The following is a 114,411-nucleotide window of genomic DNA, read 5'->3' as shown; positions in this document are numbered from 1 at the left end:
TCGAGCGGGCGGGCGGCCGGAGGGGGAGGGGCGTCCGGGGGGCGCGGGCCGTACCGGGTGCGTCGGGTGCGAGGCGCTCGACCCCCGACGGGGCGGCTCGCCCGGTCGGCCGCCGGGCTGCTGCGGGAGGTCGCGACGACCCGCAGCGGCCGGTGGGGGCGGCAGCGTCCGGTGCTGGGGCGACGAGGGGTGGGAGGGCGACGACCCGCGCGGCGGCGGTCCCTGCGGGGCGCGGCGTGGCGGCGGCGGGGGGCCGACCGGCGGCTGTGGCCGGGGACGGGGGCCGACCGCGGCGCCGCTCGGGCGGGAGAGGTCCGGGCGCGAGCCGCCCGTGCCCGACGGCGACGACAGTCCGCCCGGTCGCCCGGCTGCCCCCGGGGTCGCCTTGACCAGCCGCAGGTCGGGCTGCGAGCGGGTGCGGTCGACGATCGCCCGCAGGTCACGGCGCACGGCCGCGGCGTCCGGGTAGCGCTCGGCCGGGTTCTTGGCCATCGAGCGGCGCAGGACCGCGTTCACGATGCGCGACGTCGGGTCGGTCTCGCGGAACTGCGGCACGGGCTCGCTCAGGTGCTGGAGGCCGACCTCGACGTCCGTCCCGCTGTACGGCGGGGCGCCCGCCAGGGAGGCCCACAGCACGCAGCCGAGCGCGTACACGTCGCTCGCCGGCGTCGCGGCCTCGCCTCGGCACCGCTCGGGCGCCATGTAGCCCATCGTGCCGGCGACCGAGCCGGCCACGGTGAGACCGGGCTGGCCGCCCTGGGCGATGCCGAAGTCGCAGAGGTAGGCGTGGAGCTCGCTCGACCGGTCGCGCAGCAGGACGTTGCTGGGCTTCACGTCGCGGTGGATGACGCCGGCCCGGTGGGCGTCGTACAGCGCCGCCGCGGTCTGGGCGACGACCTCGGCGGCCTCCCGCACGGGGAGCCCGCCCTCGGCCTGCTTGATCGCCTGCCCGAGGTCGCCGCCGGTGACGTACTGCGTGGCGATGTAGAGGCAGCCGTCGCGCTCGCCGTGGTCGTAGATGTGGATGATGTGGACCGAGTCGAGCCGCGCGAGCACGGTGGCCTCGCGGACGAAGCGCTCCTGGTAGTCGGCCTGCGCGGCGTACTGCGGGGAGAGCACCTTGAGCGCGACCGTGCGTCCCAGCCCGGACTGCTCGGCCGAGTAGACGACGCCCATGCCGCCCTGGCCGATCTGACCGGTGATGCGGTAGGCGCCGAACTCGTCGCCCACCTGCGGGAACTTCGCCACGTCCGGTCTCCTCCTCGCGCCTCGCCCCGTCTCGTGCGCTGCAGGGTCGAACGACCGTATCCCAACGGGGTCACCCCCAAACGCCGCCGACGACGCAGCGGCGAGGAGGTCAGTCGGCCCAGTCGAAGGTCGCGACGATGGAGCCGACCTCGGCGTCGGCCTCCTCGTCCGACGCCCACGTCGACTGGCTGATGGTGACCGTGTAGGCCATGCCGTCCTTGAGGGCGGTGAACTGCGTCAGGCGCATGTCGACGTCGGCGGCCGCCTGGAGGGTCGCGGTCACGAACGCGGCGTTGACCCCGTCGACGGCGAAGATGCCCTCGAGCAGGCCGTCGGTCGCGCCCGTCAGCTGCAGCTGGCGCAGGGTCTCGACGGCGACCTGGTTCATCGTCACGTCGGTGCCGATCTCGGACGCGATCGTGTTGATGTTGTTGTAGAAGTCGACGTCCACCTCGGTCGCGATGTACTGCGAGGAGTACTGCGGGTTCACCGGCTCGCTCTGCACCCAGCCCTGCGGCACCCGGTAGGTGAAGTCGCCCGCGTCGACGAGCGTGCCGTCGGCGGGGTCGGCCGTCGTGGCCGCGGGGAGCGGTCCGGCGAGCGGGCCCGCGCCGCCGGTCGTCGGCGCGTCGCTGGTCGGCTCGTCCGTCGGGTCGTCGGTCGGGTCGTCCGTGGGCTCGTCGGTGCTGGAGCCCGTGGTGTCGCTGGCGGCCTCGTCCGGGCGCGCCTCGTCGCCGGTGTCGTCGCCGCGGGTGAGGGCCACGCCCGTGACGACGCCACCGATGACGAGCACGGCCGCGACGGCGGCGGCGACCCACAGCGCCGTACGGCGTCGCGGCGGCCCGGCGGGCCCGCCCTGGACGGGGAAGGCGCCGGACCCCACGTGGCCCGACCCCGAGGAGAGAGGACCGTGGGGGCCCGTGCCGCCTCCCCAGGTGGACCCGCCCTGCGGGGCCGGCAGCGGCGGGACCGCCGGCATGACGGCGCCCGCGGTGCCGGAGTGGCCGGGCGCCCGGCCGGCCGCCGTCTGCTCCAGCCGGCGCAGGTCGGCCCGCATGGTGTCGGCGTCGGGGTAGCGGTCCTGCGGCGCCTTGGCCAGGGAGCGACGGAGCACGTGGTTGAGCAGCTGGGTGGCGGGGTCGTGGCCGGGCAGCTGCGGGACGGCCGCGTGGAGGTGCTGCATGCCGATCTCGACGTCGCTCCCGGCGTACGGTGCCGTGCCCCGCACCGCGGCGACGAGCACGCACCCGAGCGCGTAGAGGTCGCTGGCGGGCGTCGCGGCCTCGCCGCGGCAGCGCTCGGGGGAGAGGTAGGCGAGCGTGCCGGCGACCGAGCCCGGCACCGTCAGGTCGGCCTGCGCGCCCTGCGCGATGCCGAAGTCGCAGAGGTAGGCGAAGGGCTCCCCGCCGGCCGGCCGGAGGAGGATGTTCGTCGGCTTCACGTCGCGGTGGACGATGCCGACGCGGTGGGCGTCCGAGAGCGCCGAGGCCATCTGGCCCGTGACGGCGGCGGCCGCCGCGAGCGGCAGCGCGCCGTGGGTGCGCAGCAGCCGACCGAGGTCGCCGCCCGCGACGTACTGCGTCGCGATGAAGAGGCAACCGTCGTGCTCGCCGTGGTCGTAGACGTGGATCACGTGCGGCGAGTCGAGGTGCGCGAGCGCCGCGGCCTCCCGGATGAACCGCTCCCGGTAGTCGCCCTGCTGGGCGAACTGCGGTGCCAGCACCTTCAGGGCGACGGTGCGGTCGAGCCCCGTCTGCCGGGCGGCGAACACGACCCCCATGCCGCCCTGCCCGATCTCACCGGTGATCTCGTAGGCGCCGAAGGTGTCGCCGATCTGGGGGAAGTGCGCCACCTGGTCGATCTCCTCTGGGGTGCTGCGGGATGACCCCCGACGATAGCCGCGGCAATGCGGTCGACGCAGGGGGCAGATGTCTGGCACGGTGGATGCCCTGCCGAAAGGAGGCCCACACATGGCTGACGCAGCTGATCCACGAGCGGAACTGAAGGCCAAGATGCGCGAGGCGCTGGCCCGCAAGCAGGGCCACGACCACCCCGACGACTCCGTCGGGGGCTCGGGCAAGGCGCACGGCTCCGAGGTCGACGGCGGAGCCGCGCCGAAGGTGCACCGACGCAAGGCGGGGGGCGGCGGGTCCTGAGCGACCGCACCACCGCACGCACCACCGCACCGGGGGCCACGACCGACGCAGCGACGCCGGCCGTGGCCCTCGGTCGTTCGTCCGGGGGTCGGCAGGGTCGATCGCGGGGTTGGGTCGGTACTCGCTGGGTGGGCGTGGCATCATGGTCCGTGCGGCTCTTGACAGTCCCTGGCTCTGCCGCGCCCCGATGTCGTTGACGAGAGGTGTTCGTGGCTTCGAACGCACGCAAGAAGCTTCCCGCTGCAGTGCTCACGCACCCCGCAGTGACCGGCCTGGTCCAGCACGGATCGGCGTCCGGAGTGGTGACTCCTGACCAGGTCCGCGCGGCCAGCGAGGAAGCCGCGATCGAGCCGATCCACCTGAAGGCGCTGCTGGGCCACCTCAGCACCCTCGGCATCACGGTCGACATCGCCGCCGGCGCCCAGCGCGCCGTCGCCGCCACCTCGACGCGCAAGACGACGACCACGGCCCGCGCCAAGAAGGCGGCCGCCCCGGCGGCGAAGAAGGCCGCTCCCGCCAGGAAGGCTGCGGCGAAGGACGCCGACATCGACCCCGTCGACCTCGGCGAGGAGGTCGCGCTCGTCGCCGACGGCGCCGCCGCGGTCGAGGTCGTGGGTCCCGACGGCAAGAAGATCCTGCCGGACATCCCCGACGACCAGTTCGAGAAGGACGTCAAGGCGGACCCGACGATCAAGGAAGACGAGAAGCAGGCGTTCACCGTCTCGGCCGCCGACGACACGGACGAGCCCGAGCAGCAGGTCATGGTGGCCGGTGCCACCGCCGACCCGGTCAAGGACTACCTGAAGCAGATCGGCAAGGTCCCCCTCCTCAACGCCGAGATGGAGGTCGAGCTCGCCAAGCGCATCGAGGCCGGCCTCTTCGCCGACGAGAAGGTCGCCAAGGGCGGCAAGATCACGGCGAAGGTCGCCGAGGAGCTCGAGTGGATCTCGGAGGACGGCCGCCGCGCCAAGAACCACCTCCTCGAGGCCAACCTGCGGCTCGTCGTCTCGCTCGCCAAGCGCTACACCGGTCGCGGCATGCTCTTCCTGGACCTGATCCAGGAGGGCAACCTCGGCCTGATCCGCGCGGTCGAGAAGTTCGACTACACCAAGGGCTACAAGTTCTCGACGTACGCGACGTGGTGGATCCGCCAGGCGATCACCCGCGCCATGGCCGACCAGGCCCGCACGATCCGCATCCCGGTGCACATGGTCGAGGTCATCAACAAGCTCGCGCGCGTGCAGCGGCAGATGCTCCAGGACCTGGGTCGGGAGCCCACGCCGGAGGAGCTCGCCAAGGAGCTCGACATGACCCCCGAGAAGGTCGTCGAGGTCCAGAAGTACGGCCGCGAGCCCATCTCGCTGCACACGCCCCTCGGCGAGGACGGCGACTCGGAGTTCGGTGACCTCATCGAGGACTCCGAGGCGATCGTGCCGGCCGACGCCGTCTCGTTCACGCTCCTCCAGGAGCAGCTGCACGCCGTGCTCGACACGCTCTCCGAGCGCGAGGCGGGCGTCGTCAGCATGCGGTTCGGCCTCACCGACGGCCAGCCGAAGACGCTCGACGAGATCGGCAAGGTGTACGGCGTGACGCGCGAGCGCATCCGTCAGATCGAGTCGAAGACGATGAGCAAGCTGCGTCACCCGTCGCGCTCGCAGGTCCTGCGCGACTACCTGGACTGAGCGAACCCGCTCCCCACGACGCCCCCGGTGCACCGCACCGGGGGCGTCGTCGCGTCGTACGGGGTCAGAGCCGGAAGGCGGCGACGACCCAGATCGAGACGGCCACCACTGCGAAGCTCGCCTCGATGGCGATGCTGAGCGCGACGGCCTTGAGGGCCGCGACGGTCGACGGGCGGGCGGCCTCGCGGCCGAGGCGGGAGACCTCCGCGGTGTACACGCCCAGGACGAAGCCGACGAACAGGCCGACGAACGGGATGACGAAGAACCCCACGAAGCCGACCAGCGCGCCGAGCAGGAGGGTCTGGTTGGGCACCCCGGCGGTCTTGAGCCGGCGGCCGGGCACGACGTACTGCAGCGTGGTGCCGATCGCCAGCACGGCGACCGCGGCGGCGAACCAGCCCCAGGCCGCACCTCCGGTCAGGGCGGCCCACGTCAGCAGGGTCCCGGCGATGAGCAGGGAGCCGGGAAGGATCGGCAGGACGATGCCGAGCAGCCCGACGAGCAGGAAGAGGGCAACGAGCGCGTCGGTCCAGGTCACGGGGTGATCCTCGCAGGTCCTGTCGTGCCCGGACGCACGACGACCCCGGACCAGGAGGTCCGGGGTCGTCGTGGGTGGTGCCGGTGGTGCGTGGTCAGCCCTCGTTGGAGGAGCCGGAGAGCTTGTGGGTCTCGTCCTGCACGTGGCTCGCGACCTCCTTGAGAGCGTCGCCGTGCTGGCGGGCGTGGTGGGCACAGAAAAGGAGCTCACCGCCGCTGCTGAGCTCGACACGCAGGTAGGCCTGGGCGCCGCAGCGGTCGCAACGGTCCGTCGCGGTCAGTGCCGCGGAGTTGGGGGCAACTGCAGTAGTCACATCGGCCTCATTTCTCTTCATCGGTGCCTTGCCCAACCTAGCGGCCGGGGAAAACATTCCCACGGTCCCCGGGTCGGGATGACCTGTCGATCCCATCACGACGTGCTGTACCCCGATGCCCCGACACCCAATCGTGAGACCGGGGTCGCGCCGTCGGGCTGCTGCCTGCGGCTGGTGGCTCCAGCCGTGCCCCGCTCCGTTGCGGGTCGTGCCGTACGAGCATCCTGGCCCCTCGACGGACGGACGTGTCGCATTTCCGGGCAAGTGATCGTCTTTCGTGTCGGGTTCGTGACCCCGGGCCCGACGGATTGGTCCGAGGTTCCCGGGGGCGCTGCCGCGGCGTTGTCCCCGCCCGCCGGTAGATTGCGGACGCAGGTCGCGCAGGCGTCGCGGCCGCCACGGCACGCACCGCACGAGGAGCACTCCCATCGACACGGCCTACAACGCAGCCAACCTCCTGGTCCTCGAGGGCCTGGAGGCCGTCCGCAAGCGTCCGGGCATGTACATCGGCTCCACCGACACCCGGGGCCTGATGCACTGCGTCTGGGAGATCATCGACAACGGCGTCGACGAGGCCCTCGGTGGCCACGCGAGCCGCATCGAGGTGACGATCCACGCCGACGACTCCGTCGAGGTGCACGACGACGGGCGCGGCATCCCGGTCGACAAGGAGCCCAAGACGGGCCTGCCCGGCGTCGAGGTCGTCTACACGAAGCTGCACGCCGGCGGAAAGTTCGGCGGCGGCTCGTACGCGGCCTCGGGCGGCCTGCACGGCGTCGGCGCCTCCGTGGTCAACGCGCTCTCGTCGCGGCTCGACGTCGACATCGAGCGTCCGCCCGCGCTGCAGGGCATGTCCTTCCGGCGGGGAGTCCCCGGTGTCTTCACCGGCGACGGGCCCGCGGCCGAGTTCGAGGTCCGGTCGGGCCTGACCCGGCGCGGCTCCCGCGTCACCGCGAAGTCGCCGACGGGCACGCGGGTGCGGTTCTGGCCCGACCGCCAGATCTTCACGAAGGACGCGGCGTTCGTCTACGACGACCTCGTGGTGCGCGCCCGCCAGACCGCCTTCATCGTCCCGGGCCTGCAGCTGGTGATCCGCGACCTGCGCGGTGACGAGCCGCGGGAGGAGACGTTCCTCCACGACGGCGGCATCGCCGAGTACGTCGACTTCCTCGCCGACGGTGAGCCGGTCACCGACATCCTCCGGCTCCGGGGCACCGACACCTTCACCGAGACGGTCCCGGTGCTCGACGCCAAGGGCCACATGACACCCCAGGACGTGGAGCGCGAGCTCGTCGTCGACGTGGCCGCGCGCTGGGGCACGGGCTACGACACCGTGCTCCGCTCCTACGTCAACGTCATCGCCACGCCCAAGGGCGGCACCCACGTCAGCGGTTTCGAGCAGGCGGTCACCCGCACCTTCAACGAGGTGCTGCGCACCACCAAGGCGCTCAAGCAGGGCGACACCGACGTCATCAAGGACGACGTGCTCGAGGGCCTGACCACCGTCGTCACGGTGCGCCTCGCCGAGCCCCAGTTCGAGGGCCAGACGAAGGAGATCCTCGGCACGCCCGCAGCCCGCGGGATCGTGCGCAAGGTCGTGGCGCGCGAGCTCAAGGAGTTCCTCACCAGCACCAAGAAGGCCGAGAAGGCCCAGGCGAAGCTGGTGATGGAGAAGGTGGTCGGAGCGTCCAAGACCCGCCTCGCCGCCCGTCAGCACAAGGAGACCCAGCGCCGCAAGAACGCGCTCGAGTCCTCCGCCCTGCCCGCGAAGCTCGCCGACTGCCGCTCGACCGACACCGAGCGCAGCGAGCTGTTCATCGTCGAGGGCGACTCCGCGCTGGGCACGGCGAAGCTGGCGCGCAACTCGGAGTTCCAGGCCCTGTTGCCCATCCGCGGAAAGATCCTCAACGTGCAGAAGGCCTCGGTGGCCGACATGCTCAAGAACGCCGAGTGCGCCTCGATCATCCAGGTCGTCGGCGCCGGCACCGGCCGGTCGTTCGAGCTGGACGCCGCCCGCTACGGCCGCATCATCTTCATGGCGGACGCCGACTCCGACGGTGCCCACATCCGGTGCCTGCTCGCGACGCTGTTCTTCCGCTACATGCCCGACCTCATCACGGCAGGCCGGGTGTTCTCGGCCGTGCCGCCGCTGCACCGCATCGAGCTCTCCAACCCGCGCAAGGGCATGGAGAAGTACGTCTACACCTACTCCGACGCCGAGCTGCAGCGGAAGCTGGCCGAGCTCAAGCGCAAGAACCTGCGGTGGAAGGACCCGGTGCAGCGCTACAAGGGCCTCGGCGAGATGGACGCCCAGCAGCTGGCCGAGACGACGATGGACCCCCGCCACCGCACGCTGCGGCGGCTCACCGTCGACGACGCCGTCGACGCCTCGTCGGTCTTCGAGCTGCTGATGGGCTCCGACGTCGCCCCCCGCAAGGAGTTCATCGTCGCGGGCAGCTACAGCGTCGACCGCGACGCGATCGACGTCTGACCGAGGGGCACGCGCCCGGGTCGCCCACGTGAGCGGAGTCGCTCCGACGCTGGTCCGCGGACCCTCCGGGAGTGTGTGATCCTGGGTCGGTGGTCGAGGAGAAGAGCTTTCTGTTCGGGGACGTCGAGGAGCCGGGAGACGGCTACGACGAGCCCGAGGTCGACGACGGGTTCGACGATCCCACCGACGACGACCGGGGGACGTCGCGGCGCCAGTGGATCATCCTGGCGGCTGGCTTCGTCGCCTTCCTGGTCGTGGTCGTCGGAGCCGTCGTGCTGGTGCGGGCCGCCTTCGAGCCGTCGGAGGGCGAGCCCGTGGGCTGGCGCGACCCGGTGGTCGACGGCTCGTCGGTGACCGTGTCGTGGGACGCCCAGCCGTGCGCGGCCCCGGGCGACCACACCGTGCGGGAGACGGACGACGAGGTCGTCATCACCGTGCGCGAGGTGCCCAAGCCGACCCTCTGCTCGTCGCCCGGTCGGGTCGAGCAGGCGACGTTCGATCTCGACGACCTCCTGGGCGACCGCGAGCTGCTCGACGGGTCCCGCTGACCTGACGTCGACTGGGACGCGCCCGACGCCCGGCGCGGCTCGCCGGGGCGTCAGAAGGCTCGCCGGGTCGTCCTCCGGATGGTGGTCCGGGGTGCACGGTCCGTAGGACGTCCCGATGCGGCTGAGGCGGTTCCGGACGGCTCGGGCGGGACGTCATCCGAACGGTGGCGTCGGGGCCCCGGTCCGGATGACGTCGCGGTCGGGTCCGGCCGCGGGCCGACCCGCCCCCGTCGACTCAGACGAAGGGCTCGAGCAGGCCGCTGTCGACGTCGTAGATGAAGCCGCCGACCTCGACGGTCGCCGGGATGAGCGGGTGCGACTGCACCTTGTGCACGTCCTCGGCGAGGCTCGCCTGCTGGTCGCGCACGACGTGGAACGTCTGCCAGGCCGCGTCGACCCCGGCGGACTCGGCGACGCGGGCACGCAGCTCCTCCTCGCTGTTCGAGGCGACGGCGCAGCGGGTGTGCGGCACCACGAGGATGCGCTGCACGTTCAGCAGGTGGACGCCCATCACGAGCGCCTCGAGCGCCTGGGGCGTCACCCGACCGCCGGGGTTGCGGAAGATCTTCGCGTCGCCCGCCTTCAGGCCGACCATGGCCAGGGGGTCGATCCGGCTGTCCATGCACGTCACGATGGCGACGCCCGCGTGGGCGATGCCGTCGAAGCCGCCGAGGGCGAAGGTCTCGGAGAAGGCACGGTTGGACTCGAGGAGATCGTCGAAGGCGCTCACGGATCGCAAGATAACCGACGTGGTCGGGGGCGTGCCCGGGTGGTTCACCCGATGAGCAGGCCCGGGCGCTGGCTGCCGCGTGTCGGCGCGCCCCGGAACAGGGCCACGGCCAGGAGCGCCGCGACGAGGGCGCAGACGGCCGCCCCGGCGAAGACGACCTGCTCCTGCGTGAGCGCGGCGTCGAGCAGCAGGGCGTTGTACTCCTTGCACGTGCCCTCGTCGCCGCACACCTCGCCGACCAGCGGGAGCCCGTCGCGTTCCCGGTAGAACGCGCGCAGCCCGAGCGAGGTCAGGGCGGAGATCCCGACGAGCATGCCGACCATCCGGGCGACCACGACGAGGGCGGACGCCAGCCCGTGGACGTCGTCGTCGGTGGTCGCGAGCACGGCGGCGTTGATCGGTGCCAGCGCGAGCCCGAACCCGAGGCCGGCCAGGAGCAGGGGCACGTTGGCGACCAGGCCGTCGAGCGCCTCGGCGTCCCAGGTGGACATCCAGGCGAACCCGCCGGCGGTGAGCAGCATGCCGACCCCGGCGACGGGGCCCGCGTCGTACCGGCGCAGCAGCCAGCCACCGGCCACGGCCCCGACGGGCAGGGCGACGAGGAACCGGACCAGCACGAGCGAGGCCAGCACCTGCGAGTCCGGGTAGGTCGTGGTGCGCGCGAACAGCGGGATCGCCACGACCGCGGCGATCAGGGCCGCGCCGACGAAGAGGCTGACCAGGAGGCCGCCCCAGGCGGGCCGGGCGCGCAGCGCGGTACGGGGGAGCAGGGGCGCCGAGGCGCGGCGCAGGTGGACGACGAGCAGCACGGTGGCGACGGCGGAGCCCACGAGGTACCAGTGGCCCTGGTCGGAGAACACCTGCACCTCGGGGTCGCCGGTGCCGAACGCCAGGATGACGCCGCCGAGGGCGACGGCGAGGAGCGCGGCGCCCGGCAGGTCGGCCGCGGCGAGGGCACGACCCCACCGGCGCAGGTCCAGAAGCGGACGGGTGGCCGCGACCGACCACACGAGCAGGGCGGCCAGGGCGGCGAGCGTCAGCAGGCCGACGGGGGACGCCCAGCGGTTCGTGCCAGCGTACGAGATGAAGAGCTGGCCCCAGACCAGGTCCCGCAGCAGCGCCGGGGGCCGCAGGAACGTGAGCGCGCCGGCCACCGTCACGACGAGGAGGAGCAGCCAGGAGAGGACGTCGGGCGAGCGCCGCGGTGGGGGTGCGGCCTCCGCGACCTCGGGCGCCGCCGAGCGGCGGGAGAGCACGCGCACGGCGACGAGCAGGACGAGACCGGCGACGAGGTTGAGGGCGAAGATCCCGCGCCAGGTGGCGACCGCGAGCACGCCGGCGCCGAGGACCGGGCCGAGCACGCTGCCCAGCTCCTGCACGGCGGACACGAGACCGAGCGGCAGGCCGCGGCGCTCCACGGGGAAGAGGTCGGCGACCAGGGCCATGGTGGCCGGGATGAGCCCGCCGCCGCCCACGCCCTGGAGGAAGCGGCCGCCCACCATCGTGGGCAGGTCGTAGGCCAGCGCGGTGAGGCCCGAGCCGACCGCGAAGACGACCAGCGACATGAGCAGCACCGGCACGCGGCCCTGCAGGTCGGCGACGCGCCCGATGAGGGGGAGCATCGCGACGTACCCGAGCAGGAAGCCCGAGATGATCGGCGCGGCCCGCTGGAGCTCGACGGTCTCGATGCCCGCGGCCGCGCTCATCTCGGGCAGGGCGAGCACGACGACGTACGTGTCGGCCGCCGCGATCGCGACGGCGACGGCCGCGAGCGCGAGGAGGGCGCGGTCGGCCGGCGCGAGCCTCACGGCTCGACGATCTCGATGGTCTCGCCGTAGTCGGCGAACGTGACGACGTACGTCATGTCGTCCTCGTCCGGGTAGAACGCCCCGCTGAGCCGGGCCTCGCGCAGGAAGCCGTCGTCGTCGATGAGGTAGGTGGTGTCGAACTCGCCGTCCTGGGCGCCCGGGATCAGGGTGCGCACGGTCTCGGCGGGCAGCGTGCCCGAGTACGGCGTGAGCACCAGCGAGCCGTCGGACTCGTCGCGCTGCGCCTCGCCGACCTCGACGTCGTCGAGCGCGGTGAGGAACCCGGAGATGCCGGCGTCGGGGTCGAGGAGGGTGCTCGGGTCCGGGGCGTTGAACTGGTCCGGCTCGATCGGCGTCCAGTCCGGGAAGATCACGGCGCCCTTGACGTACGTCGTGCCGTCGACGGCGATGACGTCGGCGGTCGCGGCGAAGCCGGAGGCGCGCACGGAGATCTCACCGGAGAACGAGGCGGGCCGCACGGCGGTGCCGTCGGCGCTCACCAGGCCCGTCTGGAGGTCCTCCGGGATGTCCTCGGCGGTGATGGCGATCTTGACGCCCTCGGTCTCGTCGAGGTTGGCCTTCGCGTCCTTCAGCACGTCCTCGGGCTCCGCGGCGGGCCGCGAGAAGTCGAGATCGGGCCCGAAGTCGTCCCGCGTCAGGCTGAGGACGACGAACGCCACGACGACGAGCACGACGACCGCGACGAGGCCGACCAGCCAGGGGCGACGGCGGCGGGGAGCCGGGGCGTCGTCGGCTCCGGGCTGGGGGTTCTCCATGGCGGTCAGCCTTCCACATCGGAGGTCGGCGGCACGGGCGTTCCTGCGGGGCCGTCACCGGCCGTCGTCGTGCCCACGACCAGGGCGACCACGGGGGAGCCCACGGCCACCACCGGCTGGGCCAGCGGCACGCCCGAGCCGTCGCGGCGCCCGTCGGCGTCGGGCAGCTCGACGGGGGCGCCGGAACCGGCCGCGGCCCGGGCCGGACCCGGCCCGGCCCAGGCGAGGAGCAGCGTGTCCTCGCCCTTGAGGAAGCGGTGGCAGCGGACGCCGCCCGTCGCGCGCCCCTTGGCGGGGTACTCCGAGAAGGGCGTCACCTTCGCGGCGCCGACCTGGGTGCCGGGCAGGGCCGTGGACGCGCCCGAGACCGTGACGACGACGGCCTCGTGGTCGTCGCGGCCGGGGGTGAACGCCCCGAAGTGCACGACCTGCTGGCCCGCCCCGAGCTTGATGCCGGCCATGCCGCCGCCGGCCCGCCCCTGCGGACGCACCCCCGCGGCCGAGAAGTGGAGCAGCTGGGCGTCGGAGGAGACGAAGCACAGCTCCTCCTCGCCCGTCGTGAGCTCGACCGCGCCGACGACCTCGTCGCCGTCGGCCAGGCGCACGACCTCCCACTCGTCGCGGTTCGGCACCTCGGGGTTGACGCGCTTGACGACGCCCTGGCGGGTGCCGAGCGCGAGACCAGGTCCGTCGGTCGGCAGGGCCGTGAGGGCGAGCACCCGCTCGGTGCCCTGGAGCGCCACGAACTCGCTGACGGGGTGGCCGCCGCTGAGGTGCGGGTCGCTCGCCGTGTCGGGCAGCTGGGGCAGGTCGACCACGCCGAGGCGCACCACCCGGCCGTGCGTGGTGAGGACCCCGACCTCGCCGCGGGCGGTGGTGCGCACGACCGACGTGACGACGTCGTGCTGGGAGCGGCCCTCGCCGCTGCCGGGCGTCTGCGCCGTACGCGTGCGGGCCAGCAGCCCGCCGGAGGAGAGCAGCACGAGGCAGGGGTCGTCGGCGACCTCGAGCGGCACCGTCGCCGTGGCGGGCATGCCCGCCGACTCGAGGAGGACCGTGCGCCGCGGCGTGCCGTGCTCCCGGGCGATCTCGGCCAGCTCGTCGGAGACGACGGCGCGCAGGCGGGCCTCGTCGCCGAGGATCTCGTCGAGGTCCTCGATCGTGCGGCGCTTCTCGTCGGCCTCCTGCTCGATGTCGAGCTTGCTGAACCGGGTGAGCCGCCGCAGCTGCATCTCGAGGATGTAGTCGGCCTGGAGGAGGGAGAGGTCGAAGACCGTCATCAGGCGGCCGCGGGCGGCCCCGGTGTCGTCGCTCGTGCGGATCACCTGGATGACCTCGTCGATGTCGACGAGGGCGAGCAGGAGCCCCTCCAGGAGGTGCAGGCGCTCGGCGGCCTTGCGGCGGCGGAAGGCCGAGCGGCGGCGCACCACGTCGTACCGGTGGGCGAGGAAGACCGTCAGCATCTCCTTGAGCCCCAGGGTGCGGGGCTGGCCCTCGACGAGCGCGACCGCGTTGATGCCGAAGGAGTCCTCCATCGGCGTCTGCTTGTAGAGCTGCTCCAGGAGGGCCTCGGGGTTGATGCCGTTCTTGATCTCGATGACCAGGTTGAGGCCCTTCTCCCGGTCGGTGAGGTCCTTGATGTCGGAGATGCCCACGAGCTTCTTCGACAGCACCAGGTCCTTGATGCGGGCCACGACCTTCTCGGTGCCCACGCCGTACGGCAGCTCGGTGACGACGATGCCCTTGCGCCGCCCGATCGTCTCGATGCGTGCCGTGGCCCGCATCTTGAAGGAGCCGCGCCCGGTCTCGTAGGCGTCGCGGATGCCGTCGAGGCCCACGATCTTGCCGCCGGTGGGCAGGTCGGGGCCGGGGATGAAGCGCATCAGGTCGTCGATGCCGGCCGCCGGGTCCGTGATGAGGTGCCGCAGCGCCTGCACGACCTCGACGAGGTTGTGGGGGGCGCAGTTCGTGGCCATGCCGACGGCGATGCCGGTCGTGCCGTTGACCACGAGCGTGGGGATCGCCGCGGGCAGCACGGCGGGCTCGAGCTCGCGGGAGTCGTAGTTCGGCCGGAAGTCGACCGTCTCCTCGTCGATCGACGCGGTCATCGCGACCGCGGCGGGCGCCATCCGGCACTCCGTGTAGCGCATGGCGGCCGGCGGGTCGTCGGGGGAGCCGAAGTTGCCGTGACCGTCGATCATCGGCACGCGTACGGCGAACGGCTGCGCCTGGCGCACCAGGGCGTCGTAGATCGCGCCGTCGCCGTGCGGGTGGAGGCGGCCCATCACCTCGCCGACCACGCGGGCCGACTTCACGTGGCCCCGGTCGGGCCGCAGGCCCATGTCGTTCATCGTGTAGAGGATCCGGCGCTGCACGGGCTTGAGGCCGTCGCGCGCGTCGGGCAGCGCCCGGGAGTAGATGACGGAGTAGGCGTACTCCAGGAACGAGTTGCGCATCTCGTCGGAGACGTCGATGTCGAGGATGTTCTCCTCGACGTCGTCCGGCAGGGGTTCGGGGGTGCTACGACGGGCCATGGGGGCATTCTCGCCGAGGCCGGGCGCGCCGGTGCGCGGGGCACGCCGGACGGCTCCGGGCCCCGGGGGCACCGACCGGCTCCGGCGGCGGCGTGCAGACGGTAAGTTCGTGCCCGTGAGCACTCCGACCGTCGAGGTTCCCGAGCCCCCGCGCCACTGGGAGGCCGACGTCCTGCTCCGCGACGGCCGCACGGCGCACATCCGGCCGATCGGCCCCGGCGACGCCGACCTGCTCGTCGACTTCTACGCCCGGGTGTCCGACGAGTCGAAGTACTACCGCTTCTTCACGCCGATGCCCCGGCTCTCCGCGCGCGACGTGCTGCGCTTCACCAACGTCGACCACGTCAACCGGGTGGCGTTCGTGCTGACGGTGCGCGGCGACATGATCGCGGTGGGCCGCTACGACGCGGTCGAGCCCCGGCGCGCCGAGGTCGCCTTCCTCGTGCAGGACGACCACCAGGGCCGCGGCATCGCCCAGGTGCTCCTCGAGCACCTCGCCCAGGCGGGACGGGAGAACGGGCTCGAGGTGTTCACCGCCGACGTGCTGCCCGACAACGTCCGGATGATCCAGACCTTCCGCGACGCCGGCTACAAGATCGCGTCCGGCTTCGAGGACGGCGTCGTCACCCTCGAGTTCGACATCGACCCCACCGAGACTGCCATCGGCGTCATGCAGCAGCGGGAGCACCGCGCCGAGGCCGCCTCGATCGAGGCGTTCTTCGAGGCGCGCTCGGTCGCGATCATCGGCGCCAGCCGCCGTCAGGACACGATCGGCCGCACCCTGGTGCGCAACCTGGTGATGGGCGACTACACGGGCCGGGTGTACGTCGTGAACCCCTCGACCGAGGCGGTGGCGGGGCTCCCGTCGTACGCGTCGGTCGGCGACATCCCCGGCGAGGTCGACATCGCGATCGTGGCCGTGCCGGCCGAGGCGGTGCAGGACGTCGTGCTCGACTGCGCGGCCAAGGGCGTGCACGGGCTCATCGTCATCTCCTCGGGCTTCGCCGAGACCGGCGACGAGGGTCGGCAGCGCCAGCGCCGCCTCGTCGGGCTCGCCCGGTCCTACGGCCTGCGGCTCATCGGCCCCAACTGCCTCGGCGTCATCAACACCGACCCGGCCCACCAGCTCAACGCCTCCCTCTCGACGGTGATGCCGCCCCGCGGGCGCGCCGGCTTCTTCTGCCAGTCGGGTGCGCTCGGCTCGGCCATCCTCGAGAAGGTCAACAACCGCGGGCTCGGCCTCTCGACGTTCGTCTCCGCCGGCAACCGCGCCGACGTCTCGGGCAACGACCTCCTGCAGTACTGGGAGGAGGACGACCAGACCGAGGTCGTGCTGCTCTACCTGGAGTCCATCGGCAACCCGCGCAAGTTCTCCCGCATCACCCGCCGGGTCTCGCGGCGCAAGCCGATCGTGGCCGTGCGCTCGGGTCGCAACACCCAGGGCGTGCCGATGGGCCACGCGGTGCGCACGATCGGTGCCCCGCCGGAGGCCGTCGACGCGATGTTCGCCCAGTCGGGCGTCATCCAGGTCGACACGCTCGAGGAGATGTTCGACGTCGCCCAGCTGCTCGCGCACCAGCCGCTCCCGCGCGGCCGCCGCGTGGCCGTCGTCGGCAACTCCGACGCGCTGGGCCTGCTCGCCACCGACGCGGCGGTCTCCGTGGGCCTGGTCGTGAACAAGTCGATGCAGCTCGGCGCCGACGCGGGCGCCGAGGACTTCGAGGACGCGCTCGACGCGGCCATCGACGACCCGGACGTCGACGCCGTCGTGGCGGTCTACATCCCGCCGCTCAACGTGTCGGGGGAGGACGTCGCGAACGTGCTCGCCGCCGTCGGCGAGCAGTCCGACAAGCCGCTCGTCTCGACCTTCCTCGGCGCCGAGGGTGTGCCCGAGCTGCTCCGTGTGCCCGACGTGGCCGGCTCCACCGCCGGGCGCGGCTCGGTGCCGTCGTACCCCGCCGTCGAGGCCGCCGTGCGCGCGCTCGCCTGCGTGGTCGGCTACGCCGTGTGGCTGGGCAAGCAGGACGAGAGCGACGACGACGAGATCGACAGCCTCCCGGCCAAGCGCTTCGTGACCGAGCTGCTCCAGCGCCACCCCGACGGGCGCGTGCTGGAGTCGGGCGAGCTCGCCGAGCTGCTGGCCCTCTATGGCATCGACCTCTGGGCCGCCCAGCCCGTCACGTCGCGCGAGGAGGCGGTCGCCGCGGGCGAGAAGCTGGGCTGGGGCGTGGTGCTCAAGGCCACCGCCGAGCGGCTGCGGGAGCGCCCCGACCAGGCGCACGTGTGGCGCAACATCGACAACCGCGCGGAGATGGAGGACGCCTGGGCCTTCCTCGGCGACGTCATCTCCGACCCGGTCTCGGCCGGCTTCGTGGTGCAGAAGGTCGCGCCGCCCGGCGTGCCCGTCTCGATCGGGTCGCTCGAGGACCCGCTGTTCGGGCCCGTGATCTCGTTCGGCATCTCCGGACCGCTCACCGAGCTCCTGGGCGACCGCGCCTACCGGATCCCGCCGCTGAGCAAGGTCGACGCCGCCGAGATGGTGCGCGAGATCAAGAGCGCGCCGCTGCTGTTCGGCTACCGGGGCGGCGACGTGGCCGACGTCGAGGACGTCGAGCGGCTCGTGCGGCGGGTCGCCCAGCTGCAGAACGACCTCCCGCAGCTGCGCTCCCTCGACCTCTCGCTCGTGCTCGCCGGCGTCGACGGCGCCACGGTGCTGAGCGCCTCGGCCCGCGTCGAGCCGTCGGTCGACGCGCGGTCCGACTGGTTCGTGCGCCGGCTCAACGCGATGGTCGGCGACACGCTCCCGGACTGACCCCCGAGCCGGCAGTTCTGCAACGCCCCGGGACGCCGGGCGTCGCAGTCGAGCCCGTTCGGCGTGGTCCGGCGTCGACTGAATCGGCCCCCTGCGCCGTGCCGTGCCACACTTCGGTCATGCCGAGCCGCTCCACCCACGACGCCGACCGCACCCACGCCCTCCGGGAGGCGATCGAACGGACGGGGTACTACCCCGAGGTCGTCGTCGACGGTGTCGCCGGTGCCGTGGCGGGCGAGGAGGTCGTCTCCTTCTACGTGCACCACGAGCCGACCATCGAGCGCGACGAGGTCCGTCGCCACATCACCGTCGCGGTCCTGACGCCCACCCGCCTCATCCAGGTGCACACCGACGAGCACGCCGGCGACCACCTGCTGCCGCAGCCCTACACGTCGACGTCGTCGGAGGCGGTGGCGCTCTCCTCGGTGAAGTCCGTGGTGGTGACCCGCATGACGACCAACCCGACCAAGGGTCCGAGCCTGCCCGCCGAGGCCGTGCTCACCATCGGCTGGGGCGGCGTCAGCCGCATCGAGCTGATGCCCGCCGCGTGCGAGGACCCGGAGTGCGACGCCGACCACGGCTACACCGGCGAGCTGCTCACCGACGACTTCTCGTTGCGCGTCTCGGCCGCGGCCGACGGCAAGGAGGCCGTCCTCGGCCTGCTCGCCTTCGCCGACTCGCTCTCCGCGCGCACGCGCGGCGCGTGAGCGCCGTCCCCGGTCCGTCGGGGGCGGGCCAGGACTTCGTCGAGCCGGCGTACGGGTCCCGCTCGCTCGGCGACGTCGTCCCGGCGGTCGCCCGCGCCCTGGGCGTGGGGCGTGACGTCGTCCCCGACCTGCCGACCGGCCTCCTGCTGCCCGACGCCCCGTCGTACGTCGTCCTCCTCGTCGACGGGCTCGGGTCCGAGCTGCTGCTCCGCTACGGCCACGCCGCGCCGTACCTCTCCGCCCTCATGGCCGCCTCCGAGGCGGGCACGGCGGGCGTGCCCTCCACGACCGCCACCAGCCTCACCTCGCTCGGCACCGGCCTGACGCCGGGCACCCACGGTCTGGTCGGGTTCAGCTCGCGCATCCCCGGCACCGACCGGCTCCTCTACCCGTTGAAGTGGGACGACCAGGTCGACCCGCTCGTGTGGCAGCCCCACCCCACGCTGTTCTCCCGGCTCTCCGCGGCGGGGGTGATCGTCAGCTCGGTGAACAAGCGCGAGTACGCCACCTCGGGCCTGACCCGGGCCGCGCACCGCGGGGCGGAGTACGTCGGGGCCGACCTCGCCGGCGAGCGCGTCGCCGCCGTGACGGCCGCCGCGTCGCGCCACCCGTCGCTCACCTACGTCTACGACGCCGACCTCGACCGGACCGGTCACAAGCACGGGGTCGCCTCGACGCCGTGGCTGCAGCAGCTGGCGACGATCGACGCCGAGGCCGAGCAGATCCGGGACGCGCTGCCCCCCTCGGTGCGCCTGCTCGTCGTCGCCGACCACGGCATGGTCGACACCTCGCCGGCCGCGCAGGTCGACGTGGACGACCATCCCGAGCTGACGGCCGGGGTCGTGCTCCTCGGCGGCGAGGCCCGGTTGCGCCACCTCTACTGCGCGGACGGCGCCGTGCCGGACGTCGTCGCGTCGTGGACCGCGACGCTCGGCGAGCGCGCGCTCGTGCTGACCCGCGAGGAGGCCCTCGCGCGCGGCTGGTTCGGGCCCACCACCGACGCCGTGAGGCCGCGGCTGGGCGACGTCGTGGTCGCCTGCACCGGCTCCACCGCCGTGGTGTCGCGGAGCCGGTTCTCCTACGAGACGTCCATGGTCGGCCTCCACGGGTCGCTGACGTCGGCCGAGATGAGCATCCCGATCCTCGTCGGCTGACCCGCCCCCGCGCAGCACGACGCCCGCGCCGCCGGATGGCGGAGCGGGCGTCGGTGGTGGTGCGGGTCGTACGGCGTGCGGCCGGGTGGCCGCGCCGGTCAGTCGCGGACGGCGGAGATCACGCCGAGGTCGGCGTCGAGGGTGACGTCCCAGTCCTGGCCCTGCGCGTCGCGGACCTCGACCTCGAAGGCCTCGCCGGCGTCGTCGCTGCGGTCGACGTCGACGGCGGTGCCGCCCTCGACGGCCGCCTCGGCGGCGGTGGCCACCTCGGTGCGCTCGGCGTCGCCGATCGGCTGGTCGTCGGCCTCGACCGACGCCGCGTCGGCGCGGTCGTCGTCGTACCGGTCGTCGTCCCGGTCGTCGTCGTAGCGGTCGCCGTCGTCGTCGGCGCGGCTGCTGAGGACCGTGAAGTCCTCGTCGAGCACGACGTCCCACTGCAGGCCGTCGGCGTCGACGACCTCGACGTCGTAGAGGCGCGAGCCGCCCTCGTCGGTGTCGTCGTCGAGGTCCGCGTCCACGGCCCGGCCGCTGCCGACCTCCTCGACGGCGGCGGCCTCGGCGCGCTCGCGGTCGTCACGGGTCAGGTCGTCGCCGTCGGCCGTGGCGGCCCAGAAGGCGCCGCCGGCGCCGAGCACGGCGACGGCCGCGATGCCGGGGACGAGGACGCGCTTGGCGGTGATCTTCTGGCCGATGCTCATGGTGTTCCTCCGTGGTGTCGGGGTGTCCGGGGCGGTGCGCCCCGTCGTGATGGCACCACTCTGCGACGACGTCGCTGAACCCTCCCTGAAGGCGTCTGAACGTGCGTTCAGGAACCGCGTCCGCGCAGGTCAGGAGGCGTCGCGAGCGACCGGCAGGCGTACGACGAACCGCGCGCCGCCGAGGGGGGAGGCGTCGACGCGCGCCTCGCCGCCGTGCGCCCGCGCGACCTCCCGGACGATGGCCAGGCCGAGGCCGCTCCCGCCGTCGTCGCGGGCGCGGGCCTCGTCGAGGCGCACGAAGCGCTCGAAGACCCGCTCGCGCTGGTCGGGGGCGACGCCGCTGCCGTCGTCCTCCACCGCGACCTCGAGCCAGCCGGGCTCGGGCGTCGTCGTGCCGAGGCGCAGCCTGCCGGCGCTGTGGCGCACGGCGTTGTCGACGAGGTTGCGCACCACCTGGGCGAGGGCGGGCCCGTCGCCGTGCGCGCGGACGGGCGCCACCCCCGTGCTGTCGACCTCGACGCCGGGGAAGGCACGACGCACGCGGGAGGCCTCGGCGAGGAGCAGGTCGTCGAGGTCGACGTCCGCCTGGCGGCGCGTGCTCGCGCCCTCCTCGGTGCGGGTCAGCACGAGCATCTGCTCGACGAGGTGCTGCATCCGCGCCGTCTCCTCGAGCACGGCCTCGGTCAGCTCGCCGGGCTCGAGCGCGTCCGGGTGGGCGCGCGCGACCTCGGCGGTCTGGCGCAGGCCGGCGAGGGGGGAGCGGAGCTCGTGGGAGGTGTCGGACACGAACTGGCGCTGCTTCGTCGCCGACGTCTCGAGGCGTTCGAGCATGTCGTTCATCGTGTGCGCGAGCCGCGCGACCTCGTCGCGTGACGGCGGCACCGGCACGCGCTGGTCGAGCGCGCTGCTGCCGATGCTCGCCACGCGCTCCCGGATCCGTTCCACCGGGCGCAGTGCGCGCCCGGTGACGACCCAGGTCGTGGCGCCGACGAGGAGCACGGCCACGGGGATGCCCACGGCCAGCAGCGGCCAGAGGGCGGCGACGGAGTCGTCGGCGCCCTCGAGCGACGCGGCACCCGAGACGACGTACGTCGTGCCCTCGTGCTCGACGCGCTCGGTGACGACGACGTAGGGGTCGCCGTCGAGGTCGGTGCGGGTGTCGCCCAGGGGGAGGAGCCGGCCGCCGGAGCCCGACGAGGCGACGACGGCGTCGTCCTGGGCGACCTGCCAGGCGATCTCGGCGACGTCCTCGTCCTCGTCCTCGTCCTCCCCGTCGCGCCCCTGCCCCGTCCGGTCGTCGGCGGGATCGTCGGCGCGCTCGGTCGACTCGGCCGGCAGGGCCGCGGGGCCGCCGCCGTCCAGCAGGTCGGCAATCTCCTCGGCGCGGTTCTCCGCGCTGGTCTCGGCGGCCCCGCGCAGGGAGGCGCCCAGCGCCAGCACGAGGACGACCGCGCCGGCGGTGAAGGCGAGCGCGACGACGAGGGTGGCGGCGACCGTCGTGCGCACCCGCACGCCGGCGCCCCGCCGTACGCGCGTGGACGGGTCGCGCCCCGCCGTCGCCCCTGCCACCTCAGCCACCTCAGCCACCTCAGCCACCTCAGCCACCGTCGCTCGCCAGGCGGTAGCCGGCGCCGCGGACGGTCTGGATGGCGTCGCGGTCGAAGGGCCGGTCGATCTTGTTGCGCAGGTGGCGCACGTAGACCTCCACGATGTTGGGGTCGCCGTCGAAGTCGACGTCCCAGACCGCGTCGAGCACCTGGCGCTTGGAGACCACGTCGCCGCGGTGGCGCAGCAGGTGGGCGAGCAGCGACATCTCGCGCGACGTCAGGGTGAGCTCGGTGTCGCCGCGCCAGGCGCGGCGGGCGGCCGGGTCGAGGCGCAGGTCGCCCGCCTCCAGCAGGGTCGGACGCTCCTTGGCGCCGCGGCGGGCGACGGCGCGCAGGCGCGCCACGAGGACGGGGAACGAGAACGGCTTGGTCAGGTAGTCGTCGGCGCCCGTGTCGAGCCCCTCCACCTGGTCCCACTCGCCGTCCTTGGCGGTCAGCATGAGGATCGGGGTCCAGTTCTCCTCCGCGCGCAGGGTCGAGCAGACCTTGTAGCCGTTGATGCCCGGCAGCATGAGGTCGAGCACGATCGCGTCGTACGGGTTCTCCCGCGCGAGCCAGAGCCCGTCGGTGCCGTCGTGGGCGACGTCGACGGCCATGCCCTCGGCCTCCAGCCCCAGCTTGAGGGAGCGCGCGAGACGCCGTTCGTCGTCGACCACCAGAACACGCATGGCGTCATTGTGCCGACCCGTCGCTGAAGCGCCGCTGAACGAGGCCGCGAGGGGAGGATCGGCACGGCGCGAGCGACCTGCGATGAGTTCACGCCCGCCGACGGGTCCATCCGTCCGACCGCACCACCGAGGCAGCCGCCCGCACCCGAGGAGAACCCCATGCGTCAGCTCGTCGTCACCGCCTTCGTCTCGCTCGACGGCGTCATGGAGGCGCCGGGCGGGGAGCCCGGCTACCGCAACAGCGGCTGGACCTTCGCCGACCTCGAGCACGTCGACGCCGTCTACGACCTCAAGGGCCGCGAGCAGGAGGAGGCGGGCGCGCTGCTGCTGGGCCGGGTCAGCTACGAGGCCTTCGCGCCGGTGTGGCCCGACGCCGACTACTTCGCCGGCTACAACGCGATGCCGCGCTACGTCGTCTCCACCACGCTGGAGGGCGACGACCCGCGCTGGCCCGCGACCGTGCTGCGCTCGCTCGACGACGTGGCCGCGCTGAAGGAGACCGACGGCGGCCCGGTGATCGTGCACGGCAGCGCCACGCTGGGCGCCGCGCTCGCGGACGCCGGGCTGGTCGACCGCTACCACCTGCTGGTCTTCCCGGTGCTGCTCGGCGCCGGCCGCCGGCTCTTCAGCGGCGCCGACAAGGACAAGCAGGTGCTCGACGTGCGCGAGTCGGAGACCTACGCCAACGGCGTCACGAAGCTCGTGGCCGACGTCCGACGCTGAGGTCAGCCGATCTCGGCCAGCGCCGGCACGACCTGCTCGCCGAGGGTCGCGGCGTACGCCGCGGGGTCGGCCCCGGGCGGCGGCGAGACGACCACGAGGGTGACGCCCAGGTCGGCGTACGCCTGCGCCTGGCGCAGGAAGTCGGCGGGGTCGGACACGGGGTCGGGCCCGCCGATGACGGTGCGACGGACCTCCGTCGGGTCGCGGCCCACGTCGGCGCAGTGCCGGTCGAGCACGGCGATCTTGTGGGCCACCTGCTCGGGCGTGGTGGCGAAGAGGTTGCAGGCGTCGGCGTACGTCGCGACGAGGCGCAGCGTCTTGCGCTCGCCGCTGCCGCCGATCACCACGGGCGGGCGGGGCGACTGCAGCGGCCGGGGCAGGCAGATCGTCTCCTCGAGCGCGTAGTGGCGCCCGTGCCACGGGCCGTCGTCGTCGCTCCACATCTGGTCGATCACCTGGAGCGTCTCCTCGAGCCGCTCGAAGCGCTCCGCGAGCGGCGGGAACGGCACCCCGAGCCCGCGGTGCTCGCGCTCGTACCAGGCCGCGCCGAGACCGAGGAACGCCCGCCCGCCGGAGAGCACGTCGAGCGTGGTGACGGTCTTCGCGAGCAGGCCGGGGTGGCGGTAGGTGACGCCCGTGACCACGAGGCCGAGCCGCACCCGCTCGGTGAGCGCCGCGAGGTAGCCCAGCGTCGTGTAGCCCTCGAGCATGGCGCGGTGCGGGCCGCCGAGCTGCTCCATCTGGAACCAGTGGTCCATCAGCGACAACCACGCGACGCCGGCCTCGTCCGCGGCCCGGGCGGCGTCGCGGAGCGTGGGCGCGAGCGCGGCGTCGCCGCCGTCGACGTCGAGTGCGGCGAGGTGCAGGCCGAGGTCCATGGGGTGCCTTTCGGGGCGGACGGGTGGGGCACGGTGGCGTGCGGGCGCCGGGATCCGTGGAAGGATGCGCGTCCGTGGCTGAACTGCACTTCTACACCGGCACGATGGACTCGGGGAAGAGCACCCTTGCCCTCCAGACGAACCACAACCACGCGGCGCGTGGTCGGGTGGGGCGCATCTTCACGAGCCACGACCGCGCCGGCCAGGCGACGATCTCGTCGCGGCTCGGGCTCTTCCACGACGCGGAGGAGGTGGTCGACGAGTTCGACTTCTGGCAGTTCGTCGTCACCACCCTCACCCAGGGGGGTCGCATCGACTACCTGATCTGCGACGAGGCCCAGTTCTACACGGCGCTGCAGATCGAGCAGCTGGCGAAGATCGTCGACGAGCTGCAGCTCGACGTCTTCTGCTTCGGCATCCTCACCGACTTCCGCACCCGGCTCTTCCCGGGTGCGGCGCGCCTCGTCGAGCTGGCCGACCGCATGCAGGTGCTGCAGGTCGAGGCGCTCTGCTGGTGCGGCAAGCGGGCCACCCACAACGCGCGCACCGAGGACGGCGTCATGGTCACCGAGGGCGACCAGGTCGTCGTGGGCGACGTCGAGCAGACGGGGCAGCCGCCGGCCGAGGTCGCCTACGAGGTGCTCTGCCGCCAGCACCACCGCCGCAAGCTCACCGCGGCCCGGGCCAAGGCCGTCTCGATGGCCCCCGAGCCCCTCCCGTTCGGCTGACCCGCCGGGTCGGGCATACCGACCGCCGCCCGGGCGTTCACCTCGCATGGAGCCGCTGGGGAGCATCGTCGTCGGCGCCGGCCAGGCGGGCCTCTCCGCGTCGTACCACCTGCGCCGCCGCGGGGTGCCGCACGTCGTGCTCGACGCCGACGCCGCGCCGGGAGGTGCCTGGCAGCACCGCGCGCACAGCCTGACGATGGCCGACGTGCACGGCGTGGCCCAGCTGCCCGACGAGCCGCTGCCCGACGTCGACCCGGCCGCAGCCGCCCGCGACGTGGTGCCGGCCTACTTCGCCGACTACGAGCGCCGCCACGACCTGCCGGTGGTCCGTCCGGTGGCGGTGCACGCGGTGCGCCCGGCGGGGGAGGACGGTGACCCGCACGGCCTGCTCGTGGTCGAGGCGGGCGACCGCACCTGGACCACCCGCACCCTCGTCAACGCCACCGGCACGTGGCGGCACCCGTTCGTGCCGTACGTCGCGGGGGTCCCCGGCTTCCGCGGACGCCAGCTGCACTCGAGCCGGTACGACGGACCCGCGGCGTTCGCGGGCCTCCGGGTGCTCGTCGTGGGTGGCGGGGCCTCCGCGGTGCAGATCATCGGTGAGCTGGCGCCCGTCGCCGACGTCTCCTGGGTGACGCGCCGCGCGCCGGTCTGGCGTGACGGCGAGGTCGAGGAGTTCGACGGACGGGCCGCGGTGGCGCTGGTCGAGGAGCGGGTGCGCCGGGGACTGCCGCCGCGCAGCGTCGTCAGCGTCACCGGGCTCTTCCTGCGGCCCCAGGAGGAGGCGGCTCGGCGGCTCGGCGTCTACGACCGGCGGCGCCCGATGCCGTCGCGCTTCACCGCGGGCGGCGTGGTGTGGGACCGCGACGGTGCCGGCGTGCGGGCGGGCGACCACCTCGCGGTGGACGTCGTCGTGTGGGCCACCGGCTTCCGCCCCGTGGTCGACCACCTCTCGCCGCTGCGCCTGCGGGCGCCCGGCGGCGGGATCGCGCTGGACGGCACGACCGCGGTGGCGGACCCCCGGGTCCAGCTCGTCGGCTACGGGCCGTCGGCCAGCACGATCGGCGCCAACCGGGCCGGCCGCGCGGCCGCGGTCGCCGTGCGACGCCTCCTCACCGCCGACGCCGAGGCGCAGGCGGCTGCCGAGGACGCGGCCACCGGGTCGGTGGCCTGAGCCTCACCAGTGGACGCCGCGGAACACCCGGGCGAGGAGCAGCTGCTCGTTCTCGGTGCCGGCCCGCGCGGCGTCGGGCTGGGTGTGGGCCTTGGCCGCGGTCGAGTCCGGGAACACGTGGTAGGCCATGTTGAGCAGCCGGAAGGCGAGCTTCGGCGCCACGGTGTGGGCGACCGCGCCCGCGTTGCCCAGCGGGGTGTTGAGCTCGTGTGGCTTCTCGACGAGCGCCTTGACCACCAGGTCGGCGGCCTGGGCCGGCGAGATCGTCGGGAAGCGGTCGTAGAGCTTGGTCGGCGCGATCATCGGGGTGCGCACCAGCGGCATGTGGATGCTGGTGAACGTGATGCCCTCGCCCACGAGCTCGGAGGCCACCACGTTGCTCCACGAGTCCAGCGCGGCCTTCGACGCGACGTACGCCGAGAAGCGCGGCGGGTTGGTCTGCACCCCGATCGACGACACGTTGACGACGTGGCCGCCGCCCTCGCGCATCAGCGGGATGAGCCCCATCACGAGCCGGATCGCCCCGAAGTAGTTGAGCTGCATCGTGCGCTCGAAGTCGTGGAAGCGGTCCTGCGAGAGCCGCAGCGAGCGCCGGATGGAGCGGCCGGCGTTGTTGACGACCCCGTCGATGCCGGGCAGCTCGCGGGTGAGCACCCCGCAGAGCTCGTCGATCGCGTCGAGGTCGGAGAGGTCGCACGGGAACACGTACGCCGTGCCGCCGCGCCGCTCGATGTCGCGACGCAGCTCGTCGAGCTTCTCCTTGCCGCGGGCGACGAGCACGGGCACCCCGCCGGCCTGGGCCACCTTGAGGGCGGCGACGCGGCCGATGCCCGACGAGGCGCCGGTGATGACCACGTGCTTGCCGGACAGCGCGGCCCGGTTGCGCCGGTTGCGGCCGGTGCTGGTGTCGAGCTGCTCCTCCCAGTAGGTCCACAGCGTGGCGGCGTAGGACTCCAGCCGCGGCACCGAGATGCCCGAGCCCGAGAGGGCGCGCGTGGTGCGGCGCGCCTCGAACCGGGTCGGGAACGAGGTGTGGGCGAGCACCGAGGCCGGGATGCCGAGGCGCCCCAGCGTCTGGTCGAGCAGCAGCTGGGCGGGAGCCGACCCGGCGACGGTGGCGGCCAGGTCGGCAGGGCGCAGACCCCGGGGGAGCAGGCGCCGCTCCACCGACGGCCGGCCCCGGCCCGCCGTGCCCGTGAACTGCGGCGCGCCGGCCGCGCTGCAGAAGGCGTTGACCATCTCGAGCACCGGCTGCGGCTCGGGGTCGACGAGGTGGAAGGTCTCGCCGTCGTGGCCCGGCAGGTGCGCCAGGTGGTCGAGCGCGGCGGCCACGAAGTCGACCGGTACGACGTTGGTGTCGCCGAGGTCGGGACCCACCAGCGGCGTCCACGCGGGCACGGTGTCGCGCAGCCGCTTGATGAGCGGGAAGAAGTAGTAGGGCCCGTCGACCTTGTCCATCTCGCCCGTGCGGGAGTCGCCGACGACGATCGCCGGCCGGTAGACGCGCCACGGCACCGCAGCGGTCTCGCGCACGATGCGCTCCGACTCGAACTTCGTGCGGTGGTAGGGCGAGGAGAACTTCTGGCCCACGTCGACGTCCGTCTCCGCGAACTCGCCGCGGTGGTCGCCCGCCGCGGCGACGGACGACACCTGGTGGAAGCAGTCGACCCCCAGCGCGGCCGCGAGCTGGAGGGCGTGACGGGTGCCGCCGAGGTTCAGCCGGTCGTTCGTCGCGCTGCTCGCGGCCATGTCGTAGCTGGCGGCGAGGTGGAAGAAGTGCCGCACATCGCCGCCGTGCTCCGCGACCCAGCCCGGATCGACACCGAGGCCCTCCTCGTCGAGCGAGCCGACGACGGGGAGCACGCGGTCGGTGCCCCACTCCTCGACCAGCTGCTGCAGCCGGCCCAGCGACCCCTCGCGCACGAGCACGTGCACGGGCCCCTCGCGCTTCTCGAGCAGCTCGCCGACGAGGAATCGGCCGATGAACCCGGTGGCGCCGGTGACGAAGTAGGACATGGCCGCAGCGTAGTGGCCCAGGTCACCGCAGGCGATGGGTCGAGGACGCCCCGTCCGCCGGCATCACCGGGGCCCACCCGGGCCTCACTCGGGTCGGCCGCCGCCGAACATGATCTCGTCCCAGCTCGGCACGGAGGCCCGGCCCCGGTTCTTGCGCGCCGGGCGACGGGTCGCGGGCGGCGGGTCGGCCGGTGCGTCGGTCGGTGCGTCGGTCGGTGGGACGTCGTCGGCGGCAGCCCCGCCGTCCGTGGCCGCCTCGGGGCGCTCGTCGGGTGCGCCGCCCGCGACCTCGTCGCCGGTGGCCGGCTCGGTGGGGGCGTCGGTGACAGACACGTCGTCGACCGCGTCGGGCGGCGTGGGGGAGTCCGGGGTGCGGGGCAGGGTGGACGCGGCGTGGCGCACGTCGGAGAGGTCGACGGTCGGCTCGCGGTCGAGCCCCTCGGCCTCCCACGTGGCCGGGCCGGTCGCGGTCGTGGGGGAGTCGTCCACGAGGTCCATCGCGTCGTCGCCCAGCGAGGCGCTGGCGGCGTTGGGGGCGGCCTCCGGGTCGTCGAGCGGGAGGTCGGAGAGCAGGTCGTACGGCGGCTGGTCGCCCAGGTCGAGCACCGACTCCGAGATGCTCACGCGGCCGGCACGGCGGCGACGGGCGCTCTGGAGGTCGTCGCGGCGGCCGGTGGCCGGGGCGGCGGGCGGGGCCTCGCCGATCAGCCAGCGGGCGTTGTCGTCCTCGGCGACGACGTAGCTGCCGCGCACGTCGAAGGTGTAGGTGGCGGTGCTCTGCTTCTTGCCGGCCGGGTAGACCGCGGTCAGCGTCCAGCGACCGTCGTCGCGGCGCCACGAGTCCCACTCGACCGCGTCGGCGGGGGTGCCCTCGCCGGAGAGGTGCGAGGTGACGGCGTCGCCGAGCGTGCGGGCACCGCCCGACTCGCCGGCCCGTCGGCGGACCGACGAGGCCTGGGCGCGCTGCACGATGTGGGCGCGCTCGGCCAGGACCGGACCGGCGAACGCCATGATCTTCTCGACCGACGTCTGGGCGGCCTCGGCGACCGCCTCCGGCGTCGCGCCGGCCCGGATCCGGGACTGGATGTCGCGGGGGCGGAGCGTTGATTCCATGGTGATCTCCAACTGACCGATGCGATCCACCTCGCCGCGCAGGGCGGCCCTGAGTCGGCCGTCCACGTCGAGCGTGAACTCCACGCCGGCATCGCTGACCAGGAGCAGGCGCCGCTTGTCCTGGCTCAGGCCTGCGAGCGTCAGGTGCACCATGTGCGGGCGGGCTCCTGCTCTGGTCGGGTGCCGGCGCGCGGGTCGCGCACGTCGGACGGGTGGTTCCGTGTGGGGCGAGCCTACGCCCCGAGGTCGCGGCGACGCGGGCGACGGGCCGGTGCGGCGCTACCCTCCGCGGGTGAGCTCGTGGGACCTGGATCCGGCCGTGCTGCTGGTCGTGCTCGACCTGGTCGGCATCTTCGTCTTCGCCATCTCCGGCGCCCTGGTCGCCGTGCGCAAGGACCTCGACGTCTTCGGCGTGCTCGTGCTGGCCGGTACGACGGGGCTCGGCGGCGGATTCCTGCGCGACGTGCTCATCGGGGCGACCCCGCCCGCGGCGCTCGCCGACTGGCGCTACCTGCTCGTGCCGGTGGCGGCCGGGCTGGTCGTCTTCTGGTTCCACTCCACCCTCGGCCGCATCGAGCGCCAGGTGAACGTCTTCGACGCGTTCGGGCTCTCGCTCTTCTGCGTCGCCGGGGCGGTCAAGGCGCTCGACTACGGCCTCGGACCGCTGCCGGCCGCCCTGCTCGGCATGGTCACCGGCATCGGCGGCGGCATGATCCGGGACGTCCTGGCGGGCCGGGTGCCGGAGATCTTCCGCGGCGAGCTCTACGCCACCCCGGCCCTCGCGGGCGCGGGGGTCGCGGTCGTCGGGGTCGAGCTCGACGCCCCGCTGCTCGTCATGGCCGTCGCCGGGGCGGGCGTCTGCCTGGTGTGGCGCCTGCTGGCGCTCTGGCGCGGCTGGCACGCGCCGCTGCCGCGGGGCCCGGCGAGCGTCTGACCGTCGGCGCCGCGGGCGCTGCTGTCGTCAAGGCGATGCCGTCGCTGGGCGGTGCCGTCGGTCGGGTCAGTCGCCCAGCACGCGCCGCAGGTAGGCGTTCGCGAACACGCGGTCGGGGTCGAGGCGGTCGCGCAGCGCGAGGAAGTCGTCGAAGCGGTCGTACGCCGGCGCGAGGTCGGCCCGCTCACGGGTGTGCAGCTTGCCCCAGTGGGGTCGCCCGTCGTACGCGCGGAGCACCGCCTCCACACCCGCGAAGTACGCCGTGTGGTCGACGTCGCGGGGCACGTGGAACGCGAGGTAGAGGCTGTCGCGGCCGTACGCCGTCGACAGGGGCACGTCGTCCGCCGGTGCGACGCGGATCTCGACCGGGAAGCTGAGACGCCAGTCGGAGGCGTCGACCACCCGGCGCACCTCGGCCAGCACCTCGTGCGCGACGGACCGGGGCACGGCGTACTCCATCTCGCGGAACACGACCCGCCGGGTGGAGGTGAAGACGCGGTGGGCGACGTCGGAGTAGGTGCGCGGCGACAGCGCCCGCGACGTCACCCGGTTCATCCGCGGGATCACCGCGGGAGCCCGGTTGCCGGCCGCGACCGCGAGCCCGAAGACGGTGTTGGCGAGCAGCTCGTCGTCGACCCAGCCGCGCAGCCGCCCGAGCGGCTCGGCGGCGGCGAGCCCCTCCTCGCCCGGGTCGAGGCGGTTGTTGCGCTTCGTCAGGAGGCGGTCCGTGTGCGGGAACCAGTGGAGGTCGACGTGGTGGTTCTCCGCGACCAGCTCGTCGAACGAGCCGACGGCCTCGTCCCACGACATCGGTGCCTCGACCGCCTCGAGCAGGAACAGCGGCTCGACGGCGAACGTCACGGTGACCAGCACCCCGAGGGCGCCCAGCGCGACCCGGGCGAGGTCGAGCACGTCGGCGTTCTCCGTCGACGACGCCCGCACGAGCTCGCCCGTGCCCGTCACCAGCTCGAGGCCGACGACCTGGGCGCCGAGACCGGCCCACGTGCCGCCGCTGCCGTGCGTGCCGGTGGAGATCGCCCCGGCGAGGGTCTGCTCGGCGATGTCGCCCATGTTGTGCAGGCTCAGGCCGAGGTGGGCGAGCTCGGCGTTCAGCACCTTCAGCGGGGTGCCGGCCAGCGCGGTCACGGTCATCGCCGTCCGGTCGACGTCGACCACGCCGACGAGCGCTGCGGGGTGCAGCAGCTCGCCGTCGGTGACGGCGACGTCGGTGAAGCTGTGGCCGGTGCCGACCATCCGCACCGTCGACCCGGCCGCCCGGGCCCGCTCCACCGCGGCGACCACCGCGGCCGCGCTGCCGGGGGTGCTCTGCGTGCGGGGGTGGGCGGTCGCCGTACCCGCCCAGTTGGTCCACGTCGCCATGGACCCCGACCCTAGGCCTTCTCGTCCACCCGCACGGCGAGGTCGTCGAGGTCGTCGGGGGCGTAGGGCTCGGCCGGCTCCCCGCGCGACCCCAGGTCGCCGACCACCAGCGGCGTCGACCAGGCGGCCGCGGCCGCGACCGCGCCGGCCACGACGGGCACGACGTACGCCGCGCCGGCGCCCCAGCCGTCGACGCACCAGCCGGCCAGGGCCGCGCCGGGGGCGATGCCCGCGGCCATGCCCGTGTGCATGACCGCCATGGCCTCGGTCAGGCGGGAGGGCGGGGCGATCTTCTGGACCATGGCCATCGAGCTGATGACGGTGGGGGAGATGGCGGCGCCGGCGACCAGCAGCCCGAGGGCGAGCAGCACCATCGACGGCACCACCACCAGGGGGGCCATGGCCACGGTGAGCGCGAGCGCGCCCCACCGCATCCGGACCGCCGGGCCGACCCGCCAGTGCACGGCCCCGACGACGACCCCGGCCGCCAGGCTGCCGAGCGCCCAGACCGCCAGGAGCGGCCCGGCCCACACCTTGGCGCCGGCGTGCTCGGCGAAGGCGACGGTGGCGACCTCCGCCGACCCGAACACGGCGCCGAGCCCGAACGAGACGAGCGTGAGGATGCCCAGGGCCGCCCACGGCATCGCCGGGCGGGTGCCGGCGACGGCGCGTCCGCCCGACGCGGGCGGCTGCGTGCGGCGCTGCGCGGCGAGCGCCAGGGTGCCCGCGACGCCGGTCACGACGGCCGTCACCAGACCCGCGGCGGGGTGCCAGGCCGTGGCGAGCACGGTCACGAGGATCGGGCCGGTGATGAAGACCGACTCGTCGACCACGGCCTCGAGGGCGTAGGCCGTCTGGATCCCGCGCGGGTCGTCGCGCAGCACGTGCGTCCAGCGGGCGCGGACGCAGGAGCCGACCTGTGGCAGCGCGGCGCCGGTGACCGCGGCGGCGACGTACGTCGTCCAGCGGGGGGCGTCCGCGGCGACGGTCCCGACCACGGCGAGCCCGCCCAGGCCGAACACGACGATGACCGGGGCCAGCGCCCGCGCCTGCCCGAAGCGGTCGGCCAGGCGCCCGTGCACGATGGCCAGCGCGGCGTTCGCGAGCACGTAGACGGCCGAGATCGCCCCGGCCAACCCGTAGGAGCCGGTCTCCGCCGAGATCAGCAGCACGATGCCGAGGGAGACGGTCGAGATCGGGATGCGCGCGACGAGCCCGGTGAGGCTGAAGAGCCCGGCACCCGGGTGCCGCAGGATCCGCGAGTACGACGTCAGCACGACACGGGAGCGTAGGTCCGTCCACCCGCCGGGGCCTCATCCACGGCTCCCTACGATGGAGCACATGTCGAGCCCCGATCCCGCCCCGCCCACCGACGTCACGCCGTACGACGCCCTCCTCCTCGTCGGGTTCGGCGGTCCCGAGGGGCCCGACGACGTCGTGCCGTTCCTCGAGAACGTCACCCGCGGCCGGGGGATCCCGCGCGAGCGCCTCGTCGAGGTCGGCCAGCACTACTCGCTCTTCGGGGGCCGCTCGCCGATCAACGACCAGAACCGTGCGCTGCTCGCCGCCATCCGCGCCGACTTCGCGGCGGCGGGCATCGACGTCCCCGTCTACTGGGGCAACCGCAACTGGGACCCCTACCTCGACGACGTCGTGACGCAGATGGCCCGTGACGGAGTGCGTCGGGCCGCCGCCTTCGTGACGTCGGCCTACTCGTCGTACTCGTCGTGCCGCCAGTACCGCGAGAACCTCGCCGGCGCCCGTCAGGCGGCGGCGGACGCGGGCCTGGAGGCGCCGAAGCTCGACCGCTTCCGGGTCTACTTCAACCACCCCGGCTTCGTCGGCCCGAACGTCGACGCCGTGCTGGCCGCGCTCGGCGAGCTGGACGAGGACGGGCGCGACGGGGCCCGGCTCGTCTTCGTCACGCACTCGATCCCGGACACGATGAACGACGCGAGCGGCCCCACCGGGGACGCCTACCGCACCCAGCACCTCGACCTCGCCGGCGTGGTGACCGACCACGTCGCCGAGGCGACCGGCGTGCGGCACGACTTCGACCTCGTCTACTGCTCGCGCTCCGGCCCGCCGCAGGTGCCGTGGCTCGAGCCCGACGTCAACGACCACCTCGAGGCGCTGCACGCCGACGGCGTCCCGGCGGTCGTGATGGCCCCGATCGGCTTCGTCTCCGACCACATGGAGGTCATCTACGACCTCGACACCGAGGCGCTCGAGACCGCGCGCGAGCTCGGCCTGCCCGCCGTCCGGGCCGCCACGGCAGGTCTCGACCCGCGGTTCGTGGCCCTGGTGCGCGACCTGCTCGTCGAGCGGTCCGCGCTGGAGCGCGCCGGCGTCGTGACGGGCCCCGACGGGCCGATCGACGCCGAGGCCGCCGCGGCCGCCGACCCGTCGACGCTGCCGGTCCGGCCCGCGGAGGGCTCCCTCGGCCCGCGCTGGGACCGGTGTGCGCCCCACTGCTGCCCGAACGCGCGGCAGAGCCTCCCCGTCGCCGGCGGGCTCGACGACCTCTCGGTCGCCCCGGCCGGCGCGTGAGCGGGCCGGGCGCGGGCACGGCGCCGGACGGCACGCCGTACGCGACGCTGCGCGACGTCGCGGTGACGGTCGCGCTCGAGGCGGCCGACCTCGTGCGCACGCGCCGCGCACGGGGCTTCGAGGTGGCCGCCACGAAGAGCTCGTCGATCGACGTCGTCACGGACGTCGACCGGGCGAGCGAGGAGCTGCTCACCGCCCTGCTGGCCGCGGCCCGCCCGGACGACGGACTGCTCGGCGAGGAGGGTGCCGCCCGCGAGGGCACGAGCGGGGTGCGCTGGGTGGTCGACCCGATCGACGGCACCGTGAACTTCCTCTACGGCATCCCGCAGTACGCCGTGTCGGTCGCCGCCGAGGTCGTCGACGCCGACGGCACGCCCCGCAGCGTCGCCGGGGCCGTCGTCGACGTCGCCACGGGCAGCGTGAACGAGGCCTACCTGGGCGGGGGAGCGCGCCGGGACGGCACCACGCTGCGGGTGCGCCCCGACGTCACGCTCGACCAGCGCCTGGTGCTGACGGGCTTCTCGTACGACGCCGACCTGCGCCGCCTCCAGGCCCAGGCGCTGGTGCACCTGCTGCCCCGGGTGCGTGACATCCGTCGCATGGGCTCCTGCGCCCTCGACCTCTGCGCCCTCGCCGCCGGTCAGGCCGACGCGTACGTCGAGGAGGGCACCCACCCGTGGGACCACGCGGCGGGCACGCTGGTGGCCTCCGAGGCCGGCGCGCGGTGGGCGTTCGCGACCGGCGCCGGCGGCCGCGAGGCCCTGGTCTGCGGGCCTGCGGCGGGTTTCGACGCCCTGTGGGCCGCCGTCGCCGAGGCCGGTTACCTCACCGACCCGACGCCCCTGCGCAGCGGCCCGACGACCCGGGAATAGGCGGGGGTCGACGACCGTTCGGACGGGCACGAAGTGCGCACGATCCGGAATCGAGATGCCGGTGTGCGCCGCGCCGGACGCATGGTGCACAATCTGCCGCGCCGGAGCACAGGGACGAACGACCCGGGGATGGGAACTGACGAATGGCAACCGACTACGACGCACCTCGCAAGACCGAGGAAGACCAGAGCGAAGAGAGCATCGAGGAGCTCAAGGCGCGTCGGCACGACAAGAACTCCGGAAAGGTCGACGAGGACGAGACGGAGGCGGCTGAGTCCTTCGAGCTGCCCGGTGCCGACCTCTCGCACGAGGAGCTCGCTGTCGAGGTGAAGCCCCGGCAGGACGACGAGTTCACCTGCATGAGCTGCTTCCTGGTGCACCACCGGAGCCAGCTCGCGGACTCGACGCGACTGATCTGCCGCGACTGCGCCTGACGCGCACCCAGCACGAGAACGGCCGAGGGCCGGACCCCACGCGGGGTCCGGCCCTCGGCCGTTGCCGTACCTGCTGACCAGCCGGTCGGCGACTGCTAGTGGCTGGGCGCCGGGGCCGCGGCCGCCGACTGCCCGTCCTTCTGCAGCTCGCCCGGCAGGTGCCCGGTCGAGCGGGCGTAGTACTCCGCCGCCTTGCGGGCGGCGAACATGCGGGCGATCGCGATGAGCGTGCCGCTCGCGGCCGCCCAGGCGACGGCCTCCCAGAGGTCGACGTCCGGGTCGGCGGGGTTGGCCGGCGGGTTCTTGCCGGTCGCCGAGCGCCACGAGGTCGTCAGCACCTTCTTGGCCACCGCGGCCGCGCCGATGGCGGCGACGGCCGAACCGGCCGAGTAGGCCTTCGAGCTCTTGGCCTTGGATCCCTTCGCCATGGACTTTCCTCCTGAGGTCTCGGGTGACGCCCCGGTCGTCCGGGTCGGCACACCGTCCGGCGGGACGGTGGGCCCAACCCTAGACAGGGGTCGCACGCGGGGTGCCCGGCACCGGGTCCGGCAGCGGGTCAGCCGTGCGTGCGGGAGGCCTCGACGGCCGCCACGACGCGCTCGGGCCGCCGGCAGCTCACGAGCCAGTACGGCGCGGGGTCCGAGGGATCCGTGATCGTGACCTTGACGCTGTGGCGCAGGTAGGGCCGCAGCACGAGGAAGGCGCGGGCGTCGGCGTCACGACCGGCGGTGCTGCGGGTCTGGTCGGCGTCGAGCGCGACGACGTCGCCCACCAGGTCGAGGTCGATCTCGGCGGGGCCGGCCACCAGGGTGCGGTGGTCGGTCACGGCGACCTGGGCGCGTCCGTACGACGCGAGCCCGGCGGCGATGCCGAGGAACAGGAGCCCCGTGACGGTCCAGGGGATCCAGGCCAGGTCGAGGGGGAAGGCGACGATCGAGGCGAGCCAGAACGTCGCCACGAGCATGGTGGCCTGCACCCACCACCGCAGCGGGACGGTGAGACGTTCGGCGTACACGCGGAAGAGTTTCCCACTGCCGACCGGGTGGCGCGCCACCGGCCCGCCCGCCCGCCCCGACGGGGCGGCGGACGACTAGATTCGCGACCGTGAGCACCCCTCCTCCCGGCCCGGAGATCCCGCCCGTGCGGGTCGAGCTGCTGCGGCTCGACCCCGACCTCGAGCCCCCGTCGTACGCCCACCCCGGCGACGCCGGCGCCGACCTGCGCACCGCGGTCGACGTCGTGCTGGCGCCGGGGGAGCGGCGGCTCGTCCCGACGGGCGTCGCGATCGCGCTGCCGTTCGGGTACGTCGCGCTCGTCCACCCCCGGTCGGGCCTCGCGGCACGGCACGGGCTCTCCATCGTCAACACGCCCGGGACCGTGGACGCGGGATACCGGGGCGAGGTCAAGGTGCTCCTGGTCAACCTCGACCCGGCGGAACCCGTGACCCTGCGGCGCGGCGACCGCATCGCCCAGCTCGTCGTGCAGCGGGTCGAGCGCGCGGAGTTCGCGGAGGTCGACGTACTCCCGGGGTCCGACCGTGGGGCGGGCGGTTACGGTTCTACCGGGGGATTCGGGGCCGCTGCTCCAGCACGCCCCGCCACGCAGAGGAGAAGTGAGTGAAGTTCCGCCGCAAGACCCGTCCCGTGGGCAACGGAGCCGCTGGTCCGACGGCGTTGACCCCGTCGTTCGGCGCGCCCGACCGCGTCGAGGAGGTCACCACCGGCCCCTTCGACGTCGACGACGTCGACCTCGAGGTGCAGCGCGTCGACCTGGGATCGCTGCTGATCGAGCCGGGCCAGGGTCGCGACGTGCGGCTGCAGGTCGACGAGAAGACCAAGAACGTCCAGGCGGTGCTCATCGCCGGAGCCGACGGCGCCATCGAGCTGCGGGCCTTCGCGGCGCCGCGCAACGGCGACCTCTGGGGCGACACCCTCCCGCAGATCAAGGCCGCGACCGAGCGTCGCGGCGGCACGGCCGTCGAGCGCGAGGGCCGCTTCGGCCCCGAGCTCGCCTGCGAGATCACCGTCAAGAAGGCCGACGGCGAGGACACGCAGCAGCTCTCCCGCGTCATCGGCGTCAACGGCCCCCGGTGGATGCTCCGCGCGACCGTCATCGGCAGGCCGGCGGTCGACGCGACCGCGGGTGCCGAGTGGGAGGACGTGCTGGCGCAGGTCGTCGTACGGCGGGGCACCTCCCCGATGGCGGTCGGCGACGCGCTGCCGATCACCGTCCCCGAGCAGGCACGCCGGATCAAGTAGACCCATGGCTGAGGAAGCGGTACGCCGCAGGTTCGGGTTCCGGTCGCGCCCGCGCGGCGACGAGCGGCTCGACCGCGCGGCCGCCGACCTGCGCCGCGACCACGGCGGCGCCGGGCGGGTCTGCATCGCCGACGCCCCCGACCGGGTGCGCGTGCGGCTGTTCGGCACCCTGACGACGGTCACGCTCCGCCCCCGGGGCGGCGTGCCGGCCCTCGAGGCCGAGCTGTCCGACGGCACGGGCACGATCAGCGTCGTCTGGCTCGGGCGCCGGGCCATCAAGGGCGTCAGCGCCGGCCGCTCCATCACGGTCGAGGGGCGCGTCGGCGTGCAGGACGGCGTCCGCGTGATGTTCAACCCCCGCTACGAGCTGCGCGTCGAGGTGAGCGGCGGTGAGTGACGAGCGCCCCGTCGTCGGTGTCGAGACGGTCGAGGCCGTCGTGCGCAAGCAGCTCTCGGCGGCCTTCGGCGGCGCCCGCGGCCTGGTCGAGACCGCGGTGCCGACGCTGGTGTTCACGATCATCTGGCTGAGCACCCGCGAGCTGCAGCTCGGTCTCGTCGTCAGCCTGGGCGTGGCGGTCGTGCTCCTCGCGGCCCGCCTGGTGCAGCGCTCGACGGTGCAGTACTGCATGAACGCGCTGTTCGGCATCGGCATCGGCTGGCTGTTCGTCCACCTCTCGGCCCGGTCGGGGGGCAGCGTCGACGACCAGGCCCTCGCCTACTTCCTGCCCGGCATCCTCTACAGCGCCGGCTACACGGTCGTCGTCGGTCTCAGCTGCGTCGTGGGCTGGCCGATGATGGGCTTCCTCATCGGCACGGTGACCGGCGACGTCACCGCCTGGCACGACGACAAGCAGATCGTGAAGCTGTGCACCAGGCTCACGTGGTTGCTCGTGCTGCCCGGGGCGATCGGTGTGCTGCTGCAGGGTCCCGTCTGGCTCGCCGGCAACAGCGGCGCCCTGACGGCGAGCACCGCGGTGGCCGTGCTGGCCGCCCTCCGCCTCGGCCTCGGCTGGCCGCTGCGCATCGCCTCGTTCGCCGGCATGATCTGGCTCCTCTCGCGCGACCGCACCCCGGTCCAGGGCGCGCCGGTCGCGCAGCCGGGGGCCGACGCTCCCGAGACGGCCTAGGAGCGACAGGGTGGACGGCCTCTTCGACGTGCCCGAGACCGCCGGCGGCCCGCGTCGTACGACGTCGGGCTCGGGCTCCCTCAGCTCCGCCGACCACGCGTCGGCACCGCTGGCGGTGCGGATGCGTCCCCGCACCCTCGACGAACTGGTCGGCCAGGAGCAGCTGCGGGCCCCCGGCTCCCCGCTGCGCCAGCTCATCGAGGGCGACCGCTCCCTCAGCCTGCTGCTGTGGGGGCCGCCCGGGACGGGCAAGACGACGATCGCCTCGATCGTGTCGCAGCAGACCGCGCGGCGCTTCGTCGAGGTCTCCGCGGTCTCGGCCGGCGTGAAGGAGGTGCGGGCCGCCATCGACGCGGCCCGCTCCGACCTGGTGCGCACCGGCACCGAGACGGTGCTGTTCGTCGACGAGGTCCACCGCTTCTCGAAGGCGCAGCAGGACGCGCTGCTGCCCGGCGTGGAGAACCGGTGGGTGACGCTGGTGGCGGCGACCACCGAGAACCCCTACTTCTCCGTCATCTCGCCGCTGCTGTCGCGCTCGCTGCTGCTGCGGCTGCAGTCGCTCACCGACGACGACGTGGCGGGCGTCATCGACCTCGCGCTGGTCGACGAGCGCGGGCTGGCCGGGGCGGTGGGCATCACCGACGAGGCCCGCTCCCACCTCGTGCGCATGGCGGGCGGCGACGCCCGGCGCTCCCTGACCTACCTGGAGGCGGCGGCGTCGGCCGCGGCGTCGCGCGAGTCCGAGGTGATCGACCTCGAGACCACGGAGACGGCCGTCGACCAGGCCGCCGTGCGCTACGACCGCCAGGGCGACCAGCACTACGACGTCGTCAGCGCCTTCATCAAGTCGGTGCGCGGCTCCGACGCCGACGCCGCGATGCACTACCTGGCGCGCATGTTCGAGGCGGGGGAGGACCCGCGCTTCATCGCCCGACGCCTGGTCATCCTGGCGAGCGAGGACATCGGGCTGGCGGACCCGACGGCCATGACCACGGCCGTCGCGGCCGCGCAGGCCGTGCAGCTGATCGGGATGCCGGAGGCCAGGTTCAACCTCGCGCAGGCCACGATCGCGCTCGCCGTCGCCCCGAAGTCGAACGCCGTGACCCGCGCCCTGGACGCGTCGATCTCCGACGTCCGCGCCGGGAAGATCGGCACGGTGCCGCCCCACCTCCGCGACGCGCACTACGCGGGCGCGCAGAAGATCGGGCACGGCGCGACCTACGTCTACGCCCACGACGCGCCGTACGCGATCGCGACCCAGGAGTACGCGCCGGAGCCCGTGGCCGACGCGACCTACTACGAGCCCACCGCCAACGGTGCCGAGGCCGCGGTCGGCGAGCGGTGGCGGCGCATCCGTCGGATCGTGCGCGGCGACGACGGCGCGGCCGGCGGCCAGCCGGGCCGTCGCTGACGTCCGCGGGATAAGGTCAGGGCCCATGACCGACGAACGGACGACGTCCCTGGTGCTGCTGGGCGTCACGCTCGTGGCCCTCGCGTCCGTGCTCCTGCTGGGCGTGGTCGTGCTGCGCAGCCAGCGACGCACCCGGCGCGAGCTGGACGCCGCCCACGAGGCCACCGCCGCGCTGCGCGCCGACCTCGACGTCGCCCTCCGCGGCACCCCGGACGCCCCCGTCCCCCCGTCCCGCGGCCGGGTGCCCGGACGCCGGGGCGAGCAGGGTGACCTCCAGGACGACCTCCGGGGCGACTACGTCATCACCCAGCTCGGCCGTGACGGCGCACCCGTCCCCGACGGCGCGGACGTCGCCGAGCCCGTCGCCGCGCGGATCGACGGCCGGCTCTTCGCCGACGTCGTCCTGCGCGAGACGCTGGTGCGGGCCGCGTCCGCGACGTACGGCGTGCGCCGCGCCCTCGCCCCCGAGACCCGCAACCGCGTCCGCTTCGAGGTGCGCCGCGAGGTGCGTCGCTCCCGCAAGGAGCGCCGCGCCGACCTGAAGCAGGCCCGTCGCGACCTCCACGCCCGCCAGCGCGCCGCGCAGGGCGTCGGCTCCGTGCCCGACGAGGACGTCGCGTGAGCCGGGGGGTCTGGTTCGCCGCCGGGGCCGGTCTCGGCGTGTACGCCGCCGTCCGCGCCCGACGGGTCGCCGAGGCGTTCACCCCCGACGGGGTCCGTGACCGGGTCGCCGGGCTCCGGCTCGGCGCGCGGCTCCTCGCCGAGGAGTTCTCCGCCGGATCCGGGGAGAAGGAGGACGAGCTGCGCGAGCGGTTCGGCCTCGCGCCCCACGGCCTGCCCGAGCTCGGGACCCGAACCGATCCTCCCGCGGGACTGGCCGTCGCCGGCCCCCGCCGTACCCCCACCAGCACCGCTCGAGACGAGCAGGGCACCAGCCAGGAAGGTCACCACTGATGGACACCGCGGAGATCCGCCGCCGGTTCACCTCCCACTTCGCCACCAACGCGACGGTGGGGGACCACGCCGTCGTCCCGTCGGCGTCGCTGCTGCTCGACGACCCCAACCTGTTGTTCGTCAACGCCGGCATGGTGCCGTTCAAGCCCTACTTCCTGGGGCAGGAGACCGCGCCCTACGACCGCGCCACGAGCATCCAGAAGTGCGTGCGCACCCTCGACATCGAGGAGGTCGGCAAGACCACGCGTCACGGCACGTTCTTCGAGATGTGCGGCAACTTCTCCTTCGGCGACTACTTCAAGGAGGGCGCGATCACGCTCGCCTGGGAGCTGATCACGAAGTCCGTCGCCGACGGCGGGTTCGGTCTCGACGAGTCCGTGCTCTACCCGAGCGTCTACGAGGACGACCCCGAGGCCGTCGCGCTCTGGCGCCGCATCACCGGCCTGCCCGACGACCGCATCGTGCGGCTCGGCAAGTCCGAGAACTACTGGTCGATGGGCGTGCCCGGCCCCGGCGGCCCGTGCAGCGAGATCCTCATCGACCGCGGCCCGGCGTACGGCGCCGACCGCGACTGGGACGCGGGCGACCGCTACCTGGAGTTCTGGAACCTCGTCTTCATGCAGGACGAGCTCTCCGCCGTGCGCAGCAAGTCGGACTTCGACATCGCGGGCTCGCTGCCGGCGAAGAACATCGACACGGGCATGGGCCTGGAGCGGGTCGCGTACCTGCTGCAGGGCAAGGACAACATGTACGAGATCGACGTGGTCTTCCCCGTCATCGAGAAGGCGCAGGAGCTGACCGGTCGCCGGTACGGCGCGGACCCCGCCGACGACGTGCGCTTCCGCGTCGTGGCCGACCACGTGCGCTCCTCGCTGATGCTCATCAACGACGGCGTGACGCCCGGCAACGAGGCGCGCGGTTACGTGCTGCGTCGCCTGCTGCGCCGTGCGGTCCGCTCGATGCGGCTGCTGGGCTACGAGGACCCGTCGCTGCCCGAGCTGCTGCCGGTCTCGCGCGACAAGATGGCCGAGGGCTACCCCGAGCTGCTGGCCGGCTGGGACCGCATCAGCCGGGTCGCGTTCGCCGAGGAGGAGGCGTTCCGCAAGACGCTCCAGGCCGGCACGCAGATCTTCGACCTGGCGGCGGGCGAGGTGAAGGGCTCCGGCGGCACCGCGCTGTCCGGCGCGAAGGCGTTCGCCCTGCACGACACCTACGGCTTCCCGATCGACCTCACGCTCGAGATGGCCTCCGAGGCCGGTCTCACGGTCGACGAGCCCGGCTTCCGCGGCCTCATGGCCGAGCAGCGCGAGCGCGCCAAGGCGGACGCCCGCGCCAAGAAGGGCCAGCACGCCGACACGTCGGTCTACCGGGCCGTCCTCGACGCGCACGGTCCGACGGAGTGGCTCGCCTACGAGACGCTGCAGACCGAGTCGCGCCCGCTGGCGCTGCTGGCGGCCGGCGCCCGGGTGCCGGTGCTCGCCGCCGGCGACGTCGGCGAGATCGTGCTCGACCGCACACCCTTCTACGCCGAGTCGGGCGGCCAGGCCGCCGACGCCGGCATCATCGAGTTCGACGGCGGCCGCCTCGAGGTGCTCGACGTCCAGCGCCCCGTCAAGGGCCTCGTCGTGCACCAGGTGCGGGTCGTCGACGGTGAGCTGACCGCCGAGGCGCCGACGCTCCACGCGCAGGTCGATCCCGCCTGGCGCACGGGCGCGCGGCAGGCGCACTCGGGCACGCACGTCGTGCACGCCGCCCTGCGCGAGGTGCTCGGCCCCACGGCGCTGCAGTCGGGCTCCTACAACCGTCCCGGCTACCTGCGGCTCGACTTCGGGTGGACGACCGGTCTCACGCCCGCGCAGGTGCGCGACATCGAGCAGGTCTCCAACGAGGCACTGCGGGCCGACCTGCCCGTCGGCTGGCAGTACATGACGCTGGCCGAGGCCAAGGAGTGGGGCGCCCTGGCGCTCTTCGGCGAGACCTACGACAACACCAAGGTGCGCGTCGTCGAGATCGGCGGCCCCTGGTCGCGCGAGCTCTGCGGTGGCACGCACGTCGACCACGCCTCGCAGATCGGCACGGTCGTCGTCACCGGCGAGGCGTCGGTCGGCTCCGGCAACCGCCGCATCGAGGCGTTCACCGGCGTCGAGGGCTTCGCCTACCTGGCGCGCGAGCGCGACGTCGTGAACGAGCTGACCACCCTGCTCAAGGCCCAGCCGGACGATCTGGTGGGCCGCGTCGGCGACCTCGTGGAGCGTCTGCGCTCCGCCGAGAAGGAGCTGGAGCGCGCGCGCCTCGCGCAGCTGCTCGCGGGGACGGCGGAGCTCGCTGCGCAGGCGCAGGACATCGGCGGGGTCGCCCTCGTCGCGGTGCGGGCGCCGGGCGCCTCGGGCGGCGACGTGCGCACGCTCGCGCTGGACGTCCGGGGACGCCTGGACCCGTCGCAGCCCGCCGCGGTCGTCGTCATCGGTGACGGTGGCGGCAAGCCGTCCGTCGTGGCCGCGGTCAACGACGCCGGCCGCGCCCGGGGTCTCAGCGCCAACGCGCTCGTGCGGGCCGTCGGTCCGCACGTCGGCGGCAAGGGCGGCGGCAAGGACGACGTCGCCCAGGGCGGTGGCACGGACGTCGGCGGCATCGACGCCGCGCTGGCGGCCGTGCCGGCGGAGATCGCCTCCGTGCTGGCCGCGGGCTGAGCGGGCCGGCGGCGTGCGACGAGGAGTGCGGCTCGGCATCGACCCGGGCGACGCCCGGATCGGGGTCGCCCGGTGCGACCCCTCCGGGATCCTGGCGACCCCGGTCGAGACCGTCCCCCGGGGCGCCGGCGACCTGGCCCGGCTCGTCGCGATCCGCGACGAGGAGGAGGCGATCGAGATCGTGGTCGGCCTGCCCCGGTCGATGTCCGGGGGCGAGGGACCGGCGGCCGTCAAGGTCCGCGCCTTCACCGACGAGCTCGCCGAACGGATGCGGCCGACGCCCGTCCGACTGGTCGATGAGAGACTCACCACCGTTTCAGCGGAGAACATGCTCCGCGAACGCGGTCGCAAGGGCAGCAAGCGACGTGCGGTGGTCGACCAGGCCGCCGCCGTCGTGATCCTGCAGCACGTTCTGGACACCGAGCGCAGCACGGGGGCAGCGCCAGGCGAACTCCTCGAGGAGCACGATGACTGACTCGCACTCTCCCCTCGACCTGCCGGGGGAGGAGCACGACGAGTACCACCCCGACGACGAGTACCACCCCGACGACGAGCACCACCCCGACGACGAGTACGAGCGCGCCCCCCGACCGTCGGGGCACCGCCGGGCGAAGAAGAAGAAGGGCCGCTTCGGCTGCCTCTTCGTCTTCGTGGTGGTGATCGCGCTGGTCGTCGGCGGCCTCTATTACGGGGTCAGCTGGGTGAGCGACCGCCTCGCCGGCGGGGGCGAGCCCGAGGACTTCGACGGCGTCGCCTCGGTGGCCGAGTGCGCCACGGGTGCCGGCGACGTCCAGATCACGGTGCCAGCGGGCTACAGCGCCGGCCAGATCGGCCAGCTGCTCGCCGACGAGGGGGTCGTGGCCTCCTCCGGTGCCTTCACCACCGCGCTCGCCAGCAGCAGCGTCCGGGACGGGGAGCGCTCCATGTGCACCGGCATGTCCGGAGCGCAGGCGGCCGAGCTGATGACCAACGCCGACTACATCGGTGGTGCCGGCGGCATCACCATCACCGCCGGTCGCACCGCGCCCCAGACCTTCGAGCTCCTCTCGGGCGCCACGGGCATCCCGGTCGCGGACTTCGAGGCGGCCGCCGAGGACCCGGCGATCGGCCTGCCGGCCGAGGCGAACGGCAACATCGAGGGCTACCTCTTCCCCGACAGCTACAACTTCGGACCCGAGCCCACGGCGGTCGACATCCTGACCCAGATGGTGGCGCGCTGGCAGGAGGTGGCGACCGAGGTCGGCCTCGTCGACGACGCGGTCCCGGGCTACACCCAGTTCGAGCTGCTGACCCTGGCGAGCATCATCGAGAAGGAGGTGCTGCTGCCCGAGGAGCGCCCCGCCGTCGCGGAGGTCATCTACGACCGGCTCGAGGACCAGTGTGCCGGCGTGCCCGAGGGGCTGCTCCAGATGGACTCCACGGTCAACTTCATCAAGGGCGAGACCGACACGCCGTTCACCACCGACGAGGACCGTGCCTCGCCCAGCCCCTACAACACCTACCGCTTCGCCGGTCTGCCGCCCGGTCCGATCGCGACCCCGGGCCGCACGGCGATGGAGGGGGCGGTCAACCCCTCGGACGAGGGCTACTGCTTCTTCGTCGCCGCCGGGGACGGCTCGAACTCGTCGGTGTTCGCGGCGACGCTCGAGGAGCACAACGCGAATGTCCGACGCGCCCAGCAGAACTGACCGACGCCGCTGCGGCGTCGTCGGCGACCCGATCGCCCACTCGCTGTCGCCGGCGCTCCACCGCGCGGGGTACGCCGCGGAGGGCCTCTCCGGGGAGGGCGGCTTCACGTACGACGCCCACCGCGTCGAGGCCGGCGGTCTGCTCGGCTTCGTGACCGGGCTCGACCCGGTCTGGCGGGGCCTGTCGGTGACGATGCCGCTGAAGCGCGAGGCGCTGGCGCTGGCCGACGAGGTCACGCCGCTCGCCCGTGCCGCGGGGGCGGTCAACACGCTGGTGCTCGACGACGGCCGCCTGCGGGGCGACAACACCGACGTCCCGGGCGCGGTCGAGGCCCTGCGGGAGCGGGGCGTCGACGCGGTCGGGTCGGCCGTCGTCCTGGGCGGCGGGGCCACGGCGACGTCGCTCTCCCTCGCGCTGTGCGAGCTGGGGGTCCGCCGCATCACGCTGGTCGTGCGCTCGGCCGAGCGGGCCGGCGAGACGGTCGACGCCGTCCGCGCCCATCCCGACGTGCCCGAGGTGCTCGTCACGACCTTCGCCGAGCACCTCGCGACCGCACCCGCACCCGCCGACCTGGTGGCCGCGACCGTGCCCGTCGACGCCCAGACCGACGAGGTCCTGGACGCCCTCGCCGGCGCGCCCGTGGTGTTCGACGCGGTCTACGACCCGTGGCCGACCCCGCTGGCCCACGCCGCCACCTCGCGCGGCGGCGTGGTGGTCAACGGCCTCGACCTCCTCGTCCACCAGGCACTCCTGCAGTTCGAGCAGTTCACGGGGGAGTCGACGACGGTCGAGGTCATGCGCGGGGCCGGCCTGGCCGCCCTCGCCGCCCGCTAGGGTCTTCCGCCATGGACTGGGGCAGCGCCTGGGGCACCGACTGGGGCGCGAACGCCGACACCGCGCTCGTCGCGGCCACGGTGGCGGCGGCCCTGGCCCTCGCCATGCCGGCCGTCCTGGCCCGCGTGCCCGAGCCCCCCGACGACCCCGAGGACGAGGTCGACGCCGGTCCCGGCGCCGCCGCCCGCGAGCCGGCCCCGGTGTTCCCGACCTTCGCCGAGGTGGCGGCCGCCCCGGGCCTCGGGCTGTGGTTCGCCGTCGTCTCCGGCCTCCTCGGCGCCGTCGTCGGCGCGTACGCCGGCTGGTCCTGGCCGCTGCTCTGGCTCGTCTACCTCGTGCCGGTGGGCGTCACGCTCGCGACCGTCGACTGGCGCACGATGCTGCTGCCCACGCGGCTGATCTACCCGTCGTACGTCGTGGTCGGCGCCCTCATGGTGGTGGCGACGCTCGCCGAGGGCGACACGGCGGACCTGCGGCGTGCGGGCTGGGGCTTCCTGGTCGCGGGATTCGTCTACTGGCTGCTGTGGCGGATCCAGTCGCGGTGGATGGGCTTCGGGGACGTCCGGCTCTCCGGCCTGCTGGGTGCGGTGCTCGGCTGGGCGGGGTGGCCGGAGACCGCGGTTGGCCTCTACCTGCCGTTCCTGCTGGGCGGGGTGATCGCCGGTCTGCTGATGCTGCTGCGGGTCATCGACCGCAAGGCCTACCCGTTCGGTCCCTTCATGCTGGCCGGGGCGCTGCTCGGCCTCCTGATCGGCCCGGCGGTCATGCCGAACCTCGGCGCCTGACCCCGACGGATCCCGCCCGATCCCGCCGTCTCGCCGCCGGGAGGGCCGACCGGGTGACCGGAGGCACGTGACAGACTTCCGCCCATGCTCCGTTGGCTCACCGCGGGGGAGTCGCACGGTCCGGCGCTCGTCGCGATCCTCGAAGGTCTCCCCGCCCACGTCCAGATCACCTCGGCCGACGTCGCCGATGCCCTCGCCCGTCGCCGGCTCGGCTACGGCCGCGGTGCCCGCATGAAGTTCGAGGCCGACGAGGTCCGCTTCATCGGTGGCGTCCGCCACGGGCGGTCGCAGGGCGGTCCCGTCGCCATCGAGGTGGGCAACACCGAGTGGCCGAAGTGGGAGAAGGTCATGGCGGCCGACCCGGTCGACCCCGACGAGCTCGCCAGCAGCGCCCGCAACGCCGCGCTCACGCGCCCCCGGCCCGGCCACGCCGATCTCGTCGGCATGCAGAAGTACGACTTCGACGAGGCCCGTCCGATCCTCGAGCGCGCCTCCGCCCGCGAGACCGCGGCGCGCGTCGCGCTCGGCGCCGTCGCGGCCGCGTTCCTCGAGCAGACCACCGACGCCCGGATCGTCTCCCACGTCGTCGAGCTCGGTGGGGTGCCCGCCCCCGCCGGCTCCGTGCCCGGCCCCGACGACGTCGCGCGCCTCGACGAGGACCCGGTGCGGTGCCTCGACCCCGAGGCGAGCCGGGCGATGGTCGAGCGCATCGACCAGGCCCACAAGGACGGCGACACCCTCGGTGGCGTCGTCGAGGTCGTCGTCCACGGCCTGCCGCCGGGGCTGGGCTCCCACGTGCACTGGGACCGTCGTCTCGACTCCCGCCTCGCCGGCGCCCTCATGGGCATCCAGGCCATCAAGGGCGTCGAGGTCGGCGACGGCTTCGAGCTCGCCGCCACCCCCGGCTCGCTGGCCCACGACGAGATCGTGGCCGACACCCCCGGTGGTGCCGCGAACGCGCTCGGGCTGCGTCGTACGTCGGGCCGTGCCGGCGGCACCGAGGGCGGCATGAGCACGGGGGAGACGCTCCGGGTCCGGGCCGCCATGAAGCCGATCGCGACCATCCCGCGCGCGCTCCGCACGGTCGACGTCGCCACCGGAGAGGCCACGGCGGCCCACCACCAGCGCTCCGACGTCTGCGCGGTGCCGGCCGCCGGCATCGTCGCCGAGGCGATGGTCGCGCTCGTGCTGGCCGACGCCGTCACCGAGAAGTTCGGCGGCGACGCCGTGAGCGAGACCCGCCGCAACGTGGAGACCTACCTCGACGCGCTGAGGTTCCGGTGACCGGCGCCGGGCGGGTGCCCGTGCGTCCGCGGGTCGTCCTCATCGGCTCCATGGGCGCCGGCAAGACGACGGTCGGCGAGGTCCTCGCCCAGCGCTGGGGCGTGGCCTTCCGCGACAGCGACGCCGACATCGTGGCCGCCGAGGGGCGCGAGATCTCCGACATCTTCGTCACCGAGGGCGAGGCCCACTTCCGGGCGCTCGAGCGGGAGGCCGTCATCGCCGGGCTGACCGGGCACGAGGGCGTGCTGGCGCTCGGCGGCGGCTCCGTGATGGACGACGGCACCCGCGGCCACCTCGCCGACCACACCGTCGTGTTCCTGCGCGTGGGCCTCGCCGAGGCGGTCCGCCGGGTGGGCCTCGGCAGCTCGCGCCCCATGCTCCTCGGCGGCGTGCGCACGCGCATCAAGACGCTGCTCGACGAGCGCACGCCGATCTACGAGTCGGTCGCGACGATCGTGGTCGACACCGACGGTCGCGAGCCCGTCGAGGTGGCGGCCGAGATCACCGCCCGCCTCGAGGACGCGCGTGTCTGACGGGCCGGCCACCCTCCACGTCGGGGGCGCGTCACCGTACGACGTGGTGGTCGGCGCGGGAGTGGGGTCCGCCGTCCTGCCGATGCTGGGCGAGGACGTCCGCCGCGTCGCCGTCCTCTTCCCCGACGGCCTGCGCCACCTGGCGGCCCCGGTGCTGGACGACCTGGCCGCGGCCGGTCTCACCGTGCTCGAGCTGCCGCTGCCCGAGGGCGAGGGCGCCAAGACGGCCGCCGTCGCCGTCTCCGCGTGGGACGCGCTGGGCCAGGCCGGCTTCACCCGCTCCGACGCCGTGGTCACCGTCGGCGGCGGTGCGACCACCGACATGGGCGGCTTCGTCGCCGCCACCTGGCTGCGCGGGGTGAAGGTCGTCCACGTGCCGACCACCCTGCTGGGCATGGTCGACGCGGCGGTCGGCGGCAAGACCGGCATGAACACGTCCGCCGGCAAGAACCTCGTCGGCTCCTTCCACGAGCCCGCCGGCGTCGTCTGCGACCTCGCGACCCTGACGACGCTGCCCCACGACGAGCTGGTCAGCGGGCTCGGCGAGGTCGTGAAGTGCGGCTTCATCGCCGACCCCGAGATCCTCGCGCTCGTCGAGGCCGACCCGGCCGGAGCGGCCGACCCGACGAGCGCCGTGCTCCGCGAGCTGGTGCTGCGCTCGGTTCAGGTCAAGATCGACGTCGTCGTCGGCGACCTGCGCGAGACGGCCGGCGCCGCCGGTGCGGTCCACCCCGGCCGCGAGGCGCTCAACTACGGCCACACGATGGCGCACGCCATCGAGCGGGCCGAGGCCTACGAGATGCGCCACGGCGAGGCCGTCGGTGTCGGCATGGTCTACGTCGCCGAGCTCGCCCGCCGTACGGGCCACCTCGACGACGCGACGGCCGCGCGGCACGCGAGCACGCTGGCCGCGGTCGGCCTGCCCACGTCGTACGCGGGCGCCTCGTTCGACGACCTGCACGCCTCGATGCGGGTCGACAAGAAGTCGCGCGGCGACCGGCTGCGCTTCGTCGTGCTCGACGGGCTCGCGCGACCGCGCGTGCTCGCCGGCCCCGACGAGGCCGACCTGCGGGCCGCGTACGACGTGATGGCCGCGGGCCGCTGAGCCCGCCGCCCGGCGATGTGGAGGAGACGACGATGACGGACACCGCGGCACAGCCCGCCCGCACCGTGCTGGTGCTCAACGGCCCCAACCTCGGGCGCCTCGGCAAGCGGCAGCCCGAGATCTACGGCCGCACGACGTACGCCGACCTCGTCGGCCTCTGCGAGGGCTGGGGCAGCGACCTCGGCCTGGCCGTCGAGGTCCGGCAGACCAACCACGAGGGCGTGATGGTCGACTGGCTCAACGCCGCCGCCGACGACGGCACCCCGGTCGTGCTCAACGCCGCCGCGTGGACGCACTACTCCTACGCCGTGTACGACGCCTGCGCGCAGCTCACCGCCCCGCTCGTGGAGGTCCACCTCTCCGACCCCGAGGCACGCCCGGAGACCTGGCGGCACTCCTCGGTCGTCACCGCCCACGCGGTCGCCGTGGTGAAGGGCAAGGGCGTCGACGGCTACCGCGAGGCGCTGGAAGTCGTGGCCGACGGGGCGACGGGCTAGACTTCCCCGCCGTGCCCGACGCAGGTCCGGCACGCTCCCGCTCCGACTCCTCCGACGACCAAAGGCGAAGACGCGCGCATGGCAACGACGAACGACCTGAAGAACGGCATGGTGCTCAACCTCGACGGCCAGCTCTGGCAGGTCATCTGGTTCCAGCACCACAAGCCCGGCAAGGGCGGCGCGGTCGTGCGCTCCAAGCTGAAGAACATCGAGTCGGGCAAGACCGTCGACAAGACGTTCAACGCCGACGTCAAGGTCGACATCGCGAACGTCGACAAGCGGACGATGCAGTACCTCTACAACGACGGCACGTCGTACGTCTTCATGGACGTCCAGAGCTACGAGCAGCTCGAGGTCGCTCCCGAGATCGTCGGCGACGCCAGCGACTTCCTCCTGGAGAACCAGGAGGCCATCGTGGCCACGAACGACGGCCGCGTGCTCTACATCGAGCTGCCGGCCTCGGTCGAGCTCGTCGTGACCTACACCGAGCCCGGTCTCCAGGGCGACCGCTCCACCGGCGGCACCAAGCCCGCGACGGTCGAGACGGGCGCCACCGTGCAGGTGCCGCTCTTCATCACCACGGGCGAGAAGATCAAGGTCGACACCCGCGACTCCTCCTACCTGGGCCGCGTCAGCAGCTGATGGGAGCCCGGACCAAGGCCCGCAAGCGCGCCCTCGACGTGCTCTTCGGCGCCGAGATGCGCGGGGAGAACCCGGCGGCGGCGCTCGACACGGCGATCGCGGACGGCGAGCCGCCGAACAACCCGTACACCTCGACGCTGGTGCGGGGCGTCTCCGAGCACCTCGCCGAGATCGACGAGATCCTCACGACGCGGGCCGAGGGCTGGACGCTCGAGCGCATGCCGGCCGTCGACCGCAACGTGCTGCGGCTCGGGGTCTACGAGATCCTCTGGGCCGAGGACGTCGACGACGCGGTGGCGATCAGCGAGGCGCTCTCGCTGGTCGGCGACCTCTCGACCGACGACTCGCCCGGCTTCGTGAACGGCGTCCTCGCGGCCGTGGTGCGCAACCGGCCCGAGGTCGGCTGACCGGAGGACCAGCGCGGGGTTTGCCCGGTCGCCGGCAGGGGTAGGTGCGCGCGCCCGTCCCATCGCCCGCGAGCACGAGAAGGTCGCCCGTGTCCCAGCCTCCCGCGCAGCCTCCCGAGCAGCCCTCGCCCCAGAGCTTCGGCAGTCCCGGTCCGTCGCACCTCGACGCCGGCACGAGCGAGCGGCTCTACTCGGCGGACGAGCTGGCGGCGTACACCGCGTGGCGCGAGCAGGAGGAGGCGGCTGCGCACCAGCCCTCCCACCAGTCCGCCCAGCAGCAGCCCGCGGAGCACACCCAGCCCGTCGCGGGACGACGCATCGCGCGGCCGGAGAGCAGCGGGTACGGCGACCTGCCGCCCCTGCCGGGTGGCGGCCCCGTCCCGGCGCAGGCACGAGCGCAGGCGCCCGCCCCCGTCCCGGCGCCGCCCGGGAGCGCCGTACCGGCCGTGGTCACCGCCTACCCGCCGGCGGAGGTGCCCCGCTTCATGTCGGCCACCGACTTCCTCGACCGCCGGGCCGGTGACCTGCCGCTGGGCCCCGCGACGTGGGGGTGGCGTGGTCGCGTACGACGCTGGACCGGCGGCGCCGTGAAGCCGCAGATGGGGCGGGCGGAGGTCGAGAACGAGCTGCAGCGCCGGGCGATCCAGCGCGACTTCGACGGCCCGCGCACGATCGCGTTCCTGAACCCGAAGGGCGGTGCGGCGAAGACGACGGGCGTGCTGGCCGCCGGCTACACGTTCGGCACGGTGCGCGGCGGCGGCGTGGTCGCCTGGGACAACAACGAGACGCGCGGCACCCTCGGCATCCGGGGGACGCGCGGCGAGCACCGCAACACCACCCGGGAGCTGCTCGAGGACCTCGAGAAGTTCAACGACGTCTACCAGTCCCGGATCGGCGACCTGGGGGCCTTCGTACGCTCGCAGGGCGACGCCCACTTCGACGTGCTGGCCTCCGACGAGCGTCCCGACGTCACCGGCACCATCCGGGCCGACGACTTCCGCGCCGTGCACGCCCTGCTCGAGCGCTTCTATCGCGTGATCCTCGTCGACACCGGCAACAACATGCGGGCCGAGAACTGGCTCGCGGCCGCCCAGACGGCCGACCTGCTCGTGGTCACCAGCACGGTGCGGGAGGACACGGGGTACAGCGGGTTGTGGATGCTCGACGCCCTCACCGACGCCGGCTACGCCGACCTCAAGCAGAAGACGGTCACGGTGCTCTCGGACCCGTCGCCGAAGGTCGACGACCAGCTGGCGAAGGACCTGGTGAGCGTCTACGAGCAGCGCACCCGGGCGGTCTACCGGGTGCCGTACGACCCGGTGCTCGTCTCCGGCTCGGTCGTGCCCTACGCCGAGCTGTCGGTGGCCACGCAGCGGTCGTGGCTCCGGGCCTGCGCCGGCATGGCCGAGGCGCTCTGAGCGACCGGTCGCGGGAGCGGGCGGGAACATCGGGACCCCGCTCGATCGTTGGCCCCTGTATGCGAGCAGTCGTCTACACCGAGACCGGTCCGTCCTCCGTCCTGCACCTCGTGGACCGCCCCGTGCCCGAGCCGGGCCCCGGCGAGGTGCGCGTGCGCCTCGTGCGGGCGGGCGTCAACCCCACCGACTGGAAGTTCCGCGCGGTCATGGGCTCCGACTTCGACGAGGTCGCGCCCGGCCAGGACGGGGCCGGCGTCGTCGACGCCCTCGGCGAGGGCGTCACCGACCTCGCGGTCGGCGACCGGGTCTGGCTCGTCCTTGCGCAGTACCAGCGCCCCTACGGCACCGCGGTCGACCAGACGGTGCAGCCGGCGGCGTTCGTGACGAAGCTGCCCGAGGGCGTGTCGTACGACGTCGGCGCCGACCTCGGCGTGCCCGCCGTGACCGCCCACCGCGCGCTCACCAGCGGCGACGTCGACCGGCTGGCGCCGGGCACGATGGCGGGGACGACGGTGCTGGTCGCCGGCGGCGCCGGTGCCGTGGGCAACGCGGCCGTCCAGCTGGCCGTGTGGGCCGGGGCGACGGTCGTCACCACCGTGAGCAGCGATGAGAAGGCCGCGCTGGCCCGCGCCGCCGGTGCGCACCACGTCGTCGACTACACGACCCAGGACGTCGTCGCCGCCGTGCGGGAGGTCGCCCCCGACGGCGTCGACCTCGTCGTCGAGGTGTCCCCGGCGCAGAACATCGGCATCGACGTCGAGGTCGTGCGCAACCACGGCACGATCGCCTACTACGCCAACAACGGTGGCGACTCCTTCTCGATGCCGGTGCGGGAGACCTTCAGCAAGAACCTGCGGTTCCAGGGCCTCATCGTCTACACGCTCGACCGCGAGCTGCTCGCCCATGCGCTGGAGGACGTGACCGCGGCCGTCGCCGCCGGTGCCTTCCACGTCGGTGAGGAGGCGGGCCTGCCGCTGCACCGCTACCCGCTGGAGCGCCTCGCCGAGGCCCACGACGCCGTCGAGGGCGGCGTGGTCGGCAAGGTCCTGATCGACATCTCCGACGACTGAGCCGACGACTGAGCCGACGAGTGAGCCGACCAGTGAGCGCGCCGTGAGGCCCGACCTGGTTGGCTGAGCGCATGACGGACGCCGACGCCCCCGCTCCCTCCCCGGCCGCCGACGAGGTCGAGGTGGACGTGGTCGTGCTGGGTGTCGGCCCGGGCGGCGAGACCGTCGCCGGGCTGGCGGGCAAGGCCGGTCTGGACGTGGTGGCCGTGGAGGAGAACCTCGTCGGCGGGGAGTGTCCCTTCTACGGCTGCGTGCCGTCGAAGCTGATGATCTCGGGGGCCCGGCACGCCGCCGAGGGTGCGCCGGACTGGGCCCACGTGGTGCGCCGCATCCGCGAGGACGCCACCCACGACTGGAGCGACGGCCCGTTCGTCGAGCGCCTGGAGAAGCACGGCGGACGGGTCGTGCGCGGGCGTGGTCGCCTCGTCGGTCCCCGGCGCGTGCGGGTGGGGGAGACGACGTACGTCGCGCGCCGCGGCGTGGTGCTCAACGTCGGCACGCGACCGGCCGTCCCCCCGGTCGACGGCCTCGCGGGCACGCCGTACTGGACGAACCGCGACGTCGTCGCGATCACCGACCTGCCGGCCTCGGTCGTCGTGGTCGGCGGCGGGCCGATCGGCGCCGAGCTCTCCCAGGTGTTCGCGCGCTTCGGCGTGACGACGACCCTGGTCGACGTGGCCGAGCGCCTGCTGCCGAAGGACGAGCCGGAGGCGGCGACGGTGCTGGGCGACGCCCTGGCGGCCGACGGGGTCCGGCTGGTGCTGGGACAGGCGCTCGAGCGCGTGTCCTACACCGACGGGCACTTCTCGGTCACCGTGGGCGCCGAGACGCTCACCAGCGAGAAGCTGCTCGTGGCGGCCGGTCGCACGCTGCAGCTCGACGACCTCGGCCTCGAGACCGTCGGCGTGCCGACCGACGGTCCGCTCGAGGTCGACGACCACCTGCGGGTGACGGCCGCCGCCGACGGCGGGCTGTGGGCCGTCGGCGACATCACCGGCAAGGGCGCCTTCACCCACGTCTCGAACTACCAGGCCCGCGTCGCCGTGCGCGACCTCCTCGGCGAGGACGGCCCGTGGGCCGACTACCGCGCCGTGACCCGCGTGACCTACACGGAGCCGGAGGTGGCGGCCGTCGGTCTCACCGAGCAGCAGGCCCGCGACGCCGGCCTGGACGTGGCCGTCGCGACCGGTGACCTGGGCGCCCGCGGGTGGCTCGACGAGGCCGCCGGCGTGATGAAGCTGGTGGCCGACACCGAGGCCGGGGTGCTCGTCGGCGCGACGGTCGCGGGCCCGACGGCGGGCGAGGTCCTCGGTCTCCTGGCGGTCGCCGTGCACGCCCGGACGCCGATCGAGGTGCTGCGCACGATGCACTTCGCCTACCCGACGTACCACCGCGCGATCGAGACCGTGCTCTGGCGGCTCCCGCACTGAGCGCCGAGCCGGCAGCTCTGCGGTGCAGGCCCGTTGCAGACGTGCCGGGTCGGCGATCCGTCGTGGTGGACGGGGGTGGTGTCGACCACGTACGGCGAGTGGTCCCGGCCGCCGCCGGACCAGGTGCCGAAGCCGTCGTCGCGGATCACCAGCGCCGTCGGGACGACCAGGAACCCGGCGACGACGGCGAGGAGGATCGGCCAGCCGTCCTCGATCGTGCCGCCGCGCAGGAACATCACGGCCGACGTGGCGGCGCACGCCAGCGTGAGCGCCACCAGCACGATCGTGGTGCGCAGGTGGTAGGGCCGCCACGCCAGGAGACGGGCGAGCCGGCCGGGGGCGGGGGAGCGTCCACGCATCCCGTCACCGTACCGCCGGCGAACGGCGGGCGACGTGACCAGCGCCCCTGCCCGGGCGGGGCCTCACGGGCTGGACCGGTGCGTCGGGACTGCTAGAGTCTCGCCTCGATCGACATCCTTTAACGAGCCGTCCTGTGAGGCGGAGAAGGAGGTCTGGCGCAGCGCATGCCTGCCACGACTGAGCCCACCGGACAACCCTCCGGACAGCCCGCCGCACCGACGGGGACGCCCCCGGAGCTGCCGGGCCGCACCGTCCTCGACGCCCGTGACATCGCCCGGGCCCTCACCCGCATCTCCCACGAGATCCTCGAGCGCAACAAGGGCCACGAGGGTCTCGTCCTCCTCGGCATCCCGACGCGCGGCGTCGGCCTCGCCAAGCGGATCGCCGCCCGGATCGCCGACGTGGAGGGCGTGGCCGTCCCGGTCGGAGCCCTCGACATCACCCTCTACCGCGACGACCTGCGCAAGCACCCCGCCCGCGGGCCGCAGCCGACCGACGTACCGGTCGGGGGCATCGACGGGAAGACGGTCGTGCTCGTCGACGACGTCCTCTACTCCGGCCGCACGGTCCGCGCCGCCCTCGACGCGCTCGCCGACCTCGGCCGCCCCGACGCGGTGCGTCTCGCGGTGCTGGTCGACCGGGGCCACCGGGAGCTGCCGATCCGCGCCGACCACGTCGGCAAGAACCTGCCGAGCGCCCGCAGCGAGCGCGTCATGGTGCGCCTGAGCGAGACCGACGGCCACGACGTCGTCCAGATCGCCGACGCACCGGGAGGGGAGCCCGCATGAAGAAGCACCTGCTGAGCGTCGACGACCTCACGACCGACGACGTCCACACCCTCTTCACCACCGCGGCGGAGATGCACGACGTGCAGCGCCGCCAGGTCAAGAAGCTGCCCGCCCTGCGCGGCCGCACGGTGATCAACATGTTCTTCGAGGACTCGACGCGCACGCGCTCGAGCTTCGAGATCGCGGGCAAGTGGCTCTCGGCCGACACCATCAACATCACCGGCAAGGGCTCGTCGGCGTCGAAGGGCGAGAGCCTGCGCGACACGGTCCTGACGGTGGCCTCGATGGGCGTCGACGCCCTCGTCGTCCGGCACGGGGCCAGCGGCGCCTGCCAGCAGGTGGCGCAGTGGATCGACGCCGTGGTGATCAACGCCGGCGACGGCACCCACGAGCACCCCACGCAGGCGCTGCTCGACGCCTACACGCTGACGCGCCGCCTCGGCACGCTCGAGGGCAAGCACGTCGTCATCGTCGGCGACCTCACCCACAGCCGGGTCTTCCGCAGCAACGTGGCGTGCCTGACGATGCTGGGCGCCGAGGTCACCGTGGTGGCCCCGCCGACGCTGATGCCGAGCGGCGTCGACGCCTGGTCGGCCTCCGCGGGCTTCGCCACGACGTACGACCTCGACGAGGTCATCGACAAGGCCGACGCGGTGATGATGCTCCGCGTCCAGCGCGAGCGGATGAGCGGCGGGTTCTTCCCGACGGGCCGGGAGTACACGGTGGGCTACGGCCTGACCCGCGACCGCCTGGCCCGGCTCGGCCCCGACGTGCCGATCTGCCACCCGGGACCGATGAACCGCGGCCTAGAGATCGCGGCCGACGCGGCCGACGCCGTGCAGTCGGCGATCCTCGAGCAGGTCTCCGCCGGGGTCGCGATCCGGATGTCCGTGCTCTACCACCTGCTGGCCGGCGAAGGAGCGGTGTGATGACCGAGAAGACCGACCCCATCCTCATCAAGGGCGCCTCGCTCCTCGGCGAGCGCACCGCCGACGTCCTCGTCGTCGACGGCGTCGTGGCCGAGATCGGTACGCCGGACGCCGCGGGCGCGCGCGTGGTCGACGCCGACGGGCTCGTGCTGCTGCCGGGCCTCGTCGACCTGCACACCCACCTGCGCGAGCCCGGTCGGGAGGACGCGGAGACGATCCTCACCGGCTCCCGCGCCGCCGCGGTCGGCGGCTACACCGCCGTGCTCGCGATGGCGAACACCAACCCCGTCACCGACACGGCGGAGGCCGCCGAGCGCGTCCTCGACCTCGGGCGGCAGGCGGGCCTCGTCGACGTGCAGCCGGTCGGCGCCGTCACGAAGGGCCTCGCGGGCGAGGAGCTCGCCGAGATCGGCCTCATGGCCCGCTCGCGCGCCGCCGTACGGGTGTTCTCCGACGACGGGAGGTGCGTGCACAACGCCCGCGTCATGCGGCGCGCGCTGGAGTACGTGAAGGCCTTCGGCGGCGTCGTCAGCCAGCACGCCCAGGACCCCGACCTCGCCGGACCCGCCTCCTGCTGCCACGAGGGCGAGCTCTCGGGCCGGCTCGGGCTGCCCGGCTGGCCCGGGGTGGCCGAGGAGGTCATCGTCGCCCGCGACGTGATGCTCGCGCGCCACACCGGCTCGCGGGTGCACGTCGCCCACGCCTCCACGGCCGGCACCGTCGAGGTGCTCCGCTGGGCCAAGGCCCAGGGCATCGCGGTCACGGCCGAGGTCACGCCCCACCACCTCCTGCTCACCACCGACCTGCTCGCGGGCTACGACCCGACGTTCAAGGTGAACCCCCCGCTGCGCCCGGCGGAGGACGTGGAGGCGCTGCGCGGGGCCCTGGCCGACGGCACGATCGACGCCGTCGCCACCGACCACGCGCCGCACGCGCGCCACGACAAGGAGCACGCGTTCGTCGACGCGGCGTTCGGGATGCTCGGCCTCGAGACGGCGCTCGGCGTCGTCGCGACCGTCATGGTCGAGTCGGGCCGCATGGGCTGGGGCGACCTGGCCCGCGTGATGTCGACCCGCCCGGCCCAGATCGCCGGCCTCGCGGACCACGGGCGGCCCCTGGCCGTCGGCGAGCCCGCCCACCTCACCCTCGTCGACCCCGCCGCCGCGGTGGTCGTCGACCGCGACAGCTCGGTGTCGCTCTCCCGCAACAACCCCTGGCACGGCCGCTCCCTGAGCGCCGCCGTGCACGCGACACTGCTCCGCGGTGTCCCGACCGTGCTGGAAGGAAAGCTCGCATGACCGCTCCCGCCCTGCTCGTCCTGGAGGACGGGCGCACGTTCCACGGCGACGCCTACGGCGCCACGGGCGAGACCTTCGGCGAGGCGGTGTTCTCCACCGGCATGACCGGCTACCAGGAGACGCTGACCGACCCGTCGTACCACCGCCAGGTCGTCGTGATGACCGCGCCGCACGTCGGCAACACCGGCGTCAACGACGACGACCCCGAGTCGGGCCGCATCTGGGTGGCCGGCTACGTCGTGCGCGACCCCGCCCGGGTGCCGTCCAACTGGCAGTCGGTGCGCAGCCTCGACGACGAGCTGCGCGCGCAGGGCGTCGTCGGCATCTCGGGCGTCGACACCCGGGCGCTCACCCGCCACCTGCGCGAGCGCGGCGCCATGCGCGTCGGCATCTCCACCACCGAGACCGACCCGGCCCGCCTGCTGGAGCGCGTGCGCGCGTCCGGCGAGATGGCCGGCACCGAGCTCTCCGACGAGGTCTCGACGCGCGAGGCGTACGTCGTGCCCGCCGTCGGCGAGAAGCGCTTCACCGTCGCGGCCGTCGACCTCGGCATCAAGGCGAACACCCCGCGGATGATGGCCGAGCGCGGCATCGAGGTGCACGTGCTGCCCGCCACCTCGACCATCGAGGACGTGCTCGCGGTCGGCGACGACGGTCCCGACGGGCTCTTCTACTCCAACGGCCCCGGCGACCCGGCGGCGACGACCGACCAGGTCGCGCTGCTGCAGGAGGCGCTGGGGCGCGACGTGCCCTACTTCGGCATCTGCTTCGGCAACCAGCTCTTCGGCCGGGCGCTCGGGTTCGGCACGTTCAAGCTGAAGTACGGCCACCGCGGCATCAACCAGCCGGTGATGGACCGCACCACCGGCAAGGTCGAGGTCACCGCCCACAACCACGGCTTCGCGGTGGACGCGCCGCTCGACGCGCCGACCACCACGCCGTACGGCGTCGCGAGCGTCAGCCACGTCTGCCTCAACGACGACGTGGTCGAGGGACTCGAGCTGCGCGCCCCCGGCGCGGAGGGGGAGCGCGGCGGAGAGCTGCTCAGCTTCTCGGTGCAGTACCACCCCGAGGCCGCCGCCGGCCCCCACGACGCGGCGTACCTCTTCGACCGCTTCTGCGACCTCATGGCCGCCCGCTCCACGAGCACCCCGACGACCGCGACGCCCGCGAAGGAGGCCTGAGACATGCCCAAGCGCACCGACATCTCCAGCATCATGGTGATCGGCTCCGGCCCGATCGTCATCGGCCAGGCCTGCGAGTTCGACTACTCCGGCACCCAGGCGTGCCGCGTGCTCAAGGAGGAGGGCCTGCGGGTCGTCCTCGTGAACTCCAACCCGGCCACGATCATGACCGACCCGGAGTTCGCCGACGCGACGTACGTCGAGCCGATCACGCCCGAGTTCGTCGAGAAGGTCATCGCCAAGGAGCGCCCCGACGCGCTGCTCGCCACCCTCGGTGGGCAGACCGCGCTCAACGCGGCGATGGCCCTGGCCGAGAACGGCGTGCTCGAGAAGTACGGCGTCGAGCTCATCGGCGCCTCGATCGAGGCGATCAACCGGGGCGAGAACCGCCAGCAGTTCAAGAAGATCGTCGAGGACCTCGGCGGCGAGTGCGCCCGCTCCGTCATCTGCCACACGATGGAGGAGTGCGTCGCGGCCGCCGAGACGCTCGGCTACCCGATGGTCGTGCGCCCCAGCTTCACGATGGGCGGCACGGGCTCGGGCATGGCGTACGACGCCGACGACCTCCAGCGCATCGCCGGCTCCGGCCTCGCGGCCAGCCCGACCACCGAGGTGCTCCTCGAGGAGTCGATCATCGGCTGGAAGGAGTACGAGCTCGAGGTCATGCGCGACACCGCCGACAACGTGGTGATCATCTGCTCGATCGAGAACATCGACCCGATGGGCGTCCACACGGGCGACTCGATCACCTGCGCCCCGGCGATGACGCTGACCGACCGCGAGTACCAGGCGATGCGCGACATGGCGATCGGCATCATCCGCGCCGTCGGCGTCGACACCGGTGGGTGCAACATCCAGTACGCCGTCAACCCCGCCGACGGGCGCCTCGTCGTCATCGAGATGAACCCGCGCGTCTCGCGCTCCTCGGCGCTCGCGTCGAAGGCCACGGGCTTCCCGATCGCCAAGATCGCCGCGAAGGTCGCCATCGGCTACACGCTCGACGAGATCCCGAACGACATCACGGCCGAGACCCCGGCGAGCTTCGAGCCCTCGCTCGACTACGTCGTCGTGAAGGTGCCGCGCTTCGCGTTCGAGAAGTTCCCGGGCGCCGACCCGGTGCTGACGACCCACATGAAGTCGGTCGGCGAGGCCATGGCCATCGGCCGCAACTTCACCGAGGCGCTGCAGAAGGCGCTGCGCTCGCTGGAGAGCCCGGCGGCCGTCTTCGACTGGTCGCACGCCTGGGTCGACCTCGACAAGGACGCGCTGCTGACCGAGATCGCGACGCCCCACGACGGTCGCCTCAAGAAGGTGATGGACGCGCTCCGGGCCGGGGCCACGCCGCAGGAGGTGTTCGACGCCACCGGCATCGACCCGTGGTTCGTCGACCAGCTCGTGCTGATCAACGAGGTGGCGGGCGAGATCGCCGCGGCCCCCGAGCTCACCGCCGGCCTGCTGCGCCGCGCCAAGCGCCACGGCTTCTCCGACGTGCAGATCGGCCGCATCCGCAACCTGCTGCCCGCCGTGGTCCGCGGCGTCCGCCACGCGCTCGGGGTCCGGCCCGTCTACAAGACGGTCGACACCTGCGCCGCCGAGTTCGCGGCCACGACGCCCTACCACTACTCGACGTACGACGAGGAGACCGAGGTCGCGCCCCGCGAGCGGCCCGCAGTGGTCATCCTCGGCTCGGGCCCGAACCGGATCGGCCAGGGCATCGAGTTCGACTACTCGTGCGTGCACGCCTCGCTGGCGCTCAGCGCGAGCAAGGACGGCGGCAGCCTGCCGGGCGGCGGCTACGACACGATCATGGTCAACTGCAACCCGGAGACGGTCTCGACCGACTACGACACCTCCGACCGGCTCTACTTCGAGCCGCTGACGCTGGAGGACGTGCTCGAGGTCGTGCACGCCGAGCAGGCCGCCGGCCCCGTCGTCGGCGTCATCTGCCAGCTCGGCGGCCAGACGCCGCTGGGGCTCGCGAAGGGCCTGGAGGAGGCCGGCATCCCCATCGTCGGCACCCAGCCCGCCGCCATCGACCTCGCGGAAGAGCGGGGCGCGTTCGGTCGTGTGCTCGCCGCCGCGGGCCTGACGGCGCCCAAGCACGGCACCGCCACGTCGTACGCCGAGGCCGAGGGCATCGCCGCGGAGATCGGCTACCCGGTGCTCGTGCGCCCCTCCTACGTGCTCGGCGGCCGCGGCATGGAGATCGTGTACGACGACGCCTCGCTGGAGGCCTACCTCGAGAAGCACGTCGCCGCCGGCCTGATCAGCCACGAGGCACCGGTGCTCGTCGACCGGTTCCTCGACGACGCGGTCGAGATCGACGTCGACGCGCTGTTCGACGGCGAGGAGCTCTACCTCGGCGGCGTCATGGAGCACATCGAGGAGGCCGGCATCCACTCCGGCGACTCGTCCTGCGCGCTGCCGCCGATCACGCTGGGCGCCCGCGAGGTGGGCCGCATCCGGGTCGCCACCGAGGCCATCGCCCGGGGGGTCGGGGTGCGCGGGCTCATCAACATCCAGTTCGCCCTGGGCTCCGACATCCTCTACGTGCTCGAGGCCAACCCGCGCGCGTCCCGCACGGTGCCGTTCGTCTCCAAGGCCACGGCGACGCCGCTGGCCAAGGCGGCGGCGCGCGTGATGCTGGGCGAGTCGGTCGCCGACCTGCGGGTGGCGGGCCTGCTGCCGGCCACCGGCGACGGCGGCACTCTGCCCGACGGGTGCCCCATCGCGGTGAAGGAGGCGGTCATGCCCTTCAACCGCTTCAAGACCCCCGACGGTCGGTTCGTCGACACGGTGCTCGGCCCGGAGATGAAGTCGACGGGCGAGGTCATGGGCTTCGACGCCGACTTCGGCACGGCCTTCGCGAAGTCGCAGGCCGCGGCGTTCGGCTCGCTGCCCACCTCGGGCCGCGTGTTCGTCTCGATGGCCAACCGCGACAAGCGCTCGATGATCTTCCCGGTGAAGGTGCTGGCCGACCTCGGCTTCGAGATCGTCGCCACCCAGGGCACGGCCGAGGTGCTGCGCCGCAACGGAGTCGCCGCGACCGTCGTGCGCAAGCACCACGAGGGCCGCGGCCCCGGCGGGGAGCCGACCACGGTGCAGCTCATCGAGGAGGGCGAGATCCAGCTGATCGTCAACACGCCGTACGGCGCGGCCGGCGCCCCCGGTGCGGGCGGCGAGCGGGGCGCGGTCCTCAGCGACGGCGGCGGCACGGGCGGCCAGGTGCGGCTCGACGGCTACGAGATCCGCACGGCGGCGATCATGGCGAACGTCCCGTGCATCACGACGGTGCAGGGGCTCGGCGCGGCCGTCCAGGGCATCGAGGCGATGCGCCGCGGCGACATCGGCGTGCGGAGCCTGCAGGAGTGGGCGCAGACCCTCACCGCGCCGCTCACCACCGACGCCCCCGTCAGCCCGGCCGCCGTCGGCACGCCGGCGGTCTGAGGTCACGCGGATGAGGCCCTACCAGCTCCTCTTCGACCACGTCCTCACCCGGACCGACCCGGAGCGGGCGCACCACGCGTCCTTCCGAGCGATCCGGGCCGCGGGGCCCGCGCTGCGTCGTGCGCCGGTCGCCCCCCGACCGGAGGCACCCGTCGAGGTGATGGGGCTGCGGTTCCCGCACCGGTTCGGCCTCGCGGCCGGGTTCGACAAGAACGCGGTGGGCATCGACGCGCTCGGCGCGCTCGGGTTCGGGCACGTGGAGATCGGGACGGTCACGGGGCTGGCGCAGCCCGGCAACCCGCAGCCGCGGCTGTTCCGGCTGCCGGCCGACCGGGCGGTCGTGAACCGGATGGGCTTCAACAACGACGGCGCCGTCGCGGTGGCGCAGCGGCTCGCCGTCCGCGCCGCCCGGCTCGAGCGGCAGGGCGACGCGGGGCGCGGGCTCCCGCGTCCGGTGCTCGGCGTCAACATCGGCAAGTCGAAGGTCGTGCCGGAGGACGACGAGGCGGCCGTCCTGGGCGACTACACGTCCAGCACGGGCCTGCTGGCCCCGTACGCCGACTACCTGGTCGTCAACGTCTCCTCGCCCAACACGCCGGGCCTGCGCACGCTGCAGGCCGTGGAGCGCCTCGAGCCGCTGCTGCGCGCCGTACGACGCCGGGCCGACGAGGTGACCGGCGGCGACGCCACGCGGTCGCGCCCGGTGCCCCTGCTCGTGAAGATCGCGCCCGACCTCGCCGACGAGGACGTGCTCGCCGTGGCCGACCTGGCGATGGGCCTGGGCCTCGACGGCGTCATCGCCACCAACACCACGATCCGTCGCGACGGCCTCACCGCCCCGGCGGCGCAGGTGGAGGCGATCGGGGCCGGGGGCGTGTCGGGCCGCCCCGTCGCCGAGCGGTCCCGCGAGGTGCTGCGCCTGCTGCGCGACCGGCTGGACGGTCCGGCGCTCGTCTCCGTCGGCGGGGTCGACACGCCCGCCGAGGCGGTGGCCCGCGTCGAGGCCGGCGCCGACCTCGTCCAGGCCTACACGGCGTTCATCTACGAGGGCCCGCTGTGGCCGCGCCGCGTCGCCGGCGCGCTCGCGGCGCACGACGCCCGCTGACGACCCGCACCCACCTCACCGAGGAGCACCCATGACCGAGACGACCTCGCCGGCGCCCTTCGGTGTCCGCCTCGCCGCCGCGATGGCCGACCGGGGCCCGCTGTGCGCCGGCATCGACCCCCACGGCGCGCTCCTGGCCGACTGGGGGCTCGACATGAACCCGGCGGGGCTCGAGCGCTTCGCCCGTACGGCGGCCGAGGCCCTCGGGCCGGTCTGCTCGGTCGTGAAGCCGCAGTCGGCGTTCTTCGAGCGCTTCGGCAGCGCCGGCGTGGCCGTGCTCGAGCGCACGATCGCCGACCTCCGGGCGGCCGGGGCGCTGGTGCTGCTCGACGTGAAGCGGGGCGACATCGGCTCGACGTCGCAGGCGTACGCCGACGCCTACCTCGACCCGTCGTCGCCCCTGGCGGTCGACGCGATCACGGCCAGCCCGTTCCTCGGCTTCGGATCGCTGACGCCCATGGTGGAGACCGCCCGTCGGCACGGGGGCGGGCTCTTCGTGCTCGCGCTGACCTCCAACAAGGAGGCCCCCACGGTGCAGGCCGCCCGCCGGAACGGCCGCTCCGTCGCCGCGGGCGTGCTCGACGAGCTGCGCGCCCTCAACGAGGGCGTGCGCCCGCTGGGGTCGTTCGGGGCCGTCGTGGGCGCCACGATCGAGGGCGCCGACGAGGAGGCGGGGGAGTCGCTGGCCGTCAACGGGCCCCTCCTGGCCCCCGGTGTGGGTGCGCAGGGCGGCACGCCGGCCGACGTGCGCCGGATCTTCGGTGCGGAGGCGGCCCGGGTGCTGCCGAGCTCGTCGCGGGAGGTGCTGGCGGCCGGTCCGGACGTCGGGGCCCTGCGCGCGGCGGCGCTCCGCATCAACGAGACGTTCGTCGAGACGCTGCGCGACTGAACGCGCCGCCGGGCTCGGCGTGGGGGGCTCGAGGCGGCTCGGGCGGAAGTGACGGGCCCCGTGTCGTGACCTCGGGGCCGCCACGTACGTTGCCACTGTCGTCGGGCATGGCTAGATTGGCCCGTCGTCGTCCGTCACCACCGTTCAACGCAAGGACTGCCCGTGGCCCTGCCCCCGCTCACCCCCGAACAGCGCCAGGCCGCGCTCGCGAAAGCGGCTGCCTCCCGGCGGGAGCGGGCCGAGGTCAAGAGCCGGTTGAAGAACGCCGGCGCGACGATCTCCGAGGTGCTGGGGGAGCGCGAGGCCAACGAGGTCATCGCGAAGATGCGGGTCTTCGACCTGCTGCAGTCGATGCCGGGCGTGGGCAAGGTCCGGGCGAAGCAGATCATGGAGCGCCTCGCGATCGCCGACAGCCGGCGTGTCCGCGGGCTGGGTGCCAAGCAGGTCGCCGCCCTCGAGGCCGAGTTCGCGCCACGTGGCTGACGGCCGCTCGCGGCTCGTCGTGCTCGCCGGCCCCACCGCCGTGGGCAAGGGCACCGTCGCCGCCGAGGTGCGGGAGCGCCACCCCGACGTCTGGATCTCCGTCTCCGCGACGACCCGCCCGCCCCGCCCGGGCGAGGAGCACGGCGTCCACTACTGGTTCGTCTCCGACGCCGAGTTCGACCGGATGATCGAGGCCGACGACCTGCTGGAGTGGGCCGTGGTGCACAAGGCGGCCCGGTACGGCACGCCCCGTGGCCCCGTCGACCAGGCGCTGGCCGCCGGACGCCCCGCGATGCTGGAGATCGACCTGCAGGGCGCGCGCCAGGTCCGACGCACGATGCCCGACGCGCTGTTCGTCTTCCTCAAGCCCCCGAGCTGGGAGGAGCTGGTGCGCCGGCTCGTCGGCCGGGGCACCGAGACGGAGGCCGAGCGCACCCGTCGCCTGGAGACGGCGAAGGACGAGCTGGCGGCCGAGCGGGAGTTCGACGTGACGATCGTGAACCACGAAGTACCGGTTGCAGCCGCGGAGTTGGTAGCCTTGATGACAGTGCCCACTCGGGCCAGCTGAGCTGCCCCCTCCTGCGAGGGCCGTGCCCGGCCCGGCCCCGGGCTCCGAGACCGATCTCCGACCATCTGTGAGGCCCCTGCGTGTCTGCACCCCTTCCCGCCGCCGAGGGCGTGACCAACCCCTCGATCGACGACCTGCTCACCAAGACGGACAGCAAGTACAAGCTGGTCCTCTACAGCGCCAAGCGCGCCCGGCAGATCAACGCCTACTACTCCCAGCTCGGCGAGGGCCTGCTGGAGTACGTCGGCCCGCTCGTCGACACCCACGTGCAGGAGAAGCCCCTCTCGATCGCGCTCCGCGAGATCAACGAGGACCTGCTGACCTGCGAGGACATCGACCCGGCCGAGCTGGCTGCCGAGGAGGAGGCCGCTCGTTCGGCCGCCGTCGACGCCACGTTCAGCGCCGAGTGACCTCGCCCTCCTGAGCGACCAGCAGCAACCGATGCCGTCGTCCCCTCCGTCCGCACCCCGCGTGGTGCTCGGTGTGGGCGGCGGCATCGCGGCGTACAAGGCCTGCGAGCTGCTGCGCCGGTTCACCGAGTCCGGCCACGACGTGACGCCGGTGCCGACCGAGGCCGCGCTGGAGTTCGTCGGCGCACCCACCTGGGCCGCCCTCTCCGGCAAGCCCGTCGCCACCGACGTGTGGACCCGCGTGCACGAGGTGCCCCACGTGCGCATCGGCCAGACCGCCGACCTCGTCGTCGTCGCGCCGGCGACCGCCAACCTGCTGGCCAAGGCCGCCCACGGCCTCGCCGACGACCTCCTCACCAACACCCTGCTCACCGCCCGCTGCCCTGTCGTGATGGTCCCGGCGATGCACACGGAGATGTGGGAGCACCCCGCCACCGTCGCCAACGTCGCCACCCTGCGGGCCCGCGGCGTGATCGTCGTCGAGCCGGCCGAGGGTCGCCTGACGGGCAAGGACACCGGCAAGGGCCGCCTGCCCGACCCGTCCGAGATCTTCGAGGTCGCGGTCGAGGTGCTGGGTCGCGCGGCCGTCGGCGCCGCACCGACCGACCTGGCCGGACGTCACGTGCTCGTGTCCGCGGGCGGCACGCGGGAGTACCTGGACCCCGTGCGGTTCCTCGGCAACCGCTCGTCGGGGCGTCAGGGCTACGCCCTGGCCCGCGCCGCCGTGGCCCGCGGGGCCGAGGTCACCCTGGTGGCGGCGAACGTGGAGCTGCCCGACCCGGCCGGCGTCACGGTCGTGAGGGTCGAGACCACCGCCGAGCTGCACCGGGCGGTCGTGTCCGCCGCCGCCGCGGCCGACGCCGTCGTGATGGCCGCCGCGCCCGCCGACTTCCGGCCCGTCGCGTTCAGCGACGACAAGATCAAGAAGAACCCCGACGGCTCGGCCGCTCCGATCGAGCTGGCGCAGAACGCCGACATCCTCGCCGAGATCAGCCACGAGCGGGCGCGACCCGGCTCGGTGGTGGTCGGCTTCGCCGCGGAGACCGGCGACGCCACGGGCTCCGTCCTCGAGCTCGGCCGCGCCAAGCTGGCCCGCAAGGGATGCGACCTGCTCGTCGTCAACGACGTGAGCGGGGGAGCGGTCTTCGGCAGCACCGAGAACGAGGCGGTCATCCTGGGCGCCGACGGCTCGGCCGTCGAGGTGCCCCGAGCCGCCAAGGGCGTGCTCGCGCACGCGATCTGGGACCAGGTCGCCCAGCGGTTCTGACGCGCCGCGGCCTCCGCCGTACCCGCCCGGCGCGGGGTGTCCGCCACGCGGGCGTTCGTCTCGGATTCCAATACGCCTGGGGTACGCGACTAAGGTTCTAGCCGTTCCGCAGGACCTGTCGAGTGGGAGTGAGTACCGAACGTGCCTGGACGTCTTTTCACCTCGGAGTCGGTGACCGAGGGTCACCCCGACAAGATCGCCGACCAGATCAGCGACACGGTGCTCGACCACCTCCTGGCGAACGACGCCGACACGCAGAACCTGCGGGTCGCGGTCGAGACGCTGCTGACCACTGGACTCGTGGTCGTGGCCGGCGAGGTGCGCACCAACGCCTACGCCCCCGTCGCCGAGCTGGTGCGCAAGAAGATCCTCGAGATCGGCTACGACTCCTCCGAGAAGGGCTTCGACGGCGCCTCGTGCGGCGTGCAGGTCGCGATCGGCGGCCAGTCCGCCGACATCGCCCAGGGTGTCGACGACGGCCACGAGACGCGGGTCGGCTCCTCCGTCGACGAGCTCGACAAGCAGGGCGCCGGCGACCAGGGCCTGATGTTCGGCTACGCCAGCGACGACACGCCCGAGCTGATGCCGCTGCCGATCACGATCGCCCACCGCCTCTCGGAGCGCCTGAGCGAGGTCCGCAAGGACGGCACGCTCGCCTACCTGCGCCCGGACGGCAAGACCCAGGTCACGATCGAGTACGACGAGGACGACCGCCCGGTGCGCATCGACACCGTCGTCCTCTCCACGCAGCACGCCGACGGCATCGACCTCGACGGCCAGCTGCAGCCCGACATCAAGCAGCACGTCATCGACCCGGTGCTCGCCTCGTTCGACATCCCGTCCGACGACTACCGCCTGCTCGTGAACCCGACGGGCAAGTTCGTCGTCGGCGGCCCCATGGGCGACGCGGGCCTCACCGGCCGCAAGATCATCGTCGACACGTACGGCGGCATGGCCCGCCACGGCGGCGGCGCCTTCTCGGGCAAGGACCCGTCGAAGGTCGACCGCTCCGCGGCGTACGCGATGCGCTGGGTCGCCAAGAACGTCGTGGCCGCCGGTCTCGCCCGCCGGGCCGAGGTCCAGGTCGCCTACGCCATCGGCAAGGCCCAGCCCGTGGGCGTCTTCGTGCAGACCTTCGGCACCGGCGTCGTCTCCGACGAGGTCATCCAGAAGGCCGTGCTCGAGGTCTTCGACCTGCGTCCGGCCGCGATCATCCGCGACCTCGACCTGCTGCGCCCGATCTACTCGCTCACCTCGGCCTACGGCCACTTCGGTCGCGAGTTGCCCGAGTTCACCTGGGAGCGGACCGACCGCGCCGACGCCCTGCGCGCCGCCGCCGGCGTCTGACGATCCGGTTCCGGTCACCGTGACGACCGAGCGACGTGCCGCCCCCAGTGCGCTGGAGGCGGCACGACGCGTTTCTGCGGGGGACGAGGTGCCGTGGCGTGGCCTGGAGATCGCGGCCTTCAGCGCGCATCCCTCCGTGCAGGAGGGGCTCGACCCCCGCGGCCGCTGGCCCCGCGTCCAGGGGCGGCCCTGGCTGGCCCGCCCCGGCGTCGCGCCGGCGCTGTTCACCGGGCTCGGCTTCCTCCCGCTCCTGGGCCTCGTGGCGACGGGGGCGAGGGGATGGTGGTTTGACGACTCCCAGGAGGGGCTGGCGGCCGGGCTGACGGGCGTGGTGTTCGGACTGACCGCCGTGGTGCTTGTCGCGGTGCTGGTCCTCCTCGCGCTCGGTGGCCGCGCTCGGCGGGAGCTGTCCGGCAGGGTGGCGCTGTTCGCCGGCCCCGCGGTGCTGGCCCTGCTCACGATCCCGTTGGCGCTCGTCCGCACCGTCGACGGTCCCGGTGACCCGCGGCTGCTGCCGGTGTGGCTCACGCTCGTGCTCGCCGCGATCGGGCTCGGGGTGGCGACGGTGGCGCGGGGCCCCCGGGTGCGCGTGTCTCCCGGACCGCTGGCGGTCGCGCGCGCCGCGGCCGCGGGCCTGTCGTCGGCCGAGCAGGGAGCGGTCGCGGCGGACCTGGGCGCTGCCGTCGCCGACCTGGAGGCGCGCGGGGTCGTCGCGCCGGAGGTCGCGGGCCGGGCTCGACGGGCACCGCTCGCGATGCTGGCGCACGACCTCTCGCAAAGCACCCGGCGCTGAGCCTCGACCTGTTCTGGGATCCTGGTGCCATGGTGGACGGCGACGGGTACGGCGGACCTTCCCCCTGGGGCGACGCGGGCCGGATCGCTGCGGGCTCCGGCGGGGCTGCCGACCACGAGCTCCGCGAGGTCCCGTCCCGCAGCGCCCGGCACCTGGCAGCCTCGTTGCCTGCGGCCTCGCGGGTCCCGTGGCGCGGCCTCGAGGTCGCGGCCTTCGCGCGTCACCCGGCGGTCCAGGACGCGCTCGACCCGCGTCGTACGTGGCGCAGAGCGGCCGACCGGCTGCCCCGCACGGGGCTGACCGCGCTGACGCTGCTGACGGCGCTCGGGACCGCGGTGACGACCACGGTCCTGGGCTCCTCGGCGACGAACGACGTGCCCGCTCCGGCGACGGCGGACGCGGTCGCCGCGGTGGCGATGACGGCGTCGACCTCGACCTTCCTCGCCCGGTGGGCGAGCTGGCTGGTCACCCGGGCGTCGGGGCGCCGGCCGGTATCGGCCGACCTCTGGGTCGCCGTCGCGGTCGTGCTCCTGGTCCACGGCATCGGCACCGTCGCCTGGATGTCGAGCACCGACCGCTGGCCGACGGGTGTCGTCGTCCCCCTGGTCGTCACGGTGGCGGCGGCGCTGCTGGCCGTCGCCGTCGGCGTGGTGGCGTCACGGCCCGCGTCGTACGGCGCGCGCCGAGCCGGCGTCGCGGGTGGTCCCGGCGAGCTCGCGGCCACGCTGCCGGAGCGCGAGCGCGCGCGCATCGAGCGCGACGTCGCGCAGGCCCTGGACGTGCTGGAGCGCCGCGGGCTCGCGGACGCGGCGGTGCTCGAGCGGGCCCGCGGCGCGGCGCTCGGCGAGCTGACGACGAGCGTCGAGCGGTCGTCCCGCCAGGGGCGGCGTGGTCGGGCGTCCCGTCCGCCGGCGTGAGGACCTGTCGTCCACAGGCGCCGGCGACCGGGCGTGCGGGCTGTCGGCGCGGCACGGTAGACCTTCTCCCGTGACCACGTCCGTTCCACCCGAGCCCGTCGAGCCGGAGCAGCACGCGCTGCTGCCGGAGATGGCGCGCACCGCCGTGCGCCGGGCGAAGGACGAGCAGGCCGCGTCGTCGCAGAAGAAGCGCAAGGAGGTCGCCCCGGCCGAGGTCGACCCGGTGGCCCAGGTGCTGGTCGACGTGCCGCTGGCCCACCTCGACCGTCCCTTCGACTACCTCGTGCCGTCGGCGATGGCTCGCACGGCGGTGCCGGGCGTGCGGGTGAAGGTCCGCTTCGCCGGCCAGGACGTCGACGGCTACGTGGTCGGCCGCGTCCCGGCGTCCGACTACCCGACCCTGCAGCCGTTGCGCCGCGTGGTGAGCGCCGAGCCCGTCCTCCACGCCGACGTGGCCGAGCTGTCGGCGCTCGTCGCGCAGCGGTACGCCGGCACGCGCTCCGACGTCCTGCGGCTCGCGGTGCCGCCGCGGCACGCGACGACCGAGAAGGAGGAGCCGCTGCCCCCGGCCGTGTCGACGGGGCCGGCCGAGGCGGTCGTCGCGGCGGCGCGGGAGGCCTGGTCGTCGTACGAGCACGGCGGTGCCTTCGTCGACCACCTCGCGCGGGGAGGCGCGGTCCGCTCGGTGTGGGGTGCGGCACCGGGGGCCGACTGGCCGGGGCTGCTCGCGCACGCGGCGGCGACGACGTACGCGGCGGGCCGTGGGGTGCTGCTGTGCGTGCCCGACGGCCGCGACCTCGACCGTCTGGACGCAGCGCTGACGGCCCGCCTGGGGGAGGGCCACCACGTCGCGCTGCGGGCCGACGCCGGTCCCGCGGCGCGCTACCGGGAGTTCCTCGCGGTCTCCCGGGGTGCCCGCCGGGTGGTGGTCGGTACCCGGGCCGCTGCCTGGGCGCCGGTGGCCGACCTCGGCCTCGTGGTGGTGTGGGACGACGGTGACGACCTGCACGCCGAGCCGCGTGCGCCGTACCCCCACACCCGCGAGGTGCTGGTGATGCGGGCGGAGCAGCACGGCGCGGCCGCGATCGTCGGCGGCTTCGCGCGGTCGGTGGAGTCCGTGCAGCTGGTGGCGTCCGGCTGGGCACGTCCGGTGAGCCCGCCGCGGGCCTGGCTGCGCGACCAGGTGCGCGTCAGCGTGACGGGCGCGACCGAGCGCGAGCTGGAGCGCGACCCCCACGCGCGCAGCACCCGGGTGCCCACGCTCGCGCGCGACCTCGTGCGCACCGCCCTCGCGACGGGGCCCGTGCTCGTCCAGACGCCCCGGGCGGGGTACGCCGTCGGTCTGGCCTGCGAGCGCTGCCGCACCCCGGCCCGCTGCACGACCTGCACGGGGCCGCTCCAGATCCCCGGGGCCACCGCGCCCCCGACGTGCCGCTGGTGCGGCACCGCCGACCGCGCCTGGGCCTGCACCACCTGCGGCCACCACGGCCTGCGTGCCCCCGTGCTGGGCGACGCCCGCACGGCGGAGGAGCTGGGGCGGATGTTCCCGTCCGTGCCGGTGCGCACGTCGGCGGGCGACGCCGTGGTCGCCTCGGTGCCGGACAAACCGGCCCTGGTGGTCGCGACGCCCGGGGCCGAGCCGTACGCCGAGGGCCCGGGCTACGCGGGGGTGCTCCTGCTCGACACGTGGCTCGCGCTCGCCCGCGTCGACCTGCACACGGGCGAGGAGGCCGTACGACGCTGGCTCAACGCTGCGGCGCTCGTGCGGCCCGGGGGAGCGGTGGTCGCGGTCGGCGACCCCGCCGAACCGACCCTGCAGGCACTCGTGCGGTGGGACCCGACGGGCTATGCCGAGCGCGAGGCCGCCGAGCGTGCCGCCGCCCGGCTGCCCCCCGCGAGCCGGCTGGCCACGGTGACGGGGGAGGCCGACGCCGTCGAGCTCGCGCTCGCGCACCTGCACGTCGAGGGGCCGGTCGAGGTCCTGGGCCCGGTCCCGGTCGCCCCGCGCGCCGGCGTGCCGGCCCCGGAGGAGCCGGAGGTGCGGGCGGTCGTCCGGGTGCCGGCCACCGGTGGTGACGGTCTCTCGGCCGCGCTCGGGGCGCTCCAGCGCGAACGGTCGGCCCGCAAGCTGCCCGCCGTACGGGTGCAGCTCGACCCGCCCTCGTTGTGACGGCCTCGTGGTGATGGGCCCGTCGTGATCGGCCCGTCGTGATCCCGTCGCTCTGGCGCGCCCCCGCGGTGCCAGAGCGACGGGACGTCTCAGTCGCCGACGGCCTCGATGCCGCGGCGCACGATCAGGGGGTCGGGCTCGCCGACCACGGTGCGGTCCTTGCCGTCGTAGTCCACGGACGAGAGGAAGTGGCGCATCGCGTTCACGCGGGCGCGCTTCTTGTCGTTGGACTTGATGGTGGTCCACGGCGCGGTGTCGGTGTCGGTGCGCAGCAGCATCGCCTCCTTCGCCGCCGTGTAGGCGTCCCACTTGTCGAGGGAGGCGAGGTCCATCGGCGAGAGCTTCCACTGCCGCACGGGGTCGATCTGCCGGATGATGAACCGGGTGCGCTGCTCGGAGCGGGTCACGGAGAACCAGAACTTCGTGATCGTGATGCCGCTCTCCGCGAGCATCTGCTCGAACACGGGCGCCTGGCGCATGAACGTCTCGTACTCGTCGTCGCTCGCGAAGCCCATGACGCGCTCGACGCCGCCGCGGTTGTACCAGGACCGGTCGAACAGCACGAGCTCGCCGGCGGTGGGCAGGTGCTGGACGTAGCGCTGGAAGTACCACTGCTGCTCCTCCCGGCCGCTGGGTCGGGTGAGCGCGACGGTGCGGGCGTAGCGGGGGTTGAGGTGCTCCATGAACCGCTTGATGGTGCCGCCCTTGCCGGCCGCGTCGCGCCCCTCGAAGACGACGACGTGCTTGGCGCCCGTCTCGCCCTGCCAGCGCTGGAACTTCAGCAGCTCGACCTGCAGGAGGTACTTCTGCTCGTCGTACTCCTCACGGCTCATGCGCTCGTCGTACGGGTAGTTCTCCCGCCACGTGTCGACGGCCAGGCCGCTCGCGTCGAGCAGCACGGGGTCGTCGTCGTGGTCCTCGCCCAGCGAGTAGCCCTCCACCTGCAGACGGTCGATGTACGCCCGCACGTCGTCCTGGACCTCGCGCAGCACGGCTTCCTCCTCGTCGTGGCCGTCCGGCGGCCGATGGTGCCGCCCCTGGGCAGCGGGCGCACGGTAGGGGTGCCGTGTGAACGCTCGGTGGCCGCCGGGTGGACCGCGGGGCGTCACCTCGCGCGACCTAGACTGACGCGCGTGGCGATCCAACCCATCCGACTCTTCGGCGACCCCGTGCTGCGCAAGCCCGCCGTCCCCGTGACCGACTTCGATCGCGAGCTCCGCACCCTGGTCTCGGACCTCACCGACACCATGCTCGACGCCCCCGGCGCCGGTCTCGCGGCGCCGCAGATCGGGGTCGGCGTCCGTGTCTTCACCTGGCACGTCGACGGCGAGCTCGGCCACCTCGTGAACCCCACCCTCGAGCTCTCGGCCGAGGAGCAGGAGGGCATCGAGGGCTGCCTCTCGCTGCCCGAGCTGACCTTCGAGTGCCGACGCGCGCTGTCGGTCGTGGCGCACGGCTTCGACATGTACGGCGAGCCCGTCACCATCAACGGCTCCGAGCTGCTGGCCCGCGCCATCCAGCACGAGACCGACCACCTCGACGGCGTCCTCTTCATCGACCGCCTCGACGCGGCCGCCCGCAAGGCGGCGATGAAGGAGATCCGCGAGTCCGAGTGGTTCGGCATCGAGAAGCCGACCGTCAAGGTCTCGCCGCACCCGACGGGGCCGTTCGGGATCTGAGGGCCGTCGCAGCTGTGGTGCGGGGCGTCCGCCGGGCCCGGTGGTCGAGGAGCGAGCGCGGTCCTCGGTGGTTGAGGAGCGAGCGCCAGCGAGCGTCTCGAAACCACGCCCGCGGTGGTTGAGGAGCGAGCGCAGCGAGCGTCTCGAGACCACGCCCCTGCGTGCCGGCGTTGGTCGAGGAGGGCCGCCAGGCCGACGCCCGCGGTGGTTGAGGAGGGCCGCCCGGCCCGTCTCGAAGCCCACGCCCCTCTCGGCAGCTAATGGCCGCTTGACCTGGTCAAACAGTTCTCCACAGATCACTTCCTAGCCCTAGTGTTCGAACGGGTGATCGAATACAATCAAGGCATGAGCCAGCCCACCGTCACCTCCGAGCGCATCGCCTTCCCGGCCGTGCTGCTCGACGGCGCGCGGGCGGCGCTGGCGCGTCAGCGGGCGGCGGAGGTCGAGGTCCTCGTGGCGGTGGCGGACTGGGCGGATGCCCACACCGAGGGCGGCGTGGTGGCCGACCAGTACGGCCCGTTCGGGCTGCTCCGCTCCGATGCCCACCTGCTGCCGGGCGCGGACGTGTTCGGTGAGCTCGGCGGTCCCGGGGCGCCGCTGGTCTCGGAGTTCTGCGTCGTGGAGATCGCGGCAGCCCTCGGTCTGTCGACCGACTCGGGTCGCCGGCTGGTCGGTGAGGCGGTCGAGCTGCGGCACCGTCTCCCGCGGCTCTGGAACCGGGTGACCGCTGGCGCGTTGCCGGTGTGGCGGGCTCGGAAGATCGCGCAGGAGACGACCCAGCTCACGTTCGAGGGCGCGGAGTTCGTCGACCGGCACCTCGCACCGGTCGCGCACAAGACGGGCATGGTGACGGCGCAGAAGCTGGTCGCCGAGGCGATCGCGAGGTTCGACCCCGAAAAGGCCGAGCTCGACCGCGCGGACTCGGATGCGGCGCGACGGTTCGACATCGACTTCGACGCCCAGGTGGATCCGGTTCGGGGTGTGGTGCCGGTGTCGGGGACCCTCGACCTGGCCGACGCCCTGGATCTCGAGAACGCCGTGTCCCGCGTGGCCGCTGACCTCGCAGCGGCGGGGTCGCTGGACTCCCTCGCCGCACGACGGGCGTCCGCAATGGGAGAGATTGCCCGGCGCCAGACGACGCTCGACCTCAGCGGCTGCGGCACCGACGCGACGTCGCGAGACGAGACGGCGAGGTTCGAGGTCACACCAACCGTCACGCGGTCCAAGGCCCGCCAGGTCGTCCTCCACGTCCACCTCTCGGAAGCAGCCCTGAGCGACCTGGACCCGAACGGCTGCGGCGGTGTCGACCTGGCTCGTGTCGAGAAGACCCGCAGCTTCGTGCTCGCCGAGCAGGTCCGCGAATGGTGCCGCGCCACCTCGACGCAGGTGGTGGTGAAGCCGGTGATCGATCTGCGTGACCGGGTGGCGGTCGACGCCTACGAGGTTCCCGACCGGATCGCCGAACGCGTCCGCCTCACGAGGCCCACCTGCGTGTTCCCGCACTGCACTCGACCGGCGCGGGGTTGCGACCTCGACCACGTCGACGAGTACGTGCCGCCCGACCCGAACCATCCAGGCGACGGTGGGCCACCGGGTCAGACCTCCACCACGAACCTCGCCCCACTGTGCCGGCGACATCATCGGGTCAAGACCCACCCCTCACCCAGCGGTGTCGGGCGAGAACGCAGGTGGCGCTACCGCCACCTCCCCGACGGCACCTTCGTCTGGACCAGCCCCCACGACCAGCAGTACCTGGTCGATCCGCACGGCACGATCCCGCTGCCCGCCTGACCGCGCCCACCACGTCGCAGCCCGCGATTGCACGCCTCAGCGACACCACCGTCGCTGGGGTGTGCCGTCATGCCCGGGCACGCGCGGTGGCGTCGAGACACACTGGCCACGGCTCCTGCCGCCGCCCTCCGATCTGACGCGCGCAGCGCGACGGACTAAGTTGCTCGGACGAGCTCCATCGCTCGAGAACGCATCCGCACGCTCCCCACGCACCAGGAGAACCCCCGCACCATGCGCGTCGTCTTCGCCGGCACCCCCGAGGTGGCCGTTCCCGCCCTCAACGCGATCGTCGAGTCCAGCCACGAGCTGGTCGGCGTGGTCACCCGTCCTGACGCCCCGTCGGGTCGAGGTCGCAAGCTGGTGGCGAGCCCGGTGGCGCTGCGTGCGGAGGAGCTCGGTGTGCCCGTGCTGAAGCCGGAGCACCCGCGCGAGCCCGAGTTCCAGGCGGAGCTGCGCGCGCTCGCGCCCGACGCGTGCCCGGTCGTCGCGTACGGCGCGCTGCTGCCCCAGTCCGCACTCGACATCCCGCCGCACGGCTGGATCAACCTGCACTTCTCGGCCCTTCCCGCCTGGCGGGGCGCCGCCCCCGTGCAGCACTCGGTCTGGGCGGGCGACGAGGTGACGGGCGCGACGACGTTCCGGATCGTCAAGGCGCTCGACGCCGGCCCGACGTTCGGCGTGATGACCGAGCGGATCCGGCCCACCGACACCTCCGGCGACCTGCTCGCCCGCCTGGCCGAGGGCGGGGCCGGCCTGCTGGTCGCGACCCTCGACGGCATCGAGGACGGTTCGCTCGAGGCCCGGGAGCAGCCCGAGGACGGTCTGTCCTTCGCCCCCAAGATCTCCGTCGACGACGCCCGCATCGACTGGGCGACCCCGGCCGTCGCCGTCGACCGCCAGGTCCGCGCGTGCACGCCGGCCCCCGGCGCCTGGTCGACCCAGCTCGTCGACGGGGAGGCGCAGCGCATCAAGATCGGCCCGATCACGATCGACGCCGACCGCGCGGCGGACCGCCCCGTGCTGGCCCCGGGCGAGCTCGAGGTCACGAAGAACGCCGTCTACGTCGGCACCGCGACCGACCCGGTGCGGCTCGGCGAGGTCAAGGCCTTCGGCAAGAAGCAGATGGGTGCGGCCGACTGGGCGCGCGGCGTGCGCCTGGAGTCCGGCACCCGGTTCGGGGACTGAGCGTGGCCCCGGCCCGCACCGACGGAGCGGCGGGCGACGAGCGCCCGGCCACCGCCGACGACGTGCACCCCCTCTGCACCGCCCTGCCGCACGTCACCCTCGGCACGTCGTGGGGGGACGCCCCGACGTACCTCGTCTCCGACCCCGCCACGAAGGCCAAGCCGCGTGGCTTCTGCCTGCACCGGGCCCCGCACGACTCGGCGCTCGACCCGGAGACGGGGGAGCAGTACGACGACCTGCTCGTCGTGCGGGTGCCCGACGAGGGCGCCAAGAAGGCGCTGGTCGAGGACGACGGGCCGTTCTTCACCATCCCGCACTTCGACGGCCACGCCGCCGTGCTCGTCCAGCAGTCCCGCCTCGGCGAGATCAGTGTCGCCGAGCTCCGCGAGGTGCTCGTCGACGCCTGGCTCAGCCAAGCGCCCCCGAAGCTCGTGAAGGCGTTCCTCGCCGACCAGCCCGGCGCCTCCGATCCGATCGAGGAGCCCACCGATGGCTGACCCCCGCCGTCCCCGCGCCGGTGGTCGACCGAGCGGACCCCGTTCCGGTGGCCGCCCCCCGGCCCCGCGCCGTACCGCCGACCCCGCGCGACTGGCGGCGTACGACGTGCTCAAGGCCGTCCGGCTCGAGGACGCCTACGCCAACCTCGCCCTGCCCGAGCAGCTGCGCAAGCACGGCCTGACCGGCCGCGACGCCGGGTTCGCGACCGAGCTGGCCGCGGGCACCCTGCGCCGCCAGGGCACCTACGACGCCGTGATCGCGGCCTGCGTCGACCGCCCGCTGGCGAAGGTCGAGGCGAAGGTGCTCGACGCGCTGCGGCTCGGCGTCCACCAGCTGCTCGGCATGCGCGTGCCGCCCCACGCCGCCATCAGCACCACCGTCGACCTCGTGCGGGCCCGCGTCGGTCAGGGGCCGGCCGGGTTCACGAACGCCGTGCTCCGCCGGGTCGCCGAGCACGACCTGGGCGGCTGGGTACGGCGCGTGGCCCCCGACCCCGGCACGGATCCCGTCGGCTTCGGGGCCGTCGCCCATAGCCACCCCCACTGGGTGGTCGCGGCCCTCGCCGAGGCCCTCGAGGCCGGCGGCCGGACCGACGAGCTCGACGCCCTCCTGGCCGCCGACAACGAGGCCCCGACGGTCACGCTGGTCGCGCGGCCGGGCCGGATCTCCCGGGACGACCTGCTCGCCGAGCTCGACGCGCTCGGGGAGGAGTCCGGCGGCGCCGCGACGCCGTTGTCGCCGTACGGCGTGGTGCTCTCCGGCGGCGACCCCGGCGCCGTGCCGGCCGTGGCCGCCCACCGTGCCGGTGTCCAGGACGAGGGCTCCCAGCTCGTCGCGGTCGCCCTCACCGGCGTGAGCGTGGACGGCGACGACGCCACGTGGCTCGACCTCTGCGCCGGCCCCGGCGGCAAGGCCGCGCTCCTCGCGGCGATCGCCTCGCAGCGATCGGCGCTCGTCACCGCGAACGAGGCCCAGGAGCACCGCACCGAGCTGGTACGACGCGCGCTCACCGCAGCGGACGGCTCCCTGGTGCCGGGGGTCGCCAAGGTCGTGACGGCCGACGGCACCGCGCCGCCGTGGCCGGCGGCGTCGTACGACCGCGTGCTGGTCGACGCCCCCTGCTCGGGTCTGGGCGCGCTGCGGCGCCGCCCGGAGTCGCGGTGGCGGCGCAGCGAGGCCGACGTCGCGACCCTCGTGCCCCTGCAGCAGCGGCTGCTCGACGCGGCGCTCACGCTGGTGAGGCCGGGAGGGGTCGTCGTCTACGCGACCTGCTCCCCGGTGGTGGCCGAGACCGTCGGGGTGGTCGACGCCGTGCTGGCCGCGCGCGCCGACGTCGTCGCCGAGGACGCGACCGGGGCGCTCCCGGACGTCACCGACGCCCGCGGCCCCGCGCTGGCCGACGGCACGTCGACCGTGCAGCTGTGGCCCCACGTGCACGGCACCGACGCGATGTTCGTGGCCGTGCTGCGCCGACGCGCCTGATCGGCACCGCTTCTCCGGGCCCGCTCAGTCGAGCACGTGCCGCAGGTAGCGCTGGGGCGCGTCGAGGAACGCCTTCCAGTGCACGACCAGCTCGAGCTCGCTCCACGTCGTCTCGCGCAGCCCCCACGGCCCGACCTCGAGGATCGTCGCGCCCGGGAGCGAGGCGAGCACGGGGGAGTGCGTCGCGCACACGACCTGGCCGCCCTCCTCGGCGAGCTCGGCCAGCCGGGCCATGAGACCGAGCGTGGCGGAGAACGACAGCGCCGCCTCGGGCTCGTCGAGGCAGTAGAAGCCGGGGGAGTCGAACCGCGAGCGCAGCACCGCGAGGAACGACTCCCCGTGGCTCATCTCGTGGAACGCCGGGCCGTAGCCCTCGTTCAGCTCCTCGATGTAGGTGTACCAGCTGTGCATCGTCTCGGCGCGCAGGAAGAACCCCCACCGACCGGTGCCCAGGCCGCGTCGTACCGCCAACGATCGGCCCAGCGGTGACTCGCTGCGGCGGGTCTCGCGTCCGGCCTGGTTCGACCCGCCCTCGACGGCCAGACCGTAGGCCTCCGCGAGCGCCTCGACGATCGTCGACTTGCCGGAGCCGTTCTCGCCGACGAGGAAGGTGACGCCCGGTGCCGGGTCCATGCCGTCACGCACGAACTGGGCCACCGCCGGCACGGTCATCGGCCACACCCCGGGCTGCAGCGGCGGTCGCTCCGGGTGCATCGACACCCGCACCACGGGCGGCTGGTCGAAACGCATGCCGTGAACCTACGACGGGCCACCGACATCCGGCACCCACGCCGGCACCCACACCGGCAGCCTCAGGTCGGCGCCAGCAGGGTCGACACCACGAAGTCCGACGCGAGCCGCTCGAACCGCGCGCCGTGGCGCAGCATCGCGTGCCCGCCCCCCGGCACGACCACGAGCTGCAGGTCCGTACGGCGGGCGAGGCGCGCCGCGACGACCTCCGCCCGGGCGAGGGGCGCGACCCGGTCCTGGTCGCCGTGCACCACCAGCGTCGGCGTGCCGGTCAGGTCGGCGTCGTCGCTCTCGACCAGCCACGGGTTGAGGGCGACGACGCTGCGCACTGCGGGCGTCGCCCCCGCGAGCAGGGCCGCCCGACCGCCGAGCGAGTGGCCGACGAGCCCCACGGGCAGGCTCCCGAACCGGTCCCGGACCTGCTCGAGCGCCCAGTGCACGTCGTCGACGGGCGTCGCGCGCTCGTCCCACCCGCGCCGGGAGTTGAGCAGCCGCAGCACGGCGAGCCGCCCGGCGCCCGCGCGGGCGACCGCGGTGGCCACGGGGCGCATCCGCAGCACCGACAGCTGGGTCGGGCTCACCGCGGGCCGGTCGGCCCGTGCCGCCCCGCCGTGCAGCACCAGCACGACCCCCTCGGCGCGGTCCGGCACGGCGGCGTCGACGAGGGCGGGAGCGGTCATGACACCCACTCGTACCGGTCGCACGGTCCCGGCGTCCGACGTTCCACGAATTCGTTCGCAGTCCGTGACCTGCGACGGCACGAGCGCGCACCGGCCGGACGCTCCCCGCCGCTCCGTCCATGGCCTAGGTTGGCCGGGTGCCGTCGCCTGCCGTCGAGATCGAGGTCGAGGACCGCGTGGTCCGGGTCAGCAACCCCGACCGCGTCTACTTCCCGGAGTCCGGCGCGACCAAGCTCGACGTCGTCGAGTACTACCTCGCGGTCGCCGAGGGCATCACCGGCGCGCTCTGGGAGCGGCCGTGCATGCTCCACCGCTTCCCGAAGGGTCTGGCGGGCGACAAGGTCCACCAGAAGCGGATCCCCGCGGGCGCGCCCGAGTGGGTCGAGACGGTGCGGCTGCACTTCCCGCGCTGGAACCGCACGGCCGACGAGCTCTGCGTGACGGAGCCGGCCGCCGTGATCTGGGCGGTGCAGATGTCGACGGTCGAGTTCCACCCGTGGAACAGCCGTCGCGGCGAGGTGGAGCAGCCCGACGAGTGGCGCATCGACCTCGACCCGGGCGAGGCGTGCGACTACGCGACGGTGCGGCGGGTGGCCCACGTCGTCCAGGAGGTGCTCGACGAGCTGGGTGCCGTCGGCTACCCCAAGACGAGCGGCAGCAAGGGCCTCCACGTCTACGTCCGGATCCCGCCCACCCACGGCTTCCCCGACGTACGGCGGGCCGCCCACGCGTTCGCGCGCGAGGTCGAGCGCCGTACCGACGACGTGACGACTGCCTGGTGGCGCAAGGACCGCGACCCCGCCAAGGTGTTCGTCGACTACAACCAGAACACCCGCGACCACACGATCGCCGCCGCCTACTCCCTGCGCGGCCTGCCCGACGCCCGGGTCTCGACCCCGATCCGCTGGGACGAGATCGACGACGCCGACCCGCGGGACCTGACGATGTTCACGGTGCCGGCCCGGTTCGCCGAGCTCGGCGACCTGCACGCCGACCTGCACGCCGACCGCCACCCGTTCGACCTCGCGCCCCTGCTGGAGTGGGCCGACCGCGACGCGGCCGAGGGCGCCGAGCCCCCGCCGGCGGACAGCGACGAGCCGGTAGCCTGACCGCCGTGGGAGTCCAGATCACGCCGAGCATCCTCAACGCCGACTTCGCGAACCTCGGAGCGGAGGTGGCCCGGATCTCGGGCGCGGACATGGTCCACGTCGACGTGATGGACAACCACTTCGTCCCGAACCTCACGTTCGGCCCGACGATGGTGGAGGCGCTGGCGCGCTCCACCGACCTGCCGCTCGACGCGCACCTGATGATCGCCGACGCCGACCGGCACGCCCCGACGTACGTCGAGGCCGGCTGCGCGTCCGTGACGTTCCACGTCGAGGCCGCGGCAGCTCCGGTGCGCCTGGCGCGGGAGATCCGGGCCGCGGGCGGTCGCGCGAGCATGGCGCTCAAGCCGGCGACGCCGATCGAGCCGTACGCCGACATGCTGGGCGAGCTCGACATGCTGCTGCTGATGACGGTCGAGCCGGGCTTCGGCGGGCAGAAGTTCCTCGACCTGGTGCTGCCCAAGATCCGCCGTACGCGGGCGCTGCTCGACGCCCTGGGCGTCGAGACCTGGCTGCAGGTGGACGGCGGGGTCTCCCTCGAGACGATCGAGCGCTGCGCGGAGGCCGGGGCGGACGTGTTCGTGGCCGGCAGTGCCGTCTACTCCGCCGACGACCCGGACGCCATGGTCACCGCGCTGCGCGACGCCGCCGCGGCTGCCCGCCCACCGACGACCCCGCAGCACGGCTGAACGGCACACGGGGGTGGCCATGATGGACGGTGAGGACCTGCTCGCACGGATCCTCCGTGCGGCGACGGACGCGGACGGCGACGGCGGCGGCGGTGACCCGCGCCGGGCGCTGCGTGCGCTGCAGCGGGACGTGACGCGGTTCCGGCTGCACTACAAGTTCGCGATGGACGAGATCCTCACGAAGATCACGATCCTGCGCGAGGAGTTCGAGGAGACGCACGAGTACAGCCCGATCGAGCACGTGCGCACGCGGCTGAAGTCGGTCGACAGCCTGATGGCCAAGGTCGGCCGCCTCGGCGTGGAGCCCCAGGTCGACGCGATCCGCGCGACCATCCGTGACATCGCCGGCATCCGGGTGACCTGCGCCTTCGTCTCCGACGCGTACTGGATCGCCGACATGCTCACGTCGCAGCCCGACGTCAGCGTGCTCGAGACCAAGGACTACATCGCCACGCCGAAGGAGAACGGCTACCAGAGCCTCCACGTGATCGTGCAGGTCCCGGTCTACCTCTCCGACCACGTCGAGAACGTCCCGGTCGAGATCCAGATCCGCACGATCGCCATGGACTTCTGGGCCAGCGTCGAGCACAAGATCTACTACCGCTACGACCGCGAGGTGCCGCAACGGCTCCTCGACGAGTTGCACGAGGCGGCCCTCACCGCCGACCGTCTCGACCGTCAGATGGCCCGGCTCCGCGAGGAGGTGCGCGCGCTCGGCGGACGTCCCCAGGGTGGGCCGTCGCGTCCGTCGGGTGGACCTCCGGAGGCCGACGAGGGACGTGTGCCAGAATCGCCGGCGACGAGTTGACCAACTCGCGTGCACTGGGGTCGGTGCAATTCCGAGCCGGCGGTGAGAGTCCGCGACCCGATCGCCGCCAGCGATCGGCTGACCAGGTGGGAGTCCTGGACCGACGGTGAGAGTCCGGATGGGAAGCGCACGCAGAGGGTCACGACGCCGGTCCCGGTGAGGGTCCGTCGCGTCGTCGACCCGCACGCGCCCCGAGACCCCCCAGCGTCCGCGACCGGACCGGGAGGGCACATGCCTGCGGACGACACCGCCACGCCAGCCGAGCGTGACGCGATGGAGCGTGCGCTCCTGATCGCGGGCGTCCACGGCGTCCCCGGACCGAACCCACGGGTGGGCTGCGTGATCCTCGACCCCGAGGGCCGGGTGCTCGTCGAGGGCTACCACCGCGGCGCCGGCACGCCCCACGCCGAGGCCCACGCCCTGGCGCGGGCCGAGGCGGCCGGCATCGACGTCCGCGGCGCGACCGCCGTCGTCACGCTCGAGCCCTGCAACCACACGGGACGCACCGGGCCCTGCGCGCAGGCGCTGCTGGCCGCGGGCGTACGGCGGGTCGTCGTCGCCCAGTCCGACCCCAACCCCCAGGCCGCCGGTGGCGCCCGCACGCTCCGCGACGGCGGGGTCGAGGTGGTCGTGGGCGTGGAGGCGGAGGCCGCCGCCGCCCTCAACCGGGCCTGGACCTTCGCCGTCACCCACGGGCGCCCGTTCGTGACCTGGAAGTTCGCCACCACGCTCGACGGTCGCAGCGCCGCCGCCGACGGCACGAGCCGCTGGATCAGCTCGCGGCCGGCCCGCCTCGACACCCACCGCCTGCGCGCCGGGTGCGACACGATGCTCGTCGGCACCGGCACGGTGCTCACGGACGACCCGCTCCTCACCGTCCGCGACGCCGACGACGTGCCCCTCCCGCTCCAGCCGCTGCGCGCCGTGATGGGCCTGCGATCGCTGCCGGCCGACGCCCGCGTGCTCAACGGCGACGCGCAGACGCTCCAGATCCGGACCCGCAGCCCCCGCGAGGCCCTGGCGACCCTGCACGAGCGGGAGCGGCGCCACGTCTTCCTCGAGGGCGGCCCCACGCTGGCCGCGGCCTTCGTGGCCGACGGCTTCGTCGACGAGGTCGTGGCGTACGTCGCGCCCGTCCTGCTCGGCGCCGGCCGCAACGCCGTGGGCGACCTCGGAATCACCACGATCGCCGACGCGTTGCGCCTCCGGGTCACCGAGGTGGCCACGGTCGGCGACGGTGCCGACACGAACATCCGCATCACCCTGCGCGCCGCGCCGGCGCCGTCCGAGGAGGACTGACGTGTTCACGGGAATCGTCGAGGAGCTCGGCTCCGTCGAGGCCATCGAGCAGCAGAGCGACGCCATCCGACTGACGCTGCGGGCCGACGTCGTGCTGGGGGACGTGCACCCGGGCGACTCGATCGCCGTCGACGGCTGCTGCCTCACCGTGACGTCGTACGACGACGCCACCTGGACGGCCGACGTGATGGCCGAGTCCCTCGAGCGCACCTCGCTGGGGCGCCGCGTGGTCGGCGACCGCGTGAACCTCGAGCGCGCCGTCCGCGTCGACCAGCGCCTCGGCGGTCACATCGTGCAGGGCCACGTCGACGGCGTCGGAGAGGTCGTGCGCCGCAGCCCGAGCGAGCACTGGACCCTCGTCGAGGTCGCCTACCCGCCGTCGCTCGCGCCGTACCTCGTGGAGAAGGGCTCGATCACCGTCGACGGCATCAGCCTGACGATCGTCGAGGTGGGGGAGTCGAGCTTCACCGTCAGCCTCATCCCCGAGACGCTGGCCCGCACCACCCTCGGCTTCCGGGAGGTCGGGGAGCCGGTGAACCTCGAGGCCGACGTCATCGCCAAGCACGTCGAGCGGCTGGTCGTGGGCGGGTACGCCGACGGCTACCTGGCCCGCATGACCGGCACCGGCGCCCCCGTCACGCCCGCCACCCCCGCCACGCCCGCTGCCGAGGAACCCCGGTGAGCCCGCTCGAGTGGCTGCTGCACGGCCACCTCGAGGTCGGCGGCGGCTACCTCTCGGTCCCGGAGGTCGTCGGCAACGTCTTCGGCCTCGCCAGCGCCCTGCTCGGCATGCGCCGGGTCGTGTGGGCCTGGCCCGTGGGCCTGATCGGCAACGCCCTGCTGTTCTCGGTGTTCGCGTACGGCGAGCTGAGCAACGTCGTCGCCGAGCCGCTGTGGGGCCAGGCCGGCCGCCAGGTGTTCTTCGCCGTCGTCAGCGCCTACGGCTGGTGGCGGTGGGCGAGCCTGCGCCGCGCCGGCGGCGCCGCCGACGGGGGAGCGGTCACGCCCCGCTGGGCCGGCAGGTCGGGGCTCGCCCAGCTCGCGCTGCTCGGCGTGGTCGGGTACGCCGCGTCGTACGCGCTGCTGCACGTGATCGGCTCGTGGGCCCCGGCCACCGAGGCCTGGATCCTCGCCGGCTCGATGCTCGCCACCTACGGCATGGCCCGCGGCTGGGTCGAGTTCTGGCTCGTGTGGCTCGCCGTCGACGTGGTGGGCGTGAGCTCGCTGCTGAAGGCCGGCTACTACCCGACCGCCGTGATGTACCTGGTGTACGCCGCGTTCGTCGTGCTCGGCTTCGTCACCTGGTGGCGCGCCGAGCGCCGGCTGCGCGTCGTGCCCGACCCCACCCTGATCGCCGGGACGGACGCCTCCGCGGCGCCCGCCGTGGCCACCTCGAGGAGCTGAACCCCGCATGGCAGAGACCGTCCGTCTGGACTCCGTGGAGCAGGCCGTCGCCGACATCGCCGCCGGCAGGGCCGTCGTGGTCGTCGACGACGAGGACCGCGAGAACGAGGGCGACATCATCTTCGCCGCCGCCAAGGCGACGCCCGAGCTGATGGCCTTCACGGTCCGCCACAGCAGCGGCGTCATCTGCGCGCCGATGCCGGGGGAGATGCTCGACCGCCTCGAGGTCCCGCTCATGACGCCGCACAACCGCGACAAGCTGCGCACGGCCTACACGATCTCGGTCGACGCGAAGGACGGCACGACGACCGGCATCTCGGCGGCCGACCGCGCCCACACCGTGCGGGTGCTCGCCGACTCGGCGACGGAGCCGGGCGACCTGACGCGACCGGGCCACGTCTTCCCGCTGCGCTACCGCGAGGGTGGCGTGCTGGTGCGCCGCGGCCACACCGAGGCAGCCGTCGACCTCGCCCGCCTCGCGGGCCTCACGCCCGTCGGCGTGCTGGTGGAGGTCGTCAACGACGACGGCACCATGAAGCGGGCCCCCGAGCTGCGCGCCTTCGCCGACGAGCACGGCCTGGCGATGATCTCGATCGAGGAGCTGGTGCGCTACCGCCGCCGCACCGAGCGGCACGCCCAGCGGGTCGCCGAGACGCGTCTGCCCACCCAGCACGGCGAGTTCACGGCGTACGGCTACCGCATCAGCATCGACGCCAGCGAGCACGTCGCCCTGGTCTACGGCGACCTCTCCGGCGACGAGCCGGTGCTCACGCGGGTGCACTCCGAGTGCCTCACCGGCGACGTCTTCGGCTCGCAGCGCTGCGACTGCGGTCCGCAGCTCGACGAGTCGCTGGCGCGGGTGCGGGCCGAGGGTCGCGGGGTCGTCGTCTACCTCCGGGGCCACGAGGGCCGCGGCATCGGCCTCGTCGCGAAGCTGCAGGCCTACCAGCTGCAGGACGGCGGCCGCGACACCGTCGACGCCAACCTCGACCTCGGCCTGCCCGCCGACGCCCGCCACTACGGCACGGCCACGCAGATCCTGCGCGACCTCGGCGTCGCGTCGGTGCGGCTGCTCACCAACAACCCCGCGAAGACCTCGAACCTCGAGGAGTACGGCGTGCACGTGGCCGAGCGGGTGGCGCTGACGCCGCGCCCGAACGACCACAACATCGCCTACCTGCTCACCAAGCGGGACCGCATGGGCCACCAGCTGGACGGCCTCGACGCCTACGAGCTCTCCGTGCCCGAGCTGGACGAGGCCGACCAGGTCGTCGACCCGCCCCGCGTCGACCCGGTCACCCACGACGCCGTCACCCACGACGCCGTGGCGCACCAGGCCCACGACGGCCCGGACAACGGCAACGCCACCATCCCGCTCGACGACGACGCGGCGGACGCCCCCGCCGTCCCGACCACCGAAGGAGCCCACCGATGAGCGGCCACGGAGCCCCCGACCAGCGTCCCGAGGACGCCTCCGGCCTGCGCGTCGCGGTCGTCGCCGCCAGCTGGCACGACGTGGTGATGGACGGCCTCCTCGCCGGCACGCACCGGGCCCTGGCCGACGCGTCGGTCACCGACCCGACGGTCGTCCGGGTGCCCGGCACGTTCGAGCTGTCCGTCGTGGCGGCCGAGCTGGCGCTCACCCACGACGCGGTCGTCGCCCTGGGCGTCGTCATCCGGGGTGGGACGCCGCACTTCGAGTACGTCTGCTCGTCGGCCACGGACGGCCTGACGCGGGTCTCGATCGACACCCGTACGCCGATCGGCTTCGGCGTGCTGACCTGCGACACGGAGGCCCAGGCGCTCGACCGCGCCGGGCTCGAGGGCTCGGTCGAGGACAAGGGCTACGAGGCGACCTCCGCGGCGCTCGCGACCGCGCAGCTGCTCCGCGGCCTGCGTACCTGACCGTCGGCACGACGCCGTAGGGTGGAGCCCCGTGAAGACGTTCGAGGAGCTCTGGACGGAGCTCGAGGGCAAGGCCCGCACCCGACCCGAGGGGTCGGGCACCGTCGCGGCGCTCGACGCCGGGGTGCACGCGATCGGCAAGAAGATCGTCGAGGAGGCGGCCGAGGTCTGGATGGCGGCCGAGTACCAGTCGACGGACGAGACGGCGGAGGAGATCAGCCAGCTCCTCTACCACCTCCAGGTGCTGATGCTGGCCCGCGGCATCACGCCGAGCGACGTCTACTCCCATCTCTGAGCGCCGCCCCGTCCCCACCCCCGCGCTCACCGAGAAGGACCCCATGACGCTCCCCACCACCGCCCCCCTGCTCCGGGTCGCCGTGCCCAACAAGGGCGCGCTCTCCGTCGCCGCGGCCGAGATCCTCTCGGAGTCCGGCTACGCCCAGCGCTCCGACTCCAAGCGCCTGACGCTCGTCGACGCCGAGAACGGCGTCGAGTTCTTCTACCTGCGGCCGCGCGACATCGCGCTCTACGTCGCCGACGGCACGCTCGACATCGGCATCACCGGCCGTGACCTGCTGCGCGACTCCGGCGCCCGCGCCGAGGAGGTCCTCCCGCTCGGCTTCGGCCGCTCCCGGTTCTACTTCGCCGGCCGCGCCGGGGAGTTCACGTCGGTCGACCAGCTCGCGGGCAAGCGCATCGCGACGTCGTACGTCGGGGTGGTCGAGGCCTTCCTGGCGGAACGGGGTCTCGACGCCTCCGTCACCCGCCTGGACGGCGCGGTCGAGACGAGCATCCAGCTCGGGGTCGCCGACGTCATCGCCGACGTCGTGGAGACCGGCTCGACGCTGCGCCAGGCCGGTCTCGCCACGTTCGGCGACGTGATCCTCGAGTCCGAGGCCGTCCTGATCACGCGGGAGGGCACGCCGCCGCCCACCGAGCTGTCGATCTTCAAGCGCCGCATCGAGGGCGTCCTGGTGGCCCGCAGCTACGTGATGATGGACTACGACATCGCCGAGGAGGACGTGGCGGCCGCCGCCGCGCACGCTCCCGGCATCGAGTCGCCGACGATCTCGCCGCTGCGCCGCGACGGCTGGGTGGCCGTGCGCGTGATGGTGCCCCGCGCCGGCGCCCAGCGCCTGATGGACGAGCTGTGGGACCTCGGGGCCCGCGGCATCCTGCTCACGGAGATCCATGCCTGCCGCCTCTGAGACGCCCCTCGAGCTGCCCCGCACCTGGCGTCCGCTCGGCACCCGCATCGCCATCTCGGTCTGCGGGGTCATGCTGCTGACGCTGTCGGCGGCGGCCTGGTTCCTGCTCGCCGACGACATCCGGGCGGCGTTCTCCTGGTACCAGCGGATCACGATCATCGCGTTCGTCCTGGCGGCCGGCGCCCTGGGCTGGGCGTTCGTGCGGTGCCGGGTGACGGCCACCGAGGAGCACCTCGTCGTCGTGAACGGCTACCGGCACCACGAGTACGAGTGGGCGCAGGTCGTCGCGGCGCGCATGCCGCAGGGGGCGCCGTGGGTGACGCTCGACCTCGCCGACGGCACCACCCGGGCGGCCCTGGGCATCCAGGCCTCCGACGGGTCGCGGGCGACCGCGGCGCTGCGCGACCTGCGCCGCCTCATCGACCGCTCCTGATCCTCCCGAAGGCGTCGACGCGCACGTCGGCGGCGGCCCGGGTGCCGTGGCCGGCGAAGTGCACCGCCTCGCTGCGCGTCCAGGCGCGCCACTCCGTCTCCGTCTCGGCGCCGTCGCGCTCGAGCCCGCGCCGCATCCGCAGGGCGGCGGGCGCCTCGACCCAGACCAGCAGGCTGCGGTACGGCGCCACCTGCACCGCCCCGGACCCGACGCCCTCCAGCACGACGACGTCGCCGTCCTCGACCGGCGCCACCACGTGCTCCTCGGCGAAGCCGCCCCGGTGCCAGTCGTAGCGGCGGTAGCGGCCGGCGCCACCGGCGGCCAGCGGGGCGAGCACGTGGTCGGCCACCCGGTGGGGGGCGTCGTCGAGGCCGGCCCACCCCTCGTACTGGTCGTCCATGTGCAGCAGCACCACGCGGCGACCGAGAGTCACGACGTGCTCGGCGAGGCCGCCGGCGAGGGTGGTCTTCCCGGAGCCGGCCGGGCCGTCGACGCAGACGAGGCGCCCCGTCCCGAGGCGCGGGGCGGACCGCAGGAGGGCGCTGCGCAGGGCGCTGAGCGTGCGCAGCGGCGTCGGGGTGGCGTCGTACGACGCCTGCTCGCGCGCCGCCTGCCCGTCCGGCCGGTCCTGCACCTGCCCGTCCGGAGAGGTGGTCATCGGTCCATCGTCAGCCGAAGGACCGACCCGCGCCACGATAGGTGGCGACGGTCTCACCGATCGCCCGCCCGCTGAGCAGGTGCACCCGGTCGGTGTGCTCGAAGAGCTCGCCCGACTTCGCGTGCCGGAACCACACGAGGTCGCCGACCCGCAGCACGTCGACCCCGGGGCCGACCAGGGGTGTCTGCACCTCGCCGGCGGCCTCCAACGAGGTCAGCTCGAGACCCGGGGGAGCCCAGGGGAGCGGCAGGCGGTCGACGCCGACCGGGCCGGACGCGACGTACCCGCCGCCGTGCACCGTCGCCGTCCGTGCGTCGGGTCGGCGGGTGACGGGCACCCCGACGTACGCCGCGGGGCGGGGCACGAACGAGCGGTAGTGGTCGAAGAGCCCGGGCACGAGCAGACCGGAGCCGGCGGCGACCTCGGTCACGACCGGGTCGGCGGCGCTGGTCTCGACGGAGCCGGATCCGCCGGCGTTCCAGAACTCGAGCTCCACCAGGTCGTCGAGGGCGGCGGCCACGGCGGCCCGTCGCTCGACGAGCTGGGGCACCGAGGCGCTCTTGATGCGGCGTACGACGCCCATCCGCGCCCGCTGGCCGGGCACGTCGTCGGGCACGCCCGCCACCTGGCCCTCGTAGGTCATGACGCCGACGAGGCGGAAGCCGGGACGGGCCAGGACCGCCTCGGCGAGCGCGACGACGTCGGCCACCGAGCGCAGCGGCGAGCGGCGCGGACCGACCCGGACCCCGCCGGGCGCGGCGAGGGCGGCGTCGACGTCGAGGGCGACCCGGACGGGCACGGCCAGCGACGAGCGCACGGAGTCGACCACGTCGAGGTGGGCGACGTCGTCGACCATCAGCGTGACGGCCGCTGCGGCTCCGGGGGAGGCCGTCAGCGCGGCCAGCGAGGCACGGTCGACCGTCGGGTAGGCCACCACCACGTCGTCGCTGACGCCGGTCTCGTGGAGCCACAGCGCCTCGGCCAGCGTGTAGCCCAGCACGCCGGCGAACCCGTCGCGCGCCAGGACCCGGGCCAGCAGCGCGGGGACGCGGAGCGACTTGGAGGCCACCCGGATCGGCGTGCCGCCCGCCCGCCGGACGAGGTCGGTGGCGTTGGCGTCGAACGCGTCGAGGTCGACCACGGCGCACGGCGTCGGAGGTGCAGGCGCGAGTCCGGCGACCGCGGCGTCGAGCCGGGCACGGAGCCGGTGGCGCTCGGTGAGGCCGGCGACCGTCTCGCGGGTCGCCCCCACGTCAGCTGATCCCGCGTCGGCGCAGGATGGCCTCGATGTCGTCGAGCTCGTCGTCGGCCGGTGCGGCGGTCGGCTTCCCGCGCCCGACGGCGGGTCGGGCGGCGGGGGCGGGAGCGGCTCCGGCGGCTCCCGCGGGGGCGGGCGCAGCCGGGGCGGCCGCCGCGCGCGGGCGCGGCGTCGTCCCCACGCCGCGGGCGCTGAGGAGGCCGCTGACGAAGACCAGCAGGACGCCGAGGCCGGCCAGTGCGACGCCGGTCCACACGACGGGGGAGAAGACGACGCCCGAGGCCCAGTCGCCGATGTCGACGGCCAGCTCCCCGGCGAGCTCGAGGGTGCCGGTGAGGTAGGCGGCGGGGGCGAGGAGCGTGAAGCCCGCTCCCCGTACGGCGGAGGCCACCCCCCGCTTCCGCCACGCGTAGAAGGTCCACGCCGCGCCGACCGCAGTCAGCACGGCGGCGAGGGCCAGCCAGGTCGCGTCCACGCACCCACCCTAACCAGCGCGGGAACCGGCGCCCGGGCGGTGCGGCGGGGTCTGCGACCATGGCGGGATGGAGCAGCAGGACAGGTTCGCCGGACGCACCCTCCCGGCGCCGGGCTTCGCCGACGACGACGGCGCCGCCGCGCCCGAGGTGACGGCCGCGCTGGCGTCGTACGACGCGGGCACCGCGGACCACCTCGCGACCCTCGCCGTCGTGGCGGACAGCCGCCTGCTCGTGCCGGTCGTCGCGGTGCTCGGCGAGGTCGAGCACGACGAGCGCGGCCTGGCCCACGACAAGAGCAGCGACATGGCGACGGTGCTGATGACGGGCCGCGACGGGCGCACGGCGCTGCTCGCGTTCACCGGCGACGAGTCGCTGCGCCGGTGGAACCCCGAGGCCCGCCCGGTGCCGGTGCGCGGGGACCTCGCGGCCCGCTCGGCGCTCCAGGACGGCGCGGCCGCCCTGGTGGTCGACATCGCCGGACCGGTGCGCTTCGTGGTGGCCGGCGACGACCTCGACGCCCTCGCGCGCGGGTGGCGTCTCGCCCGCGTCGGCGACGGCTGGGCCTGGATTGGCGCCGGCGCGGAATAGTCCGCTAATCTCTCTCGTTGACCGATCAGTGGTGACGTGTGCCTCCAACGCGCGTCGCCGCCGATCTACCAAGCGGAGACCAGCAGCACCCGTCTCCCACCCGCACCGACCGCCGCTCCTCCGGGCTCGTCCCGAGGTCAGCACAGGTCGTCGGGTCCGGTCCGACCGAGAGTCGTCGGCTTCGCCGTCGGTTCTTCGGCCGACGTACGCAGCGTCCCAGGGCGCCTCGTACGGCGACGACGTCGCGACTGGCTTCCGCTTGCACACCAGCGGGAGCCTTTCTGCATTTGTGGCCGAGCACCACCGGCCACGGGAGCGGTCCGGGAGCCCGACCGTTTGCCCTTCAGGAGGACACATCAGCACAGAGCTGCGCATCAACGATCGGATCCGGGTCTCCGAGGTCCGACTCGTCGGTCCCAACGGCGAGACCGTCGGCATCGTCCCCACGGGCGACGCCCTCCGACTCGCGCAGGAAGCCGGTCTCGACCTGGTCGAGGTCGCCCCCACGGCGCGCCCGCCGGTCTGCAAGCTCATGGACTACGGCAAGTTCCGCTACGAGAACGCGCAGAAGGCCCGTGAGGCACGTCGCAACCAGTCGAACGTGGTCATCAAGGAGATGAAGCTCCGGCCCAAGATCGACTCGCACGACTACGAGACGAAGAAGGGCCACGTCGTCCGCTTCCTCCGCGCCGGCGACAAGGTCAAGATCACGATCATGTTCCGCGGTCGCGAGCAGCACCGTCCGGAGCTCGGCTACCGCCTGCTGCAGAAGCTGGCGGAGGACGTGACGGAGCTGGGCTTCGTCGAGTCCTCGCCGAAGCAGGACGGCCGCAACATGACCATGGTCATCGGCCCGCACAAGAAGAAGGCCGAGGCGAAGGCCGAGGTCAAGGCCGAGAAGCAGGAGCGCGCCGCCGAGCGTGCCGCCGAGCAGGCCGAGGAGCGCGCCGAGCGGACCGCCGCGAACGCGGTGACCCCGGCCGCCCAGAAGAAGGAGCGGGGTCGGTCGGAGAACCTCGACCCCGAGATCGAGGCCTGAGCCTCCACGAGCTGGCAGCACCGACGAAGCCGGCCCGCCCACCGGCGGACCGGCCAACGAGAAGAGAGTGAAGTACAGATGCCTAAGAACAAGTCCCACTCGGGTGCAGGCAAGCGCTTCCGGGTGACCGGCAGCGGCAAGATCCTGCGGGAGAAGGCCGGCAAGCGCCACAACCTCGAGAAGAAGGCCTCGAAGGTCACGCGTCGCCTCACGGGCACGGTCGAGGTCGCCAAGGCCGACGTCCCCCGCGCCAAGAAGCTGCTGGGTCGCTGACCCACCCCCGTCCCACGACCTGAGCCGGTCACCACCGGCACCGGGTCGAACCCGAGTTCCACCACACAAGGAGTACCCCAGTGGCACGCGTCAAGCGGGCGGTCAACGCCCAGAAGAAGCGCCGTACGACCCTCGAGCGCGCCAGCGGTTACCGCGGCCAGCGCTCGCGCCTCTACCGGAAGGCGAAGGAGCAGGTCACCCACTCGCTGGTCTACAACTACAACGACCGGCGCAAGAACAAGGGCAACTTCCGCAAGCTGTGGATCCAGCGCATCAACGCTGCGGTCCGCGCGGAGGGCCTGACCTACAACCGCTTCATCCAGGGCCTGAACCTGGCCGGCATCGAGGTCGACCGCAAGATCCTCGCGGAGCTGGCCGTCAACGAGCCCGCCGCCTTCAGCGCGATCGTCGCCCAGGCGAAGGCCGCCCTGCCCGAGGACGTCAACGCGCCCAAGGTCTCGGCCTGACCACCACGCCCCTCGCCCCGGGCAACGCCCGGGTGAAGGACGCACGCAGGCTCAGCCGCCGCTCGGTACGTTCCGAGCGGCGGCTGTTCCTCGTCGACGGCCCGAAGGCCGTCGAGGGAGCCCTCGGCTCCCACGCGGTGCTGCACGAGGTCTTCGTGACCGCCGAGGCGCAGGAGCGGTACGCCGACCTGCTCGCCGCGATCCCGACCGACGTGCCCGTGCGTCTGGTCGAGCCCCGTGCGATGGCCTCGCTCAGCGACGCCGTCAGCCCGGCCGGGGTCGTCGCGGTGTGCGGGCTCCTCGACGTCCCCCTCGCGGACGTGCTCGACCCCGCCCCGCGTCTCCTGGCCCTCTGCGCCGACATCCGCGACCCCGGGAACGCCGGCACGGTCGTGCGCTGCGCCGACGCGGCCGGCGCCGACGCCGTCGCGTTCCTCGGCAGTGCGGTCGACCCGCACAACCCCAAGACCGTCCGCGCATCGGTCGGCAGCCTCTTCCACCTCCCCGTGGCCACGGCCGCCGACGCGGCCGCCGCCGTGACCGCCTGCCGTGCGGCCGGCCTCCAGGTGCTGGCCGCCGACGGCGCCGGCGAGGTGGACCTCTTCGCGGCCGAGGCGGACGGGCTCCTCGCCGCCCCCACGGCCTGGCTGCTGGGCAACGAGGCCTGGGGGCTGCCGCCCGAGCTGGCTGCCCTGGCCGACCACCGGGTCGCCATCCCGATCCACGGCCGCGCCGAGAGCCTCAACCTCTCGACCGCCGCCGCCCTCTGCCTCTACGCCTCGGCGCGCGCGCACCGGTCCTGATCGGACGCCGCACCTTTCGTCTCGGATCGGTCCCCTCCGGGGCCGGCCCTGGCCTACCGTGGCCGCGGTCCCGCCCCGACGCGAGAGAGGAGGCGTGGTGCCCGGCCCCTCCGACCCGGACGACCTCCGCACCCCCGAGTCCACCCTCCTGGGTCCCCTGGATCCCGACGACCTCGCGTTCGTCGTGCAGCAGGTGCGGGGCCACGCCGTCATCCGGCTGGGCCTCGACGGCGCCGTCCGCAGCTGGAACTCGGGTGCCGAGCAGATGAAGGGCTACACCGCCGCCGAGGTGCTCGGCCAGAGCTTCACCCGGTTCTACACCGAGGGCGACCGTGCGGCCGGCGTCCCGGGCCAGCTGCTCGCGGAGGCGGCCCGCACCGGGGTCGCCCACCAGAGCGGGTGGCGGGTCCGCAAGGACGGCACCCGCTTCTGGGCCGACGTCAGCATCAACGCCGTGCGCGACCGGGCGGGCGAGCTGGCCGGCTTCCTCAAGGTGACCCGCGACCTGAGCGACGAGCGCCGGGCCGAGCTCGCGCGCCAGCACTACTACTCCGCCCTGGCGCACGACCTGCGCACGCCGCTGACGAGCGCCGCGGGGTACGTCGACCTCGCGCGCCTCGCCACCTCGGTCGAGGAGGCCGACGCGCACCTCGACCGCGTGAGCGCCAACCTCGAGCGCCTGGGCCAGATGATGGACGACCTGCTCGAGGTGGCGCGGGGGCACACGGACGCCGCGCAGCCGCACCCGGAGGCCGTCGACGCGGCGTGGCTGGTCCGCGACCTCGTCGACCGCCTGGCCGGCGAGGCGGACGCCGCGCGGGTCGTCGTACCGACGGGTGCGGCCTGGGTGCACGCCGACCCCGGCGCCCTCGAGCGGGTCGTGCTGAACCTGGTGTCCAACGCGCTGCGCTGCTCCGACGGGCCGGTCGACGTCACGGTCGACGGTGTCGACGGTGCCGTCCGGCTCTCGGTCCGCGACACGGGGCGCGGCATCCACCCGGACGACCTGGCGTCGATCTTCGAGCCGGGGGAGCGGGGACGGCTCGCCGTGGCCGACGACGGTGGGCACGGCATCGGGCTGGCGAGCGTCCGTCGGCTCGTCGAGCAGCTGGGCGGGCGCACCTGGATCGAGAGCGAGGTGGGCCGGTGCACCACCGCGCACGTCGAGCTCCCGCCGGCACGCCCGTGGTCGGGCGGAGGGGCTGCCGCCGACCCGCCCGCCTAGGGTGGTCGGATGGACGCCCTGGCGTACGAGCTCGTCGACGCACTGCCGGACGGGGTCGTGGTGGCCGACGCCGACGGCCGCGTCACCTTCGTGAACCTGCGGGCCGCGCGCTGGTTCGGCCGCGGTCGCGACGAGCTGCTCGGCGGTCCGCTCGCCGACGCGCTGCCGCTGCAGGACCAGGACGGCTGCGCCTGGACGGCGTACAACACGCCGTACGATGGGCTGCCCTCCCGCACCGGGGTCCCCGAGCAGTCCTGGCTGCTGGCCGACGGCTCCGAGGTCCTGACGACCGCGCGCCTGCAGCGGGACACGGCGGGCCGCGTCGTGCGGGTGACCGTGAGCATCCGGTCGGGTCGCGGTCGCGAGCGGCTCGACCGCGAGCGCTCCGACCTCGTGGCGACGGTGGCCCACGAGCTGCGCTCGCCGCTGACCGGGGTGAAGGGGTTCGTGCAGGCCATGCTGAACCGCTGGGACGTGCTGAACGACGACCAGAAGCGCCTCATGCTGACGACGGTGAACGCCGACGCCGACCGGCTCAGCCGGCTCATCACCGAGCTCCTCGACGTGGCGCGCATCGACACCGGCCGGCTGTCCATCTACCCCCGGGAGTCCGACGTCGCGGCGCTCGCCGGCCGCGTCGTGGCGTCCACCGGCGCCGGCACGTCCCGGCCCGTCGAGCTGGTCGCGCCCGACGGCCTGCCGCCGGTGTTCGCCGACCCGGACAAGTTCGTCCAGGTGGTGACGAACCTCGTCGAGAACGGCATCCGGCACGGCGACGGCACGGTGCGGGTGACGCTGGCACCGACGGTCGACGTGGAGCCGGCCGGGGTCACGGTGACCGTCGACGACGAGGGCACGGGCATCGCTCCCGAGATCCGCCAACGCGTGTTCACCAAGTTCTGGCAGTACGGCACGGCGGGCGGCTCAGGGCTGGGGATGTACATCGTCCACGGCCTCGTCACCGCCCACGGCGGGTCGGTCGACGTGGCCGACCGGCCCGGCGGCGGGGCCCGCGTCGTCGTCACCTGGCCGAGCACCGACCAGCGCGGCTGACGCGCCCGCCGGTCCCGCCGCCGGTCCTGCCGCCGGTCCCGCCGCCGGTCCCGCAGAGGCGGGTCGGTCGGCGTACAGCTGGCCCTCGACGCGCTTGAGCGTCGCCACGATCACGAAGCTGAGCGTGACCAGCAGGGCCCACGCGCCCAGCTTGGAGGCGTGCACGACCTCCCAGACGTCGACCTGGCCGGGGTACTTCCACGCCCCGAGGAACGTCGCGGCGTTCTCGGCCAGCCAGAGGAAGGCGCCGATGAGCAGGAACGAGAGCGCCAACGGCATCCGGTACGTCGTGCCGCCCACCCGGTAGTGCACCCACGTGCGGCGCAGCACCAGCACGCCGACGACCGCGAGCGGCACCCGCAGGTCCGGCAGCCAGTGGTGGGTGAAGAAGTTGACGTAGATCGCGACGGCGACGAACGAGGCCGCCACCGTCGGGTAGCGCGAGACCCGGAGGTCGAGGCGGCGCCACGCCTGGCAGATGTAGGAGCCGACCGCGGCGTACATGAAGCCGGCGTAGAGGGGCACGCCCGCCACCTTCGTCACCGCGTCCTCGGGGTAGACCCACGAGCCCTGCGCGACCTTGAACAGCTCGAGGGCGGTGCCGACGGCGTGGAACGCGAGGATGACGAGCATCTCCCGCGTCGACTCGAGGCGCACCAGCCGGAACCCGAGGGTGAGCAGCAGGCACCACACGAGCAGGGCGTCGTAGCGGGCGATCGGCAGCGGCACGACCGTCGAGAGCGCGAGGCCGAGGAAGACCCCGGCGGCGAAGAGGCAGGAGAGCGCCTCCGCGACGCCGAACCGCACCAGCTGCGCGAGCCCGTGCACGAGCCGGGCGCGCCTCCCGGGCGCCGCCGTCGTCCCCCGCAGGTCGGCCTCCACGGACGTCACGGTAGGCGCGGGGCGAAACCGGTTCGTCTCCCCGCGCCGGGACTTCCTAGACTGACCCGCGGTCCGCCCCCGTCGGGGGCGGACCGCACGACCACCTGCGGTCGCCACGCCGCAGCCCCCACGCCGGAAAGGCCACCATGTCGGGCCCGAACAACGAGTACGACCCGGTCCAGGTCACTCCGCTCAACGCGGAGGAGGTCGCGGCCGCCCGTGACGCCGCCCTGGCCGCGGTCGAGGCCGCCGCCGACCTCGAGCAGCTGAAGCAGGCGCGCCTGGACCACGCCGGCGACCGCTCGCCGCTCGCGCTCGCGAACCGCGAGATCGGTGCGCTGCCCCCGCAGGCCCGCAAGGAGGCCGGCCAGCGCGTCGGCCAGGCCCGCGGCGCGATCAACCAGGCGCTGAAGGCCCGGCAGGAGGTGCTCGAGGCGGCGCACGAGGAGCAGATGCTCGTCGTCGAGACCGTCGACGTGACGCTGCCCGTCGACCGGCACCCCCGCGGCGCCCGCCACCCGCTCACCACCGGTGCCGAGCGCATCGCCGACGTGTTCGTCGCGATGGGCTGGGAGGTCGCCGAAGGCCCCGTCATCGAGGCCGAGTGGCTGAACTTCGACGCCCTCAACCTCGGCCCGGACCACCCCGCGCGCACGATGCAGGACACGTTCTGGACGTCGCCCGCCGAGAACCACGTCGTGCTGCGCACCCACACCTCGCCCGTGCAGGCCCGGTCGATGCTGACGCGCACGCCCCCGATCTACGTCGTCTGCCCCGGTCGCGTCTTCCGCACCGACGAGTACGACGCGACCCACAGCCCGATGTTCCACCAGGTCGAGGGCCTCGCCATCGACGAGGGCATCACCATGGCCCACCTCAAGGGCACCCTCGACCACTTCGCCACCGCGATGTTCGGCGAGGGCATCACGACGCGCTTCCGCCCGTCGTACTTCCCGTTCACCGAGCCGAGCGCCGAGGTCGACCTCGTCTGCTTCGTGTGCCGCGGCACGGCCGTGAACGAGGACGGCGACACCTGCCGCACCTGCCGCGGCGAGGGCTGGATCGAGTGGGGCGGCTGCGGCGTGGTCAACCCGCGGGTGCTGGTCGCCTGCGGCGTCGACCCCGAGCGCTACACCGGCTTCGCCTTCGGCATGGGGATCGACCGCACCCTGATGTTCCGCCACGGCGTGGAGGACCTGCGGGGCTTCTTCGAGGGCGACGTCCGCTTCACCACCGCTTTCGGAACGGAGATCTGATGAAGGCCCCGGTCACCTGGATCCGCGAGCTCGTCGACCTGCCGGACGGCGTCACGACCGACGACCTCGCGCGCCGGCTCACCGCCCTCGGGCTGAAGCTCGAGGCGATCGAGCGCCCCGGCCACGACCTCACGGGTCCGCTCGTGCTCGGTCGTGTCCTGACGGCGGAGCCCGAGCCGCAGAAGAACGGCAAGACGATCAACTGGTGCAGCGTCGACGTCGGTGACGCGAACGGCACCGGCGAGCCCCAGGGCATCGTCTGCGGCGCCCACAACTTCGGCCCCGGCGACCTCGTCGTCGTGGTGCTCCCCGGCGCCGTGCTGCCCGGCGGCTTCGCGATCGCCGCCCGCAAGACCTACGGCCACGTCTCGGCCGGGATGATCTGCTCGGCCTCCGAGCTCGGCCTGCCCGACGGCTTCGGCGGCTCCAGCGACGGCATCGTCGTGCTCCCGGCCGACGCCGGCGAGCCCGGTGACGACGCGTTCGGCGTGCTGCCGCTGCGCGACGAGGTCATCGAGTTCGAGATCAACCCCGACCGGGCCTACGCGCTCTCGCTGCGCGGCGTGGCGCGGGAGGCGGCGCTGGCGTTCGACGCGCCGTACGCGGACCCCGTCGACCGCCCCGTCCCCGCTGCCGACGGCGCCGGCCACCCCGTGGTCGTCGACGACCCCGACGGCTGCCCGGTCTTCGTCACCCGGGTCGTCAGTGGCTTCGACCCGACGGCGACGAGCCCGGCGTGGCTCCAGCGGCGCCTGCAGCTGGCGGGCATGCGCCCGATCTCGCTCGCGGTCGACGTCTCCAACTACGTCATGCTCGAGCTGGGCCAGCCGAACCACTGCTACGACGCCGACACCCTCACCGGTGCGATCCGCGTCCGGCGCGCCACGGCGGGGGAGAAGCTGACGACGCTCGACGGCGTCGTGCGCTCCCTCGACGCGGCCGACCTGCTGATCGCGGACGGCTCCGGACCGATCGGCATCGCCGGCGTCATGGGGGGCGAGGCCACCGAGATCTCGGCCTCGACCTCCCGCATCGTCGTCGAGGCGGCGCACTTCGACCCGGTCACCGTCTTCCGCAGCCAGAAGCGGCACAAGCTCGGCTCCGAGGCCTCGAAGCGCTTCGAGCGGGGCGTCGACCCGCTGCTGCCGCTCGTCGCGGCAGACCGGGTCGCGCAGCTGCTCGTCGAGCTGGGCGGCGGCACCGTCGAGCCCGGCACGACGTACGTCGGGGAGCCCCCGGCGGCGCCGACCATCGTCGCGCCCGCCGACCTGCCCGCCCGGATCTCGGGCATCGCGATCGACGACGCCACGACGGTCGCCCACCTCGAGGCCGTCGGGTGCGCCGTCACGGAGGACGGCACGACGCTGAGCGTCGTGCCGCCGTCCTGGCGACCCGACCTCACGGAGCCCTTCGACCTCGTCGAGGAGGTCGTGCGGATCGTCGGCTACGACCAGGTGCCGTCCGTCCTGCCGGCGCCCGGTGCCGGCCGCGGCCTCACCCGGGAGCAGCGGCTGCGCCGTCGCGTGGGTCGCACCCTCGCGGGGGCCGGGTGCGTCGAGGTCGTGAGCTTCCCGTTCACCGGGGCTGCGGCGCTCGACGCGCTGGAGATCCCCGCCGACGACGAGCGTCGCCGCACGGTCGCGCTGGCCAACCCGCTGTCGTCGCAGGAGCCGGAGTACACGACCACGCTGCTGCCGGGGATCCTCGCGGCCGCGGCGCGCAACGTCGGCCGGGGTGCCCCGGGCGTCGCGCTCTTCGAGACGGGCACGGTCGCCTTCGCCACCGACGTGGCGGCGCCCCTGCTGGGGGTCGACCGACGGCCGACCGACGCCGAGCTCGACGCCCTGCTCGCCGCCGTCCCGTTCCAGCCGCAGCACCTCGCCGTGGTGCTCGGCGGCGTCCGCGAGCCTGCCGGGCCCTGGGGGCCGGGCCGCGACGCGGGCTGGGCCGACGTCGTCGAGGTCGTGCGCGGGCTCGCCACCGAGCTCGGCGCGACGCTGCGGGTCGAGAACGCCGAGCTGGCGCCGTGGCACCCCGGTCGCTGCGCGCGGCTGCTCGTGGTGGGCGCCGACGGCACGGAGACGGCCGTCGGCCACGCCGGCGAGCTGCACCCGCGGATCGTCACCGCCCACGGCCTGCCGGCCCGCACGTCGGTCGCCGAGCTCGACCTCGACGCGCTGCTGGCGGCGACGCCCTCGACCCCCCGGGGTCCGTCGTTCTCGACCTACCCGGTGGCCAAGGAGGACGTGGCGCTCGTCGTCGACGTCTCGGTCCCGGCGGCCGACGTGGAGGCGGCGCTGTGCGAGGGCGCGGGGGAGCTGCTCGAGTCCGTGCGGCTCTTCGACGTCTACACCGGCGAGGGCATCGACGAGGGCCGGAAGTCGCTCGCGTTCGCGCTCCGCTTCCGGGCCGTCGACCGCACGCTGGGCGAGGGAGAGGCGGCCGCCGCCCGCGACGAGGCCGTCGCGCTGGCCTCCCAGCGGACCGGCGCCGTCCAGCGCTGACCCCGCAGGGCGCTCGGCCGGAGAGTCGGCCGGGTGCTCCGCCGGTCGCTCGGCCGATCGCTCAGCCGAGCGGCCGCGCGACGGCGGCGCGGAACGCCGCGACCGTGGTGGCGTCGCCGTCGAGCCGTACGGCGTCGGCCGCCACCGGCCGGCGCCAGAGCCAGGCGTCGACGTCGGCCGCCGTGCCGGCCAGCGTCGCGACCGTCGGCGTCGTCGCCGCTGCCTCGTCGTCGAGCACCTCGAGGCGGGGCTCCCGCTCGTCCCCGCCGTCGTCCGCGGCCACCGTGCCCGCACGCACGACGAGCCGGGCGCCGACGTCACCGAGGCGGACCTCGAGCGGGCCGCCGACGGGGGAGAAACCGGTCGAGGGAGCACCGAACATGACCTCGAGCGCCTCCGCGACCCCGTCGGCCGCGAGGTCGGCGTCCACCGGGGCGTGCTCCACGCCCGCGGTCAGCTCGGCGTCCCAGCGGTGCACGAGCGCCTCGTGGGCCTGGCGACGGTAGGTGAACGCGGCGGTGTGGTCGCCCGACCACGACCACACGAGCTCCGCGGGGTGCACGGGGGCGAGCACCCGGGCGAGGCCCTCGCTGCCGTGCTCGCCGAGGGCGAGCAGGTCGTCGTACGACGACGGGCGCTCGGGCGCGACCACGCTCCCGGGTCCCGCGGGGCGGTTCCGGACGACCGACGCCCAGAACGCCTGCACCTCGGTGAGGTGCCACAGCAGGTCGGACGCATCCCAGCCGGGGCAGGTGGGTACCACAGCGGTGGCGTCGCACCCGGCCAGCACGTCGGCGAACCGGGCGGAGTCGGCGACGAGGTGGGCGAGGTAGACGCCGGCGTCGAGCCGGGCGGGGCGCGGCGGCACGTGACCGGTGGAGGCGGCGGACATGCGCCGAGTCAACCACCGCCGACACGCCGCCCGGGAAACCGATTAGCGTCGTCATGCATGGACCTGTATGGTCATGCAACATGACTTCCACCTACTCCGTCGCCGTCGCCGGAGCCAGTGGGTACGCCGGGGGCGAGGTCCTCCGGCTGCTCCTCGCGCACCCGTCCGTGCGCATCGGCGCCCTCACCGGCGGCTCCAACGCGGGCCAGTCGCTCGGTGCGCTGCAGCCCCACCTCGTGCCCCTGGCCGACCGCGTGCTCGAGGAGACGACCCCCGAGACCCTGGCCGGTCACGACGTCGTCTTCCTCGGCCTGCCGCACGGCCAGTCCGCCCCGATCGCCGAGGCCCTCGGGGACGACGTCGTCGTCATCGACTGCGGCGCCGACTTCCGGCTCGTCGAGGGTGCCGACTGGGAGAAGTTCTACGGCAGCGCCCACGCGGGCACCTGGCCCTACGGCCTCCCCGAGCTCCCCGGTCAGCGCGAGCAGCTCCGTGGCGCCCGCCGCGTGGCGGTGCCGGGCTGCTACCCGACCGTGTCGACCCTGACGCTGGCCCCGGCCGTCGCGGCCGGCCTCGTCACCGACGACCTCGTCGTCGTCGCGGCCTCGGGCACCTCCGGCGCCGGCAAGGCCGCGAAGCCCCACCTGCTGGGCAGCGAGATCATGGGCAACGCGAGCGCGTACGGCGTGGGCGGCGTCCACCGCCACACCCCCGAGATCGTGCAGAACCTGGGCCGGCTCACCGACGCCTCCCCGCGGGTGAGCTTCACCCCGCTGCTCGTGCCGATGTCGCGCGGCATCCTGGCCACCGCGACCGCCCCGCTCGCGGCCCCGCTGACGGCCGAGGAGGCCTACGACGTGTACGCCAAGGCCTACGCCGACGAACCGTTCGTCCACGTGCTGCCTCCCGGCCAGTGGCCGCAGACGCAGTCCGTGCTCGGCTCGAACGCCGTGCACGTGCAGGTCACCGTCGACGAGGTCGCGCAGCGGCTCGTCGCGGTCGGCGCCGTCGACAACCTCGCCAAGGGCACGGGCGGCGCGGCCGTCCAGTGCATGAACCTGGCCCTGGGCCTCGACGAGTCCACCGGCCTCTCCACCGTCGGGCTGGCGCCGTGAGCGCCGGCGGGCCGGGGGAGCAGACCACCCCCGAGCAGGTTCCCGGCGTCGCGCACCAGCACGAGCTGGAGCACGACGACGAGCAGGCGGCGGCGCCGGAGGGCGGGCGCACGACGTACACGCTGGCGCGCTACCCCGAGAAGCTGGCCGTCGTGCGCCTCGGGCCCGGCAGCGACGTGCCCCCCTGGGCCGAGTCGGCGTCGCTGTTCTCGGTCACGGCGAGCGCGACCGAGACGTCCGTCGTGTGCTCCGCCCGCGACGTGCCCACCAAGGCCCGCGCCCACAAGGCCTACACGGCGTTCGCCGTCGAGGGCGTCCTGGAGTCCGGTGACGTCGGCGTGCTCGTCGAGCTGCTCACGCCGGTCGCCGACCTCGGGGTCGCCGCCATGACGATCTCCACGTTCGACACCGCCTGGATCCTCGTCCCGGTCGGGCGCGCGGACAAGGTCGAGGAGGCGTGGCAGAAGCGGGGCCACACGGTCGCCCGCGCCGTCCCTGCGGGGCCGACGCCCCGGCGCGACGCGCGACGCTGACCCGCCGGCCCTCACCCCCGCCGTACCCCACCCCGCACCTGCTCCACGAAGGACTCCCCATGACCATCACCACCCCCGCCGGCTTCCGGGCCTCCGGTGTCGCCGCCGGTCTCAAGAGCACCGGCGCCCGCGACCTCGCGCTCGTCGTGAACGACGGCCCCCGCCACGACTCGGCGTCGGTGTTCACGTCGAACCGCTGCAAGGCCAACCCCGTGCTGTGGAGCCAGGAGGTCGTCAAGGACGGCACCGTGCGCGCCGTCGTCCTCAACTCCGGGGGCGCCAACTGCTACACCGGCGCCGAGGGCTTCCAGACCACGCACGCGGTGGCCGAGAAGGTCGCCGAGAAGCTGGGCATCGGCGCGATCGACGTCGTCGTCTGCTCGACCGGTCTCATCGGCCTCGCCAACCCGCGCCAGCACCTGCTCGACGGCGTCGAGGAGGCGTACGGCGCCCTGGCCGCCGACGGGGGCGAGGACGCGGCGACCGCGATCATGACCACCGACTCGGTCCACAAGCAGGTCGTCGTCGAGGGCGCGGGCTGGAGCATCGGCGGGATGGCGAAGGGCGCCGGCATGCTGGCCCCGCAGCTCGCCACGATGCTCGTCGTGCTCACGACCGACGCCGTCGTCGACGCTGCGGACCTCGACCGCGCGCTCCGCGCGGCCACCCGGGTGAGCTTTGACCGCCTCGACTCCGACGGCTGCATGTCGACCAACGACACCGTGACGGTGCTCGCGAGCGGCGCCTCCGGCATCACGCCCACCGTCGACGACTTCACCGCCGCACTCACCCAAGCGTGCACCGACCTGGCGATGCAGCTGCTCAAGGACGCCGAGGGCGCCGACCACGAGATCGCCATCACCACGCTCAACGCGGCGACGGAGGACGACGCCGTGGCCGTGGGCCGCAGCGTCGCCCGCAGCAACCTCTTCAAGGCCGCCGTGTTCGGCAAGGACCCGAACTGGGGCCGGGTGCTGGCGAGCATGGGCACGACCGACGCGGCCTTCGACCCGGCCGACCTCGACGTGGCGATGAACGGCGTGTGGGTCTGCCGGGCGTCGACCCCCGCGGAGGACCCGGCGGGCGTCGACCTCTCGCAGCGCGAGGTCAGCGTCACCATCGACCTGAAGTCGGGCACCGAGCGGGCGACGGTCTGGACCAACGACCTCACGCACGCCTACGTCCACGAGAACAGCGCGTACTCGTCATGAGCGGAGACAAGCCGGTGACCAGCGACGACGGGACCGAGACGGTCCACTACAAGCCCAGCGTCGACCGCTCGAAGGCGGTCGCCCTGGCGGGTGCCCTGCCGTGGCTGAAGGCGTACCACGGCAAGATCATCGTCATCAAGTACGGCGGCAACGCCATGACGGACGACGTGCTGAAGACCGCGTTCGCCGAGGACATCGCGTTCCTGCGGTTCGCCGGCTTCAAGCCGGTCGTCGTGCACGGCGGCGGTCCGCAGATCTCGAAGATGCTCGCCAAGCTCGACATCACCTCGGAGTTCCGCGGGGGCCTGCGCGTCACCACGCCGGAGGCGATGGACGTCGTCCGGATGGTGCTCGTCGGCCAGGTGCAGCGCGAGCTCGTGGGGCTGCTCAACAGCCACGGCCCCATCGCCGTCGGCCTGTCGGGCGAGGACGCCGGGCTGTTCACGGCGGTGCCCGCCACCACGGTGGTCGACGGCGAGGAGGTCGACCTCGGGCTCGTCGGCGAGGTCTCCCACGTGCGGCCCGAGGCCGTGCTCGACCTGGTCGAGGCCGGTCGTGTGCCGGTGATCTCCAGCGTCGCGCCCGACGAGGACGGTCTCGTCCACAACGTCAACGCCGACACCGCCGCCGCGGCCCTGGCCGTCGCGCTGAAGGCCGCGAAGCTGCTCGTGCTCACCGACGTCGAGGGTCTCTACCGCGACTGGCCCCACAGCCCCGACCTGATCGGCGAGATCAGTCCCGAGGCGCTGGCCGAGCTGATGCCGAACCTGGCGAGCGGCATGGTCCCGAAGATGGGCGCCTGCCTGCGCGCGGTCGCCGACGGGGTCCCGAAGGCCACGGTCGTGGACGGCCGCGAGCCGCACGCCGTGCTGCTGGAGATCTTCACCGACGAGGGCGTCGGCACGCAGGTGCTGCCGGGCGTCCCCACCAAGATCCGGACCGCGAAGGTCCCGCCGAAGCCGAAGGAGGACGCATGAGCACGCACACGGAGCACGACGCCGGCCCGACCGGTACGAACGGTTGGCAGGAGCGCTACACCGGCGCCCTCATGAACACCTTCGGCCCGCCGAAGACCACGCTCGTGAGCGGCTCCGGCGCGCGCGTCGTCGACGCCGACGGCAAGGAGTACGTCGACTTCCTCGGCGGCATCGCCGTGAACACGCTCGGCCACGCCCACCCGGCGCTGGTGAAGGCGGTCGGCGACCAGGTCGCGACCCTCGTGCACGTCTCGAACTTCTTCGCCACGCCGGGCCAGGTCGCGCTCGCCGAGAAGCTGCTGGCGCTGCTGGGCACCGAGGGCCGGGTGTTCTTCGCGAACTCCGGCGCCGAGGCCAACGAGGCCGCGTTCAAGCTCACCCGTCGCACCGGCCGCACGAAGGTCGTCGTGGCCGAGGGCGGCTTCCACGGACGCACCATGGGCGCCCTGGCCCTCACCTCGAAGGAGGCCTACCGCGCCCCCTTCGAGCCGCTGCCCGGTGACGTCGTCTTCGTCCCGTACGGCGACGCGGCCGCCCTCGAGGCGGCCGTCGACACCGACACCGCGGCCGTCCTGCTCGAGCCCGTCCAGGGCGAGGCCGGCGTCGTCGTGCCGCCGAAGGACTACCTGGTCCGCGCCCAGGAGATCGCCCGGTCCGCCGGTGCGCTGCTGTGGCTCGACGAGGTGCAGACCGGTGTCGGCCGCACGGGTGCGTGGTTCGCCCACCAGAACCCGGCGCTGGTCGACGGCACGGTCGTGCCCGACATCGTGACCCTCGCCAAGGGGCTGGCCGGCGGCGTGCCCGTCGGCGTCTGCATCGCGACGGGCGGCAGCGGCAAGCTGTTCGACCCGGGCAATCACGGCACGACCTTCGGGGGCAACCCGCTCGCCGCCGCGGCGGCCCTGGCCGTCATCGCGACGATCGAGTCCGACGACCTCCTGGCGCGCACCCGCGAGATCGGGGCGCGCCTGCGCGAGGTCGTCGGCAGCGACGCCCGCGTCACGGAGGTCCGGGGCGAGGGCCTGCTCATCGGCATCGACCTCTCCGAGCCGCTGGCCGCGGAGACCGTCGCGGCGGCTCAGGACGCCGGGTTCATCCTCAACGCCCCCACGCCGCACCGGCTGCGCTTCGCGCCTCCGCTCGTGCTCACCGACGCCGACGTCGACGCCCTCGCGTCGGCCTGGGCGCAGGTGCTCGACACCGCCTACACGTCCCGGGCGGACGCGTGAGCACCCCGGTGCGCCACCTGCTGCGCGACGACGACCTCTCGCCCGCCGAGCAGGCCGAGGTCCTCGCGCTGGCGGCGGCGTACAAGAAGGCGCCGTACGACGCGAAGCCCCTCGCCGGACCGCGCACGGTGGCGATGATCTTCGACAAGCAGACGCTGCGCACCCAGGCGTCGTTCACCGCCGGCATCGCCGAGCTCGGCGGTCAGCCGCTGCAGGTCGACGGCACGCTCGCCAGGATCGGTGTGCGCGAGTCGATCGCCGACGTGGCCCGCGTGCTCGGTCGCCAGGCCTCCGCGATCGTGTGGCGCACCTACGAGCAGGCGAAGCTCGCCGAGATGGCGCAGTGGGCCGGCGTGCCGGTCGTCAACGCGCTGACCGACGAGTTCCACCCCTGCCAGCTCCTGGCCGACCTGCAGACCCTCGCCGAGCACCGGGGCCCGCTGGCCGGGACCCGCGTGGCGTTCCTCGGTGACGGCGCCTGCAACGTGGCGCACTCGTGGCTGCTGGCCGGGGCGACGGCGGGCATGCACGTGCACGTCGCGGCGCCGGAGGGCTTCCTGCCCGACCCGACCGTGCTCGCCCGCGCCACCGAGATCGCCGCCACGACCGGCGGGTCGGTCGCCGCGACCACCGACCCCGCCGAGGCGCTCGCGGGGGCCGACGTCGTCGTCACCGACACCTGGGTCTCGATGGGGCGCGAGGAGCAGGCCCGCGACCGGGAGGTCGTCTTCGGCCCGTACGCCCTCGACGAGCACGCGGTGGCACAGGCGAAGCCCGACGCCCACGTGCTCCACTGCCTCCCCGCCTACCGGGGCAAGGAGATCGCGGCCTCGGTCATCGACGGTCCGCGGTCGCTGGTCTGGGACGAGGCGGAGAACCGCCGCCACGCCCAGAAGGCGGTGCTCGCGTTCCTGATGGCCCGCTCCGGCCTGCTGGCCTCCGACGACGTCCGTGCCGGCGTCGGGGCGGCGGTCTGACGTGAGCGAGACGGCCCTGACGCCGCTGACGAAGAACGCCCGCCAGCGCCGCATCATCGACCTGCTCGAGCAGCACGAGGTGCGCTCGCAGCCCGAGCTGGCCGAGCTGCTGGCCGCGCGGGGCGTGCACGTCACGCAGGCCACGCTGAGCCGCGACCTCGTCGAGCTCGACGCGGTCAAGGTGCGGGCCCGCTCGGGTGTGCTGGTCTACGCGGTGCCGGCCGAGGGGGGCGACCGGACGCCCACCCACGTGCGTGACTCGGCGTCACCGGGCAGTCGGCTCGCCAAGCTGTGCGGCGAGCTGCTCGTCAGCGCGGAGGCGGCCGGCAACCTCGTCGTGCTGCGCACGCCGCCCGGTGCGGCGCAGTACCTCGCGAACGCGGTCGACAAGGCCGACCTCACCGACATCCTCGGCACCATCGCCGGCGACGACACCGTGCTGCTCATCGGTCGGGACCCGACCGGTGGCGACGAGGTCGCCCGACGATTCACGGCGCTGGCCGACGGCCAGGTGGGCGGGCAGACCGGCGGCTGAGCCGCCTCTCCCCACCACCCGGTCGGCCCAGCGCCGTACCCCCCGACACCACCTCCCCGCACCACGAACGTAAGGAAACGACACACGTGAGCAAGGTCCTGACCTCCCTTCCCGCCGGCGAGCGCGTCGGCATCGCCTTCTCCGGCGGCCTGGACACCTCGGTGGCCGTCGCCTGGATGCGCGAGAAGGGTGCCGTCCCCTGCACCTACACCGCCGACATCGGGCAGTACGACGAACCGGACATCGACGGCGTCCCGGGCCGCGCGGTCGCGTACGGCGCGGAGCTGTCGCGCCTCGTGGACTGCAAGCCCCAGCTGGTCGAGGAGGGCCTGGCCGCGCTCGCGTGCGGCGCCTTCCACATCCGCTCGGCGGGCCGCACGTACTTCAACACCACGCCGTTGGGCCGCGCCGTGACCGGCACCCTCCTGGTGCGCGCCATGCACGAGGACGGCGTCGACATCTGGGGCGACGGCTCGACGTTCAAGGGCAACGACATCGAGCGCTTCTACCGGTACGGCCTGCTGGCCAACCCCGAGCTGCGCATCTACAAGCCGTGGCTCGACGCCGACTTCGTCACCGAGCTGGGCGGCCGCGCCGAGATGAGCCAGTGGCTCACCGAGCGCGACCTGCCCTACCGCGACAGCAAGGAGAAGGCGTACTCCACCGACGCCAACATCTGGGGCGCCACCCACGAGGCGAAGACCCTCGAGCACCTCGACGTCTCGCTCGAGACGGTCGAGCCGATCATGGGCGTGAAGTTCTGGGACCCGTCGGTGCAGATCGACACCGAGGACGTGACCATCACCTTCGAGGGCGGCCGTCCGGTCGCCATCAACGGCACGCGGTACGACGACGCGGTCGCCCTGGTCCACGAGGCGAACGTGATCGGTGGTCGCCACGGCCTCGGCATGTCGGACCAGATCGAGAACCGGATCATCGAGGCCAAGTCGCGCGGCATCTACGAGGCGCCGGCCCTCGCCCTGATCTGGATCGCCTACGAGCGCCTCCTCAACGCGATCCACAACGAGGACACGATCGCCAGCTACCACGCGGAGGGCCGCCGCCTGGGCCGCCTGCTCTACGAGGGCCGCTGGCTCGACCCGCAGGCGCTGATGATCCGGGAGTCGATCCAGCGCTGGATCGCCTCGCTCGTCACCGGCGAGGTGACGATCCGCCTGCGCCGGGGCGAGGACTACACGATCCTCTCGACCACGGGTCCCGCGTTCTCCTACCACCCGGACAAGCTCTCGATGGAGCGCACCGAGTCGGCCGCCTTCGGGCCCACGGACCGCATCGGGCAGCTCACGATGCGCAACCTCGACATCGCCGACTCGCGCGCCAAGCTCGAGCTGTACGCCGGCCAGCCGGTCGAGCAGGGCCAGGTGCTGGTGGAGAACGGCACGCTCTTCGGTGAGCTGCCCGCCGGTGGTGCCGACCGCATCGCCCGCAACCCCGCGGCCGAGCACCGCACCGACGGCGACGCGCTCGACTCCGCCGCCATGGAGTTCGGGACCGACTGATGGTCGACACCACGGGTGGTACGACGGGCGCCGGCGACAAGGCGGAGTCCACCAACACGGGCAAGCTGTGGGGCGGCCGGTTCGCCGGCGGCCCCAGCCCGGAGCTCGAGGCGCTCTCGCGGTCGACCCACTTCGACTGGCGGCTCACTCCGTACGACCTCGCCGGGTCGCGGGCCCACGCGGGCGCCCTCCACCGGGCGGGTCTGCTCACCGACGCCGACCACGCCGAGCTGGTGCGGGGTCTCGACGTGCTGGGGGAGCGGTACGCCGCGGGCGACCTGCACCCGGACCCCTCCGACGAGGACGTGCACGGCGCGCTCGAGCGCCTGCTGCTCGAGGAGATCGGTCCCGACGTCGGGGGTCGCCTGCGGGCCGGCCGCTCGCGCAACGACCAGATCGCGACGCTGTTCAAGATCTTCCTGCGCGACCACGCCCGGGTCGTCGCCGGCCAGGTGCTCGACCTGGCCGAGGCGATCGCCGTCCAGGCGCAGACCCACCTGGGGGCGATCATGCCCGGGCGCACGCACCTGCAGCACGCGCAGCCGGTGCTCCTGAGCCACCACCTGCTCGCTCACGCGTGGGCCCTGCTGCGGGACGTCGACCGCCTCGCCGACTGGGACGCCCGGGTGGCGGCGGACTCGCCGTACGGCTCCGGCGCCCTGGCCGGCTCCAGCCTGGGTCTCGACCCGGCGGGGGTCGCGGCCGAGCTCGGCTTCACCGGCTCCACGGCCAACTCGATCGACGGCACCGCCTCGCGGGACTTCGTCGCCGAGTTCGCCTTCGTGGGCGCCATGGTGGGCGTCGACGTGAGCCGGCTGGCGGAGGAGGTCATCCTCTGGTCGACCGCGGAGTTCCGGTTCGTGCGGCTCCACGACTCCTGGTCGACGGGGTCGAGCATCATGCCGCAGAAGAAGAACCCCGACATCGCGGAGCTGGCGCGCGGCAAGGCCGGCCGCCTCATCGGCGACCTGGCCGGGCTGCTCGCCACGCTCAAGGCGCTGCCGCTCGCCTACAACCGCGACCTGCAGGAGGACAAGGAGCCGGTGTTCGACACGGTCGACACCCTCGAGGTGCTCCTGCCCGCGTTCACCGGGATGGTCGCGACCCTGGGGTTCGACACCGACCGGATGGCCGAGCTCGCCCCCCAGGGCTTCTCGCTCGCGACCGATGTGGCGGAGTGGCTGGTGCGCGAGGGCGTCCCGTTCCGGGTGGCCCACGAGGTGGCGGGCGAATGCGTACGCCGCTGCGAGGCCGCCGGCATCGACCTGCCCGACCTCACGGACGCCCAGCTCGCCGACATCCACCCGGCCCTGCACGCCGGAGTCCGCGAGGTCCTGACCGTGGAGGGCTCGGTCGCCTCCCGCGACGGCATCGGGGGTACGGCGCCCGTCCGCGTCGCCGAGCAGCTCGACCAGCTGCGCGCGCGGGCCACGACCCTGCGAGCCCGCCTCGCCTGACCGTTCCCCGCACGACCACAGCGACCTCGTCGACCGCCTCTCCGGGCCGGTGGACGAGGTCGCTCGTCATTTGCTGGGGTGCCACGTGGTGGCCGGCGACGTGCGGATCCGGCTCACCGAGGTCGAGGCGTACGGGGGAGCGGACGACCCCGCCTCCCACGCCTGGCGCGGGCGCACCCCGCGCACGGCGACGATGTTCGGCCCTGCCGGCAACGCGTACGTCTACTTCACCTACGGGATGCACCACTGCCTCAACGTGGTGACGGGCCCGGAGGGGGAGGCAGCCGCCGTGCTGCTCCGTGCCGGTGAGGTGGTGGCGGGGGAGGACGTGGTGACCGCGCGCCGTCCGCGTTCCGTACGGCGCGACCTCGCCCGCGGACCGGCCCGGCTCTGCGTGGCGCTGGGGGTCGACCGCTCGTACGACGGGACCGACCTCCTGGCGGGATCCGAGCGGCTGCGTATCGAGCCCGCCGACGACACGCCCGACCCGCAGAACGTTCTTTCGGGCCCCCGGGTGGGCGTCACCCGCGCCGCGGACGTCCCGTGGCGCTTCTGGCTGGCGGCCGACCCCACGGTCAGTGCGTACCGGCCGGCGGCGCCTCGACGGCCCACAACGCGCTGACCTGGGCAAACGCCCCAGGTTCATCCCGAGTTTGCACTACCGCCCAGGACTGCTAATCTTCTTCTTGTCGCGCCGAGCGGCTCCCACCAAACCGGGTCGAAAGACCAGGAGCAGTGGTGTGCCACGAGGTGCGATGGGCACGACGAAGGCCTGGTTGACAGGCCGGAATCAAGCCGGTAAGTTTCTGCAGGTTGCCCCGAGGGGCCGCAGGGATGCGGTTAAGCGGTGCGCGTGTGATTCTTGAGAACTCAACAGTGTGTCATATAAGTCGACGAATTAGTTTGTTTTGTTTTTGCCTCGTCGGGACTTGTTGATCAGCGGCTCATGCCTTTGGGTGTGGGTGGTTGTGAGGCTTGTTTTGATGTTTCTTTGGTAGAGATAATTCTCGATGATTCTAGCAATTGTCGGGGTTTGTTTCTGTCTGGGATTTTGGCTCTTATTGTTGATGCTTGCTTGGTGCTTTGGTGCTGGGTGGGTGTTGTTTTCGATGGAGAGTTTGATCCTGGCTCAGGACGAACGCTGGCGGCGTGCTTAACACATGCAAGTCGAGCGGTAAGGCCCTTCGGGGTACACGAGCGGC

111 protein-coding genes, 1 rRNA gene, 1 pseudogene and 1 riboswitch (1 of these 114 only partly in view) are annotated in these 114,411 nt (G+C 73.8%); of the genes and pseudogenes, 86 read left to right on the top strand and 27 right to left on the bottom strand.

The window, feature by feature from the left end; all coding sequences use genetic code 11:
* Together K329_RS31845 and K329_RS29200 are read right to left on the bottom strand one after the other, a co-directional pair.
* A protein-coding gene (locus tag K329_RS31845) for a serine/threonine-protein kinase (RefSeq protein ID WP_052336226.1) crosses the window boundary here: on the bottom strand, positions 1-1,248 show its 5' portion. The gene continues 123 nt to the left of window position 1, outside the view; only the first 1,248 of its 1,371 coding nucleotides appear in the window; the start codon lies at positions 1,246-1,248; its stop codon lies beyond the left edge, outside the window.
* A 109-nt stretch (positions 1,249-1,357) separates the two neighbouring features.
* The gene (locus K329_RS29200; protein ID WP_052336225.1) at positions 1,358-3,100 is read right to left on the bottom strand and encodes a serine/threonine-protein kinase; all 1,743 of its coding nucleotides are present in this window, start codon (positions 3,098-3,100) and stop codon (positions 1,358-1,360) included.
* Positions 3,101-3,218: 118 nt separating this feature from the next.
* On the opposite strand from K329_RS29200, the gene K329_RS0101255 reads away from it, so the two are divergent.
* Both K329_RS0101255 and K329_RS0101250 read left to right on the top strand, forming a co-directional pair.
* Positions 3,219-3,404: a DUF5302 family protein gene (locus K329_RS0101255; RefSeq protein ID WP_028471642.1), complete on the top strand. Its 186-nt coding sequence runs from the start codon at positions 3,219-3,221 to the stop codon at positions 3,402-3,404.
* A 407-nt stretch (positions 3,405-3,811) separates the two neighbouring features.
* Positions 3,812-5,086: an RNA polymerase sigma factor gene (locus tag K329_RS0101250; protein ID WP_342665400.1), complete on the top strand. Its 1,275-nt coding sequence runs from the start codon at positions 3,812-3,814 to the stop codon at positions 5,084-5,086.
* Positions 5,087-5,150: 64 nt separating this feature from the next.
* Here K329_RS0101250 and K329_RS0101245 read toward each other — a convergent pair whose 3' ends face one another.
* Positions 5,151-5,624: a DUF456 domain-containing protein gene (locus K329_RS0101245; protein ID WP_028471640.1), complete on the bottom strand. Its 474-nt coding sequence runs from the start codon at positions 5,622-5,624 to the stop codon at positions 5,151-5,153.
* Between the two features lie 94 nt (positions 5,625-5,718).
* On the bottom strand, positions 5,719-5,958 hold the full coding sequence (locus tag K329_RS0101240; RefSeq protein ID WP_052336224.1) for a DUF7455 domain-containing protein: 240 nt from the start codon (positions 5,956-5,958) through the stop codon (positions 5,719-5,721).
* 310 nt (positions 5,959-6,268) lie between these two features.
* On the opposite strand from K329_RS0101240, the gene K329_RS0101235 reads away from it, so the two are divergent.
* Both K329_RS0101235 and K329_RS0101230 read left to right on the top strand, forming a co-directional pair.
* A complete protein-coding gene (locus tag K329_RS0101235) occupies positions 6,269-8,428 on the top strand; it encodes a DNA gyrase/topoisomerase IV subunit B (RefSeq protein WP_084540903.1) in 2,160 nt (719 codons plus the stop codon).
* An 89-nt stretch (positions 8,429-8,517) separates the two neighbouring features.
* The gene (locus K329_RS0101230) at positions 8,518-8,976 is read left to right on the top strand and encodes a hypothetical protein (RefSeq protein WP_028471637.1); all 459 of its coding nucleotides are present in this window, start codon (positions 8,518-8,520) and stop codon (positions 8,974-8,976) included.
* Between the two features lie 235 nt (positions 8,977-9,211).
* Here K329_RS0101230 and K329_RS0101225 read toward each other — a convergent pair whose 3' ends face one another.
* From K329_RS0101225 to K329_RS23770, 4 genes are read right to left on the bottom strand one after another with little or no spacing between them, the layout of a single operon-like run.
* A complete protein-coding gene (locus K329_RS0101225; protein ID WP_043641838.1) occupies positions 9,212-9,706 on the bottom strand; it encodes a beta-class carbonic anhydrase in 495 nt (164 codons plus the stop codon).
* A 44-nt stretch (positions 9,707-9,750) separates the two neighbouring features.
* Positions 9,751-11,514, bottom strand: a complete 1,764-nt coding sequence (locus K329_RS23775; RefSeq protein ID WP_043641836.1) for an MFS transporter — start codon at positions 11,512-11,514, stop codon at positions 9,751-9,753.
* Positions 11,511-12,290, bottom strand: coding sequence for an LppX_LprAFG lipoprotein (locus K329_RS0101215; protein ID WP_028471635.1), 780 nt, complete (start codon positions 12,288-12,290; stop codon positions 11,511-11,513). Before K329_RS0101215 ends, K329_RS23775 begins: the two co-directional genes overlap by 4 nt.
* 5 nt (positions 12,291-12,295) lie before the next feature.
* Complete coding sequence (locus tag K329_RS23770) at positions 12,296-14,824, bottom strand: DNA gyrase/topoisomerase IV subunit A (protein WP_084540902.1); 2,529 nt, start codon at positions 14,822-14,824, stop codon at positions 12,296-12,298.
* A gap of 115 nt (positions 14,825-14,939) precedes the next feature.
* On the opposite strand from K329_RS23770, the gene K329_RS0101205 reads away from it, so the two are divergent.
* The 3 genes from K329_RS0101205 (at position 14,940) to K329_RS0101195 (ending at position 19,497) form a co-directional block, all read left to right on the top strand.
* Positions 14,940-17,636, top strand: coding sequence for a bifunctional acetate--CoA ligase family protein/GNAT family N-acetyltransferase (locus K329_RS0101205; protein ID WP_028471634.1), 2,697 nt, complete (start codon positions 14,940-14,942; stop codon positions 17,634-17,636).
* Between the two features lie 119 nt (positions 17,637-17,755).
* Positions 17,756-18,343 carry a DUF5998 family protein gene (locus K329_RS0101200; protein WP_028471633.1) on the top strand — a complete coding sequence of 196 codons (588 nt, stop codon included), beginning with the start codon at positions 17,756-17,758 and terminating at the stop codon, positions 18,341-18,343.
* Positions 18,340-19,497: an alkaline phosphatase family protein gene (locus K329_RS0101195; protein ID WP_028471632.1), complete on the top strand. Its 1,158-nt coding sequence runs from the start codon at positions 18,340-18,342 to the stop codon at positions 19,495-19,497. The genes K329_RS0101200 and K329_RS0101195 overlap by 4 nt, the downstream gene beginning before the upstream one ends.
* 98 nt (positions 19,498-19,595) lie before the next feature.
* Here K329_RS0101195 and K329_RS29195 read toward each other — a convergent pair whose 3' ends face one another.
* The 3 genes from K329_RS29195 to K329_RS0101180 form a co-directional block, all read right to left on the bottom strand.
* Positions 19,596-20,195: a PepSY domain-containing protein gene (locus K329_RS29195; RefSeq protein WP_028471631.1), complete on the bottom strand. Its 600-nt coding sequence runs from the start codon at positions 20,193-20,195 to the stop codon at positions 19,596-19,598.
* Between the two features lie 129 nt (positions 20,196-20,324).
* A complete protein-coding gene (locus K329_RS0101185) occupies positions 20,325-21,773 on the bottom strand; it encodes a sensor histidine kinase (RefSeq protein WP_211225705.1) in 1,449 nt (482 codons plus the stop codon).
* Between the two features lie 19 nt (positions 21,774-21,792).
* Complete coding sequence (locus K329_RS0101180) at positions 21,793-22,470, bottom strand: response regulator transcription factor (protein WP_028471629.1); 678 nt, start codon at positions 22,468-22,470, stop codon at positions 21,793-21,795.
* 159 nt (positions 22,471-22,629) lie between these two features.
* On the opposite strand from K329_RS0101180, the gene K329_RS0101175 reads away from it, so the two are divergent.
* Complete coding sequence (locus K329_RS0101175) at positions 22,630-23,193, top strand: dihydrofolate reductase family protein (protein WP_028471628.1); 564 nt, start codon at positions 22,630-22,632, stop codon at positions 23,191-23,193.
* 2 nt (positions 23,194-23,195) lie between these two features.
* Here K329_RS0101175 and K329_RS0101170 read toward each other — a convergent pair whose 3' ends face one another.
* Complete coding sequence (locus tag K329_RS0101170) at positions 23,196-24,071, bottom strand: LLM class F420-dependent oxidoreductase (protein ID WP_028471627.1); 876 nt, start codon at positions 24,069-24,071, stop codon at positions 23,196-23,198.
* Between the two features lie 74 nt (positions 24,072-24,145).
* Between K329_RS0101170 and K329_RS0101165 the strand changes: the two genes are divergently transcribed.
* Positions 24,146-24,799, top strand: coding sequence for a thymidine kinase (locus tag K329_RS0101165; RefSeq protein WP_028471626.1), 654 nt, complete (start codon positions 24,146-24,148; stop codon positions 24,797-24,799).
* Positions 24,800-24,845: 46 nt separating this feature from the next.
* A complete protein-coding gene (locus K329_RS23760) occupies positions 24,846-25,973 on the top strand; it encodes an NAD(P)-binding domain-containing protein (protein WP_043641833.1) in 1,128 nt (375 codons plus the stop codon).
* Positions 25,974-25,976: 3 nt separating this feature from the next.
* On the opposite strand, the gene K329_RS0101155 is transcribed toward K329_RS23760, so the two are convergent.
* Positions 25,977-27,989 (bottom strand): SDR family oxidoreductase, encoded by a 2,013-nt coding sequence (locus K329_RS0101155; RefSeq protein ID WP_028471625.1) that lies wholly within the window; start codon positions 27,987-27,989, stop codon positions 25,977-25,979.
* A gap of 84 nt (positions 27,990-28,073) precedes the next feature.
* On the bottom strand, positions 28,074-29,255 hold the full coding sequence (gene sepH, locus K329_RS29190; RefSeq protein WP_052336223.1) for a septation protein SepH: 1,182 nt from the start codon (positions 29,253-29,255) through the stop codon (positions 28,074-28,076).
* A gap of 139 nt (positions 29,256-29,394) precedes the next feature.
* Here sepH and K329_RS0101145 point away from each other — a divergent pair, with 139 nt between their 5' ends.
* Entirely contained in the window at positions 29,395-30,036 is a 642-nt protein-coding gene (locus K329_RS0101145) for a trimeric intracellular cation channel family protein (RefSeq protein ID WP_245596400.1), read from the top strand.
* Positions 30,037-30,102: 66 nt separating this feature from the next.
* Here the strand turns inward: K329_RS0101145 and K329_RS0101140 are convergent, their stop codons facing one another.
* Both K329_RS0101140 and K329_RS23750 read right to left on the bottom strand, forming a co-directional pair.
* Complete coding sequence (locus K329_RS0101140) at positions 30,103-31,416, bottom strand: D-arabinono-1,4-lactone oxidase (RefSeq protein WP_028471623.1); 1,314 nt, start codon at positions 31,414-31,416, stop codon at positions 30,103-30,105.
* 11 nt (positions 31,417-31,427) lie between these two features.
* Complete coding sequence (locus K329_RS23750; RefSeq protein ID WP_052336222.1) at positions 31,428-32,693, bottom strand: MFS transporter; 1,266 nt, start codon at positions 32,691-32,693, stop codon at positions 31,428-31,430.
* A 55-nt stretch (positions 32,694-32,748) separates the two neighbouring features.
* On the opposite strand from K329_RS23750, the gene K329_RS0101130 reads away from it, so the two are divergent.
* The 3 genes from K329_RS0101130 to K329_RS0101120 all read left to right on the top strand — a co-directional run bounded on the left by K329_RS0101130 (position 32,749) and on the right by K329_RS0101120 (position 35,272).
* Positions 32,749-33,966, top strand: coding sequence for a ferrochelatase (locus K329_RS0101130; protein WP_211225704.1), 1,218 nt, complete (start codon positions 32,749-32,751; stop codon positions 33,964-33,966).
* Entirely contained in the window at positions 33,963-34,838 is an 876-nt protein-coding gene (locus K329_RS0101125; RefSeq protein WP_052336221.1) for an inositol monophosphatase family protein, read from the top strand. The genes K329_RS0101130 and K329_RS0101125 overlap by 4 nt, the downstream gene beginning before the upstream one ends.
* 143 nt (positions 34,839-34,981) lie before the next feature.
* Positions 34,982-35,272 (top strand): DUF4193 domain-containing protein, encoded by a 291-nt coding sequence (locus K329_RS0101120; RefSeq protein WP_028471620.1) that lies wholly within the window; start codon positions 34,982-34,984, stop codon positions 35,270-35,272.
* Positions 35,273-35,367: 95 nt separating this feature from the next.
* Here the strand turns inward: K329_RS0101120 and K329_RS0101115 are convergent, their stop codons facing one another.
* On the bottom strand, positions 35,368-35,700 hold the full coding sequence (locus K329_RS0101115; RefSeq protein ID WP_028471619.1) for a DUF4235 domain-containing protein: 333 nt from the start codon (positions 35,698-35,700) through the stop codon (positions 35,368-35,370).
* A 128-nt stretch (positions 35,701-35,828) separates the two neighbouring features.
* Positions 35,829-36,287: a DUF3093 domain-containing protein gene (locus tag K329_RS0101110; RefSeq protein ID WP_028471618.1), complete on the bottom strand. Its 459-nt coding sequence runs from the start codon at positions 36,285-36,287 to the stop codon at positions 35,829-35,831.
* 89 nt (positions 36,288-36,376) lie between these two features.
* On the opposite strand from K329_RS0101110, the gene dut reads away from it, so the two are divergent.
* The 21 genes from dut (at position 36,377) to K329_RS0101005 (ending at position 55,406) form a co-directional block, all read left to right on the top strand.
* Positions 36,377-36,892 carry a dUTP diphosphatase gene (gene dut, locus K329_RS23745; RefSeq protein WP_084540899.1) on the top strand — a complete coding sequence of 172 codons (516 nt, stop codon included), beginning with the start codon at positions 36,377-36,379 and terminating at the stop codon, positions 36,890-36,892.
* Positions 36,889-37,530, top strand: coding sequence for a DUF3710 domain-containing protein (locus tag K329_RS0101100; RefSeq protein WP_028471617.1), 642 nt, complete (start codon positions 36,889-36,891; stop codon positions 37,528-37,530). The genes dut and K329_RS0101100 overlap by 4 nt, the downstream gene beginning before the upstream one ends.
* Before the next feature lie 4 nt (positions 37,531-37,534).
* Positions 37,535-37,927: an OB-fold nucleic acid binding domain-containing protein gene (locus tag K329_RS0101095; protein WP_028471616.1), complete on the top strand. Its 393-nt coding sequence runs from the start codon at positions 37,535-37,537 to the stop codon at positions 37,925-37,927.
* Complete coding sequence (locus K329_RS23740) at positions 37,920-38,657, top strand: DUF3159 domain-containing protein (RefSeq protein WP_043641831.1); 738 nt, start codon at positions 37,920-37,922, stop codon at positions 38,655-38,657. Before K329_RS0101095 ends, K329_RS23740 begins: the two co-directional genes overlap by 8 nt.
* A gap of 10 nt (positions 38,658-38,667) precedes the next feature.
* Entirely contained in the window at positions 38,668-40,068 is a 1,401-nt protein-coding gene (locus K329_RS0101085) for a replication-associated recombination protein A (RefSeq protein ID WP_043641828.1), read from the top strand.
* A 25-nt stretch (positions 40,069-40,093) separates the two neighbouring features.
* Positions 40,094-40,690: a hypothetical protein gene (locus K329_RS0101080; RefSeq protein ID WP_028471614.1), complete on the top strand. Its 597-nt coding sequence runs from the start codon at positions 40,094-40,096 to the stop codon at positions 40,688-40,690.
* Complete coding sequence (locus K329_RS0101075) at positions 40,687-41,022, top strand: DUF6167 family protein (protein ID WP_028471613.1); 336 nt, start codon at positions 40,687-40,689, stop codon at positions 41,020-41,022. The genes K329_RS0101080 and K329_RS0101075 overlap by 4 nt, the downstream gene beginning before the upstream one ends.
* Complete coding sequence (alaS, locus tag K329_RS0101070) at positions 41,022-43,712, top strand: alanine--tRNA ligase (protein WP_028471612.1); 2,691 nt, start codon at positions 41,022-41,024, stop codon at positions 43,710-43,712. The genes K329_RS0101075 and alaS overlap by 1 nt, the downstream gene beginning before the upstream one ends.
* Before the next feature lie 13 nt (positions 43,713-43,725).
* Positions 43,726-44,187, top strand: coding sequence for a Holliday junction resolvase RuvX (ruvX, locus tag K329_RS0101065; protein ID WP_028471611.1), 462 nt, complete (start codon positions 43,726-43,728; stop codon positions 44,185-44,187).
* Positions 44,180-45,400 carry an endolytic transglycosylase MltG gene (mltG, locus tag K329_RS0101060; RefSeq protein WP_028471610.1) on the top strand — a complete coding sequence of 407 codons (1,221 nt, stop codon included), beginning with the start codon at positions 44,180-44,182 and terminating at the stop codon, positions 45,398-45,400. Before ruvX ends, mltG begins: the two co-directional genes overlap by 8 nt.
* Positions 45,375-46,235, top strand: a complete 861-nt coding sequence (locus K329_RS0101055; RefSeq protein ID WP_028471609.1) for a shikimate dehydrogenase — start codon at positions 45,375-45,377, stop codon at positions 46,233-46,235. The genes mltG and K329_RS0101055 overlap by 26 nt, the downstream gene beginning before the upstream one ends.
* Before the next feature lie 11 nt (positions 46,236-46,246).
* A complete protein-coding gene (locus K329_RS29185) occupies positions 46,247-47,020 on the top strand; it encodes a prepilin peptidase (RefSeq protein ID WP_052336219.1) in 774 nt (257 codons plus the stop codon).
* 84 nt (positions 47,021-47,104) lie between these two features.
* Positions 47,105-48,304 carry a chorismate synthase gene (gene aroC, locus K329_RS0101045; protein WP_028471608.1) on the top strand — a complete coding sequence of 400 codons (1,200 nt, stop codon included), beginning with the start codon at positions 47,105-47,107 and terminating at the stop codon, positions 48,302-48,304.
* The gene (locus tag K329_RS0101040; RefSeq protein ID WP_342665394.1) at positions 48,301-48,837 is read left to right on the top strand and encodes a shikimate kinase; all 537 of its coding nucleotides are present in this window, start codon (positions 48,301-48,303) and stop codon (positions 48,835-48,837) included. The genes aroC and K329_RS0101040 overlap by 4 nt, the downstream gene beginning before the upstream one ends.
* Positions 48,830-49,942 (top strand): 3-dehydroquinate synthase, encoded by a 1,113-nt coding sequence (aroB, locus tag K329_RS0101035; protein WP_028471606.1) that lies wholly within the window; start codon positions 48,830-48,832, stop codon positions 49,940-49,942. Before K329_RS0101040 ends, aroB begins: the two co-directional genes overlap by 8 nt.
* A 32-nt stretch (positions 49,943-49,974) precedes the next feature.
* Complete coding sequence (locus K329_RS0101030) at positions 49,975-50,439, top strand: type II 3-dehydroquinate dehydratase (RefSeq protein WP_028471605.1); 465 nt, start codon at positions 49,975-49,977, stop codon at positions 50,437-50,439.
* A gap of 78 nt (positions 50,440-50,517) precedes the next feature.
* Complete coding sequence (efp, locus tag K329_RS0101025; protein ID WP_028471604.1) at positions 50,518-51,081, top strand: elongation factor P; 564 nt, start codon at positions 50,518-50,520, stop codon at positions 51,079-51,081.
* The gene (gene nusB, locus K329_RS0101020) at positions 51,081-51,488 is read left to right on the top strand and encodes a transcription antitermination factor NusB (RefSeq protein ID WP_028471603.1); all 408 of its coding nucleotides are present in this window, start codon (positions 51,081-51,083) and stop codon (positions 51,486-51,488) included. The genes efp and nusB overlap by 1 nt, the downstream gene beginning before the upstream one ends.
* An 89-nt stretch (positions 51,489-51,577) precedes the next feature.
* Entirely contained in the window at positions 51,578-52,906 is a 1,329-nt protein-coding gene (locus K329_RS23730; protein WP_245596399.1) for a MinD/ParA family ATP-binding protein, read from the top strand.
* Between the two features lie 59 nt (positions 52,907-52,965).
* Positions 52,966-53,976, top strand: a complete 1,011-nt coding sequence (locus tag K329_RS0101010) for an NADPH:quinone reductase (protein WP_028471602.1) — start codon at positions 52,966-52,968, stop codon at positions 53,974-53,976.
* A 71-nt stretch (positions 53,977-54,047) separates the two neighbouring features.
* Positions 54,048-55,406: a dihydrolipoyl dehydrogenase family protein gene (locus K329_RS0101005; protein WP_052336218.1), complete on the top strand. Its 1,359-nt coding sequence runs from the start codon at positions 54,048-54,050 to the stop codon at positions 55,404-55,406.
* Here the strand turns inward: K329_RS0101005 and K329_RS0101000 are convergent.
* Positions 55,352-55,765, bottom strand: coding sequence for a hypothetical protein (locus tag K329_RS0101000; protein WP_028471600.1), 414 nt, complete (start codon positions 55,763-55,765; stop codon positions 55,352-55,354). The genes K329_RS0101005 and K329_RS0101000 overlap by 55 nt on opposite strands.
* A 165-nt stretch (positions 55,766-55,930) precedes the next feature.
* On the opposite strand from K329_RS0101000, the gene pyrR reads away from it, so the two are divergent.
* From pyrR to K329_RS0100925, 15 genes are all read left to right on the top strand, one after another.
* Positions 55,931-56,554, top strand: coding sequence for a bifunctional pyr operon transcriptional regulator/uracil phosphoribosyltransferase PyrR (gene pyrR / locus K329_RS0100995; protein ID WP_084540898.1), 624 nt, complete (start codon positions 55,931-55,933; stop codon positions 56,552-56,554).
* The gene (locus K329_RS0100990; RefSeq protein ID WP_028471598.1) at positions 56,551-57,483 is read left to right on the top strand and encodes an aspartate carbamoyltransferase catalytic subunit; all 933 of its coding nucleotides are present in this window, start codon (positions 56,551-56,553) and stop codon (positions 57,481-57,483) included. Before pyrR ends, K329_RS0100990 begins: the two co-directional genes overlap by 4 nt.
* Positions 57,483-58,781 carry a dihydroorotase gene (locus tag K329_RS0100985; protein ID WP_043641826.1) on the top strand — a complete coding sequence of 433 codons (1,299 nt, stop codon included), beginning with the start codon at positions 57,483-57,485 and terminating at the stop codon, positions 58,779-58,781. Before K329_RS0100990 ends, K329_RS0100985 begins: the two co-directional genes overlap by 1 nt.
* The gene (gene carA / locus K329_RS23725; protein WP_052336217.1) at positions 58,778-59,965 is read left to right on the top strand and encodes a glutamine-hydrolyzing carbamoyl-phosphate synthase small subunit; all 1,188 of its coding nucleotides are present in this window, start codon (positions 58,778-58,780) and stop codon (positions 59,963-59,965) included. Before K329_RS0100985 ends, carA begins: the two co-directional genes overlap by 4 nt.
* Positions 59,966-59,968: 3 nt before the next feature.
* The gene (gene carB / locus K329_RS0100975; RefSeq protein WP_028471596.1) at positions 59,969-63,412 is read left to right on the top strand and encodes a carbamoyl-phosphate synthase large subunit; all 3,444 of its coding nucleotides are present in this window, start codon (positions 59,969-59,971) and stop codon (positions 63,410-63,412) included.
* Positions 63,413-63,422: 10 nt separating this feature from the next.
* Positions 63,423-64,517: a quinone-dependent dihydroorotate dehydrogenase gene (locus K329_RS0100970; protein WP_028471595.1), complete on the top strand. Its 1,095-nt coding sequence runs from the start codon at positions 63,423-63,425 to the stop codon at positions 64,515-64,517.
* A 31-nt stretch (positions 64,518-64,548) separates the two neighbouring features.
* On the top strand, positions 64,549-65,406 hold the full coding sequence (gene pyrF, locus K329_RS0100965; protein ID WP_028471594.1) for an orotidine-5'-phosphate decarboxylase: 858 nt from the start codon (positions 64,549-64,551) through the stop codon (positions 65,404-65,406).
* Positions 65,407-65,568: 162 nt separating this feature from the next.
* Positions 65,569-65,889 (top strand): integration host factor, actinobacterial type, encoded by a 321-nt coding sequence (gene mihF / locus K329_RS30590; RefSeq protein ID WP_028471593.1) that lies wholly within the window; start codon positions 65,569-65,571, stop codon positions 65,887-65,889.
* Complete coding sequence (gene gmk, locus K329_RS30585; protein ID WP_028471592.1) at positions 65,882-66,457, top strand: guanylate kinase; 576 nt, start codon at positions 65,882-65,884, stop codon at positions 66,455-66,457. The genes mihF and gmk overlap by 8 nt, the downstream gene beginning before the upstream one ends.
* 80 nt (positions 66,458-66,537) lie before the next feature.
* Positions 66,538-66,867 carry a DNA-directed RNA polymerase subunit omega gene (gene rpoZ, locus K329_RS0100950; protein ID WP_028471591.1) on the top strand — a complete coding sequence of 110 codons (330 nt, stop codon included), beginning with the start codon at positions 66,538-66,540 and terminating at the stop codon, positions 66,865-66,867.
* Between the two features lie 31 nt (positions 66,868-66,898).
* Entirely contained in the window at positions 66,899-68,134 is a 1,236-nt protein-coding gene (gene coaBC, locus K329_RS0100945) for a bifunctional phosphopantothenoylcysteine decarboxylase/phosphopantothenate--cysteine ligase CoaBC (protein ID WP_043641824.1), read from the top strand.
* Positions 68,135-68,275: 141 nt separating this feature from the next.
* Positions 68,276-69,481, top strand: coding sequence for a methionine adenosyltransferase (gene metK / locus K329_RS0100940; RefSeq protein WP_028471589.1), 1,206 nt, complete (start codon positions 68,276-68,278; stop codon positions 69,479-69,481).
* Positions 69,482-69,500: 19 nt separating this feature from the next.
* Positions 69,501-70,274 (top strand): hypothetical protein, encoded by a 774-nt coding sequence (locus tag K329_RS0100935; RefSeq protein WP_157571508.1) that lies wholly within the window; start codon positions 69,501-69,503, stop codon positions 70,272-70,274.
* 29 nt (positions 70,275-70,303) lie between these two features.
* Entirely contained in the window at positions 70,304-71,191 is an 888-nt protein-coding gene (locus K329_RS0100930) for a hypothetical protein (protein WP_028471587.1), read from the top strand.
* A 70-nt stretch (positions 71,192-71,261) separates the two neighbouring features.
* Complete coding sequence (locus K329_RS0100925; RefSeq protein WP_245596398.1) at positions 71,262-73,361, top strand: primosomal protein N'; 2,100 nt, start codon at positions 71,262-71,264, stop codon at positions 73,359-73,361.
* A gap of 89 nt (positions 73,362-73,450) precedes the next feature.
* Here K329_RS0100925 and ppk2 read toward each other — a convergent pair whose 3' ends face one another.
* Complete coding sequence (gene ppk2 / locus K329_RS0100920; RefSeq protein ID WP_425411468.1) at positions 73,451-74,329, bottom strand: polyphosphate kinase 2; 879 nt, start codon at positions 74,327-74,329, stop codon at positions 73,451-73,453.
* Between the two features lie 165 nt (positions 74,330-74,494).
* On the opposite strand from ppk2, the gene def reads away from it, so the two are divergent.
* The 5 genes from def to K329_RS0100895 all read left to right on the top strand — a co-directional run bounded on the left by def (position 74,495) and on the right by K329_RS0100895 (position 79,996).
* Complete coding sequence (gene def, locus K329_RS0100915) at positions 74,495-75,040, top strand: peptide deformylase (RefSeq protein ID WP_028471584.1); 546 nt, start codon at positions 74,495-74,497, stop codon at positions 75,038-75,040.
* 345 nt (positions 75,041-75,385) lie between these two features.
* The gene (locus K329_RS0100910) at positions 75,386-76,831 is read left to right on the top strand and encodes an HNH endonuclease signature motif containing protein (RefSeq protein ID WP_028471583.1); all 1,446 of its coding nucleotides are present in this window, start codon (positions 75,386-75,388) and stop codon (positions 76,829-76,831) included.
* Between the two features lie 231 nt (positions 76,832-77,062).
* A complete protein-coding gene (gene fmt, locus K329_RS0100905; protein ID WP_028471582.1) occupies positions 77,063-78,016 on the top strand; it encodes a methionyl-tRNA formyltransferase in 954 nt (317 codons plus the stop codon).
* A 2-nt stretch (positions 78,017-78,018) separates the two neighbouring features.
* Complete coding sequence (locus K329_RS23720) at positions 78,019-78,513, top strand: MmcQ/YjbR family DNA-binding protein (protein ID WP_052336216.1); 495 nt, start codon at positions 78,019-78,021, stop codon at positions 78,511-78,513.
* Positions 78,506-79,996, top strand: coding sequence for an RsmB/NOP family class I SAM-dependent RNA methyltransferase (locus K329_RS0100895; protein ID WP_052336215.1), 1,491 nt, complete (start codon positions 78,506-78,508; stop codon positions 79,994-79,996). Before K329_RS23720 ends, K329_RS0100895 begins: the two co-directional genes overlap by 8 nt.
* Positions 79,997-80,020: 24 nt before the next feature.
* On the opposite strand, the gene K329_RS0100890 is transcribed toward K329_RS0100895, so the two are convergent.
* Together K329_RS0100890 and K329_RS23715 are read right to left on the bottom strand one after the other, a co-directional pair.
* Entirely contained in the window at positions 80,021-80,746 is a 726-nt protein-coding gene (locus tag K329_RS0100890) for an AAA family ATPase (protein WP_028471580.1), read from the bottom strand.
* 62 nt (positions 80,747-80,808) lie between these two features.
* Entirely contained in the window at positions 80,809-81,426 is a 618-nt protein-coding gene (locus tag K329_RS23715) for an alpha/beta hydrolase (protein ID WP_043641819.1), read from the bottom strand.
* A gap of 137 nt (positions 81,427-81,563) precedes the next feature.
* Here K329_RS23715 and ligD point away from each other — a divergent pair, with 137 nt between their 5' ends.
* The 11 genes from ligD (at position 81,564) to K329_RS0100830 (ending at position 90,281) form a co-directional block, all read left to right on the top strand.
* Positions 81,564-82,535 (top strand): non-homologous end-joining DNA ligase, encoded by a 972-nt coding sequence (gene ligD / locus K329_RS0100880; protein ID WP_028471579.1) that lies wholly within the window; start codon positions 81,564-81,566, stop codon positions 82,533-82,535.
* A gap of 5 nt (positions 82,536-82,540) precedes the next feature.
* A complete protein-coding gene (rpe, locus tag K329_RS0100875) occupies positions 82,541-83,224 on the top strand; it encodes a ribulose-phosphate 3-epimerase (RefSeq protein ID WP_043641817.1) in 684 nt (227 codons plus the stop codon).
* Positions 83,225-83,243: 19 nt separating this feature from the next.
* On the top strand, positions 83,244-84,032 hold the full coding sequence (locus tag K329_RS31840; protein ID WP_157571507.1) for a GTP pyrophosphokinase: 789 nt from the start codon (positions 83,244-83,246) through the stop codon (positions 84,030-84,032).
* Between the two features lie 5 nt (positions 84,033-84,037).
* Positions 84,038-84,167: riboswitch (FMN riboswitch) on the top strand.
* A 96-nt stretch (positions 84,168-84,263) separates the two neighbouring features.
* Positions 84,264-85,331: a bifunctional diaminohydroxyphosphoribosylaminopyrimidine deaminase/5-amino-6-(5-phosphoribosylamino)uracil reductase RibD gene (gene ribD, locus K329_RS0100865; protein ID WP_028471577.1), complete on the top strand. Its 1,068-nt coding sequence runs from the start codon at positions 84,264-84,266 to the stop codon at positions 85,329-85,331.
* A gap of 1 nt (position 85,332) precedes the next feature.
* Complete coding sequence (locus tag K329_RS23705; protein WP_084540897.1) at positions 85,333-86,013, top strand: riboflavin synthase; 681 nt, start codon at positions 85,333-85,335, stop codon at positions 86,011-86,013.
* Positions 86,010-86,735: a nicotinamide mononucleotide transporter family protein gene (locus K329_RS0100855; protein WP_028471576.1), complete on the top strand. Its 726-nt coding sequence runs from the start codon at positions 86,010-86,012 to the stop codon at positions 86,733-86,735. The genes K329_RS23705 and K329_RS0100855 overlap by 4 nt, the downstream gene beginning before the upstream one ends.
* Before the next feature lie 7 nt (positions 86,736-86,742).
* On the top strand, positions 86,743-88,170 hold the full coding sequence (locus K329_RS23700; protein ID WP_084540896.1) for a bifunctional 3,4-dihydroxy-2-butanone-4-phosphate synthase/GTP cyclohydrolase II: 1,428 nt from the start codon (positions 86,743-86,745) through the stop codon (positions 88,168-88,170).
* On the top strand, positions 88,167-88,640 hold the full coding sequence (gene ribH / locus K329_RS0100845; protein WP_028471575.1) for a 6,7-dimethyl-8-ribityllumazine synthase: 474 nt from the start codon (positions 88,167-88,169) through the stop codon (positions 88,638-88,640). Before K329_RS23700 ends, ribH begins: the two co-directional genes overlap by 4 nt.
* A gap of 31 nt (positions 88,641-88,671) precedes the next feature.
* Positions 88,672-88,935 carry a phosphoribosyl-ATP diphosphatase gene (locus K329_RS0100840; RefSeq protein ID WP_028471574.1) on the top strand — a complete coding sequence of 88 codons (264 nt, stop codon included), beginning with the start codon at positions 88,672-88,674 and terminating at the stop codon, positions 88,933-88,935.
* A gap of 43 nt (positions 88,936-88,978) precedes the next feature.
* Entirely contained in the window at positions 88,979-89,848 is an 870-nt protein-coding gene (gene hisG / locus K329_RS0100835; protein ID WP_211225703.1) for an ATP phosphoribosyltransferase, read from the top strand.
* Positions 89,832-90,281, top strand: a complete 450-nt coding sequence (locus tag K329_RS0100830) for a PH domain-containing protein (RefSeq protein WP_028471572.1) — start codon at positions 89,832-89,834, stop codon at positions 90,279-90,281. Before hisG ends, K329_RS0100830 begins: the two co-directional genes overlap by 17 nt.
* Here the strand turns inward: K329_RS0100830 and K329_RS0100825 are convergent.
* Genes K329_RS0100825 through K329_RS0100815 form a run of 3 tightly spaced genes read right to left on the bottom strand, consistent with a single transcriptional unit; the run spans position 90,265 to position 92,672 of the window.
* Positions 90,265-90,939: a uridine kinase family protein gene (locus tag K329_RS0100825; protein WP_245596397.1), complete on the bottom strand. Its 675-nt coding sequence runs from the start codon at positions 90,937-90,939 to the stop codon at positions 90,265-90,267. The genes K329_RS0100830 and K329_RS0100825 overlap by 17 nt on opposite strands.
* Positions 90,940-90,949: 10 nt before the next feature.
* On the bottom strand, positions 90,950-92,191 hold the full coding sequence (locus K329_RS0100820; protein ID WP_028471570.1) for an alanine racemase: 1,242 nt from the start codon (positions 92,189-92,191) through the stop codon (positions 90,950-90,952).
* A 1-nt stretch (position 92,192) separates the two neighbouring features.
* On the bottom strand, positions 92,193-92,672 hold the full coding sequence (locus K329_RS0100815) for a hypothetical protein (RefSeq protein ID WP_028471569.1): 480 nt from the start codon (positions 92,670-92,672) through the stop codon (positions 92,193-92,195).
* A gap of 67 nt (positions 92,673-92,739) precedes the next feature.
* On the opposite strand from K329_RS0100815, the gene K329_RS0100810 reads away from it, so the two are divergent.
* From K329_RS0100810 to K329_RS0100780, 7 genes are all read left to right on the top strand, one after another.
* Positions 92,740-93,261 (top strand): SseB family protein, encoded by a 522-nt coding sequence (locus K329_RS0100810; protein WP_028471568.1) that lies wholly within the window; start codon positions 92,740-92,742, stop codon positions 93,259-93,261.
* Positions 93,262-93,550: 289 nt separating this feature from the next.
* Positions 93,551-94,300 carry a translation initiation factor IF-3 gene (gene infC / locus K329_RS23695; protein WP_245596396.1) on the top strand — a complete coding sequence of 250 codons (750 nt, stop codon included), beginning with the start codon at positions 93,551-93,553 and terminating at the stop codon, positions 94,298-94,300.
* Positions 94,301-94,378: 78 nt separating this feature from the next.
* A complete protein-coding gene (rpmI, locus tag K329_RS0100800; RefSeq protein WP_028471567.1) occupies positions 94,379-94,573 on the top strand; it encodes a 50S ribosomal protein L35 in 195 nt (64 codons plus the stop codon).
* 80 nt (positions 94,574-94,653) lie between these two features.
* The gene (rplT, locus tag K329_RS0100795) at positions 94,654-95,040 is read left to right on the top strand and encodes a 50S ribosomal protein L20 (RefSeq protein ID WP_028471566.1); all 387 of its coding nucleotides are present in this window, start codon (positions 94,654-94,656) and stop codon (positions 95,038-95,040) included.
* Positions 95,041-95,072: 32 nt separating this feature from the next.
* Positions 95,073-95,843, top strand: a complete 771-nt coding sequence (locus K329_RS0100790; RefSeq protein ID WP_245596395.1) for a TrmH family RNA methyltransferase — start codon at positions 95,073-95,075, stop codon at positions 95,841-95,843.
* A gap of 97 nt (positions 95,844-95,940) precedes the next feature.
* Positions 95,941-97,068, top strand: a complete 1,128-nt coding sequence (locus tag K329_RS23690) for a PAS domain-containing sensor histidine kinase (protein ID WP_169721556.1) — start codon at positions 95,941-95,943, stop codon at positions 97,066-97,068.
* A 9-nt stretch (positions 97,069-97,077) separates the two neighbouring features.
* Positions 97,078-98,121 carry a sensor histidine kinase gene (locus tag K329_RS0100780; RefSeq protein ID WP_028471564.1) on the top strand — a complete coding sequence of 348 codons (1,044 nt, stop codon included), beginning with the start codon at positions 97,078-97,080 and terminating at the stop codon, positions 98,119-98,121.
* Positions 98,122-98,247: 126 nt separating this feature from the next.
* On the opposite strand, the pseudogene K329_RS31560 reads toward K329_RS0100780, so the two are convergent.
* Positions 98,248-98,928, bottom strand: a pseudogene (locus tag K329_RS31560) (DUF817 domain-containing protein); the annotation flags it as partial.
* Positions 98,929-99,149: 221 nt separating this feature from the next.
* On the opposite strand from K329_RS31560, the gene pheS reads away from it, so the two are divergent.
* Entirely contained in the window at positions 99,150-100,259 is a 1,110-nt protein-coding gene (gene pheS / locus K329_RS0100770; protein ID WP_028471562.1) for a phenylalanine--tRNA ligase subunit alpha, read from the top strand.
* Complete coding sequence (gene pheT / locus K329_RS0100765; RefSeq protein ID WP_028471561.1) at positions 100,259-102,763, top strand: phenylalanine--tRNA ligase subunit beta; 2,505 nt, start codon at positions 100,259-100,261, stop codon at positions 102,761-102,763. Before pheS ends, pheT begins: the two co-directional genes overlap by 1 nt.
* A gap of 61 nt (positions 102,764-102,824) precedes the next feature.
* Here pheT and K329_RS0100760 read toward each other — a convergent pair whose 3' ends face one another.
* Positions 102,825-103,655 carry a maleylpyruvate isomerase family mycothiol-dependent enzyme gene (locus K329_RS0100760; RefSeq protein WP_052336212.1) on the bottom strand — a complete coding sequence of 277 codons (831 nt, stop codon included), beginning with the start codon at positions 103,653-103,655 and terminating at the stop codon, positions 102,825-102,827.
* An 80-nt stretch (positions 103,656-103,735) separates the two neighbouring features.
* On the opposite strand from K329_RS0100760, the gene argC reads away from it, so the two are divergent.
* The 11 genes from argC to K329_RS0100705 all read left to right on the top strand — a co-directional run.
* Positions 103,736-104,770, top strand: coding sequence for an N-acetyl-gamma-glutamyl-phosphate reductase (gene argC, locus K329_RS0100755; protein ID WP_028471559.1), 1,035 nt, complete (start codon positions 103,736-103,738; stop codon positions 104,768-104,770).
* On the top strand, positions 104,767-105,303 hold the full coding sequence (locus K329_RS23685) for an ACT domain-containing protein (protein ID WP_052336211.1): 537 nt from the start codon (positions 104,767-104,769) through the stop codon (positions 105,301-105,303). The genes argC and K329_RS23685 overlap by 4 nt, the downstream gene beginning before the upstream one ends.
* Before the next feature lie 59 nt (positions 105,304-105,362).
* Positions 105,363-106,514: a bifunctional glutamate N-acetyltransferase/amino-acid acetyltransferase ArgJ gene (gene argJ / locus K329_RS0100745; protein WP_028471558.1), complete on the top strand. Its 1,152-nt coding sequence runs from the start codon at positions 105,363-105,365 to the stop codon at positions 106,512-106,514.
* The gene (argB, locus tag K329_RS0100740) at positions 106,511-107,491 is read left to right on the top strand and encodes an acetylglutamate kinase (RefSeq protein WP_052336210.1); all 981 of its coding nucleotides are present in this window, start codon (positions 106,511-106,513) and stop codon (positions 107,489-107,491) included. The genes argJ and argB overlap by 4 nt, the downstream gene beginning before the upstream one ends.
* Positions 107,488-108,720, top strand: a complete 1,233-nt coding sequence (locus K329_RS23680; protein ID WP_043641814.1) for an acetylornithine transaminase — start codon at positions 107,488-107,490, stop codon at positions 108,718-108,720. Before argB ends, K329_RS23680 begins: the two co-directional genes overlap by 4 nt.
* The gene (gene argF, locus K329_RS0100730) at positions 108,717-109,697 is read left to right on the top strand and encodes an ornithine carbamoyltransferase (RefSeq protein WP_028471556.1); all 981 of its coding nucleotides are present in this window, start codon (positions 108,717-108,719) and stop codon (positions 109,695-109,697) included. The genes K329_RS23680 and argF overlap by 4 nt, the downstream gene beginning before the upstream one ends.
* Before the next feature lies 1 nt (position 109,698).
* Complete coding sequence (locus K329_RS0100725) at positions 109,699-110,232, top strand: arginine repressor (protein ID WP_028471555.1); 534 nt, start codon at positions 109,699-109,701, stop codon at positions 110,230-110,232.
* A gap of 86 nt (positions 110,233-110,318) precedes the next feature.
* Entirely contained in the window at positions 110,319-111,752 is a 1,434-nt protein-coding gene (gene argG, locus K329_RS0100720) for an argininosuccinate synthase (RefSeq protein ID WP_028471554.1), read from the top strand.
* On the top strand, positions 111,752-113,209 hold the full coding sequence (argH, locus tag K329_RS0100715) for an argininosuccinate lyase (protein ID WP_052336209.1): 1,458 nt from the start codon (positions 111,752-111,754) through the stop codon (positions 113,207-113,209). Before argG ends, argH begins: the two co-directional genes overlap by 1 nt.
* A gap of 49 nt (positions 113,210-113,258) precedes the next feature.
* Positions 113,259-113,831, top strand: a complete 573-nt coding sequence (locus tag K329_RS23675; RefSeq protein WP_043641812.1) for a DNA-3-methyladenine glycosylase — start codon at positions 113,259-113,261, stop codon at positions 113,829-113,831.
* 484 nt (positions 113,832-114,315) lie between these two features.
* Positions 114,316-114,411: ribosomal RNA gene (locus K329_RS0100705) — 16S ribosomal RNA — on the top strand; the annotation flags it as partial.

The organism is Nocardioides alkalitolerans DSM 16699, assembly GCF_000426525.1.
GTDB classification, from domain to species: Bacteria; Actinomycetota; Actinomycetes; order Propionibacteriales; family Nocardioidaceae; genus Nocardioides; species Nocardioides alkalitolerans.
The sequence above is the reverse complement of the archived record's forward strand: the minus strand, read 5'-3'. Positions and strand labels throughout refer to the sequence as shown.

Coding starts and splice junctions, on each gene's coding strand:
- K329_RS0100760 (WP_052336212.1), bottom strand. CDS start 103,655: ATGTCCGCCGCCTCCACCGGTCACGTGCCGCCGCGCCCCGCCCGGCTC.
- K329_RS0100895 (WP_052336215.1), top strand. CDS start 78,506: ATGGCTGACCCCCGCCGTCCCCGCGCCGGTGGTCGACCGAGCGGACCC.
- K329_RS0101120 (WP_028471620.1), top strand. CDS start 34,982: ATGGCAACCGACTACGACGCACCTCGCAAGACCGAGGAAGACCAGAGC.
- K329_RS0101155 (WP_028471625.1), bottom strand. CDS start 27,989: ATGTCCTACTTCGTCACCGGCGCCACCGGGTTCATCGGCCGATTCCTC.
- argC (WP_028471559.1), top strand. CDS start 103,736: ATGACTTCCACCTACTCCGTCGCCGTCGCCGGAGCCAGTGGGTACGCC.
- K329_RS0100825 (WP_245596397.1), bottom strand. CDS start 90,939: ATGACCACCTCTCCGGACGGGCAGGTGCAGGACCGGCCGGACGGGCAG.
- K329_RS0101115 (WP_028471619.1), bottom strand. CDS start 35,700: ATGGCGAAGGGATCCAAGGCCAAGAGCTCGAAGGCCTACTCGGCCGGT.
- K329_RS0101000 (WP_028471600.1), bottom strand. CDS start 55,765: ATGCGTGGACGCTCCCCCGCCCCCGGCCGGCTCGCCCGTCTCCTGGCG.
- K329_RS23680 (WP_043641814.1), top strand. CDS start 107,488: ATGAGCACGCACACGGAGCACGACGCCGGCCCGACCGGTACGAACGGT.
- K329_RS0101080 (WP_028471614.1), top strand. CDS start 40,094: ATGACCGACGAACGGACGACGTCCCTGGTGCTGCTGGGCGTCACGCTC.
- K329_RS0100890 (WP_028471580.1), bottom strand. CDS start 80,746: ATGCGTTTCGACCAGCCGCCCGTGGTGCGGGTGTCGATGCACCCGGAG.
- K329_RS0101240 (WP_052336224.1), bottom strand. CDS start 5,958: ATGAAGAGAAATGAGGCCGATGTGACTACTGCAGTTGCCCCCAACTCC.
- hisG (WP_211225703.1), top strand. CDS start 88,979: ATGACGCTCCCCACCACCGCCCCCCTGCTCCGGGTCGCCGTGCCCAAC.
- K329_RS0100780 (WP_028471564.1), top strand. CDS start 97,078: ATGGACGCCCTGGCGTACGAGCTCGTCGACGCACTGCCGGACGGGGTC.
- argJ (WP_028471558.1), top strand. CDS start 105,363: ATGACCATCACCACCCCCGCCGGCTTCCGGGCCTCCGGTGTCGCCGCC.
- K329_RS0100990 (WP_028471598.1), top strand. CDS start 56,551: ATGAAGAAGCACCTGCTGAGCGTCGACGACCTCACGACCGACGACGTC.
- ribH (WP_028471575.1), top strand. CDS start 88,167: ATGAGCGGCCACGGAGCCCCCGACCAGCGTCCCGAGGACGCCTCCGGC.
- K329_RS0101255 (WP_028471642.1), top strand. CDS start 3,219: ATGGCTGACGCAGCTGATCCACGAGCGGAACTGAAGGCCAAGATGCGC.
- ribD (WP_028471577.1), top strand. CDS start 84,264: ATGCCTGCGGACGACACCGCCACGCCAGCCGAGCGTGACGCGATGGAG.
- K329_RS0100985 (WP_043641826.1), top strand. CDS start 57,483: ATGACCGAGAAGACCGACCCCATCCTCATCAAGGGCGCCTCGCTCCTC.
- K329_RS29185 (WP_052336219.1), top strand. CDS start 46,247: ATGGACTGGGGCAGCGCCTGGGGCACCGACTGGGGCGCGAACGCCGAC.
- pyrR (WP_084540898.1), top strand. CDS start 55,931: ATGCCTGCCACGACTGAGCCCACCGGACAACCCTCCGGACAGCCCGCC.
- K329_RS0101175 (WP_028471628.1), top strand. CDS start 22,630: ATGCGTCAGCTCGTCGTCACCGCCTTCGTCTCGCTCGACGGCGTCATG.
- K329_RS29195 (WP_028471631.1), bottom strand. CDS start 20,195: ATGAGCATCGGCCAGAAGATCACCGCCAAGCGCGTCCTCGTCCCCGGC.
- K329_RS0101130 (WP_211225704.1), top strand. CDS start 32,749: ATGGAGCACATGTCGAGCCCCGATCCCGCCCCGCCCACCGACGTCACG.
- K329_RS23715 (WP_043641819.1), bottom strand. CDS start 81,426: ATGACCGCTCCCGCCCTCGTCGACGCCGCCGTGCCGGACCGCGCCGAG.
- aroC (WP_028471608.1), top strand. CDS start 47,105: ATGCTCCGTTGGCTCACCGCGGGGGAGTCGCACGGTCCGGCGCTCGTC.
- K329_RS0100830 (WP_028471572.1), top strand. CDS start 89,832: ATGCCTGCCGCCTCTGAGACGCCCCTCGAGCTGCCCCGCACCTGGCGT.
- K329_RS0101005 (WP_052336218.1), top strand. CDS start 54,048: ATGACGGACGCCGACGCCCCCGCTCCCTCCCCGGCCGCCGACGAGGTC.
- K329_RS0100970 (WP_028471595.1), top strand. CDS start 63,423: ATGAGGCCCTACCAGCTCCTCTTCGACCACGTCCTCACCCGGACCGAC.
- efp (WP_028471604.1), top strand. CDS start 50,518: ATGGCAACGACGAACGACCTGAAGAACGGCATGGTGCTCAACCTCGAC.
- pheT (WP_028471561.1), top strand. CDS start 100,259: ATGAAGGCCCCGGTCACCTGGATCCGCGAGCTCGTCGACCTGCCGGAC.
- K329_RS0100910 (WP_028471583.1), top strand. CDS start 75,386: ATGAGCCAGCCCACCGTCACCTCCGAGCGCATCGCCTTCCCGGCCGTG.
- K329_RS23770 (WP_084540902.1), bottom strand. CDS start 14,824: ATGGCCCGTCGTAGCACCCCCGAACCCCTGCCGGACGACGTCGAGGAG.
- rpmI (WP_028471567.1), top strand. CDS start 94,379: ATGCCTAAGAACAAGTCCCACTCGGGTGCAGGCAAGCGCTTCCGGGTG.
- pheS (WP_028471562.1), top strand. CDS start 99,150: ATGTCGGGCCCGAACAACGAGTACGACCCGGTCCAGGTCACTCCGCTC.
- K329_RS0101170 (WP_028471627.1), bottom strand. CDS start 24,071: ATGGACCTCGGCCTGCACCTCGCCGCACTCGACGTCGACGGCGGCGAC.
- K329_RS0101055 (WP_028471609.1), top strand. CDS start 45,375: ATGTCCGACGCGCCCAGCAGAACTGACCGACGCCGCTGCGGCGTCGTC.
- mltG (WP_028471610.1), top strand. CDS start 44,180: ATGACTGACTCGCACTCTCCCCTCGACCTGCCGGGGGAGGAGCACGAC.
- K329_RS0101010 (WP_028471602.1), top strand. CDS start 52,966: ATGCGAGCAGTCGTCTACACCGAGACCGGTCCGTCCTCCGTCCTGCAC.
- coaBC (WP_043641824.1), top strand. CDS start 66,899: ATGCCGTCGTCCCCTCCGTCCGCACCCCGCGTGGTGCTCGGTGTGGGC.
- K329_RS0101030 (WP_028471605.1), top strand. CDS start 49,975: ATGACGGACACCGCGGCACAGCCCGCCCGCACCGTGCTGGTGCTCAAC.
- argH (WP_052336209.1), top strand. CDS start 111,752: ATGGTCGACACCACGGGTGGTACGACGGGCGCCGGCGACAAGGCGGAG.
- K329_RS23700 (WP_084540896.1), top strand. CDS start 86,743: ATGGCAGAGACCGTCCGTCTGGACTCCGTGGAGCAGGCCGTCGCCGAC.
- K329_RS0101200 (WP_028471633.1), top strand. CDS start 17,756: ATGCCGAGCCGCTCCACCCACGACGCCGACCGCACCCACGCCCTCCGG.
- pyrF (WP_028471594.1), top strand. CDS start 64,549: ATGACCGAGACGACCTCGCCGGCGCCCTTCGGTGTCCGCCTCGCCGCC.
- K329_RS0101180 (WP_028471629.1), bottom strand. CDS start 22,470: ATGCGTGTTCTGGTGGTCGACGACGAACGGCGTCTCGCGCGCTCCCTC.
- K329_RS23760 (WP_043641833.1), top strand. CDS start 24,846: ATGGAGCCGCTGGGGAGCATCGTCGTCGGCGCCGGCCAGGCGGGCCTC.
- argB (WP_052336210.1), top strand. CDS start 106,511: ATGAGCGGAGACAAGCCGGTGACCAGCGACGACGGGACCGAGACGGTC.
- fmt (WP_028471582.1), top strand. CDS start 77,063: ATGCGCGTCGTCTTCGCCGGCACCCCCGAGGTGGCCGTTCCCGCCCTC.
- alaS (WP_028471612.1), top strand. CDS start 41,022: ATGGACACCGCGGAGATCCGCCGCCGGTTCACCTCCCACTTCGCCACC.
- carA (WP_052336217.1), top strand. CDS start 58,778: ATGACCGCTCCCGCCCTGCTCGTCCTGGAGGACGGGCGCACGTTCCAC.
- K329_RS0101215 (WP_028471635.1), bottom strand. CDS start 12,290: ATGGAGAACCCCCAGCCCGGAGCCGACGACGCCCCGGCTCCCCGCCGC.
- nusB (WP_028471603.1), top strand. CDS start 51,081: ATGGGAGCCCGGACCAAGGCCCGCAAGCGCGCCCTCGACGTGCTCTTC.
- K329_RS0100810 (WP_028471568.1), top strand. CDS start 92,740: ATGGAGCAGCAGGACAGGTTCGCCGGACGCACCCTCCCGGCGCCGGGC.
- K329_RS0101095 (WP_028471616.1), top strand. CDS start 37,535: ATGGCTGAGGAAGCGGTACGCCGCAGGTTCGGGTTCCGGTCGCGCCCG.
- K329_RS31840 (WP_157571507.1), top strand. CDS start 83,244: ATGATGGACGGTGAGGACCTGCTCGCACGGATCCTCCGTGCGGCGACG.
- carB (WP_028471596.1), top strand. CDS start 59,969: ATGCCCAAGCGCACCGACATCTCCAGCATCATGGTGATCGGCTCCGGC.
- K329_RS0101140 (WP_028471623.1), bottom strand. CDS start 31,416: ATGGCGACGTGGACCAACTGGGCGGGTACGGCGACCGCCCACCCCCGC.
- K329_RS0100930 (WP_028471587.1), top strand. CDS start 70,304: ATGGTGGACGGCGACGGGTACGGCGGACCTTCCCCCTGGGGCGACGCG.
- sepH (WP_052336223.1), bottom strand. CDS start 29,255: ATGGTGCACCTGACGCTCGCAGGCCTGAGCCAGGACAAGCGGCGCCTG.